The sequence below is a fragment of the Streptomyces sp. NPDC006463 genome (assembly GCF_042870715.1).
Lineage (GTDB): Bacteria > Actinomycetota > Actinomycetes > Streptomycetales > Streptomycetaceae > Streptomyces.
In genome coordinates this window covers 239,006-325,657 of the sequence record NZ_JBIAHP010000009.1, presented here as the reverse complement: position 1 = coordinate 325,657, position 86,652 = coordinate 239,006, and the positions used below count along the sequence as shown (strand labels likewise).

The following is an 86,652-nucleotide window of genomic DNA, read 5'->3' as shown; positions in this document are numbered from 1 at the left end:
CCTGCCCGGGGGGGGGTGCTACCCGTTCGGGCGGGCGGGGGGTCCCGGGTGGCTCCCCCCCCGGCGGCCCCCCCCCCGGGGGGGGCCCCCCCCCCCCCCCCGCTTCCAGGCCGGTCGGCCGTCCCCCGCCGGCCGGACGTGCTTCGGGTCATCCACCGGATCCGTGGGGCTCCGGTCGCCTGCCGCACGAGCCTTTGCGCGCACGCGAGTTCGGCCGGCCCCAGGCCGGGCATCGCGCGCAGGCCCGGCCTCGGCTCGGCATCGGCTCGGCCTTCGGGGCGGGATCCTAGGTGACCGGTTCGACGCGGACCGCGCAGACCTTGAACTCCGGCATCCGGGAGACCGGGTCGAGCGCCGGGTTGGTCAGGGAGTTGGCGCGGCCCTCGCCCGGCCAGTGGAACGGCATGAAGACGGTGTCCGCGCGGATGGCGTCGGTGATGCGGGCCGGGGCCACGGCGCGGCCGCGGCGGGAGATCACCGCCAGGGGGCTGCCGTCGACGGCGCCGATGCGGGCGGCGAGGCGGGGGTGGAGCTCCACGAAGGGGCCGGGCGCGGCCTCGTTGAGCTCCTCGACGCGGCGGGTCTGGGCGCCGGACTGGTACTGGGCGACCACGCGCCCGGTGGTGAGCAGCAGCGGGTACTCGGCGTCGGGTACCTCGGCGGCGCCCCGGTGGACGACGGGGACGAAGCGGGCCCGGCCGTCCTCGGTGGCGAAGCGGTCGAGGAAGAGGCGGGGCGTGCCCTGACTTTCCTCCGGGCAGGGCCAGAAGACGCCCTGTTCGGCTTCGATGCGGGCGTAGGTGATGCCCGAGTAGTCCGCCGGGCCGCCGGCCGAGGCACGGCGCAGTTCCTCGAAGACCTCCTCGGGGGCGGTGGGGAAGCCCTTCTCGACGCCCAGGCGGCCGGCGAGGCCGTGCAGTACCTCGAGGTCGGTGCGGACTCCGGGCGGCGGGGTCAGGGCCCGGCGGCGGAGCAGGACGCGGCCCTCCAGGTTGGTGGTGGTGCCGGTCTCCTCCGCCCATTGGGTGACCGGGAGGACCACGTCCGCGAGGGCGGCGGTCTCGGAGAGGACCACGTCGGCCACGGCGAGGAAGTCCAGGGAGCGGATGCGGTCCTCGATGTGGGAGGCGTGCGGGGCCGAGACCACCGGGTTGGAGCCCATCAGGAGCAGGGCCCGTACGTCCGTGCCGAGGGCGTCGAGCAGTTCGTAGGCGCTGCGGCCGGGGCCGGGGAGGTCGGCGGGGGCGACGCCCCAGACCCCGGCCACGTGCGCCCGGGCCACCGGGTCGGTCAGCTTCCGGTAGCCGGGGAGCTGGTCGGCCTTCTGGCCGTGCTCGCGGCCGCCCTGGCCGTTGCCCTGGCCGGTGAGGCAGCCGTAGCCCGAGAGCGGGCGGCCGGCCCGGCCGGTGGCGAGGCACAGGTTGATCCAGGCGCCGACGGTGTCGGTGCCCTTGGACTGCTGCTCGGGGCCGCGGGCGGTGAGGACCATCGCGGAGGAGGGGGCGCAGAACATCGCGACAGCCTCGCGCAACTTGGGCACGGGAACGCCGGTGACACGTTCCACCAGCTCGGGCCAGTGGGCCATCGCGGCGGCCCGGGCCTCCTCCCAGCCGGTGGTGCGGCTCGCGATGAACTCCTCGTCCGTGCGCCCTTCCGCCACCACGAGGTGCAGCATGCCGAGGGCGAGCGCGAGGTCGGTGCCGGGGCGCGGGGCCAGGTGCAGGTCGGCCTGTTCGGCGGTGCGCGTGCGGCGGGGGTCGATGACGATCAGGGTGCCGCCGTTGGCCTTGAGTTCGGTGAGGTAGCGCAGGGCGGGCGGCATGGTTTCGGCCAGGTTGGAGCCGACGAGGATCACGCAGCCGGTGCGGGGGATGTCCTCCAGCGGGAAGGGCAGGCCCCGGTCGAGCCCGAACGCCCGCTGGTGCGCGGCGGCGGCCGAGGACATGCAGAAGCGGCCGTTGTAGTCGATCTGCGAGGTGCGCAGGGCCACGCGGGCGAACTTGCCGAGCGCGTACGCCTTCTCGTTGGTGAGCCCGCCGCCGCCGAAGACGCCGACCGCGTCCGGGCCGTGCGCACGGCCCGTGCGGGCGAGGCCCTCGGCGACGGCGTCGAGAGCCTCCTCCCAGGTGGCCGGTTCGAGCCGCCCGGCGTGGGTGCGGACGAGCGGCCCGGTCAGGCGCACCCGGGAGGAGAGCACGGCGGGGGCGGTGCGGCCCTTGCCGCACAGCGCGCCCCGGTTGACGGGGAAGTCCGGCCGCTCCTCCACCGTCACACCGGTGCCGTCCACGACGCCCGGTGCGGAGCGCAGGTTCATGCCGCACTGCAGCGCGCAGTACGGGCAGTGCGTGGCGGTGACGGAGTCCGAGGTGTGCATGGACGCAAGCGTGCGTCGTCGGTGTTACACCGGCAGCCGCCCCGCGTTACGGGCCGGGGTGCTCTGCCTCAGCGCCGCCCGGTGCCTGCGGTGAGGCCCGGGCTGCGGTGGCCGGCTCGGCCGTCGGGCCGGGGAAGGCGTCACGCCGAGGGGTGCGTGTTTCCGTCCACCGGCCGGGCCGGGATCACTGGCCGGTCAGGTACTTCACCGTGAGGCCGGCGGTCCAGCCGCCGTCGACCGCGAGCTCGGCGCCCGTCATGTACCCGGCGGCGTCCGAGAGCAGGAACGCGACCGCGGCGGCGATCTCCTCGGGGACTCCGACGCGGCCCCACGGGGTACCGGGGAAGTTGCCCTCGCCCGCCTGGATGCCGACGGGGGCGGTCATCGGGGTCAGCGTCATGCCGGGGTGTACGGAGTTGACGCGGATCTTCGCCTCGGCGAGCTCGACCGCGCCGATCTTCGACAGGCCGCGCACGCCCCACTTGGAGGCTCCGTATCCGGCGGTGAGGGCCAGTCCCGTCAGGCCGGCGGCGGAGGAGATGTTGACGATGGAGCCGCCGCCGTTCGCCCGCAGCAGCGGGATCGCGGTCTTGATGCCGATGAACACACCCACCAGGTTGATCTCCACGACCTGGCGGAAGTGCTCGACGCTCTCGTGCTCCAGGAACTGGCCGGTGGCTATGCCGGCATTGTTCACGAGGCCGTCCACGCGTCCGAACTCGGCGACCGCGTACTCCAGTGCCGCCTGCCAGTCGGTCTCGCTCGTCACGTCGTGCCTGAGGAAGCGCGCCGAGCCGCCGAGCTTCGCGGCCGTTTGAGCGCCCTCCGCCTCCAGCACGTCGGTGATCAGGACCTTGCCACCACCGTCCACGACGGCCTGCGCGGTCGCCGCGCCCAGGCCGCGGGCGCCACCGGTGATGACGACGACCTTGCCGCCCAGATCCACAACAGTCACGCTCCACACCTCTGACGCTCGGACCGACAGATCGGTATATGACTAATCGACATAAGCCGACGCCGCGTCAGTTTGCCAGAGCGCCCAGGGCCCGCGACACCCCTTGTTCCTTCGGCCCCATGAAGTGCGGCGCGGGCTTGAAGGCCGCGTCCAGCGCCGCCTTGCCGGCCGCGAACACCTCGCGGGTCCCGCCGTAGTACCAAGTGGAGTCGTGCTCGTCGTCCACGCCGACGCCGTACGACTCCAGGCCCGCCGCCTGGCACAGGGCGACGGCCCTGCGTATGTGGAAGCCCTGGCTGATCAGCACGGCACGCTTGACCCCGAATATCTCCTTGGCCCTCACGCACGAGTCCCACGTGTCGAAGCCGGCGAAGTCGCTGACGATCTGCCCGTCCGGAACCCCGTGCTTGGTCAGATACGTGCGCATCGCGTCGGGCTCGTCGTACTCCCGGCGGCTGTTGTCCCCGGTGACCAGCACGACCTTGACCTTGCCCGCGCGGTACAGCTCGGCGGCCGCATCGAGCCGTCTGGCCAGATAGGGCGTGGGCTGCCCGTTCCACAGGCCCGCCCCGAACACCACGGCCACCTCGGCGGCCGGCGCGTCGGCCGTGGTCCGCAGCCGGTCCGCGGCCGCCGCGTGCGTCCACGCCGAGGGCAGCAGCGCCAGCACGCAGCCCGCCATGACCACCCGCACGGCCCGCCGCCGGCCCCGCACCCCGAACCGGAGCCTTGGCCGCCACCCCGCCACTGCCGCCCCTGCCGCCACTGCCGCCACTGCCGCCGACCGCACGCGCTCCGTGACCTTCATAATCGCCCCCCACGCACCACACGTTCCACACATCGTTCGCACGGATTGACGAGCGAGCCCCGTCCTCCAGTTCCGCCCTCCTCGCCATTCACCCGCACGAATGACCGAGCGGGTGGGTGAGCAACAGGAAAACACCCGTCATCCCGGCGCAACGCGGCGGCAACCTCCGGCGCGCAGGATCGGTTCATGACGGAGCCGGTGCACCCTCCCGACACCCTGCCCCTCCCCTTCGACAGCACTGCCGAGCTGCTCAGCCTGATCACCATCCAGCTGGGCACACAACTCAGCACCTTGCGCCGACCCGGAGTCCGCCCATGCAGCCCACCCTCGTCGCCGTCGCGCACGGCAGCCGCGACCCCCGCGCCGCGCACACCGCCCGCGCGCTCCTCGACCGTGTCCGCGAACTTCGGCCCAGCCTCGACGTCCGGCTCGGCCACATCGAGCTGAGCGATCCGCTCCTCGACGACGTCCTGCGGGAGCTGCGCGGCGAGGCGGTCCTCGTCCCGCTGCTCCTCGGCCGCGGGTACCACGTCAAGCGCGACCTTCCGGCGGCCGCCGCCCGCGCCCCGCACCTGCGGGTCGCCTTCGCCCCTCCGCTGGGCCCGCATCCGCTGCTCGTCGAGGCCCTCTACGAACGGCTCCTGGAGGCCGGCTGGACCCCCGGCGACGCCGTGGTCCTCGCCGCCGCCGGTTCCCGCGACCCCGACTCGGCGGCCGACACCCGCCGCACCGCCGACCTGCTCGCTGAACGTCTCGGCGGAGTCCCGGTGGTCCCTGCCTACGCCTCGGCCGCCGGGCCGAGCGCACCCGACGCGGTCCGGGCACTGGTCGCCCGCGGCCACCACCGGACGGCCGTGGCCTCGTACTTCGCCGCTCCCGGCCGGTTCGCCGCCCAGACCGCCGCGGCCGCGCCCGCCCTCGCCGCGGCTCCGCTGGGCGACCACCCGGCCCTCGCCCGGCTGTTGCTGCACCGCTACGACCAGGCCCTGGCGCTGCCCCGCGGCGTCTTGCGGCCGGAACTCGTCTCCGCCTGATCCCGGTTTGTCAGAGGTTCCGGTTACCGTCAATTCATGGAAGGCACCGCGCACGCCCCCGCAGACGACCGTTACGCCCTCTACGACGCAGCCGACACCGAGCGCTGGGCCGCCGAGCCCGACAAACGGCCCGGCCGGACCGCCTTCCAGCGCGACCGCGCCCGCGTACTGCACTCGGCCGCCCTGCGCCGCCTCGCCGGCAAGACGCAGGTGGTCACCCCGGGCACCCGCTCGTACGACTGGGACGCGAGCCCCCGTACGCGGCTCACGCACTCGCTGGAGTGCGCCCAGGTCGGCCGGGAGCTCGGCGCCGCGCTCGGCTGCGACCCCGACCTCGTCGAGGCCGCCTGCCTCTCCCACGACATGGGCCACCCGCCCTTCGGTCACAACGGCGAGGAGGCGCTCAACGAGTTCGCCAAGGACTGCGGCGGATTCGAGGGCAACGCCCAGTCGCTGCGCCTGCTGACCCGCCTGGAGCCCAAGCGCTTCGTTCCCGACCCGGCCAGCGGCGAACTCGTCAGCGTCGGCCTCAACCTCACCCGGGCCTGCCTGGACGCCGCGACCAAGTACCCGTGGGCGCGCGGGGGCCACCCCACCGACCCCGGCTCGGTGAAGTTCGGCGCCTACGAGGACGACCTGCCCGTCTTCGAATGGCTGCGCCGCGGCGCGCCCACCGACCGCAAATGCTTCGAAGCCCAGGTCATGGACTGGGCGGACGACGTCGCGTACTCCGTCCACGACTTCGAGGACGGGCTGCACGCGGGCCACCTCGACCCCAACCTCCTGTTCTCCGAGCCCGAGCGCACCGCGATCTGGCGGGTCGCCATCGGCCGTTACGTGCCCGCCGACACCGAGCCGGAGGAACTGCGGGACGCGCTCGACCGTTTGATGGAGCAGGAGTGGTGGCCGCACGGGTACGACGGCTCGGCCGTCACCCAGGCCCGCCTGAAGGACGCGACCAGCCAGCTCATCGGCCGGTTCTGCCTGGCCGCCGAGGGCGCCACCCGCGAGGCGTACGGTTCCGGCCGTCTCACCCGGTACGGCGCCGAACTGGTGGTCCCCCGTGAAGCACGCAACGAGTGCGCGGTCCTCAAGGCTGTCGCCGATCTGTACGTCATGCAGCGCGACGAGCAGGAACGGATCCGGGCCGATCAGCGCATCGTCCTGGCCGAACTCGCGGAGGCGCTCAGCGCCCGCGCGCCCGAGGGCCTGGACCCGCAGTTCCGGGCCATCTTCGACGCGGCGGCGGACGACAGGGCCAGAAAGCGGGCGGTCGTCGACCAGATCGCGTGCCTCACGGACGCGGCCGCACGCTCCCTGCACGCACGCCTCACCCGGCGTGCCCGACGCGCCGAAGGGTGAGCTGATCGGGCCACTCCCCCTTCACGCGGCAGGCTCGGTGCGGGACGCTCGCATGTGGTCGCATGTGGCGGAGAGGTTATGAGGAGGCATCAGGTGGTCGACGCACACCGGACATTCGTCATCGTCGGCGCGGGGCTGGCCGGGGCAAAAGCGGCCGAAACGCTGCGTTCCGAGGGGTTCACGGGGCGGGTGATCCTGATCGGCGACGAGCGCGACCATCCCTACGAGCGGCCCCCGCTGTCGAAGGGGTACCTGATGGGCAAGGACGACCGCGACAGCGTCTTCGTCCACGAGCCGTCCTGGTACGCGGCTTCCGATGTCGAGCTGCACCTCGGCCAGCCCGCGGTCCACCTGGACCGGGACGCCAAGAAGGTGGTCCTGGTCGACGGCACGGCGCTGCACTACGACAAGCTGCTGCTGGCCACCGGCGCCGAACCGCGCCGCCTGGACATCCCGGGCACGGGCCTGGCCGGGGTGCACCACCTGCGCCGGCTCGCGCACGCCGAGCGGCTGCGGGGCGTCCTGGCGGCCCTGGGCCGGGACAACGGCCACCTGCTGATCGCGGGCGCCGGGTGGATCGGCCTGGAGGTCGCCGCCGCGGCCCGCGGGTACGGCGCGGAGGTCACCGTTGTCGAGCCGGAGGCCACGCCGCTGCACGCGGTGCTCGGCCCGGAGATCGGCCGGCTCTTCGGGGACCTGCACGCCGAGCACGGGGTGCGGTTCCACTTCGGGGCCAGGCTGACCGAGATCGTGGGTCACGACGGCATGGTGCTGGCCGCCCGTACGGACGACGGGGAGGAGCACCCGGCGCACGCGGTGCTCGCCGCGATCGGCGCCGCGCCGCGGACGGCGCTCGCCGAGACCTCCGGGCTGACCCTGGTGGACCGGGAGCACGGCGGCGGGATCGCCGTGGACGCGTCGCTGCGCACGTCCGATCCGGACGTCTTCGCGGTCGGGGACGTGGCGGCCGCCCACCACCCGGTGCTCGGGACCCGGCTGCGGGTCGAGCACTGGGCCAACGCGCTCAACGGCGGGCCGGCCGCCGCGCGGGCGATGCTGGGGCAGGAGGTCAGTTACGACCGGGTGCCGTACTTCTTCTCCGACCAGTACGACGTGGGCCTGGAGTACTCGGGGTACGCGCCTCCGGGCGGCTACGACCAGGTGCTGGTCCGCGGGGACGTGGGCAAGCGGGAGTTCATCGCGTTCTGGCTCTCGGAGGGCCGGGTGCTGGCCGGTATGAACGTCAACGTGTGGGATGTCACCGAGCAGATCCAGGCCCTGATCAGGTCGAAGGAGCCCGTGGACCGCGAGGCACTGGCCGACCCTTCGGTTCCGCTCGCGTCGCTGATCAAGGCGGAGGGGGCCTGACGGGTTTGTCGGCGTCCGGCCGTAGACTTCACGCGTGGCAGGACGGATCAACGACGACGACGTGAAGGCGGTACGGGACGCGGTCCCGATCGACGCCGTGGTCTCCGACTACCTCCAGCTGCGCAACGCGGGTGGCGGCAACCTCAAGGGCCTGTGCCCCTTCCACGACGAGAAGTCCCCGTCCTTCCAGGTCAGCCCCAGCAAGGGTCTCTACCACTGCTTCGGCTGCCAGGCGGGCGGGGACACCCTCGACTTCATCATGAAGATCGACCACCTCTCCTTCTCGGAGGCGGTCGAGCGCCTGGCCGGCCAGGCCGGCATCACCCTGCGGTACGAGGAGGGCGGCTACACCGCCGGCACCAGCGGTCGCGGTGAGCGCATCCGCCTGGTCGAGGCGCACAAGGCCGCCGCACAGTTCTACGTCGACCAGCTGGACAGCCCCGAGGCGGAGATCGGCCGCAAGTTCCTGGCCGAGCGCGGCTTCGACCAGGCGGCCGCCACGCACTTCAGCGTGGGCTACAGCCCGGCCGGCTGGGACCACCTGACCCGCTTCCTGCGCGGCAAGGGCTTCAGCGACAAGGAGCTGATCACCTCCGGGCTCGCCCAGGACAGCCGGAGCGGCAAGCCCATCGACCGCTTCCGCGGCCGGCTGATGTGGCCCATCCGCGACATCAGCGGCGAGGTGGTGGGCTTCGGCGCGCGCAAGTTGCGCGACGACGACAACGGCCCCAAGTACCTGAACACTCCCGAGACCGCGATCTACAAGAAGTCCCAGGTGCTCTACGGCATCGACCTGGCGAAGAAGGAGATCGCGAAGACCTCGCGCGCCGTGGTGGTCGAGGGCTACACCGACGTGATGGCCTGCCATCTGGCCGGGGTCACCACCGCGATCGCGACCTGCGGCACGGCCTTCGGCGGGGATCACATCAAGATCCTCCGCCGGCTGCTGATGGACAACGCCACCGCCGAGGTGATCTTCACCTTCGACGGCGACGCGGCCGGGCAGAAGGCGGCGCTGCGGGCCTTCGAGGACGACCAGAAGTTCGCCGCCGAGACCTCGATCGCGATCACCCCGGGCGGCATGGACCCCTGCGACCTGCGTCTGGCGCAGGGGGACGCCGCCGTGTCCGGGCTGGTGGAGTCCCGCACTCCGCTCTTCGAGTTCGCGCTGCGGCACATCGTCGCCCGGCACAACCTGGAGAACCCGGCGGGCCGGGCTGCCGCGCTGGACGAGGCCGCACCGGTCGTCGCCAACATCAAGAACATCGCGATCCAGCACGAGTCCGCGGTCCAGCTCGCGGGCATGCTCGGCATCCGCGACGAGCAGTTCGTGGTCAAGCGCGTCGCACAGCTGGCGCGCTGGGCCCGCGAGCGCGGCGGACAGGGCGAGTCCCGCCCGCAGCGGGGCGGCGCCCGCCCGTCCTACGAGGCCTCCCCCGCGCCCGCCGCCCAGCAGACCGGCGGCGGCCCCGCCCTGAACCTGCGCAGCCCGGCCCACCGCACCGAGCGCGAGCTGCTGAAGCTGGCCCTCCAGCGCCCGGCCCTGGTCTCCCCCGCCTTCGACGCGTACGGGATGGACGAGTTCACCGCCCCGCCCTACGCGGCCGTGCGCCAGGCCATCCAGGACGCGGGCGGCGCCTCGCTCGGCACCGAGGACTACCTCGCCCGCGTGCGTGACGCCGCCCCGAACGACACCGTCCGCGCGCTCGTCACGGAGCTGGCGGTAGAGGCCATCCACGCCAAGACGGTGGACGAGGTCTACGCGGGGGTCCAGCTGGTCCAGGTGCGGCTGCGCGCCGTCGACCGCCGGGTCCACGAGATCCAGGGCACGCTGTCCCGGCTGGGCCCGCAGGCCCCGCCGGAGCAACTGGCCGCGGTCCAGGAGGAGCTGTGGGTGCTCCAGCAGTACGGCCAGCGGCTGCGCAACCGGGGCGCCGAGGGCCTGTAGGCCGGCCGCGGGACTCCAGGGCGGCCGAGGGTCTCTAGGACGGCAGGTCCTGGATCCGCTTCAGCCAGTCGCCGCCCGGTATCCCGGAGCCGGACTCCCGCAGGTCGCGGGCGACCAGCGGGGACGCCAGGTAGACCCAGGCGAGCACCCGGGTTCCGTCGGGGCGCAGCGCCTCGCGGGCGATCCGGTCGTAGACGTTCCCCGGGCGGCCCGGGCCTGCGTACTCCTCCAGCCGGTCGAGCGCGGCGAGCAGTTCCCCGTACGCGCCCGGCTCCGCGGTGACCAGCTCCCCGACGACGGCCGAACCCGGGTCCTCGACCGCGAAGGGGTAGCCGGGACCGTCGTAGAGAGCCACGTCCAGAAGGATGGCGGGCTCCTCCGAGAGGGTGCGGCCGCGCAGGAACAGGTCGTGGTTGACCTCGCCCGGACGCAGGGTCCCGTAGACGAAGAACGGGAGCGGAGCGGTCGGATCTTGTGGCCGAACGACCGATGTCACGGGGCCCTCCCTGGGGTACGGCGGAATGCTCCGCAGGCGGGGCGAAGGTCCCGACGTGGCTGCGTACCCCCACCGTACGCACCGCTGTTGCGCACCCTCCCGGTGCCCGTGGCCCGCGCCGCCGGGGCCCGCCCGGACCCGTGCCCCGGGCGCCGCGGTGCGGCGAGGGGCAGCCGGACCTGGTCGCCGCCGCGGTCTGACCCGCGCGCGCGTCACCCGGACGGCGCGGGTGGCCCGAATGACGGTAATAGCTGTTTGACCTGTGGAAACAATGTCGCGGCGGAGCGTCCACAGGCGGACCTGACGGGACATCAGCAGGCGCACGGCGGGCGGGCCGGGTTACCTCGGAACCACGACCCCGTGTCTCCAGGGAGAGTGTCCCCATGCGCCGACGTACCGCCCACGCGCTGACCGCCGCTGCGCTGACCTGCGCCGCTTTCACCGGCCCGGTCGCCGGTGCGGTCGCCGCCGCGGAGCTCGGCATGGTGAGCTTCGCGCCCGGGGACTTCGCCGCGCTGGAGGTATGGCCCAAGTCCGCCGCTCCCGGCATCACGGTCACCGTGAACACCAGCGCCTGCGGGCCGGGCAGCCACGCCGAGGGTGATGCCACCACGGTGGGCGGCGGCCGGTTCAAGCTGACCCCGGGCACCCACAAGGAGGTGGTCGTGGGGCAGTTCCAGGTCGCCCACGGCACCCGTCCCGGCACCTACGGCATCGGGGTGACCTGCGCTAACGGCAAGTTCGCCACCGGCGACCTGGTCGTCACCGAACGCGGCCCGCAGGGCCGCGTCCAGACCGGGGTGGGCGGTGGCACGACCACCGCCACGGACCCCGCCAAGATCGCGGCGGGAGCGGCAGTGCTGGCCGCGACCGCCGTCGGCGGTACCTGGCTCCTGCGTCGCCGGGCGAGCGGCACGCGGAGCTGACGGACGCCCACCGCGGCTTCGGCCGCGGTCCGACCGGTACCGTCCCCCGTCGCCCGCCCCGCGAGGTCCCCCCCCGTTCGCGGGGCCGGGCGACGGCCAGTCACCCCGAAACGGAAGCCGAGGGATGGGGATACGGATGGGTGGCGATTTCGCAGACCGCCCTGGACCGGATGCGGTCTCACCCGGCCGGTCCGGCCGCACCCTCACCGCACGCCACGGGGGCCTCGTGGCCATCGCCGCCTGTGTCGGCATCTGGCTCGTGACCAGCGGTTCCCGTGAGCCCGTCGGCCCGCCGCTGCCCTCCCCCGCGGAGGCCCTGACCGCCTCCACCGCCTGGGGCCCCGGTATCGCGCCGCTGACCGGATCCCCGCCCACCCGGATCCGGATCCCCTCCATCCGGGTCGACGCCCCGCTGACCGGGCTCGGCCTGCAGCCGGGCGGCAGCCTCGAAGTGCCCCCGCCCGACCGGCGCGACCTGGCCGGCTGGTACCGCGACGGCACCACACCGGGCGCCGTCGGCACCGCCGTCATCGCCGGGCACGTGGACGACGCCGCCGGGCCGGGGGTCTTCTTCCACCTGGGGGCGCTGCGCCGCGGGGCCGCCGTCGAGATTCCGCGCGCGGACGGCCGTACCGCCGTGTTCACGGTCCACGCGGTCGAGGTCTACGACGCCAAGGGCTTCCCCGACACCCGCGTGTACGGCCCTTCGGCGCGCGCCGAGCTGCGGGTGATCACCTGCGGCGGCGGCTTCTCGCCGCACACCGGCTATCGCGGCAACGTGGTCGTCTTCGCCCACCTCACCGGGACGTACTAGCGGACGCATCAGCCCCACTGCTCGAAGCCGAGCTTGATCACCAGCGCGCCCACCACCGTCAGCAGCACGCCGCGGACGAAGCCACTGCCCTTCTTGAGCGCCATGCCCGCGCCGATCATGGCGCCGGCCAGGTTGAACACCGCCATCAGCGCGGCCAGCTGCCACAGCACCATGCCCTGGTACGCGAACATCGCGAGCGCCCCGGCGTTCGTGCACACGTTGACGATCTTGGCGGTCGCGGAGGCGGTGACCAGGTCGAGGTGGAGCAGCGCGGTGAGCGCGAGCACGAGGAAGGTGCCCGTGCCCGGCCCGATGAGGCCGTCGTAGAAGCCGATGCCGAGCCCGGCGAGGCCGATCGCGAGCAGCACCCGCTGCCGGCTGACCGGCGAGGTGCTCGGGGCGGTGCCGAAGGCGGGCCGGAAGAGCACGAAACCCGCGACGACCACGAGCACCGCCATGATCAGCGGGCGGAGCGCGTCCTTGCTGATGCCTCCGGCGAGCGCGGCGCCGCCCATCGAGCCGACGAGCGCCGCGACGCCGATGCGGACGGCGAGCTTCACGTTCACCGGGGCCTTGCGGAGGTAGGTCACTGCCGCGCCCGTGGTGCCGACGATGGCTACGGCCTTGTTGGTGCCGAGGACGGTGGCCGGGTGGGCGCTGGGCAGGCCGAGGAGCAGGGCCGGCAGGAGCAGCAGGCCGCCACCGCCCACGACCGCGTCGATCCAGCCCGCGGCGGCTGCGGCCACGCACAGCACGATGATCATGGTTGTCGATATGTCAGGCACGGTCATGACCCTATGGAGCCGTTGGCTGCAGGGGCCATCAATCCCCGGAAACTTGCGCAAAGGTTGAGCTTTGCCTGGCCGGCGTCCGGTCCGGGGCCTGCGGAGCCCGCGGGTCCACGACCGCCGTCAGCACGCTCGCGGCCAGCACACTGGCGAGCCCCAGCCCGGCCGCCAGCCGCACGGGGGAGGGTTTGCGGTGGCGGGCCGCGGCCCGGTTCGTCACGGCGGGGGCGGGTGCGGGTGCCGGTGCGGGTGTGGGCACGGACAGGGCGATGTGCAGCGGGTGACGCACGGCGGGGCGGGTCCTCTCGGAAGGTCAGAAGCTGAAGCACTCGGAATGGACGCGTCCGGTCGGCACCCCGGCCCGCAGCAGCGCGGCCCGGGTCGCCTCGGCCATGCCCGGCGGCCCGCACAGGTACACGTCGTGCTCGGCCAGGTCCGGCACCAGTGCGGCCAGCGCCTGCGGGGCGAGCGGATCGTAGGCGCCGCCGGAGGGCCCGAGCAGGTAGTGCAGCCCGGCCTGCCGCTCGGCGGCGATCGCCTCCAGCTCGGAGCGCAGTACAAGGTGTTCCTCGGCCCCGGCCCGGTAGAGCAGGGTGATGTCCCCGGGGCCGCCGGGCAGCGTCTCGAACAGGGCCCGCATCGGCGTGATCCCGACCCCGCCCGCGATCAGCAGCACCTTGGTCCGCGTCCGACGGGCGGCAGTGAGCGCCCCGAAGGGCCCGGTGGCCAGGACCCGCGTGCCGGGGCGCAGCCGGCGGATCCGGCGGGAGTGGCCGCCGAGCCCCTTGACGGTGATGCGCAGGGTGTTCCCGCGGACCGGCGCGGACAGCGAGAACGGCAGGGCGGTGTGCCACAGCCTCCGCTGCAGGAACCGCCAGCGCAGGAACTGTCCCGGCTCCGCGCGCAGTTCCGCGAGGTGCTGCCCGTACACGACCACGGAGACCACCCCGGGCCCCTCGGCCCTGACCTCCGCGACCCGCAGTGCGTGCCGCAGGGCCTGCCTTACGGGGACCACGGCCCGGTACCAGAGGAGCAGGACGGCGACCGCGGTGTGGGCGAGGGCCCAGAACCAGCCGGCGAGGGCCAGATCGGGCCCGGCGAGCTGATGGCCGAAGGCGAGGGCGGCGGCCAGGTAGACGAGCAGGTGCACCCCCCGCCAGGTTTCGTGCGGCACGCGGCGGCGTACCGCGCGGGCGGAGGTCACACCGACCGCCGCCAGGAGGACGGCCCCGGCAGCGGCGGCGGCGAGCGCGGGGTAGCCGAGCAGCTCCCGGACGGCGAAGACCACGTCGACGCCCTCGTGCACGGCGTATCCGAGCAGGGCGAAGAGCCCGTGCCCGAAGCAGAGGAGCAGCACGTGACGGCCGCCGAACGCGTGCCAGCGGGCGAGCCGGTCGGCGCCGACCCCGTGCTCGACGGCGGGCACCCGGGCCATCAGGAACAGCAGCACGAGCACGCCGTACCCGGCGAGAAGGCCGGTCAGGTGGGCGGCGGTGGCGAACAGGGCGTCGGGCCGGGCCGAGGGCCGCACCTGCGCCGCCCAGAGCAGGACCACCACCCCCGCCCCGCCCAGCATCCCGCCCCTGACCCGCACCGCCGCATCTCGCATGCGGGCCACGCTAGGGGCCCGTACGGCGCCGGTGATGATCCTTAAGCCCGCCTTGAGGAAAGCCTCACGGGCGCTTAACCCGGGTGCTGAGGTGGGCGTTCCCGCCGGGTAACAACAGCGATCCGGCGGGGAAACAGCGGTCGCGCACGCTCGGGGCATGACATCGGAGCAGCGTGTGGTGGTGATCGGCGGCGGCCTCGCGGGCCTGCGGCTCGCTGCGCGGCTGGGCGGCAGCGCGGAGGTGACCGTACTCGGCGAGGAGTCGCATGTCCCGTACAACCGGGTACTGCTCGCCGAGGTGCTGGCCGGCCGGTACGCGCCGGAGGTGGCCGCCCTCCCGGCGCCCGGCCCGGCGCTGCGGCGGGGCGTCCGGGCGGTCCGCATCGACCGGGCCGACGGGCTGGTGCACTGCGACGACGGCGCGGCGCTGGCGTACGACACCCTGGTACTGGCGACCGGGTCCAACCCGGTACTCCCTCCGCTGCGCGGCCTGTTCGATCCCGGGGAGCGGGATCTGCCCGAAGGGGTCCACGCGTTCCGCACGATGGACGACTGCCTCGCCCTCTCGGCGGCGGTACGCCCCGGGGTGCGGGCGGTGGTGATCGGCGGGGGCCTGCTGGGCGTCTCGGCGGCCCGCGCGCTTGCCGCGCGGGGCGCGCAGGTGGTCATGGCCCAGCAGGCGGAGCGCCTGATGGAGCGGCAGCTGGACGCGGAGGCCTCGGCCTTGCTGCACGCCCACCTGACCGGTCTCGGCGTGGAGATCCACACGGAATGCCGGGTCCGCGGACTGACCACGACGCCCGCGGCGCCGCTGCCGGGGCTTCGCAGGGTCACCGGGGTCGAGCTCGCCGACGGCTACCGGCTCGACGCCGACCTCGTCGTGCTCGCCTGCGGCGTGCGGCCCCGCATCGGCCTCGCCCAGGCCGCCGGCCTCGACGTCCGCACCGGCATCGTGGTCGACGGCCGGCTCCGCACCAGCGACCCCCGCATCCACGCCATCGGCGACTGCGCCGAGCACGCCGGCCGGGTGTACGGCCTGGCCGGCCCGGCGCTGGAGCAGGCCGACGCCCTCGCCGCCACCCTCACCGGCTCCCCCACGGAGTACACCGGCACCCGCGCCCTGACCCGCCTCACCCTCGGCGGAGCCGACGCGCACTTCGACCTCGCCGCCTTCGGCGAACCGAACCCCCGCCCCGGCGACGACGTGGTCCGCCTCGCCGACGCCACCCGCCGGACCTACCGCACGGTCGTCGTCCGCGGCGACCGCCTCGTGGGCGGGGTGCTGCTCGGCGAGCTCTCCACCGTGGGCGCCCTCGCCCGCACCTGGGAGGGCGACGAATCACCGCACGACCTGTTCCACCTGCTCACCGACGACGGAGGCCACTGACATGCCCGAGCCCCTGCCCGCGATCGTGCTCATCGGGCACGGCATGGTCGGCCAGCGCTACCTGGAGGCCTTGGCCGAACGCGGCGCGACCCGGACCCACCGGATCACCGTGCTCTGCGAGGAGCCCCGGCCCGCCTACGACCGCGTACACCTGACCTCGTACTTCTCCGGAAGCACCGCCGAGGACCTGTCCATGACGCCCCCCGGCTTCATGGCCGAGCACGGCATCGAGCTCCACCTCGACGACCCCGCCGAGCACATCGACCGGGCCGCCCGCACCGTGACCTCCCGTTCCGGGCAGGTGTTCCCGTACGACGTCCTGGTCCTGGCCACCGGCAGCTACCCCTTCGTGCCGCCCGTCCCCGGCAAGGACGCCCCCGGCTGCTTCGTCTACCGCACCATCGAGGACCTCCTCGCCATCGAGGAGTACGCGAAGGACCACACCAGCGGCGCGGTCGTCGGTGGCGGACTCCTCGGCCTCGAAGCCGCCGGCGCCCTCCAGGGGCTCGGCCTCGCCACCCGCGTCGTCGAGTTCGCCCCGCGCCTGATGCCCGTACAGGTCGACGAGGGCGGCGGCGCCGCCCTCCTGCGCACCATCGAGTCCATGGGCCTCACCGTCCACACCGGTGTCGGCACCCAGGAGGTGCTGACCGGCGAGGACGGCCGGGTCAGCGGGATGCGGCTCTCCGACGGCTCCACCGTCGACACCGGCCTCGTCGTCTTCTCCGCGGGTGTCCGCCCCCGCGACCAGCTGGCCCGCGACGCCGGACTGGACGTCGGCGAGCGCGGCGGCATCGCGGTCGACGCCCGCTGCCGCACCTCGGACCCGCACGTCTACGCCATCGGCGAGTGCGCCCTCGCCTGCGACGGCCGCGTCTACGGGCTGGTCGCCCCCGGCTACGAGATGGCCGAGACCGCCGCCGAGGACCTGCTGGGCCGCGAGAAGGAGTTCACCGGAGCCGACCTCTCCACCAAGCTCAAGCTGCTCGGCGTGGACGTGGCCTCCTTCGGCGACGCCCACGGCACCACCGAGGGCAGCCTGGACGTCGTCTGGTCCGACTCCCGCTCCGGCGTCTACAAGAAGCTGGTCGTCTCCCCCGACGGGATCCTCCTCGGCGGCGTCCTGGTCGGAGACGCGGACTCGTACGGCCTGCTGCGCCCGCTCACCGGCAGCGTCCCGCCGGTCGCCCCCGAGCAGCTGGTCCTGCCCGCCGGTGTCGGCGCGCCCGTCGCGCTCGGCCCGTCCTCGCTCCCCGACCACGCGGTGATCTGCTCCTGTCACAACGTCACCAAGAAGGCCATCACGGCCTTCACCACCCTCCCCGAGGTCAAGAAGTGCACCAAGGCGGGCACCGGCTGCGGCGGTTGCCTCAAGGTGATCGGGCAGCTGCTGCCCGCCGCCGCCGACAAGGGGCTGTGCGGCTGCTTCCCGTACACCCGTGCCGAGCTCTACGAGATCGTCCGCACCCGCCGCCTGACCTCGTACCAGGAGCTCCTCGACGGCCACGGCCGCCCCGAGGCCCGCGGCGGTGACGGCTGCGAGGTGTGCAAGCCCGCCGTCGGCTCGGTCATCGCCTCGCTCGCCCCGACCCTCGGCGCGAGCGGCTACGTCCTGGACGGGGAGCAGGCCGCCCTCCAGGACACCAACGACCACTTCCTCGCGAACATGCAGCGCAACGGCTCGTACTCGGTCGTCCCCCGCATCCCCGGCGGCGAGATCACGCCCGACAAGCTGATCGTGATCGGCGAGGTGGCCCGCGACTTCGGCCTCTACACGAAGATCACCGGCGGTCAGCGGATCGACCTCTTCGGCGCGAGCGTGGACCAGCTCCCCCGGATCTGGGCGCGGCTCGTCGACGCCGGATTCGAGTCCGGGCACGCGTACGGGAAGGCCCTGCGGACGGTGAAGTCCTGCGTGGGACAGACCTGGTGCCGGTACGGAGTGCAGGACAGCGTACGGATGGCCATCGACCTGGAGCTGCGCTACCGGGGGCTGCGCGCCCCGCACAAGCTCAAGTCGGCGGTTTCCGGCTGCACCCGCGAGTGCGCGGAGGCGCAGAGCAAGGACTTCGGGGTCATCGCGACGGCGAGCGGCTGGAACCTCTACGTGGGCGGCAACGGCGGGGCCACCCCGCGCCACGCCGACCTCCTGGCCCAGGACCTGTCGGACGCGGAACTGATCCGGCTGATCGACCGGTTCCTGATGTTCTACATCCGCACCGCCGACCGGCTGGAGCGGACCTCCAGCTGGCTGGAGCGGCTGGAGGGGGGCCTGGACCACCTGCGGGACGTGATCGTGCACGACTCGCTCGGTCTGTGCGCGGAGCTGGAGTCCCTGATGGCCGACCACGTGGCGCACTACCGGGACGAGTGGGCCGAGACGCTGGAGGACCCGGAGCGGCTGCGCCGGTTCGTGTCCTTCGTCAACGCGCCCGGCGCCCCCGACCCGACCGTGAAGTTCGTCCCCGAGCGCGACCAGGTCAAGCCCGACCTGGCCGTCCTGACGATCGGAGGAGTCCGATGACCGTGGAACTGCAGGTGGCGGAGGGCTGGCTGACGGTGTGCGAGCTGTCGGCGCTCACCCCCGGGCGCGGGGTGGCGGCCCTGCTGCCCGACGGGAGCCAGGCCGCCGTGTTCGTCGACCGCGCGGGGCGTACGTACGCCATCGGCAACCAGGACCCTTTCACCGGGGCGCACGTCCTCTCGCGGGGACTGCTGGGAACCGTGGCGGGCCGGTCCTTCGTGGCCTCGCCGCTGCTGAAGCAGCGCTTCGACCTGGAGTCGGGGCGCTGCCTGGACGACGAGGAGGTGGCGGTCCGGACCTACCCGGTGCGGACCGCCGCGACCTCCTGACCGTGGGGCCGGGCGCTCAGCCCTGGACCATGGCCGGGTCCATCCACATGATCTCCCAGGTGTGACCGTCGAGGTCGTCGAAGGCCCGGCCGTACATGACGCCGTGGTCCTGGGCCGGGCGGGGCTCGGTGGCCCCGGCCGCCAGGGCCCCGTCGACCAGCTCGTCCACCGCGGCGCGGCTTTCGGCGCTCAGACAGAGCAGGACCTCGGAGGTCTTGGTGGCGTCCGCGATCTCCTTGTGGGTGAAGTCCTTGTAGCGGGCCTCGGTGAGCAGCATGGCCACGATGGTGTCGCTGATGACCATGGAGGCGCAGTTCTCGTCGGTGAACTGGGCGTTGAAGGAGTAGCCGAGCTTGCCCCAGAAGGCCTTGCTGGCGTCCAGGTCCTTGACGGGCAGGTTGACGAAGATCATGGTCGCGGACATCTCGGTCTCTCTTCTCTCGTGTGCACTTCGGCGCTTTCGAGGGTTAGACCGGGGCGGCCCGAAGAACTCATCGCTTCCGCGCGAGTTTTTTTGAGTTTCCCGAAACCGCAGGTCAGGCCGCTGTCGAGCGCAGCTTCAGCGCCGCGAGCGGTACGAAGCCGGCCGTGCCCTCGCCGCGCAGCAGCTCCGCGTCCGTACCGGCCAGCCGCTTGTGGAGGGCCAGCGCGATCCGCTCGCCCAGCTCCTTGGCGCGCTCGGCGTTCGGCCCGTGGTGCCGGCCGTCGATCGTCGCGCGCCACAGCTGCACCCAGCGTCCGAAGTCCGCGGCGGTCATCGCCCGGGCGGAGTGCAGGGCGCCGTGCGGCGCGAAGGCGTCGCGCCGGTAGTCGGCGCTGCGGAAGAGGGCCCGCTCCCAGAAGTCGGTGATCCGGGGCAGGTGGGCCTCCAGGTCCGTGCCCGCGATCTCCGTGAAGAAGGGCCCGATCCGCGGATCCGCGAAGGCGGCCGTGTAGAAGCGGCGCAGCACGACGTCGAGGTCGGCGCGGCCCGAGATGTCCCCGGCGGCGGCGAATTGGCTCATCGTTCCAGCATCCTTCCCCACGGCGGGCTTCTCCAGGGGCCGAAAGTCCCGCTGTACGTCACGAGGAATTGATGTCGCGTAAATTCGGCGCCCCTAGGTTCCCGGGTGCGTGCGACCCCGCGCCCGATCGGCCGCGGGGCCCTCCTCCCCCAGGAGTGACCGTGGAACGTCGTACCTTCCTGCGCGGCGCGGTGATCGGTTCGTCGGCCGCCGCCTTCGGCGGCACCTTGATGCACGGGGCCGCCTACGCCGCCCCCGCCCAGCCCGGTGCCGGGCCCTACGGCGCCCTCGGCGCGGCGGACGCCAACGGCATCCAGCTGCCCGCCGGCTTCAGCAGCCGGGTGATCGCCCGCTCCGGCCAGAATGTCGGACCCACCACCTACAAGTGGCACAGCGCCCCGGACGGCGGCGCGTGCTTCGCGGACGGCACGGGCTGGATCTACGTGTCGAACTCGGAGATCAATCCCTCCGGCGGCGCGAGCGCGGTGAAGTTCAACTCCTCGGGCACGATCACCGGCTCCTACCGGATCCTCTCCGACACCCGGCAGAACTGCGCCGGCGGCAAGACCCCCTGGAACACCTGGCTGTCGTGCGAGGAGGTCAGCCTCGGCTTCGTCTACGAGACCGATCCCTACGGCGTGAACCCGGCCGTCCAGCGCCCGGCGATGGGCCGTTTCAAGCACGAGGCGGCGGCAGCCGACCCGGTACGCCAGGTGATCTACCTGACCGAGGACGAGACCAGCGGCTGCTTCTACCGCTTCATCCCGGCCACCTGGGGCGACCTCGCCTCCGGCACCCTCCAGGTACTCGTCGCCGGGACCGCCACCTCCGGGTCCTTCACCTGGCAGAACGTGCCGGACCCGGACGGCTCCCCGACCACCACCCGCACCCAGGTCTCCGGCTCCAAGAAGTTCAACGGCGGCGAGGGCTGCCACTACGCCAACGACACGGTCTGGTTCACCACCAAGGGCGACAACCGGGTCTGGCAGCTCGACCTGGCGAGCAGCACGTACGAGCTGGCCTACGACGACTCGCTCGTGCCCGGCGGCGCGGCCCCGCTGACCGGCGTGGACAACGTCACGGGGTCCTCGTACGGCGACCTGTACGTCGCCGAGGACGGCGGCAACATGGAGATCTGCCTGATCACCCCGGACGACGTGGTCGCCCCCTTCCTGCGGATCACCGGCCAGCCCTCCTCGGAGGTCACCGGCCCGGCGTTCTCCCCCGACGGCACCCGCCTCTACTTCAGCAGCCAGCGCGGTACGAGCGGCAGCTCGACCGGCGGCATCACCTACGAGGTGACGGGCCCATTCCGCACCTGACGGATACCTGACGGATAGACGGATGTCCGACGGGTCCGTCCCGTGCGGCCCCGGCCCGTCGCAGGGCCGGGGCCGCACGCGCCTCAGGAGGCCACGGCCCCGCCCCGGAGCAGCGCGGCGCCCAGCGGGGTCACCGTGTGCAGCACCGCGTTCCCGTGGCGGAGCGTGGTGACCAGCCCCGCCTCGCGCATCACGCAGGCGTGCTGGCTGGCGGAGGCCAGCGAGACCCCGGCCCGGCGGGCCAGTTCACTGGTGGTGGCGCCGTCGCCGATGGCCCGCAGCACCACCGAGCGGGTGTGCCCCACGAGCTTGCCCAGGGTGCGCTGGCGGTGCTCCTCCATGGGCCGGGCCGACTCGGCGCCCGCGGGCGCCGAGGCCAGGTGCGCGGCGGCCGGATAGACCAGCACCGGCGGCAGCTCCGGGTCGTGCAGGGTCACCGCGGTGCGCCGGCAGAAGAAGGACGGCTGGAGCAGCAGCCCCCGCCCCCGCAGCCGCACGTCCCGGTCCACGGGGTAGTCGCACTCCAGTACGGGGGCCCGCCAGCGCAGCATCGGCGGCAGCGAGGCCAGCAGTTCGTCCGCGCCCCCGTCCAGCAGGGCCCGGCCGCGCGCGGCCCGCTCGGCCTCGATCTGGGCCTGGATGTGCGTCCAGTACGGCTCCACGGCTGCCCGGTGGTACCCGCGCAGCTCACCGAGCAGCCTCGGCAGCTGCTCGGTGCCGCCGTCCATGAACTCCCGCAGCCGCCGCGGGACCGTCGTGTCGGGGCCCCCGCTCACGGCGGATGGCATCCCGAAGGCCGCCCCGAGGCCCGTTCCCGCGCCCAGCAGCGCCAGCTCGCGGCGCATCCGCTCGGGGCGGATGGCACGCAGGGCGTCGAGGCCCAGGTCCCACCCGTACTGCCCCTCCACAGGGGTCAGGAAATCGGGGAAATAGCCGCGACTCGGTATGAGCGCACCGATCAAGCGTGTTTCACTATTCAACCTGCTCCGGGTTTCCGTACGCCATTCACCGAACAACCGGGCATCACGCCGGTCTCTTAAGCGGTGAAAGCTGAGAATCGTCTCCCACAACGCATCGGGACGCCCTGCCATCCGTACGCGTGCCAGGTCCACTCCAGTGAAATGGATACGCAGCACCGAACCCCCACCTGTGCAACCGCAATCCCCCCGCCCCATGAGTATGCATGCAGTCACACGTGGTCACCACGCCCTTTCGGCCACAGTTGAAACCCCTTTCGGCAGGGGCGTGACAACCGAAATCCTGTACTCCGCCGGGCACACTCCGATGCGACCGAAACGCTCCGCGAAGGCCGTGGGGGGCTTTGCGGGGCCTGGCGGTCGGTCGCACCGGGAAGCGCCGACGTGCCCGGCAGAATGACAGCGGCGGTGGACGGGTGGGGATCCGTCCACCGCCTGCTGGCGTAAAGATTTGTTGAACAGCAAAAAAATAGGCGCGCCCGCCCCCAGGGCGTCAGGGAACCCGGGGGCAGGCGCGGTCTGTGAGGCCCTTCTCAGGGCCGGGGATCAGCGGCTGTCGCTGCCCTTCGCCTCGGCGGCCGCGCGACCGGCCTCCAGGCGCGCCACCGGGATCCGGAACGGCGAGCAGGAGACGTAGTCGAGGCCGACCTCGTGGAAGAAGTGGACGGACTCGGGGTCGCCACCGTGCTCGCCGCAGACGCCGAGCTTGAGGTCGGGGCGGGTGGCCCGGCCGGCCTCGACGGCGCTGCGGACCAGCGTGCCGACGCCGTCCTTGTCGATGGTCTCGAAGGGCGAGACCCCGAAGATCCCCTTCTCCAGGTACGCGGTGAAGAAGCTGGCCTCGACGTCGTCGCGGGAGAAGCCCCACACCGTCTGGGTCAGGTCGTTCGTGCCGAAGGAGAAGAACTGCGCGGCCTCGGCGATCTGGGCGGCGGTCAGCGCGGCGCGCGGCAGCTCGATCATCGTGCCGATGGACAGCTTGAGGCTGGTGCCGGTGGCGGCCTCGACCTCGGCGATGATCGCGTCGGCCTCCTCGCGGACGATCTCCAGCTCCTGGACGGTGCCCACGAGCGGAACCATGATCTCCGCGCGCGGGTCGCCCTTGGCGTTCTTGCGCTCGGCGGCGGCCTCGGCGATCGCCCGGACCTGCATGGCGAACAGGCCGGGGATGACCAGGCCGAGGCGGACACCGCGCAGACCCAGCATCGGGTTCTGCTCGTGCAGCTTGTGCACGGCCTGGAGCAGGCGCAGGTCGTTCTCGTTGGCGTCCTTGCGGGACTCGGCGAGGGCGACGCGCACCGACAGCTCGGTGATGTCGGGCAGGAACTCGTGCAGCGGCGGGTCGAGCAGGCGGACGGTGACGGGCAGGCCGTCCATCGCCTCGAACAGCTCGACGAAGTCCTTCTTCTGCAGCGGCAGGAGGGCACTGAGTGCCTCCTCGCGCTCGCCGTCGGTGTCCGCGAGGATCAGGCGCTCGACCATCTCGCGGCGCTCACCGAGGAACATGTGCTCGGTGCGGCACAGGCCGATGCCCTGGGCGCCGAACCGGCGGGCGCGCAGCGCGTCCTCGGCGTTGTCGGCGTTGGCGCGCACCCGCAGGCGGCGGACGCGGTCCGCGTACGCCATGATCCGGTGGACGGCCTGGACCAGCTCGTTGGCGTCGTCGGCGCCGGCGTGCATCCGGCCCTCGAAGTACTCGACGACCGGGGACGGTACGACGGGTACCTCACCGAGGTAGACCTTGCCGGTGGAGCCGTCGATCGAGACGACGTCGCCCTCTTCGATGACCGTCTCGCCGACCGTCATGCGGCGGCGCTTGGTGTCGACGTCGAGCTCCTCGGCGCCGCAGACACAGGTCTTGCCCATGCCGCGGGCGACGACGGCCGCGTGCGAGGTCTTGCCGCCGCGCGAGGTCAGGATGCCCTCGGAGGCGATCATGCCGTCCAGGTCGTCCGGGTTGGTCTCGCGGCGGATCAGGATGACCTTCTCGCCGGAGCGGGACCACTTGACGGCCGTGTACGAGTCGAAGACGGCCTTGCCGACGGCCGCGCCCGGGGAGGCGGCGATGCCGCGGCCCAGCAGCGTGGTGTTCGCGTTCTCGTCGAAGCGCGGGAACATCAGCTGCGCGAGCTGGTGGCCGGTGACGCGCTGGAGGGCCTCGGCCTCGTCGATCAGGCCCTGGTCCACGAGCTGGGTGGCGATGCGGAAGGCGGCACCGGCGGTGCGCTTGCCGACGCGGGTCTGCAGCATCCACAGCTGGCCGCGCTCGATGGTGAACTCGATGTCGCAGAGATCCTTGTAGTGGGTCTCCAGCGTCTCCATGATCGTCATGAGCTGGTCGTACGAGGCCTTGTCGATGACCTCCAGGTCCGCGAGCGGCACGGTGTTGCGGATACCCGCGACCACGTCCTCGCCCTGGGCGTTCTGGAGGTAGTCGCCGTAGACGCCCTGGTGGCCGCTGGCGGGGTCGCGGGTGAAGGCGACGCCGGTGCCGGAGTCGGGGCCGAGGTTGCCGAAGACCATGGAACAGATGTTGACGGCGGTGCCCAGGTCGCCGGGGATGCGCTCCTGGCGGCGGTAGAGCTTGGCGCGGTCGGTGTTCCAGGAGTTGAAGACCGCCTCGACGGCGAGGTCCATCTGCTCGCGGGCGGCCTGCGGGAACTCGCGGCCGGCTTCCTTCGCCACGATCTTCTTGAAGACCTTGACCAGCTTCTTCAGGTCGGCGGCGTCGAGGTCGGTGTCGACGGTGACCTTCTTGGCGGCCTTGGCCTCGTCGAGGGCGTCCTCGAAGAGCTCGCCCTCGACGCCGAGGACGGTCTTGCCGAACATCTGGATGAGGCGGCGGTACGAGTCCCACGCGAAGCGCTCGTCACCGGACTGCGAGGCGAGACCGGTGACGGACTCGTCGGAGAGGCCGATGTTGAGGACGGTGTCCATCATGCCGGGCATCGAGAACTTGGCGCCGGAACGCACGGAGACCAGCAGCGGGTCGTCCGACTGGCCGAGCTTCTTGCCCATCTTCGCCTCGAGGGCCGCGAGGTGGGCGCTGACCTCGTCGCGCAGCTCAGCGGGGGCCGAGCCGCTTTCGAGGTAGACCTTGCAGGCCTCGGTGGTGATGGTGAAGCCGGGAGGGACGGGGAGACCAAGGTTGGTCATCTCGGCGAGGTTGGCCCCCTTGCCGCCGAGGAGGTCCTTGAGGTCCCGGTTGCCCTCGGTGAAGTCGTAGACGAACTTCTGATCTTTGTTTTCCGACACGGGTCTCGACTCCTCGAGGCTCGGTGGCTGCCCTGACGGCCAGGAACATACCCAGATCGAAGGCTTCTGGGTACGTCCACTTGGTCGTCATGCGGCTGTAACCACCCGTGCGCCAGCAGATCGAAAGTAACTCATGGGTAATCAGAACGGAGGAACAGCTTTCACATCCCGAAGGCCGAGGGGCGTTTTGAGGCTTGATCACGCTCGGATGAGCGATCATCGATCCATTTGCGTTCAAGTATTGAACGCACAAAGGGTGGCACCCAGTGCCACCCTTTGAAAGTCTTACCCGTGATCTTCGCGCTCATCTGAGCGAAACCTCTCCCATGCGTGGCGTATATCACGCGACACGGAGGGCGATTTGTCAGCCTCCGGAAGTGTCCAGTTCGGCTTCCTCGCTGATGCCCGCGCAGTCGTACGGGTCCTTCAGCCAGCCGTCCGGCAGGACAACTCGGTTGTTTCCGGACGTCCGACCCCGCGGACCGTCCGCGCTCTCCGGCCAGGCCTGATCCAGATCAAGCTCGCTCAGATGAGCGTCCAGTTCGGCCAGGGACGAGGTGACCGCAAGCTTCTTGCGCATCTCGGACCCGACCGAGAACCCCTTGAGGTACCAGGCCACGTGCTTACGGAAGTCGATCACCCCGCGCGCCTCGTCGCCGATCCACTCCCCGAGCAGTTGCGCGTGGCGGTGCATGGTGCCCGCGACCTCGCGCAGGGTGGGCTTGTGGAAGTCCTCGGGGCGGCCCTCGAAGGCCGCCACCAGGTCGTTGAACAGCCAGGGGCGGCCCAGGCAGCCGCGTCCCACGACCACGCCGTCGCAGCCGGTCTCGCGGACCATGCGCAGCGCGTCCTCGGCGCACCAGATGTCGCCGTTGCCGAGCACCGGGATCTCCGGCACGTGCTCCTTGAGCCGCGCGATGGCGTCCCAGTCGGCGGTGCCGCCGTAGTGCTGGGCGGTGGTGCGTCCGTGCAGGGCGATCGCGGTGACGCCCTCCTCGACGGCGATCCGGCCGGCGTCGAGGTAGGTGAGGTGGTCGTCGTTGATGCCCTTGCGCATCTTCATGGTCACCGGCAGGTCGCCGGCGCCGGCCACGGCCTCGCGGAGGATCGCGCGCAACAGGTTCCGCTTGTACGGGAGGGCCGAGCCCCCGCCCTTGCGGGTGACCTTGGGGACCGGGCAGCCGAAATTGAGGTCGATGTGGTCGGCGCGGTCCTCTTCGACGATCATGCGGACCGCCTTGCCGACCGTCGCGGGGTCGACTCCGTACAGCTGGATCGAGCGGGGCTTCTCGGTCTCGTCGAAGTGGATCAGCTGCATGGTCTTCTCGTTGCGCTCGACCAGGGCGCGGGTCGTGATCATCTCGCTCACGAACAGCCCCTTGCCGCCCGAGAACTCCCGGCAGAGGGTACGGAACGGGGCATTGGTGATGCCGGCCATGGGCGCGAGCACCACCGGGGGCTGCACGGTGTGGGGGCCGATCGCGAGAGGCGGAGGGAGCGTGGTCATCCGCCCATTGTCCCGCATGCCGGGGCGGTGGGGCAGACGTACGATCGGCGGCATGATCGAGCCGAGTCAGCCGAGTCGCCGGCAGCGCATGATCGTCCTGGCTGTCTGCTGCATGAGCCTGCTGATCGTCAGCCTCGACAACACCGTCCTGAACGTCGCGCTGCCGTCCATGCGCGAGGATCTGGACGCCTCGGTCGCAGGGATGCAGTGGACGATCGACGCCTACACCCTGGTCCTGGCCTCGCTGCTCATGCTCGCGGGCTCGACCGCCGACCGGATCGGCCGCCGCAGGGTGTTCGTCGCCGGTCTGGTGCTGTTCACCGCCGGATCCCTGCTGTGCTCGCTCGCGCCCAGCCTCGAATGGCTCATCGCCTACCGGATGGTCCAGGCGGTCGGCGGCGCGATGCTGAACCCGGTGGCGATGTCGATCATCACCAACACGTTCACCGATCCCGCCCAGCGGGCGCGGGCGATCGGCGTGTGGGGAGCGGTCGCGGGCATCTCCATGGCGGCGGGTCCCCTCATCGGCGGTCTGCTGGTGGACTCCGTGGGCTGGCGCTCGATCTTCTGGGTGAACCTGCCGATCGGGCTGGCGGCCCTCGTGCTGACCCTGCGCCACGTCCCCGAGTCCCGCGCGGCGCGCGCCCGGCGCCCTGACCCGGTGGGCCAGCTGCTGGTCATGGCGCTGCTGGGCACTCTGACGTACGGGATCATCGAGGCGCCGTCGGCGGGCTGGCGCTCGCCGCTGATCATGGGCTGCGCCCTGGTGGCCTTCGCCTCGCTGGTGGGGCTGCTGATCTACGAGCCCCGGCGCGAGGAGCCGCTGATCGATTTCCGGTTCTTCCGGAGCGCGCCCTTCAGCGGGGCCACGGTGATCGCCGTGAGCGCCTTCTCCGGGATGGCCGGGTTCCTCTTCCTGAACACCCTGTACCTGCAGGACGTACGGGGGCTGGACGCGCTGCACGCCGGGCTCTACATGCTGCCCATGGCCGCGCTGACCATGCTCGTCGCACCGATTTCGGGCCGGCTGGTGGGCAGCAGGGGGCCGCGGCTTCCGCTGCTCGTCGCGGGGGTCGCGATGGCCGCGAGCGGGCTGCTCTTCGCCGCCTTCCAGGCCGAGACGTCCACCCCGCTCATGTTCACCGGGTACGTGCTGTTCGGACTCGGCTTCGGCATGGTGAACGCGCCGATCACCAATACGGCGGTGTCCGGGATGCCTCGTTCCCAGGCGGGCGTCGCGGCCGCCATCGCCTCCACCAGCCGGCAGACGGGCAGCACGCTGGGCGTCGCGATCGTCGGCGCCGTCCTGGCGGCCGGGCTGGCGAACGGCTCCGACTTCGCCGGGGCGACGGGCCCGGCGTGGTGGATCATCACGGCCTGCGGCCTGCTGGTCCTGGTTGTGGGCGCGGCGACGAGCGGCCCCTGGGCCCGCGCGACGGCGGCCCGCACGGCCCGCACCCTGGACCCGGCAACCCCCCGCACGCGAGCGGAGGCCTGACCCCAGGGGCGGGGCCGCGTAGCGCAGCCGGCGCAGGGCACGGCACGGACCGAGACCGCCCGGCAATGGGGCTCTGATGTCACGTTCTCGGCAGCTGTCCTGTCGTACCTCCAGACGCATCCGCCGGAAGCCTGGAGGCCCGAAATGACCGCCCGCATCTCGCTCACCCCGCCCCGCACCCTGCTGAACCGCGTCGGCTCCTGGTACTCCCGGCGGACGTACGGCAAGGTGCTCGACCCCGGGCTCGCGATCGGCCACAACCGGAAGGTCCTGCTCACGTACGTCAAGCTGGAGCGCTCCGTGGCCAAGTGGAACGCGCTGGAGCCTGCCCTGAGGCATCTCGCCGTGATGGCCACTGCGGCCCGGATCAACTGCTCCTGGTGCATGGACTTCGGCCACTGGGAAGGCAGCGAACTCGGCCTGCCGCTCGACAAGATCTCCCAGGTACCGCAGTGGCGGGACCACCGCGAGGCCTTCACCGAGCTGGAACTGCAGGTCATGGAGTACGCCGAGGCCATGACCGAGACCGAGCCCCACGTCACCGACGGACTCGCTGAAGCGCTGCTGGGGCAGCTGGGCGAGGCCGCCTTCGTGGAGCTCACCGCCACGGTCGCCCTGGAGAATTGGCGCTCCCGGATCAACAGCGCCTTCGGCCTGACCAGCCAGGGCTTCTCCGAGGCCTGCGCGGTACCGTCTCGTACGTGATCGAGATCGCCGTCTTCGAGCAGCACCGACCGATGCTCTTCGGCATCGCCTACCAGATGCTCGGCAGCGTCGCGGACGCCGAGGACCTGGTCCAGGACACCTGGCTCCGCTGCAGCCAGGCGTCCGCCCAGGTCGCCAACCCGGGCGGCTACCTGGCGCGCACGATCACCAACCTCGCGCTCAACCGGCTGAGTTCGGCGGCCGTCAAGCGGGAGCAGTACGTCGGCCCCTGGCTGCCCGAGCCGCTGGTCACCGTGCCGGACGCCACCGGGGATACGGAGCTCGCCGAGTCGGTCTCGCTCGCCGTGCTGGTGGTTCTGGAGAGCCTCTCACCGCTGGAGCGGGCGGTCTTCGTGCTCAAGGAGGTCTTCGCCTTCTCGTATCGGGAGATCGCCGAGACGCTCGACCGCACCGAGACCTCGGTACGCCAGGTCGGCTCCCGGGCCAAGTCACACGTCCGAGCGCGTCAGCCGCGCTACGCGGCCCCGGCCGAGGTGAGGCGCCACGTCACCGACGAGTTTCTCGCCGCGTGCCTCGGGGGTGACCTGAACCGCATGCTGGAACTGCTCGCCCCCGACGTCACCGCATGGAACGACGGCGGCGGAAAGGTCAAGGCGGCCTTGCGCCCGCTGCACGGCGCCGAGAACGTGGCCCGCTTCCTCGCGGCCGTGCTCGCCCAGCCGATGGAAACCCCGCGCCTCATGGCCGTCGACGTCAACGGCCGGCCGGGCCTGCTGCTCACCACGGCCGGACGGCCGGACAGCGTCGCCTGCGTGGAGGTTGAGAACGGCCGGATCACGGAGATCCGGGTCATCCGCAACCCCGACAAGCTCCGCCACCTGGCCGAACTGCAAGAGATCCGCACCGACCGCACCGCCCAGGTCACCCGCCTGCTCTGAGTACCCGGCCGTAGGCAGACACCGCGGTGGCGGCGGGACGCCCGCAACCGGCGCGCCCGCCCCGATCCGGGCCGGGAGACGCTGGGTGGTGGATCCCCCGCCCGACGACTCGAGCGAGGCCTACTCCCGGCCGGTCCAGGCACGGCCCCCGGCCCCTCCCCGACCCCGGGCGCGGGGGCGCCGCGGGGGCCGGGCCCGCCCGGCAGCGGACTCAAGCCGTCGGCGCCTGCGGACGGACCCGGGCACGGGCAGGTCCCGCGCCCTCCGGCGCAGCCCGAGCGGCCTCCTCGGCCACGGCCGTGTGCGCGAGGCTCCCGTCCGCGCCGGCCGGCGCGCAGCGCAGCCTCCCGCTCCGGCGCGCCCCAGGCCCCGGCGAATACAGCCTCTCGGGCCGCGGCCCGTCTCGGGGTCGCGGTCCCGGCGCGCAGCCGAGCCGTCGGATCGGCCGACCGATGCCCCTGGTGGGGACCGTGGGGGCTACTCCTGGCAGTCGAAGTCGTCCGCGTGGGTGTCGATCCGCGCCAGCAGGGCGCGCAGCGCGTCCTGGTCACCGGCCGACAGGCCTGCGAACAGGCCCTGCTCGACCTCGTCGAGCGCCGCGTTCGTCCTGCCCAGTGCGGTCGATCCCGCGACGGTGATGGCCACGTTGTGGCGACGGCGATCCGCCGGGTCCCGCCGGCGTTCGACCAGGCCGTCGCCCTCCAGGTCGTTAAGGATCCCGACGAGCACGCTCGGGTCCACCTCCAGCCGCTCGGCCAGCGCCCGCTGGCTGATGGGGCCGCCCTCCAAGTGCATCAGCGTCATCGCGTGCCGCGGCGTGAGCCCCGCCGTGCTGAGCGCCTTCTTCATCCGGGCCTGGGTGACCGATCCGTGCCAGGCCAGCAGCAGGCCCAGCCGCTGCGGAGGGTGCGATGTGTCCTGATCTGCCGTCATGGTCCACATCGTAGCAATCGAGAAATGATTACATTTGCAATATCGTTGAGGCTGTTCAATGATTCTGGACTACCAACCCTTGGAGACCCTCATGTTCATCGCCTACGCCGTCGTCGGCGGCCTCCTCGCCCTCGCCCTGACCGCCTCCGCCACCTTCACGCTCCAGCGCAACGACCAGATCGTCGCCAGCATGCGCAAGGTCCAGGTCCCGGACTCCTGGTTGCCACGCCTGGCCACCCTCAAGGCCGCGGGCGCGATCGGCCTGGTCGCGGGCCTGTGGATCACCCCCCTCGGCATCGCCGCCGCCATCGGCGCGACCCTCTACTTCGTCGGCGCGGTCATCGCCCACCTCCGCGCCAAGGACTACGAGCTCGCCCCGGCCGCCACCCTGACCGCGGTCTCGGCCGCCGCCCTGGTGCTGCGGGCCCTTTCGTAGCACCCCCACACTGACGGGTGACAGATATTGAAATCTGTCATCCGTCATGCCATTCTCGTTCCATGACCACGAACGAGAACGCCACCGCCACCGCCACCACCCGCACCCTCGGGACCACCGGGCCGTCCGTCTTCCCGCTCGGCCTCGGCTGCATGGGGATGTCCGCCCTGTACGGGGAGGCCGACCGCGCGGAGTCCGTCGCCACCATCCACGCCGCCCTGGACGCCGGCGTCACGCTGCTCGACACCGGCGACTTCTACGGCATGGGCCACAACGAACTGCTGATCAACGAAGCCCTTCGCACCGCGCCCGCCGCGGCCCGCGAGCAGGCGCTGACCAGCGTCAAGTTCGGCGCCCTGCGCACGGTGGAGGGCGGCTTCACCGGCTACGACGGCCGACCCGAGGCCGTCAAGAACTTCCTGGCCTACTCGCTCCAGCGGCTCGGCCGGGACCACATCGACATCTACCGGATCGCCCGCGTGGACCCGGACGTCCCGATCGAGGAGACCATCGGGGCCATCGCCGAGGCCGTCGAGGCGGGGCACGTGCGCCACATCGGCCTCTCCGAGGTCGGCGCGGACACGCTGCGCCGGGCCGCCGCCGTGGCCCCTATCGCCGACCTCCAGATCGAGTACTCGCTCATCTCCCGCGGCATCGAGGAGGAGATCCTGCCGGCCGCCCGCGAGCTCGGCATAGGCATCACGGCGTACGGAGTGCTGTCCCGCGGCCTGATCAGCGGCCACTTCGCCCGGGACCGCAGGCTGAGCCCGCGCGACTTCCGCGGCATGAGTCCCCGCTTCCAGGGTGACAACCTCGACCGGAACCTCGATCTGGTCGACGCCCTGCGCAAGGTCGCCGAGGGCAGGGGCGTGAGCGTGGCCCAGACCGCCATCGCGTGGGTGCTCTCCCGCGGCGAGGACATCGTGCCGTTGGTGGGTGCCCGGCGCCGGGACCGACTGGCCGAGGCACTGGGTGCCATGGAGATATCGCTCAGCGCCGCCGACCTGGCCGCGATCGAGGAGGCCGTACCCGCGGGCGCCGCGGCCGGTGACCGTTACCCTGCGGCGCAGATGGCCCACCTCGACAGCGAGCACTGAGCTGGCGGTACGGTCGTCCCATGTCCCCCGCTGCTGCCGAGCCCCTGACACCCGAGCGCATCCTCGAAACCACCGAGGAGGTGCTGCGCCGATTCGGCCCGACCAAGGCGACCGTGGTGGACGTGGCCCGCGCGCTGGGCGTCAGCCACGGCAGCGTGTACCGGCACTTTCCGTCGAAGGCCGCGCTGCGCGAGGCCGTCACCGACCGCTGGCTCGCCAAGAGCGTCGTCATGCTGGAGGAAATCGCCGCGGCGCCCGCCGAGAGCGCCCCCTCCAAGCTGGAGGCGTGGCTGGGGGCACTGTTCGAGGCCAAGCGCCACAAGGCCGGTGACGATCCGGAGCTGTTCGCCACCTACACCGTGCTGCTCGCCGAGAACAGCGGGATCGTGGAGACCCACCTGACCGAGCTGATCGGCCAGCTGGCCCGGATCATCGCCGAGGGCGTCGCGGCGGGCACGCTCGCCGCCGACGACGTACCGGCCGCCGCCCGCGCGGTCTTCGACGCCACCGGCCGCTTCCACGACCCGCAGTACGCGGCCGACTGGCTCTCGCCCACGATCTTCACGGAGTTCGAAGCAGTCACCGCTCTGGTCGTCCGGGGTCTGCGCGCCTGACGCGGAGCCCGGCCCGGCTCAACCGGAATCCCTCGGTCCGAACATCTTGATGATCATTTTGGCGTGTTCGTCTTGTACATGCCATCTCGATGTCCTTACGGTCCCCCTACCGCACTCATCAGGCACGTTCCAGGGGGAACCTTGTCCGCCCAAGTAGCACGACCCGCACCTCCCGCCCGCTCAGGGGCCGCAACCGCCATCGGCTGGATCCTGACCATCGGCCTCAATGTCGTGGCGCCGATCATCACGTACAACACGCTCGTCGACGACCACGGCTGGAGCGAGTTCTCGGCGCTGCTGCTCAGCAGCGCCTGGCCGGTGCTGGACACCGCCATCAGCGTGGCCTGGCGGCGCAAGCTCGACGAGTTCGCCATCGTCACCCTGGTGTTCATCGTCATCACGGCCGCCGTCTCGCTCATCGGCGCTCAGTCGGCCCGCGCCCTGCTCATCAAGGATTCGGGCGTGACCGGGCTGTTCGGGCTGCTCTGCCTGGCCACGCTGCTCGCACCGCGCCCGTTGATGTTCTACTTCGGCCGCAAGTTCGCCACCGACGGCACCCCGGAGAGCACGGCCTGGTGGAACGGCCTGTGGCAGTACGAGGGCTTCCGGACCACGATGACCCGGATGACGCTGGTCTGGGGCATCGCGTACGTCATCGAGGCCGTCGTCCGCATCGCCTTGGCGTACGCGCTGAGCACCAAGACCATGGTGACCCTCAGCCCGATCATGATCTACGGAGTGCTCGGCGCTCTGGGCGTGTGGACCGCCATGTACGGCAAGCGGTCCCAGGCGGAGGGCGAGCGCCGCGCTGCCGCCGCGGCGGCAGCCGAGGCTTCGGCCGCCTGAGACGGAGCACACGTGAAAGGCCGGTGGCCCGGGGGGCAGCGAGCGCACCGGGGCCCCCGGCCTTCCGAGCGGCGGAACCTAGCAGCCGAGCAGGCGGCTGCCGAGGTAGCTCTGGATCTGGTCCAGGGAGACGCGCTCCTGCTTCATGGTGTCGCGCTCGCGCACGGTCACCGCGTTGTCGTCCAGGGTGTCGAAGTCGACGGTGACGCAGAACGGCGTACCGATCTCGTCCTGGCGGCGGTAACGGCGGCCGATGGCGCCCGCGTCGTCGAACTCGATGTTCCAGTTCTTGCGCAGGTCGGCGGCGAGGCCCTTGGCCTTCGGCGACAGCTGCGGGTTGCGGGACAGCGGCAGGACGGCGACCTTGATCGGGGCCAGGCGCGGGTCGAGGCGCATCACGGTGCGCTTCTCCATGACGCCCTTGGCGTTGGGGGCCTCGTCCTCGATGTACGCGTCGAGCATGAAGGCGAGCATGGCGCGGTTCACACCGGCCGCCGGCTCGATGACGTACGGGGTGTAGCGCTCACCGGCCTCCTGGTCGAAGTAGGTGAGGTCCTGGCCGGAGGCGGCGGAGTGGGCCTTGAGGTCGAAGTCGGTGCGGTTGGCCACGCCTTCGAGCTCGGAGAACTCGTTGCCACCGAAGTTGAAGCGGTACTCGATGTCGGCGGTGCGCTTCGAGTAGTGGGACAGCTTCTCCTTCGGGTGCTCGTACCAGCGGATGTTCTCCTCGCGGATGCCGAGGTCGCGGTACCAGTTCCACCGCTCGGCCATCCAGTACTCCTGCCACTGCTCGTCTTCGCCCGGCTTGACGAAGAACTCCATCTCCATCTGCTCGAACTCGCGCGTGCGGAAGATGAAGTTGCCCGGAGTGATCTCGTTCCGGAAGGACTTGCCCATCTGCGCGATGCCGAACGGGGGCTTCTTGCGCGAGGTGGTCTGCACCATGGCGAAGTTGGTGAAGATGCCCTGGGCGGTCTCGGGGCGCAGGTACGCCTTGGAGGCGGTGTCCTGGCTCGGGCCGAGGTGGGTCTCCAGCATGCCGGAGAACTGCTTGGGCTCGGTGAACTGGCCCTTCACACCGCAGTGGGGGCAGTTGATGTCGGCGAGACCGTTCTCGGGCAGACGGCCGTGCTTGGCCTCGTACGCCTCTTCAAGGTGGTCCGCGCGGTGGCGCTTGTGACAGGCGGTGCACTCGGTCAGCGGGTCCGAGAAGGTGGCGACGTGGCCGGAGGCCACCCAGACCTCGGGGGCCAGGATCACGGACGAGTCGAGACCGACGATGTCCTCACGCCCGGTGACCATCGCCTTCCACCACTGGCGCTTGATGTTCTCCTTGAGCTCGACACCCAGCGGACCGTAGTCCCAGGCAGCCCTGGAACCGCCGTAGATGTCACTGCACGGGAAAACGAAGCCACGGCGCTTGCTCAGGCTGACGATGGTGTCGATCTTGTCGGCGGCCACGGTGCTCTCTTCATTACGAGGACGAACGGCGAAGTCTTTAGGTTACCGGCGCCCGCACCCCCGCTTTCAAGTCGGTTCCCCTTCCGCAGCCCGGGCCCGGGGCCCTCCACCTGGGTTTTTGACAATCGTTTCCATTTTTGATGAAAATGGATGTCATGAACGTACGACGCCTCATACCCAGTGCCGCCCTCGCCGGAGCCGTCGCCCTCGCCGCCACGGCCCTCACCGCCTGTTCCGGAGCGAGTGCCACGGGCAGCAAGGACGGCAAGCTCCACGTGACGGCGTCGTTCTACCCGATGCAGTTCCTCGCCGCGCAGATCGGCAAGGAGCACGTGAAGGTCGACACCCTGACCAAGCCGGGTGTCGAACCGCACGACCTGGAGATCACCCCGAAGCAGACCGGCCAGCTGGGCGAGGCCGACGTGATCCTCTACCTCAAGTCCCTCCAGCCCGCCGTCGACAAGGCAGTCGCCCAGTCCGGCGTGAAGAACGTCGTCGACGCCGCGACCCTCACCGAGCTCGAGGTCCACGCCGCGTCCGGCCACGACCACGACCACGAGGGCGAGGCGGGTCACGGCGACAGCCACGGCCACGGCGAGGCCGGCGCGGACCCGCACATCTGGCTCGACCCCGCCAAGTACGCGGAGGTCGCCAAGGGCGTCGGCGCGGCCCTGGAGAAGGCCGACCCCGGCCACGCCGCCGACTACAAGAAGAACACCGACGAGCTGGTGGGCAAGCTGACCGGGCTCGACACCGAGTTCAAGGACGGCCTGACGAACACGGCCACCAGGACCTTCATCACCACCCACTCCGCCTTCGGCTACCTCGCCGAGCGCTACGGCCTGGACCAGGAGGGCATCTCCGGCGTCGACCCGGAGGCCGAGCCGAGCCCCGCCCGGGTCAAGGAGATCCAGGAGATCGCGAAGAAGGACAATGTCACCACCGTGTTCTTCGAGACCCTGGCCAGCGACAAGACGGCCAAGACCCTCGCGAAGGACACCGGCCTGACGACCGACGTCCTCGACCCGCTCGAGGGAATCACCGACAAGTCCCAGGGCGCTGACTACTTCGAGGTCATGCGGTCCAACCTGAAGAACCTCCAGAAGGCACTCGGTAGCAAGTGATGACAGCAGCAACGGAGGCGCCAGCCATGCAGTCCACGCCCCGACAGGCAGATGACCAGGCCGTCATATCCCTGCGCGGGGCCACGGCCTCGCTCGGCTCGCGCCCCGTACTGCGCGGCATCGACCTCACCGTCCACCGCGGCGAGGTCGTCGCGCTGCTCGGCGCCAACGGTTCCGGCAAGTCCACGGCCGTGCGCGCCGTCGTCGGCCAGGTCCCACTGACCGACGGCTCCCTCAGCCTCTTCGGCACCGACTTCAAGCGCTTCCGCGACTGGTCGCGCATCGGGTACGTCCCGCAGCGCACCACCGCCGCCGGCGGCGTCCCGGCCACCGTCCGCGAGGTCGTCTCCTCCGGCCGGCTCGCCCGCTCCCGCTTCGGCCTCCTGCGCAAGGCCGACAAGGAGGCCATCGAGCACGCCCTGGCCCTGGTCGGCATGGACTCGCACGCCGACGTCTCCGTGGACGCCCTCTCCGGCGGCCAGCACCAGCGCGTCCTCATAGCCCGGGCGCTCGCCGTCGAACCCGAACTGCTGATCATGGACGAGCCGATGGCGGGCGTGGACCTCGCCAACCAGGAGGTCCTGGCGAGCGCCCTGCGCGCCCAGGTCGCCGCCGGCTCCACCGTCCTGCTCGTCCTGCACGAGCTGGGCCCGCTGGAGCCCCTGATCGACCGTGCCGTCGTGCTGCGCGACGGCTGCGTCGTCCACGACGGCCCGCCGCCGGAGGCCGTGGGCCAGCACGCCCTGCCCGGCCACGACCACGTACACCCCCACGCGGCGCACGACGCCGAGCCCCTGCGGACGGGACTGCTGAGCTGATGGACATCCTCGACTACGCCTTCATGCAGCGAGCGCTGATCGCGGCCGCCCTGGTCGGCATCACGGCGCCCGCCATCGGCACGTACCTCGTCCAGCGCCGCCAGGCGCTCATGGGCGACGGCCTCGGCCACGTCGCCATGACCGGTGTCGCCCTCGGCTTCGTGCTCCAGACCAGCCCGGTCTGGATGGCGACCCTCGTCGCCGTCGTCGGCGCCGTCGGCATGGAGCTGATCCGCGCCCGCGGCCGGACCAGCGGGGACGTCGCCCTCGCCATGCTCTTCTACGGCGGCCTCGCCGGCGGTGTGATGATCATCAACCTCGGCGGCGGCCAGACGGCCAGCCTCCTGGGCTCCATGTTCGGTTCGATCACCACCGTCGCCGCCGAGGACGTGACCGCGATGGCGATCCTCGCCGCGTTCGTCGTCGCCGTCGCGATCGGCCTGCGCAGGCAGCTCTTCGCCGTCTGCCAGGACGAGGAGTTCGCCCGGGTCACCGGCCTGCCCGTGCGCGCCCTGAACCTGCTGATCGCGGTCACCGCCGCGGTCACCGTCACCGTCGCCATGCGCATCGTCGGCCTGCTGCTGGTCAGCGCGATGCTGGTGATCCCGGTCGCCGCCGCCCAGCGGCTCACCCGCAGCTTCGCCGCCACGCTAGGCCTGGCCATGGCCATCAGCGTGACCGTCTCCCTGACCGGCACGGCGGCCACCTACTACATCAACGTGCCCTCGGGCGCGACGATCGTGCTGCTCGCGATCGGCGTCTTCATGGCGCTGACCGCCCTCTCCGCCCCCCTGGCCCGCCGCCGGGCCAAAGCCGCCCTGGCGGTCGAAGAGGTCTGCACGCGCGACGATGTGAAGGTCTAGCGGGCTGGCACAATGGCCGCAGGCCTATACGAGGAGGAACCGGTGGCGACTGCGCCTGGCGAGACGAATACCGCGCCAGTACGAGGACGATCCACCCGGCAGCGGGCCGCCGTGGCGGCGGCGCTGGACGAGGTGGACGAGTTCCGCAGCGCCCAGGAGCTCCACGACATGCTCAAGCACCGTGGCGATTCCGTGGGCCTGACCACCGTCTACCGCACCCTCCAGTCGCTCGCGGACGCCGGCGAGGTCGACGTGCTGCGCACCAGCGACGGCGAGTCCGTCTACCGGCGCTGCTCCACCGGGGACCACCACCACCACCTGGTCTGCCGCAAGTGCGGCAAGGCGGTGGAGGTGGAGGGCCCGGCCGTGGAGAAGTGGGCGGAGTCCATCGCGGCCGAGCACGGCTACGTGAACGTGGCCCACACGGTGGAGATCTTCGGCACCTGCGCGGAGTGCGCGGCCGCCGCCTGACCCCGCCTAGAGCCGCTTCAGGTTCCGGTCCAGGATCGCCCGTACCCGGTCGACATCGGCCGGGTTCCGGGCACCCCGCTTGGGCAGGATCATGATGGCCACCGCCCCCTTGCCCTCACTGAGCAGCACGAACGAGTCCGCCGTCTCCGCGTACGTCCGGTGGACGGTCCAGCCCATGCGTGTCGTCGAGGCCTGTGTCGCCACCTCGAACCCGGAGTCGTCGATGACGGTCCGGGTCCGCCCCGCCCTCGCCAGCAGCCCGCCGAAGCCCCGCGCCGTGAGCTGGTGGCCGAAGAGCGCGAGCGTCCACATCAGCACCCCCATGATCACGAGGGCGGCCGGCTTGTCGATGACGGGCTCCGACGCGAACACCGACGGCACGCCGAGGAGCAGCGCCAGCGTCCCGACCCCGCGGAACAGCCACAGCCTGCGGCGCCCCGCGGCCGTGTACCTGTCACGGGCCCGGAGCGCCTGCGCCATGTCCGCCTTGGTCAGCTGGTAGCCGAGCTCCACCATCTGCACGTCGTTCATGTCCATGACAGCGGAGCCTAGCGGTCGGCCGGGCTCAGCCGGTCGGAGATTCCGGCTGGTTCGGGACGGCCCCGCCGAAGCGGCGGTCGCGCTGGGCGTACTCCAGGCAGGCCGCCCACAGGTTGCGCCGGTCGAAGTCCGGCCACAGCACGTCCTGGAAGACCATCTCGGCGTACGCGCTCTGCCAGATCAGGTAGTTGGAGGTGCGCTGCTCGCCGCTCGGGCGCAGGAACAGGTCCACGTCCGGCATGTCCGGGTAGTACATGTACTTCGCGAAGGTCTTCTCGTTGACCTTCGACGGGTCCAGCCTGCCGGCCGCCACGTCGCGGGCGATGGCCTGCGCCGCGTCCGCGATCTCCGCGCGGCCGCCGTAGTTCACGCAGAAGTACAGGGTCATCGCGTCGTTGTCGACGGTCTGCTCCTGCGCGACCTGGAGCTCCTGGACGACCGACTTCCACATCTTCGGCATGCGGCCGACCCAGCGGATGCGGATGCCCAGCTCGTTCATCTCGTCGCGGCGGCGCCGGATGACGTCGCGGTTGAAGTTCATGAGGAAGCGGACCTCGTCGGGCGAGCGCTTCCAGTTCTCCGTCGAGAAGGCGTACAGGGAGAGGTTCTTGACGCCCATCTCCAGGCAGCCCTTGAGCACGTCCAGGACGACGCCCTCGCCGACCTTGTGGCCCTCGGTGCGCGGCAGGCCGCGCTCCTTGGCCCAGCGGCCGTTGCCGTCCATGACGACCGCGACGTGGTTCGGGACCAGCTCACCGGGGATCTTCGGCGGGCGCTCACCGGACGGGTGCGGCTCGGGAACCTTGTACTCGCGGCGAGAGCGTCCCAGAATCCCGCGTCGTGCCATGTGCCCAGCTCCTATTTCTCGACGTATCGCAGGGAGCGTAGCCCGCGCTCCAGATGCCAGTGCAAATAGGCCGAGACCAGCCCGCTGCCCTCCCGCACGTGACGCGCCTCGCACGCGTCGGCATGCCCCCAGTCGCCCGTCAGCAGCGCGCTGAGGAGGGCGATGGCCTCCGACGAGGGTACGACGCTGCCGGGCACACGGCAGTCCCCGCATATCACCCCGCCCGCGGCGACGGAGAAATGCCGGTTGGGACCGTGGATCCCGCACTTCGCGCAGTCCTCGAAGCTGGGCGCGTAGCCGTTGACGGCGAGGGAACGCAGCAGGAAGGCGTCGAGGATGAGGTGCGGTTCGTGTTCGCCCCGCGAGAGCGTGCGCAGGGCGCCGACGAGCAGCAGGTACTGCTGTACGGCGGGCTCGCCCTCGTTCTCGGTGAAGCGCTCGGCGGTCTCCAGCATGGCGGTGCCTGCGGTGTAGCGGGCGTAGTCGGTGACGATGCCGTTGCCGTAGGGGGCGATGATCTCGGTCTGGGTGCAGAGCGGCAGGCTGCGGCCGATCAGCTCGCTGCCGCGGGCGAAGAACTGCACGTCGGCGTGGGAGAAAGGTTCCAGCCGGGCACCGAATTTGGACTTCGTACGCCGCACCCCGCGGGCGACGGCCCTGACCCGGCCGTGGCCTCGGGTCAGCAGCGTGATGATGCGGTCCGCCTCACCCAGCTTCTGGGTGCGCAGCACGATGCCGTCGTCGCGGAACAGACTCATGCGCCCATTGTCGCCTGTACGGGGGGCCGTACGGGGACACCTCCGGGACGGCGACGGCCCCTCGTCCGGACGGGGGGAAGTCCGGGCGAGGGGCCATCACCCCTTGGGAGGGTCAGGGGGCCGGCGTTCCCGCGTCGTCGGCCTTCTCCGCCCCGGCCGGGGCGGCGGCGGCCTGGGCGGGCACCGCCGCGGAGACCGGCTCGGCCGCGACGGACTCCTCCGCCTCGGCCGGAGCTTCGGCGGCGTCGGCGGCCTCAGGGGCAGCCGGGACAGCCGGGGCGTCGGCCTTCGCCAGCCCGTTGAAGATCAGGTTGAGGACGATGGCGGCCGTGGCACCGAGGGTGACACCGCTGTTGAGCAGCGAGGACAGGTCTGCGTTCATGTGCTTGGTGAAGAACACGGGCACGGTCGCGGGGAGCAGGGCGAAGGCGAGGGAGACGCCCACGATCAGCGCGTTCTTCTCCTCCTTGAGCTCCACCTTGCCCAGGGTCTGGATACCGGCCAGGGCGACCATGCCGAACATCACGGTCGCGGCGCCGCCGAGGACCCCGTGCGGGACGGCGGCGACGATCGCCGCGGCCTTGGGCAGCAGACCCAGGATGATCATGAAGACGCCTGCGGCGACCACCACGAACCGGCTCTTGACCTTCGTCATCCGCACCAGGCCGACGTTCTCGGCGAAGGCCACGTACGGGAACGAGTTCAGGACACCACCGAGGGCGGTCGCCGCACCGTCGGCACGCAGGGCGCGGGCCACGGTCTCGCTGTCGACCTCCTTGCCCACGATGTCGCCAACCGCGTACGTGTCACCCGTCGTCTCGACCATCGTGATCAGCATGACGATCAGCATGAGGACGATCGGGAACCACTCGAACTTCGGGACGCCGAAGTGGAAGGGGGTGGTGACCCCGATCCAGGCGGAGTTGCCGACGTCGCCGAACTTCGCGTCGCCGAGGAGGAACGCGACCGCGGTGCCGCCGACCAGGCCGAGCAGGATGGAGATGCTGGAGAGGAACGGCTTGCCGATCCTCATCAGGACGAGGATGAAGAGCATCGTGCCGCCGGCGTACGCGAAGTTCTTCGGGTCTCCGAAGTCCGGGCTGCCGAGGCCGCCGGCCGCGTCGTTGAGGCCGACCGGGATCAGGACGATGCCCAGCACGGTGATCACGGTGCCCGTGACGACCGGCGGGAAGAGCCGCATGACCGTCCGGAACGCCTTGGCGGGCAGCCACGCGAAGGCGAAGGTCGCGATGCCGGCGGTGATGACCGCGCCGTAGATGACCAGCAGCGCGGCGGTCCCGCCACCCGCGCCGAGGCCGATGGCGATCATCGGGGAGACGGCCGTGAAGGTCACGCCCTGGATGAGCGGCAGCCGCGCGCCGATCCGGCCGATGCCCCAGGCCTGGATGATGGAGGCGATACCGCAGGTGAACAGGTCCGCGTTGATCAGGTAGACCAGCTGCTCAGGGCTCAGCTTCAGCGCGTTGCCCACGATGATCGGAACGATCACCGCACCGGCGTAGAAGGCGAGTACGTGCTGGAAGCCGTACAGCGCGAGCTTGGGGAGGGGGAGCACCTCGTCGACCGGGTGCGTGCTCTGCTCTCCGTCAACGGAAAGCCGGGCGGCGACACGTGCCATCTCTGCCTTGCCCTTCAAAGAGGTGAGGTAAGTGAGAGGAGATCTGGTTATCCCTGGCCGGAGTGGGTCGCTAACCCGTTTGTCCGCCAGGGTTGTCAGTGCGTTCACGTGAATCGAAGCCCCGCTGTGTTACAGGCGTCGTCTCGTCGTGTGACCGGAATTGAACGCCTGTGGGAGGCCTCACAGATATCGTCGACGTCTACAAATTGTTGACGGCCAGCGATCTTCGATCTGTTGGTTTCTCCAGTGGTGGAGACCTCGGCGCTGGAGTATGCAGAACGCCGCCCGAACGCATGCATTACCACCGCGCAGTTGCGAAGCTCCGCGCCAACTCCCCACCCCACGGCCCGTTGTGCGCTTCGGGCCCGCAAAGCAGCAGTCCCCGCTCCGGCCGTCCAAGGGGTGGGACGCGCCGCGTCCCGAGCGGACTTCACCCGGCCCGCATGCCCGCCCGGAGGGTGCGAATCCAGTCGCACGAGGCCGGATCGTTACGTCCGGCGGAGCCGTTTCGGGCGGTTTCGGCGAGCCCGCCCGTACACGGGGCGAGACGGCCCGTACACAAGCCGGGGCCCGGCGGATGCCCGCCGGGCCCCGGGGAGTGCCTCTCCGGTCGTTCGCACGCGCTCAGGGCGCCCGTACCGCCGACAGCAGCCGGACCACCTCGTCCGTGTCGATGCGCAGCGCAGCGCCGACGGTGGAGAGCACCTCGCGCTCCGCCGGCGTGTACGGACCGTCCGCGAGCGCGATACGGGCACCCTGCAGCAGGATCGATTCTCGGCCCGGGCCGGCCAGGTGCGGGGCCAGCGGCTCCAGAGCCTCGTGGAGCTCTATCGACAGCGCGGCCCCGCAGCATTCCGGGACGTCGTACAGCCCGAGCCGCCCCTGGTCGGTGGACAGTGCCTCCACGAGGGACTCCAGCTGCTCCTCCGCGCAGTCCTGGAAGCCCGCGGCCCGTACGGCGCTCACCGCCGCCTCCAGCGCGCTGCGCGAGGCCGTCCCGCCCGCGGCGAGCACGGCCAGCGCCACGGTGTGCACCGCGTCGCGCAGCATCGCGGTGAAGCGGGTGGTGGTGAGGTGGTCCAGGACGTCGACGTCGAAGCGCTCGCGGCAGCCCTGGCACTCGACGACGGGACCGGCGGAGCCGCGCGGCAGCAGCGGCACCCCGACGACGGTGAACCGGCGGCGCCCGGTGCGCCTTCGGTAGTTGCGGTCTCCACCACAGGCGGGGCAGAAGAATTCCCCGTCGCCCACGGTGCTCCAGGTGGTACGGATGCCCCAGACCGTCAGCTTCCGGCCGTCCCCACCCCGAACTGGCAGCACGTCGCACCTCCGTAACTCCCCCGTGGTCCCTCGGACACGGGCGGGGCCCCACCGGCAACGTCGCCGGGTTGGCGTGATGTTAGCCACATCGGTGAGGATGCGTCAGTCGTGTGACAAGACAACATGGCGCGGGACTCGGACTTGGCCGATCTGCGCCCCCCGCGAGCGCCCCCTATGGTCTGCGGCATGAAACAGAAGTCCTGCCTGGTGACCGGTGCCGCGAGCGGGATCGGCCGGGCCACCGCCCTGCTGCTGGCCCGCTCGGGTGCCCTGGTGACCGCCGCCGACGTCAACGGCCCCGGGGTCGAGGCCCTGCGCGCGGAATTGGCCGACGAGGGGCACGCCGTCACCGCCGTCGCCGGTGACGTCGCCGATCCTGAGGCCAACCGCGCGATGATCGCCGCCGCGGTCGAGGCCTACGGGCGCCTCGACGTCGCCGTGGCGAACGCCGGGGTGCTCCCCCTTTCGGATGTACGGGAGACCAGCCCTGACGACTGGGACCACGTCATGGCCGTCGACGGCCGGGGGATGTTCCTGACCTGCAAGTACGCCATCGAGGCGATGATCGCGCAGCCGCGGCCCGGCGGGGCGCTGGTCTGCGTGTCCTCGATCTCGGGGGTGGCCGGGCAGGCCCGGCAGGCGGCGTACGGGCCGGCGAAGTTCGTGGCGTCGGGGCTGACCAAGCACCTCGCGGTGGAATGGGCGGCGCGCGGGATCCGGGTCAACGCGGTGGCCCCGGGGACCATCCGTACGGAGCGGGTGCTGGCGCTGCAGGACGAGCCGGGCGGGCCGGAGTACCTGGAGGAGATGTCGGGGGCCCACCCGATGGGACGGCTCGGCGAGCCGGAGGAGGTCGCCCGGGTCATCGCCTTCCTGGCCTCCGACGCGGCCTCGTTCGTGACGGGCGTGGTCCTGCCGGTGGACGGCGGCTACCTGGCCCGGTGAGGCCCCGTGAAACGGCGGAACCCCGCCCCTCCGGGTGGAGGAACGGGGTTCGCGTGCGAGCGGGTCAGCGGCCCGCGCGGTTGACGGCGGAGATGACCGCCTTCAGGGAGGCGCGGGTGGTGTTGGCGTCGATGCCGATGCCCCACAGGACGCGGCCGTCGATCGCGCATTCGATGTACGAGGCGGCCACGGCGGAGGCGCCCTCGCTCATGGTGTGCTCGGTGTAGTCCAGCAGGCGGGCGTCGACGCCGATGCCGGCCAGCGCGTCGAAGAAGGCCGAGATCGGGCCGTTGCCGGTGCCGGTCAGGACCGTCTCGACGCCGTCCACGACCGCCTCGACGGTCAGCGTGTCCGTGCCGTCCTTGTCGGTGGCGGTCGAGCCCGAACGCAGCTGGATGCGTCCCCACGGGTTTTCGGGGTTGGGCAGGTACTCGTCGGAGAAGACGTCCCAGATCGCCTTCGGGGTGACCTCGCCGCCCTCGGAGTCGGTCTTGGCCTGGATGATCCGCGAGAACTCGATCTGCATGCGGCGCGGCAGGTCCAGCTTGTGGTCGTTCTTCAGGACGTACGCGATGCCGCCCTTGCCGGACTGCGAGTTGACCCGGATGACGGCTTCGTAGGAGCGGCCGACGTCCTTGGGGTCGATGGGCAGGTACGGAACGGCCCACTCGATGTCGTCGACGGTCTTGCCGGCGGCGGCCGCGTCGGCCTCCATGGCGTCGAAGCCCTTCTTGATGGCGTCCTGGTGGGAGCCGGAGAAGGCGGTGTAGACCAGGTCGCCCGCGTAGGGGTGGCGCGGGTGGACCGGCATCTGGTTGCAGTACTCGCTGGTGCGACGGATCTCGTCGATCTGCGAGAAGTCGATCTGCGGGTCGATGCCCTGGGAGAACAGGTTCATGCCCAGGGTGATCAGGTCGACGTTGCCGGTGCGCTCGCCCTGCCCGAACAGGCAGCCCTCGATGCGGTCGGCGCCGGCCATCAGGGCCAGCTCGGCGGCGGCGACGGCGGTGCCGCGGTCGTTGTGCGGGTGCACGGAGATGCAGATGTGCTCGCGGCGGGTCAGGTTGCGGGCCATCCACTCGAAGCGGTCCGCGTGCGTGGACGGCGTCGAGCGCTCCACGGTGGCGGGCAGGTTCAGGATGATCTCGCGGCCCTCGGACGGCTGCCAGACGTCACAGACGGCCTCGCAGACCTCCAGGGCGAAGTCCAGCTCGGTGTCCGTGAAGATCTCCGGGCTGTACTGGTAGCCGAAGACGGTCTCGGGGCCCAGCAGCTTCTCGGCGTACTCCATGACCAGGCGGGTGCCGTCGACGGCGATCTGCTTGATCTGCTCCTTGGAGCCGCGGAAGACGACCCGGCGGAAGGTCGGGGCGGTCGCGTTGTACAGGTGCACGGTGGCGCGCTTGGCGCCGACCAGGGACTCCACGGTCCGCTCGATCAGGTCCTCGCGGGCCTGGGTCAGTACGGAGATGGTGACGTCGTCCGGGATCGCGCCCTCTTCGATGATGGAGCGGACGAAGGCGAAGTCCGTCTCACCGGAGGACGGGAAGCCGACCTCGATCTCCTTGTAGCCCATGCGCACCAGCAGGTCGAACATCTCGCGCTTGCGGGCGGGGGTCATCGGGTCGATCAGCGACTGGTTGCCGTCACGCAGGTCGGTGGACAGCCAGCGGGGAGCCTTGGTGACGCGGGCGTCCGGCCAGGTGCGGTCGGAGATGTCCACCTGCTCGTACCGGCCGTACTTGTGGATGGGCATCCCGGAGGGCTTCTGGGTGTGGGTCGCGTTGGTGATGGGCGTGGGGCGACCGACAAAAGTGTGCTGACTCATGGCGTTGGGCTCCTCGCGTGTCCGCGTGTAGTTCGCTGGGACGGCCGACAACGGTCGCAAAACCGCAACACCAAACTCCGCGGGGAGGGGGTCGGCCTACGACTACAGACCCTCGCCGCGGCAGCTAAGGAGAAGCAGCCCGATACGCATGATGGGCCGAGCCTAGCCGAGCCGCGCCGTAAAGCGAGGACCTGTTTCAGTATGCAAGACCCGCCTGTCCGATTTGTACCTAATGTGAGTTACGTCTCTCTCCATCCCCGCGAGTCGGGCCTATCCGTCAATCAGGCGCCACGGATTTCAGACAAGTGAATGAATCATGGTCGCAGGTAGTGACACGACGATAACCCACTGCCACATTGCCGGGCATGGATGCCTCCCACGCTCACCACCGCCACCCCGTCTTCTGCACGGTCGTGCCGCCCCACCTGCTCGACAAGGCCGCCCGGTCCGCCGACTCAAGGCGCGCCGATCTCGCACAGCGCACGCTGGAACGCGACTCCATGCTGCGCACCCGGCGCCGGGTCACCTCCGTCCGCGGGATCGTGCCCACGCTCGGGACGCCCGCCTCCGACGAACCGGACCGGACAATTTACGACGCCCAGCACCGCACCCGGCTGCCCGGGAGGAAGGTGCGCGCGGAGGGCGACCCGGCGGGCAAGGACGCCACCGTCAACCGTGCGTACGCGGGGCTCGGGGCCACCTTCGAACTGTTCCTGAAAGGCTTCGGACGGCGCTCGATCGACGACGCCGGGCTGCCGCTGGACGCGACCGTCCACTACGACGAGGACTACAACAACGCCTTCTGGGACGGGCAGCAGATGGTCTTCGGCGACGGGGACGGGGACCTCTTCCTCGACTTCACGGTGTCGGTGGACGTCATCGGGCACGAGCTGACCCACGGGGTCACGCAGTACTCGGCGAACCTGGAGTACCACCAGCAGTCGGGCGCCCTGAACGAATCGATGTCGGACGTCTTCGGCTCGCTGATCAAGCAGTACTCCCTGGAGCAGACCGCCGACCAGGCCGACTGGCTGATCGGAGCCGGGCTGCTGGGACCGAACGTCACCGGGGTCGCGCTGCGGTCGATGAAGGCACCGGGGACGGCGTACGACGACGACGAGCTCGGCAAGGACCCGCAGCCGGCGACGATGGACGACTACGTGACCACCTCGCGCGACAACGGCGGGGTCCACATCAACTCCGGCATCCCCAACCACGCCTTCTACATCGTGGCGACCGAGCTGGGCGGCAAGGCCTGGGAGCGGGCCGGCCAGATCTGGTACGACACCCTCACGGGCGGACAGCTGGCCTCCGACGCGGACTTCGCGGACTTCGCCCGGCTGTCGACCGCCGCGGCCGTCGCCCGGTACGGGAGCGGGGGCGCGGAACACCAGGCGCTCCAGAAGGCGTGGTCGGCGGTGGGCGTCCCGCTGGCGGGGTAGAAGGCCACGCATGCGGATTCAAGTGGTACGGACGGGCGGTTTCGCGGGCATCGAGCGCCGGGTCGAGGTGGACACCTCGGGACTGGAGGACGAGGCCGAGTGGCGGGCGCTGGCCCAGCTCGCGCTGCGGCCCGGTCCGCCGGGGCACGCGGCGGGCCGGATCCGGGACGGCTTCTCGTACCGGATCACTGTGGACGGGCGGACGGTGTCCTGCCAGGAGCCGAACCTGTCCGACGCGCAACGGGCACTGATCACGCGCGTCCTGAAAGAAGGTGCCTGAGAACTGCCGCTTTGCTTGGATGGCCGGATGACCGACCACATGATCGATTCGCTGCTGTCCGAGCTGGAGCGGTACTACGACACGGTGCCGCGGGTGGGCGGGGCGCGGGCCGAGGACTTCGGGCCGCTGACCCTGTTCGTCCAGGAGGGCGGCGGCTGGCCGTACTACGCGCGGCCCGCGCTCGGCGGCCCCGAGGCGACCGCGGCGGCCGTGGAGCGGGTACTGGCCCGGCAGCGGGAGCTGAAGGTACCCGAGGCCTTCGAGTGGGTGGCCGAAACCAGCCCCTCGCTGCGGGCCGCGGTGGAGGCGGCGGGGCTGCATGTCCATGCACACCCGCTCATGGTCCTCGACCCGTCCGCCGTACCGGTCCCCGCGCATCCGGAGGTCCGCCTCCTCGGAGCCGACGACCCGCTGCTGACGGCGGCGGTGACGGTCCCGACCCTGGCCTTCGCCGCTCCGGGTACGGCGATAGGCGAGGCGGGCCCCGCGGAACTGGCGGCGGCGATGGCCGGTCCCGACGCGGGGGCGCGCCGGGCGCGGGTGTCGGAGATGCTCGCGTCGGGCCGTACCGGCATGGCGGCGGCCGTGCGGGACGGCGTGGTCCTGTGCTCCGGCCAGTACAACCCGGTCGGGGACGTCGCCGAGGTGGTGGGCGTCGGCTGCCTCCCGTCGGCCCGCCGGCAGGGCCTGGCCCTCGGGGTCACGGCGGCCCTGGTCGCACAGGCGCTGGAGCGGGGCGCCCGTACGGTCTTCCTCTCCGCCGGGGACGAGGACGTGGCCCGTGTCTACGGCCGCATCGGATTCCGCCGCGTGGCGACGGCCCTGATCGCCGAGCCCCCGGCCTGAGGCAGGCCTGACGGGTCTTGCCGGTGACCGGTTTTGCCGGAACGGCAACGGTATTTGCCCGCCCGGGCGGTACCGGCGCAGCATCGGCCGTACCGGCAGACCCGTACAGGAAGAGGCCACCATGTCCCACCACCAGCACCAGGATCACGCCGCGGGCGAGGAGTTCTGGGACGCCCGTTACAGCGAGAGCGACCGCATCTGGAGCGGCCGGGCCAATGCCGTCCTGGTCCGCGAGGTCGCGGACCTCACCCCCGGCCGGGCCCTGGACCTCGGCTGCGGCGAGGGCGCCGACGCGGTGTGGCTGGCCCGGCAGGGCTGGCACGTCACCGGGACCGACATCTCCGGGGTGGCCCTGGAACGGGCCGCCCGGCACGCCGACGAGGCGGAGCTCACCGGCGGCGTCGAGTGGCAGCGGCACGACCTCGGCGAGTCCTTCCCCGCCGGGGAGTTCGACCTGGTCTCCGCGTGCTTCCTGCATTCATACGGGGACTTCCCCCGCGAGCGGATCCTGCGGACGGCCGCCGCGGCAGTGGCCCCCGGCGGGATCCTTCTGATCGCGGGCCACGCGGGCGGACCCTCGTGGGACCCGGACAAGCACGCGGAGATGGGCTTCCCGACCCCGGACGAGGTCCTGGCGCAGCTGGAACTGCCCGAGGGCGACTGGGAGGTCCTGCTCGCGGCGGAACACGTGCAGGAGCTGACCGCACCCGACGGCCGTCCCGGGACCCGCCCGGACAACGCGCTGAAGGTGAGGCGGCTGCGCTAGGAGTCCGGGCGCGTCGAGAGGGTCAGAAGCCGAGCTTGCGCAGCTGCTTGGGGTCCCGCTGCCAGTCCTTGGCGACCTTCACGTGGAGGTCGAGGAAGACCGGGGTCCCGAGCAGCGCCTCGATGTGCTTGCGCGACTTCATCCCGACCTCCTTCAGCCGGGCGCCCTTCGGGCCGATGATGATGCCCTTCTGGCTGGGCCGCTCGATGTACACGTTGGCGTGGATGTCGAGCAGCGGCCGGTCGGCGGGGCGGTTCTCGCGCGGGATCATCTCCTCGACGACCACGGCGATGGAGTGCGGGAGCTCGTCCCGGACGCCTTCCAGTGCGGCCTCGCGGATCAGCTCCGCGACCATGACCATCTCGGGCTCGTCGGTGAGGTCGCCCTCCGGGTACAGCGGCGGGCTCTCCGGCAGCATCGGCGCGATCAGGTCGGCCAGCAGCTGGACCTGGCTGTCGCCGACGGCCGAGACGGGGACGATCTCGGCCCACTCGAAGCCGAGCTCCTCGGCGAGCTGGTTGATGGCGAGGAGCTGCTCGGCCAGCTGCTTGGACTCGACCAGGTCGGTCTTGGTCACGATGGCGATCTTGGGGGTCTTCTTGATCCCCGCGAGTTCCTTCGCGATGAACTTGTCGCCGGGGCCGAGCTTCTGGTCGGCCGGCAGGCAGAACCCGATGACGTCGACCTCGGCCCAGGTGGACCGCACGACGTCGTTGAGGCGCTCGCCGAGCAGGGTGCGCGGCTTGTGCAGGCCGGGCGTGTCGACCAGGACGAGCTGGGCGTCGGGGCGGTGCACGATGCCGCGGACGGTGTGGCGGGTGGTCTGCGGCCGGTTGGAGGTGATCGCGACCTTGGTGCCCACGAGTGCGTTGGTGAGGGTCGACTTCCCCGCGTTGGGGCGGCCGACGAAGCAGGCGAAGCCCGCACGGTGCGGGGCGGTGGACTCGGGGGAACGATCGCTCATACGGGCCATTCTCCCCGATGCCGCTCCCAGCGCCGACCAGCCCATGGCCGCGAGGGCGCCGGCGGCCGCCAGGAGGGTGCCGAGACGGGGGTGGGAGGCGTAGGCGGTACGGCCCTGAGCTGTGGTTCCGTCGGCTGTGGCCCGTACCGTCAGGTCGGCCCATTCCGCGGCGGGCGGACCGTCCCAGGGGGCGCTGAGCCGGACTTCCTGACCGGGCAGCAGTTCGCCGGGCAGCCCGGTGAGGCCGCGGGCGAGCAGGGGCCGGCCGAGGGCCCCGGTGGCGGTGAGGGCGGCCCGGGGGCGCAGTGTGACGTTGCCGAGGTTGTGGAGCGTGTACGAGACCTCCGCGCCGGCGCCGTGCCGCCGGACGGAGACGTCCCGTACGGCGAGGGCCGGGGCAGTGGGGCCGGTCACGCGCAGGTACAGGCGGGCTGCGACGGCCTGCTGCACGCCGATCCCCCGGGCCGTGGTGGCGGCGGGCCGGTCCTCCAGGGCCACGATGGCGCCGGGGTGGTCGCCCGGCTGGGCCCGTTCGGGGACGGCGAGCGTGAAGGCGACGCTGACGGACCCCCCGGCCGGTACGGTGACCCGCTCCCGGTCGAGCGTCACCCAGGCGGCCGTGGCCAGGCGCGGTTCGTCGGGGCCGCGGAGCGCGAAGCCGCCGTCCCGGGCGGTGTTGTAGGCGTCGGCGGCATAGAGCCGGAAGGCACGGGGCCGGTCGGAGCGGTTCGTGACGGTGACGGTGTCGGCGGCCGACCGGCCGGGTGCGGCCGCGAGGTAGAAGTAGGGCCGCTGACCGACGGCGTTGGCGGCGGGCAGCACGGACCACTGGCCGTTGTCGGCGCCCGCAGCCGTCCCGGCGGGCCCGAGCAGCAGCCCCGCGGCGAGCAGTGCGGTGAGCACGGCGGCGGGGGCGGCCCCGCACGACGGCACCCGGCCCGTCGTCACGACAGGGTCAGCGTCAGGACCGCCGTGTACGCGCCCGGCGGGGTGTACGGGGGCACCTGGAGGGTGACCGTGGCGTCGACCGTGAAGGTGCCGCCGACCAGGGGGCCGTCGGGCGTGGAGGCCAGGACCGCGCCGTCCGGGCCGACCGTGCCCGCGCTGCCCGCGGTGCACGGGCTGGGGCTGCCCGCCGCGGCGGCGCACTTCGGGGTCCAGGAGAGGGAGCCGCCCGGTATGCGCAGACCGCCGGGTCCGGTGAAGTCGGTGACCTTGCCGATCAGGGACCAGCCGGCCGGGCCGCCGCGGGCGTCCTTGACGGTGACGGTGCCGATCCGGCCGGGGGCGCCGCCGCCGTCGCCGTAGCGCACCGCGCCCAGGGTGATGGCCTCGCCCGCCTGGGTCATGCCGAGGGCGCCGGGCTCGACGGTGGCGGTGATCTTCTGGGTGCCGGGCGGCGGCGGGGTGACCTCGATGACGGTGTACGCGGCCGGGCCCGAGCCCAGGCGCGCGGACCAGGCCGTGCCCTCGTAGGCGACGACGGCGGTGGTGGCCTTGTCGGTGACCGACAGCTCGGCCAGGGCCACCCCGAGCTCGTCGGCGGTGGCGACGGCCCGGTCGGCGGTCTCGGCGGCGCCCGCGCGCCCGGCCACCGTCACGGTCGCACCCGGGGTGAATCCGGCGGCGGTGACCTTGAGCCCGGCTCCCGGAGCGCCGGCGGGCGCGGCGAGGAAGACGCTGCGCAGGTTGGCCGTGGGCAGCGGGGTCGCGGTGAGGCGTACGGAGACGGGAGCCGCGGCGGCAGTGCACACGGTGTCGAGGCCCACCGGGTGGCTGGTGTGCAGGGTGTAGCCGCCGGGGGCCAGGGTGATCTCGCCGGGCGCGGTAACGGTGAAGGTGCCGGCCATGGTGAGGGCGGGCGGGGCGGCCCCGGGCTCGGCGGGCGCACCGCGCCGGCCGCCGACGACGGTGACCTCGCCGCTCTGGGCGCCCGCCAGCAGGATCCGGCCCGTGGGGGTCGGCGCGTCGGCGGGGAGTTCGCCGCCGGCCGGGCTCCGGTCCAGGGCCGCCACGGCCGGGGTGGCGATCACCTGGTAGGTCACGGTGACGGTGTCGCCGACCTGTGGATCCGGGTTGTCGACGGTGATCCGGGCGGTGGTCTGCCCGTCGGCGGGCGGGAGTCCGGCTTCCTGGGGCGGGAGGCAGTGGGTCGGGAAGTCCACCTGGCCCGGGACCTGGCCCGGGGGCGTTTCGTCGACGGCGGCGGCGGGTGCGCCCAGCGCTCCCCCGGCCACTGCCGCGAGCGCGGCCATGCCGACGGCTGCCGACCATCTCCTGCTCCTGCTGCGCGCGCCTGTTCGCACTGCCCGCCCCCTGCGTTCCGTCGCCCCGACAGGGGGCCATTCACGAGCGGGCGGCGGGAGAAGTCAATGCACGGACCCGGCATCAACTGATGGCCCATCAGGAGATGGCGGCGTGCTGGTGCCGGCGGTCGCGCGGAAGGTGCGCCGGTAGGCCGTCGGGCTCACCCCCAGCGCCGCCTGCACGTGCTTGCGCAGCGACTGCGCCGTCCCGAAGCCCGCCTCTCGCGCCACCTTCTCCATCGGCAGCTCCGTCTCCTCCAGCAGCCGCCGGGCCCGCTCCACCCGCTGCCCCACGATCCACTGGCCCGGGCTGACTCCCGACTCCTCCCGGAAGCGGCGCGTGAAGGTCCGTACGGACATGGCCTCCTTCCGGGCCAGGTCGGTGAGGCGCAGCGGTTCGTGCAGCCGGTCCATCACCCACGCGCGGGCCGCCGTGGTGCTGGCCAGCTGCGGCTGTGGCACCGGGCGCTCGATGAACTGCGCCTGCCCGCCGTCCCGGTGGGGCGGTACGACGGTCCGCCGGGCCACGTCGTTCGCGACGGCCGCGCCGTGGTCACGGCGCACGATGTACAGGCACAGGTCGATCCCGGCGGCGACGCCGGCGGAGGTCAGCACGTCCCCGTCGTCGGTGTAGAGCACCCCCGGGTCGACCCGGACCGCCGGGAAGAGCCGCTGGAAGTGGTCGGCGGAGGCCCAGTGGGTGGTGGCCCGGCGGCCGTCCAGGTACCCCGCGGCGGCCAGGACGTAACCGCCGGTGCAGATGGAGACGAGCCGTGTGCCGGGCCGGATGTACGCGAGGGCCGCGGCGAGTTCACCGGTCAGCCGGCCGTGCTCGTGGACCGGCCCCAGCTCGTAGGAGGCCGGCACCACCACGGTGTCGGCGGTGGCCAGCAGCTCCGGGCCGTGCTCGACGTGGATCGCGAAGTCGGCGTCCGTGCGCACCGGTCCGGGGGCGAGCCCGCAGGTCAGGATCTCGTAGAGCGGCCGCCCGGCCGGATCCTTGGCACGCCCGAAGATCCTGTGCGGGATGCCGAGCTCGAAGGGCAGCAGCCCGGCGAGTGCGAGGACGACCACGCGGTGGGTCCGGGGTTGCGGCTCCATGGCCCGATCATATCGAAGCATGACAGCCAGGCCACTGTCGTCAAGGGTCCGGCGGGCCGGAAGCTGTCGGCGTGACGCAGACAGCCCCCACCTCCACGACCTCCGCCTCCGCGGTCCCCCGGCAGGCCCCGCGGCAGCCCGGACGCATCCACCGCGCCTGGTTCGTCGCGGCCGTCTCCTTCGTGACGATCATCGGCGCCGCAGGCTTCGCCTCCCTCCCCGGACTGCTCATCGAGCCGCTGCACGAGGAGTTCGACTGGTCGCGCGGCACGATCGGCCTCGCCGTCTCCGTGAACATGGCGCTGTACGGGCTGACCGCGCCGTTCGCGGCCGCCCTGATGGACCGTTTCGGCATCCGCAAGGTCGTCGCGTGCGCGCTGACGGTCATCGCGGGCGGCTCGGCCGCCACCGTGTGGATGACCGCGTCCTGGCAACTGGTGCTGTTCTGGGGCGTGCTGGTGGGTCTGGGCAGCGGCTCGATGGCCCTGGCCTTCGCGGCGACGGTGACCAACCGGTGGTTCACGGCGCGGCGCGGCCTGGTCACCGGGATCCTGACGGCGGCCGGGGCCTCCGGTCAGCTGGTCTTCCTGCCGCTGCTGTCCTGGCTGGTGGAGCACCACGGCTGGCGCCCGGCGGCGGTGACCGTCTCCCTCACCGCCCTGTGCGTGGTCCCGTTCGTGTGGCTGCTGCTGCGCGACCACCCGGCGGACGTGGACCTGGCTCCGTACGGGGGCACGTACGCGCAGAAGCCCGCCCCCGCGCCGGGAGCCGCGCGCCGGGCGGTCACCGTCCTGTTCAAGGCGGCCCGGACCGGCCCCTTCTGGCTGCTCGCGGGCACCTTCGCGATCTGCGGTGCCTCCACGAACGGCCTGGTCAGGACCCACTTCGTGCCGGCGGCCCACGACCACGGCATGCCGGTGACGGCGGCGGCCGGACTGCTGGCGGTCATCGGCGTGTTCGACGTGGTCGGCACGGTGGCGTCCGGCTGGTTCACGGACCGCTTCGAGGCGCGCCGGCTCCTGGCCGTCTACTACGCGCTGCGCGGGGTCTCACTGCTCTTCCTGCCGATGCTGCTGGCCCCGTCGGTCCACCCGCCGATGGTCTTCTTCATCGTCTTCTACGGTCTGGACTGGGTCGCGACCGTCCCGCCGACCATCGCCCTGTGCCGTGAGCAGTACGGGGACGACAGCGCGATCGTCTTCGGCTGGGTGCTGGCTTCGCACCAGGTGGGTGCGGCGGTCGTGGCCTTCCTGGGCGGCCTGGCGCGGGACGTCTTCGGCTCGTACGACGTCGTCTGGTACGCCTCGGGCGCGCTGTGCGCGATGGCCGCGCTGATGGCGATGGTGATCCGCCGCCGCGCGAATGATCCACTCACCGTGTGAATCCACTGGCGCAGCGCGCCTCCGAGGCGATCGGCAGGTTCAACGCCGCCGCTGGACGTCGGCGCGGGCAGCGGCGGCCCGGCCAGGCTCCTGGCCGATCGTCGCCCGGGCGCGGGAACCGCCCGCCCCGACGCGCCCGGCGGACATGGGGTCCGGGCCGGCGCCCGCGAGGCCGAGGCCGTGCTGCCGGGCGCGCGGCTGCGCCGGAGGCTGTTCTGGCGCTACACGCTGGTCTGGCGCGAAGGCTGACAGGAGGGCGGGTCCGAAGGCCGGTCCGCGGGCCGGCACGAAGGCCGGTCCGCAGGCCGGCACGAAGGCCGGTACGAAGGCCGGTCCGCGGCCCGGGACGACGGCCCGCGCGGCTTCCGGGTCAGCTGCCTGCCAGGGTGGCGGACTTGAGCGTGCCGTCCGGGGCGGCCAGGAGGACCGGGGTGGCCGGGCCGCCGAGGTCGCGTACGGCGGCGCGGTCGGCGTCGGCCACGGACTCCGCCGAGCTGACCACGGCCGCGGCCTCCAAGGACTCGGCCCCGCTCGCCACCGCCATCGCGACCGCGGTCTGCAGCGCGCTCAGCTTCAGGGAGTCGAGCTCCACCGTCCCGGCGACGTAGGTGCGGCCCGTCTCGTCCCGCACCGCCGCCCCCTCGGCCACGCCGTTGCGGGCCCGGGCGCTGCGCGCCAGCGTGATGATCTTGCTGTCCTCGGGGTCGATCCCGGTGCTGTCGGTCATGGTCGAAAGCATAGGGAGCGTCCCGGCGGGGCCGTGCAACGACCCCGCCGGGACCGGTCGGTCATGGCCGGTCACGGCCTGTCGAGCCGCAGCCGTTCCGCCTTCGGCAGGCCCGCGACCACCAGGTCGTACGAGTCCTCCACCAGCTCCCGGACCATCTCGTCCGGCAGCGCGCCCGGCCCGCCCGCGGTCACCGTGTTCCAGTGCCGCTTGTTCATGTGATAGCCCGGCACGACCGCCGCGTGCTCCTCGCGCAGCCGCACCGCCAGTTCCGGCTCGCACTTGAGGTTGACCTTCAGCGGCTCGGCGTCCAGCGCCGTGAGCGCGAACACCTTGCCCAGGACCTTGAACACCGAGGTCTCCGGGGTGAAAGGGAACTCCTCCACCGCCGCGTTGAAGCTCAGGCAGAACTCCCGCAGCTGCGCCGGGGTCATTCCCCCTCCTCCCCCGCGGCGTCCGCCGCGGCAACCGGCTCCACCAACACCGTCACGATCTTGTTCCGCCGCCCGGCCGGGGACTCGGCCGTCAGCCGCAGCGGCCGCCCGTCCGGCAGCTCCACCAGGGCCGAGGCGCCCGCGATCGGCACCCGGCCCAGCGCCTTCGCCAGCAGTCCGCCGACCGTCTCCACGTCCTCGTCGTCGAACGCCTCGACCTTGAACAGCTCACCGAGGTCGGTGATGTCCAGGCGGGCGGTGACCCGGTAGCGGTCCTCACCGAGGTCCTCGACCGGCGGGAGCTCCCGGTCGTACTCGTCGGTGATCTCGCCGACGATCTCCTCAAGGATGTCCTCGATCGTGACGATGCCGGCGGTGCCGCCGTACTCGTCGATGACCACGGCCACGTGGTTGCGCACCTGCTGCATCTCGCGCAGCAGATCGCCCGCGTTCTTGGTGTCCGGCACGAAGACCGCCGACCGCATGACCGTGGAGACCAGGTCGGACTCGGCCTCGCGGCTGATGTGGGTCTTGCGGACGAGGTCCTTCAGATAGACGATCCCGACTATGTCGTCCTCGTTCTCCCCGGTCACCGGGATGCGCGAGAAGCCCGACCGCAGTGCGAGGGTGGTCGCCTGACGGACCGTCTTGTACCGCTCGATGCAGACCAGGTCGGTGCGCGGCACCATCACCTCGCGCACCAGGGTGTCGCCGAGCTCGAAGACCTGGTGCACCATCCGGCGCTCGTCGTCCTCGATCAGCGATTCCTTCTCCGCGAGGTCGACCATCGCGCGCAGCTCGGCCTCGGAGGCGAACGGCCCCTTGCGGAAGCCCTTGCCGGGCGTGAGCGCGTTGCCGATGAGGATCAGCAGCTGCGGGATCGGGCCCATCACCCGGGCGAGCGGCACGAGGACGTACGCGGCCGCCGTCGCGGTGTTCAGGGGGTGCTGGCGGCCGATCGTACGCGGGGACACGCCGACGGCGACGAAGGAGACCAGCACCATCACGGCGATGGCCACGAGCAACGCGGTCCAGTTCTCGCCGAACTCGTCGAGGCAGACGTAGGTCACGAGGACCCCCGCCGCCATCTCGCAGGTGACCCGGACCAGCAGCGCCACATTGAGGTAGCGGGTGGGGTCGCCGGCCACCTGGGCGAGCTTCTCGCTGCCGCGCCGGCCCTCCCGTACGGCCTGTTCGGCGCGGAAGCTGGAGATGCGGGCGATCCCGGACTCGGCGCACGCCGCGAACCAGGCCACCACCACCAGCAGGACCGCGCCGGTGATCAGCTGGGGGGCGTTCACGAGACGGTGGGCGCCGGAGACGGGCCCGTCATGCCGCGCTCACCGCGCCAGCCGTCGACGATGGCCGCCTGCAGGCCGAACATCTCGGCCTTCTCGTCCGGCTCCTCGTGGTCGTAGCCGAGCAGGTGCAGCACCCCGTGGACGGTCAGGAGCTGGAGCTCCTCGTCCATGGAGTGCTGCGTCGGGGCTTCCTCGCCCTGCTTCTTGGCGACCTCGGGGCAGAGCACGATGTCACCGAGGAGCCCCTGCGGGGGCTCCTCGTCGTCCTTCGCCGGCGGACGGAGCTCGTCCATCGGGAAGGACATGACGTCGGTGGGTCCGGGCAGGTCCATCCACTGGATGTGGAGCTGCTCCATCGCGTCCTCGTCGATGACGATGACGGAGAGCTCGGAGAGCGGGTGGATCCGCATCCGGGTGAGCGCGTAGCGGGCGATGTCGAGGATCGCCCGCTCGTCGACCTCGGTTCCGGACTCGTTGTTGACGTCGATCGACATGGTGCGCTGAGTTCTACTTCCCGTGTTGGCCGTTCCGGCCGTCCTGGCCGTCCTCGTACTTCTCGTACGCGTCGACGATACGGCCGACCAGCTTGTGCCGGACGACATCCTCGGACGTGAGCCGCGAGAAGTGGATGTCCGGAACCCCTTCGAGGATCGACTGCACCTGGCGCAGACCGCTCCTGGTGCCGCCCGGCAGCAGGTCGACCTGGGTGATGTCACCGGTGATGACGATCTTCGAGTCGAAACCGAGCCGGGTCAGGAACATCTTCATCTGTTCCGGAGTCGTGTTCTGCGCCTCGTCGAGGACGACGAACGCCTCGTTCAGGGTGCGGCCGCGCATGTACGCCAGGGGCGCCACTTCGATGGTCCCGGCGGCCATCAGCCGGGGGATCGAGTCCGGGTCCATCATGTCGTGCAGCGCGTCGTAGAGCGGACGCAGGTACGGGTCGATCTTGTCGAAGAGCGTGCCCGGCAGGAAGCCGAGCCGCTCCCCCGCCTCGACGGCCGGCCGGGTCAGGATGATCCGGCTGACCTGCTTGGACTGCAGGGCCTGGACCGCCTTGGCCATGGCGAGGTAGGTCTTGCCGGTACCGGCGGGGCCGATGCCGAAGACGATCGTGTTCTTGTCGATCGCGTCGACGTACCGCTTCTGGTTGAGGGTCTTGGGCCGGATGGTGCGGCCGCGGGTGGAGAGGATGTTCTGGGTGAGCACCTCGGCGGGCGTCTCCTCCCCTCCTTCCACGCCGCTGCCATTGGCCCGGAGCATGGCGATCGAGCGTTCCACTGCGTCCTCCGTCATCGGCTGCCCGGTGCGGAGCACCAGCATCATCTCGTCGAACAGGCGCTGGATCAGGGCGACTTCGGTCGCGTTCCCGACAGCGCTGACCTGATTGCCCCGCACGTGGATGTCGGCCTTGGGGAAGGCCCTCTCGATCACGCGCAACAGGGCGTCACCCGAGCCGAGCACCGTCACCATCGGGTGCGTCGCCGGAACGGTGAAGTGGGCTCGCGCCTGGCCCGGCGCTGGGATCTGGGCTGTGGGTGTCTGAGTCATGGGCCGGCACTGTGGCCTGCGCATACCTCCCGCTGAGGGGCCGCGCCGATCGACGACCTCCGGACTACCAAGCGTACGTCGCCACCGGGCCTTCACCGAGGGGTTTTCCCCGCCGGTCCGGTCGGCTACGCGGAGTGCCGGAAGCCGATCGTCGGCACCGCCCTGCGCCGCGCCGCGGGGGTCGAGCCGGGCGGGATCAGGTCGTCCAGGAAGCCGTACCGGCCGCGCAGCCCCTCCGGGGCGGCCCGCCACCAGTGGGCCACCTCGGGCCAGCCGGGGGCCGACAGGGAGCCGCCGAACTCCTGGACCGACAGGGCCGCCGTCAGCCCGGCGAAGGCCAGCCGGTCCGCCAGCGGCCAGCCCGCGAGCGTGCCGGTGAGGAAGCCCGCCACGTACACGTCCCCCGCCCCGGTCGGGTCCAGCTCGTCCACCGCGATCCCCGGGACCTGCGCGGTCTCGCCGGTACGCCCGTCCACCGCGTACGAGCCCTCCGCGCCCATCGTCACCACGGCGATCGGCACCTTCTCCGCCAGCGCCCGGGCCGCCGCGCGCGGGCAGTCGGTCCGCGTGTACCGCATGGCCTCGCCCGCGTTCGGCAGGAAGGCCTCGCAGTGCTCCAGGTCGGCCAGGGCCCCCAGCTCCCAGCGGCCGCTCTCGTCCCAGCCCACGTCCGCGAAGACCCGCGAGCCGCGCCGCGCCGCCTCGCCGATCCACTCCTCGCCCCGGCCGGGCCCCAGCGAGGCCACGGCCGCCCGGGCCCGCGGCGGGCACTGCGGGAAGGGGCCGGGGCCCGCCGGGGGAGGTGCCTCGTGGCCGTGCGAGACCATCGTGCGCTCGCCCTCGTACGCCATCGAGACGGTGACGGGGCTGTGCCAGCCGGGGATGGTCCGCGACATGGAGAGGTCGATGCCCTCGCCCTGTTCGAGGGCGTCCCAGCAGTACTCCCCGTAGTGGTCGTCGCCGAAGGCCGCGGCGAGCGAGGTGCGCAGGCCGAGGCGGGCGAGGGCCGTGGCCATGTTGGCGACGCCGCCGGGGCTGGAGCCCATGCCGCGCGCCCAGGACTCCGTACCGCGCACCGGGGCCGAGTCGAGGCCCGTGAAGATGATGTCGAGGAAGACCGTTCCGGTCAGGAAGACGTCGCAGCCCGGCTCCTGGGGGTCACGCAGCGGACCGAGCGGGTCCACTGCTGCTGCGCGGATGTCGTCGCTGTCCCGACTGGTCACGGTGTACTCCCCGGTGTTCTTGAAGGGCCGTTTCTGCACGTGGGGTTTGCGGTGGAAAGCTGCCAGCCCTTCCCGTCCCGGGCGAACCCGAAACCCAGTGTGGCGCAGATCACCATCCGCATGACCTTATCCCCGGCATCCCCGGTATCCCCGGCGCCCGCCGTCTGACCGGCTCGGTCCTCCCGCCGCGGGCTCGCTGCTGCCGCCGGTCGTCGCGGGCTCGGTCGTCGGCGGCTTCGGCTCCGGGACGGCGACGGCCGTGGCCGCCGCCGGGATCGCCGGGCAGCGGGACCCGTACCGAGCCTCCGCCGTGGGGCTGCTGTCGGTCTCGGCGACCGTCGGCGCGCTGTACAGGCTCTGCCGCGACTCAGGGGCGGACACGATCTGCCGTTCGTCGCCCTCGCGCTGGGCGCGGCGGCGGCCTGGGTGGGCCCCTCGGCGGCGCCGTCACGGGGATCCCCGCGGGCCGGCTGCCCTACCCGCGCGCCGGGGTGGACCTGGCGGGCGGCCTGATGCTGTGGTCCCTCGCGCAGAACGCCCAGTGGGGGGTCAGCGGCCGGATGGCGCCCAGCAGGCGGGCCTCTCGGAGATCACCATGGGGCCGTCTTCGCCTTGGCGCTCGGGGTCACCGCGGCCTCCGCGCTCGGCGCCCCCCGGGCCGGGCCGTCCCGGTCGGCGCGGGCACAGCCGTCATCGCCTGCGTGGTGCTCGTCCTCGGCGCACGGCCTCGCCACCTTTCCGGTGGGCGAGATCCTGTGCCATCGGCCTCACGGCGGCGCTGGATCCTCACGGCCGCTGGCGGTGCCGGCCGCGGCGGGGCCGAGGACCGCCGTCGCGCTGCACGACAGCGGCCGCCCACTGGCCGCAGGCTCGGTACGTCTGCCGAGGGCGAGGCCCCGGCGGCGGTCCCGGCGACCACGCGGGGGCACCGTCCGACGCGGGGGGGACCGGCCGGCGCGGTGCCCCGGGTCGGCGCCGCGGAGCTGGAGGTCGCGGTGATCTCCGTCCGTCGTCTCCCCCGCCGCATCCTCCTGCTCTCCCCGGCCCCCGCCGCTCCCGCGACCGCGTCCAGCTCCTGCGCGGGCGGGCAGGAGCCGAAAAGAGACGGGCTAGCTCCGCTTGGGCAGCGGCACCCGTACCAGGTCCGCCGCCACCGTCAGTTCGCCCTCGAACCCCGCCTCGCGCGCCTGGCGTTCGAACACGGACGGATCCGTGTACCGCTGCGAGAAGTGCGTCAGGACGAGATGCCTCACGCCCCCGTCCCGCGCCGCCCGCGCCGCCTGCCCGGCCGTGAGGTGTCCGTGGTCGGCGGCCAGCTGCGCGTCCTCGTCGAGGAAGGTCGACTCGATGACCAGCATGTCGCAGCCTTCGGCGAGCGCCTCCACGCCCTCGCACAGCCGGGTGTCCATGACGAACGCGAACCGCTGCCCCGGCTTCGGCTCGCTGACCTCCTCCAGCGTGACCCCGTCCAGCCGTCCCTCGCGCTGGATCCGGCCGACGTCCGGCCCCTTGATCCCGTGCCGCGTGAGCAGCTCCGGCACCATGCGGCGCCCGTCGGGCTCCGTGATCCGGTAGCCGAAGGACTCCACCGGGTGCGAGAGCCGCCGCGCCTCCAGGACGTACGAGGCCCCGCGCGCCAGCGTCAGCGTCCCGTCCCCGCCCACCGGTTCCTCGTCGATCAGGACGGTCTCCCGGTAGGCCGTGGCGTACCGCAGCCGGTCGAAGAACTTCTGTCCCGAGGCCGGGTAGTGGGCGGTGACGGCGTGCGGGACCCGGTCGAGGTTGATCCGCTGGATCACCCCGGCGAGGCCCAGGCTGTGGTCACCGTGGAAGTGGGTGACGCAGATCCGGTTGATGTCGTGCGCGGCCACCCCGGCGCGCAGCATCTGGCGCTGGGTGCCCTCGCCCGGGTCGAAGAGGAAGCCCTCGCCGTCCCAGCGCAGCAGGTAGCCGTTGTGGTTGCGGTGGCGCGTGGGCACCTGACTGGCGGTGCCCAGCACCACGAACTCGCGTACGGACACGGTCTATCCGGGGGGCCACTGGAGGCCGCGGCCTCCGAGGACGTGCGCGTGCGCGTGGAAGACGGTCTGACCGGCGCCGGCACCGGTGTTGAACACGACCCTGTAGCCGTGGTCGTCGACCTTCTCGTCGGCGGCGATCTGCCCGGCCTCGCGCAGCACGTCGGCGGCGATGCCCGGCTCGGCCGCGGCCAGGGCGGCGGCGTCGGGGTAGTGGACGCGCGGGATGACGAGCACGTGCGTGGGTGCCTGAGGGTTGATGTCCCGGAAGGCGACGGTCGTCTCCGTCTCCCGGACCACGGTCGCCGGGATGTTCCCCGCGACGATCTTGCAGAACAGGCAGTCGGCCTGCGGTTCCCCGGCCATCGCTTCGCCTCCGTGTCGTTGATCGCTCCGGGCATCGTATCCCCGGAGCGATCGAGGCGAACTTCTAGGCCCAGCGCCCCGTACGGGCGAGCAGGACCGCCGTCGCGGCCGTGCCCGCCGTGGAGGTCCGCAGGACGGAGCGGCCCAGGCGGTAGGGGTGGGCCCCCGCCCCGGCGAAGACGGCCAGCTCCTCCGGGGAGACCCCGCCCTCGGGGCCGACGACCAGCACGATGGACCCGGCCGCCGGGAGCTCGGCCGCGGCCAGTGCCTCGGAAGGGGTGTCGCGGTCCTCATGGAGGACCATCGCCAGGTCGGCGCCGGCCAGCAGCGCCGCCACCTGCTTGGTGGACATGGCCTCGGACACCTCCGGGAAGCGGACCCGGCGGGACTGCTTGCCGGCTTCCCGTGCCGTGGCCCGCCACTTGGCCAGGGACTTGGTGCCGCGGTCGCCGCGCCACTGCGTGATGCAGCGCGAGGCCTGCCACGGCACGATCGCGTCGACGCCCGTCTCGGTCATGGTCTCCACGGCCAGCTCGCCGCGGTCCCCCTTGGGCAGGGCCTGGACCACGGTGATACGGACCGCCGGCTCGGCTTCCAGCCCGGTCGAGGACACCGCCAGGACCAAGCGGTCCTTGCCCTCGGCGGCCTTCACGACCGCCTCCGCCCAGCCGCCCCGGCCGTCGGTGAGGACCACGTCCTCACCCGGGTTCAGCCGTTTCACGGACACCGCGTGCCGGCCCTCAGGGCCGTCCAGGACGAACTCCGGTCCCGCCGGGACCTCTTCGACCACGAACACCGGGGCGGTCATGACGCACTCCTCATCTGCCTTGCCTTCAACGTGCTCTGCGCCTCGGCCAGTTCGGCCGCCAGCACCTCCACCAGCTCCCCGGCCGGCAGCGTGCGCGCCAGCCGGTGCCCCTGGCCCGCCCACAGGGCCATGCCCTGCGGGTCCCCGGCCGCGGCGGCCGCCTTGCGCAGCCCCGAGGTCAGGTGGTGGACCTGCGGGTAGGCGGCGGGGGCGTACGGTCCGTGCTCGCGCATGAACCGGTTCACGAGCCCCCTGGCCGGCCGCCCGGAGAAGGCCCGGGTCAGCTCGGTGTGGACGAACAGCGGGTCGGTCAGCGCCTTCTTGTGCAGCGGGTCCGCCCCCGACTCCGGACAGGCCAGGAAGGCCGTCCCGAGCTGTGCCGCCTCCGCGCCCGCCGCCAGGAGCGCCGCGATCTGCGAGCCCCGCATCAGGCCGCCCGCCGCGATGATCGGGAGGGCCACGGCCTCCCGTACCTGCGCCACGAGCGCGAGCAGGCCCACCGCCGCCGTGCCGTCGGCCTGCGCGTCGTCCCGGTGGGTGCCCTGGTGGCCGCCGGCCTCCACCCCCTGCACGCAGACGGCGTCGGCTCCGGCCTCCTGCGCGGCGCGGGCCTCCTCGACCGAGGTCGCGGTGACGACGGTGTACGTACGGGCCTTGCGCAGCGAGGCGAGGACCGCCGGGGCGGGGCAGCCGAAGGTGAAGGAGACGACCGGAACGGGGTCCTCCCGCAGAATGGCGAGCTTCGCTTCATAGCCGTCGTCGCTGGTGCCGATGATGTCCTCGTCGGCGAGCGAGATCTCGTACCAGCTCGCCTCTCCGGCCAGCTGCCCGCGGTAGGCCTCGACCGCGGCCGGGTCCACGTAACCGGTCTGCGGCATGAAGAGGTTCACCCCGAAGGGGCGCCGGGTGAGCGCGCGTACCTGCTTGATCTCCTGGTACATGCCGTCGGCGGTCTTGTAGCCACCGGCCAGGAAGCCCAGCCCGCCCGCCTCGCACACGGCGGCGACGAGCGGCGGACAGGAGGCGCCGCCCTCCATGGGTGCCTGCACGATCGGGTAAGGGGAGAGACCGTTCCGCGCGGTGGACATGGACTGCATCGTGCCACGTCCCGCCCATGGGGCCGAATCACGGCATTCGCCTGGCATAGTCCGCTTCCTGGCGTGGCCGGGAAGCGGCCTCGCGGGACATGCGGCGAGCCCGGCCGGGGCGTCCCCGGGCCGGGCCCGTCGATGAGGTCAGGACGGTCAGCGACCGTTGAAGGCGTCCTTCAACCTGCTGAACAGACCCTGCTGCCCCGGCGCGAACTGGCCGGTCGGCCGCTCCTCGCCGCGCAGCTTCGCCAGCTGCCGCAGCAGGTCCTCCTGCTGCGGGTCCAGCTTGCCCGGGGTGGTGACCTCGACGTGCACGATCAGGTCGCCGCGCCCGCCACCGCGCAGGTGGGTGACGCCGCGTCCGTGCAGCGGGATCGCCTGGCCGGACTGGGTACCGGGCCGGATGTCGATCTCCTCCAGGCCGTCCAGCGTCTCCAGCGGGCACTTGGTGCCCAGCGCGGCCGCCGTCATCGGGATGGTGACCGTGCAGTGCAGGTCGTCCCCGCGCCGCTGGAAGGTCGGGTGCGGCAGCTCGTGGATCTCCACGTACAGGTCGCCGGCGGGGCCGCCGCCGGGGCCGACCTCGCCCTCGCCCGCGAGCTGGATGCGGGTGCCGTTCTCGACGCCCGCCGGGATCTTGACCGTGAGGCTGCGGCGGGAGCGGACCCGGCCGTCACCCGCGCACTCGTGACACGGGGTCGGGACCACGGTGCCGAAGCCCTGGCACTGCGGGCAGGGGCGCGAGGTCATGACCTGGCCCAGGAAGGACCGGGTGACCTGCGAGACCTCGCCGCGGCCGCGGCACATGTCACACGTCTGCGCGGAGGTGCCCGGAGCTGCGCCCTCACCGGAGCAGGTGGTGCAGACGACGGCCGTGTCGACCTGGATGTCCTTGGTGGTCCCGAAGGCCGCCTCGTCCAGCTCCAGGTCCAGGCGGATCATGGCGTCCTGGCCGCGGCGGGTGCGCGAGCGCGGGCCGCGCTGCGAGGCCTGGCCGAAGAAGGCGTCCATGATGTCGGAGAAGTTGCCGAAGCCGCCCGCTCCGAATCCGCCCGCGCCACCGCCGCCGCCCGAGGAGGACAGCGGGTCGCCGCCGAGGTCGTAGACCTGCTTCTTCTGCGGGTCCGAGAGCACCTCGTAAGCCGCGTTGATCTCCTTGAAGCGCTCCTGCGTCTTCGGGTCCGGATTCACATCCGGGTGGAGTTCACGCGCGAGGCGCCGGAAGGCCTTCTTGATCTCGTCCTGCGATGCGTCGCGGCGCACGCCGAGAACGGCGTAGTAGTCGGTGGCCACTTACGACTCCGCCAGGATCTGTCCGACGTAACGTGCCACTGCGCGTACCGCTCCCATCGTTCCGGGGTAGTCCATGCGGGTCGGTCCGACCACGCCGAGTTTGGCGACAGTTTCGCCGCCCGAACCGTAACCGACCGAGACGACGGACGTGGAGTTCAGTCCCTCGTAGGCATTCTCATGCCCGATCCGTACGGCCATTCCCGACTCGTTGGCCTCGCCCAGCAGCTTGAGGAGCACGACCTGCTCCTCCAGCGCTTCGAGCACCGGCCTGATCGTCAGGGGAAAATCGTGTCCGAAGCGGGTGAGATTGGCGGTACCGCCGATCATCAGCCGCTCTTCGGCTTCCTCGACCAGGGTTTCGAGGAGTGTGGCGAGCACGGTGGAGACCGTGCTGCGGTCCTCGGCCTCGAAGGATTCGGGGAGGTCCTGGACGAGCGGGGGCACATCCGTGAACCGGCGGCCGACGACCCTGCTGTTGAGGCGGGCCCGCAGGTCGGCGAGCGAGGTCTCGGCGAAGGGGGTCGCGCAGTCGATGAGCCGCTGCTCGACGCGTCCCGTGTCGGTGATCAGTACGAGCATCAGCCGGGCCGGGGCCAGCGACAGGAGCTCGACGTGGCGCACGGTGGAGCGCGTCAGCGAGGGGTACTGGACGACCGCGACCTGGCGGGTGAGCTGCGCGAGCAGCCGCACCGTCCGGCCGACCACGTCGTCGAGGTCGACGGCGCCGTCGAGGAAGTTCTGGATGGCCCGCCGCTCGGGCGACGACAGCGGCTTGACCCCCGCCAGCTTGTCGACGAAGAGCCGGTACCCCTTGTCGGTGGGGATCCGCCCGGCGCTGGTGTGGGGCTGGGCGATGTAGCCCTCGTCCTCCAGCACGGCCATGTCGTTGCGCACGGTGGCGGGCGAGACCCCGAGCCGGTGGCGCTCGGTGAGCGCCTTGGAGCCAACCGGCTCCTCCGTCCCGACGTAGTCCTGGACGATGGCGCGCAGCACTTCGAGTCTGCGTTCGCTGAGCATCGCGCACACCTCCAGCTGTGGTCCGTTGCCTGCTGTCTGGCACTCTGGGCGTTCGAGTGCCAGAGACCCCCGCTCAGTGTACGGCCGGGTAGTAAGACCCTGGCAAGGGAGGCCCGCCAGGGTAGCGTCGCGGCATGGACGTACGTTGGGAAGAGGCGGGCTGGGAACGGTTGACCGGTCGGACCGGTCGGCGGCGGCTTCCGGTGTGGGACTGCACGGTGGGACTGGTGGTGGGGGACGATTCCGTCCTCCTCGTCGACCCCGGTTCGTGCCTGCGGGAGGGCGCGCTGCTGCGGGCCGAGGCGGAGCGGCTGACCGGCCGGCACGTGACTCATATCGCATTCACGCACGGTCATTTCGATCACGTGCTGGGCGGGGCGGCCTTCTCCGGGGCCGAGGTGTTCGGGGCGGTCGGGCTGGACTCGCTGCTCTCCACGGGCCGCGAGGAGCTGCGCGAGTCCGCCGTACGGCAGGGACTTGCGGAGGCGGAGGCGGCGGAGGCCGTGGACCTGCTGGTGCTGCCCCAGCACGCCGTGTCGGGCGAGTGGACACTGGAGCTGGGCGGGGTGCAGGTGCTGCTGGCGAACGTGGGGCCCGGGCACAGCGGGCACGACCTGGCCGTCTTCGTGCCCGGCGAGCGCGAGACGGTCTTCTGCGGGGACCTGGTCGAGGAGTCGGGCGAACCGCAGGCCGGCGACGACGCGGTGCCGGCGCAGTGGCCGGCGGCCATGGACCGGCTGCTGTCGCTGGGCGGGGACGACGCGCTGTACGTGCCGGGTCACGGAGCGGTGGTCTCCGCGGACTTCGTCCGTGCGCAACGCGCCACACTGGCCGCCCGTTTCGGCGTGTCGGAGGCATGACGGCCGCGGCTCTCCTACTGTCGGCCGGATGCGCGAGTACTCCCCCGACCTGACCCCGCAGTGGAAGCGCCCCAAGGCCGTGCCGGAGGTGGCGGCGGAACCCGATCTGGTGGTCGAGGTGGCCGGTACGGATTTCTGCGGCGCGGTGGTGGCCTGCGAGGCGGGCACGGTGACCCTGGAGGACCGGTTCGGCAAGCGGCGGGTGTTCCCGATGGAGCCGAGCGGGTTCCTGCTGGACGGGGCGGTCGTCACCCTGGTCCGCCCGTCCCGCGCCCCGGCGGCGCCGGCCCGCACCGCGTCCGGATCGATCGCCGTACCCGGCGCCCGGGCCCGGGTGGCGCGTGCGGGCCGGATCTACGTCGAGGGCCGGCACGACGCCGAGCTGGTGGAGCGGGTCTGGGGCGACGACCTGCGCATCGAGGGCGTGGTGGTGGAGTACCTGGAGGGCATCGACGACCTCCCGGCCGTCGTGGCGGAGTTCGGCCCGGCCCCGGACGCCCGGCTGGGGGTCCTGGTGGACCACCTGGTGCCGGGGTCGAAGGAGTCCCGTATCGCGGCGTCCGTGACCTCGCCGGACGTGCTGGTCGTGGGCCACCCGTACGTGGACGTGTGGCAGGCGGTGAAACCGTCCGCGCTGGGCATCGCCGCGTGGCCGGTCATCCCCCGGGGCCAGGACTGGAAGACGGGCATCTGCCGGTCCCTCGGCTGGCCGCAGAACACCGGGGCCGCCTGGCAGCACATCCTGTCCAGGGTGACCTCGTACCGCGACCTGGAGCCGGCCCTGCTGGGGCGCGTCGAGGAACTGATCGACTTCGTGACTGCCCCGTAGCCTCGTCACCCGGGCGGCGGACACGCTCACCTTCGGGTGACGGTGCGTAGTCGGCAGTGGTGGGCGCGCAAGGGTGCTCTTCATGATCACCTTTGCTCTGCGGCAGCGCGTCGTGCTCATCGCGACCGTGCTCGCCGCCGCCCTCCTGCCGTCCGCTTCCGTCTCCGCCTCGGCCGCCCCGGCCGCCGCGCACGCCGCTCCGGCGAACTCGTGCCCGCGCGTGGACGACCACCTCTTCGCCGCCGCGGACCAGCGGGCCGACCTGTCGCGCATCACCCCGACCCCGTCCTGGCGCACCAACTGCAAGCAGCTCTACCGCGCGGACGGCCGCCCGCCGTCGATCGTGTTCGCCGAGGGCTTCCACCCCAAGGCCACGGTGGACGGGCAGTACGACATCGAGCAGTACGTCCTGGTCAACCAGCCCTCCCCGTACGTCTCGACGACCTACGACCACGACCTGTACAAGACGTGGTGGAAGAGCGGCTGGAACTACTACATCGACGCCCCCGGCGGGGTGGACGTGAACCAGACCATCGGCGACACCCACAAGTGGGCCGCGCAGGTCGAGGTCGCCTTCCCCGGCGGCATCGAGCGCTCGTTCATCGTCGGGGTCTGCCCGGTCGACAAGACGACCAAGACCGAGATCATGAACGAGTGCCAGGACAACCCGTACTACCAGCCCTGGCGGGAGAACTACCCCGGCTGACCCGCCGCCCCGGCTCGCGCGGTGGTTCCGTCAGTCCACCAGGTCCCGGACCACCGCGTCGGCCAGCAGCCGCCCCCGCAGGGTCAGCACGGCCCGGCCGGCCTCGTACGGACCCGGGTCCAGCAGCCCGTCGGCCAGAGCGCGGCGGGACGCGGCCAGCCCGGCCGGCGCGAGCAGCGAGAGCGGGACCCCCTCGACCAGGCGGAGCTCCAGCAGGATCCGCTCCACCCGCCGGTCCTCCTCGGACAGCAGCTCGCGGCCCGCGCCCGGGGAGCGGCCCTCGGCCAGCGCCGCCGCGTAGGCGCCGGGGTGCTTGACGTTCCACCAGCGGACCCCGCCGACGTGGGAGTGGGCGCCGGGTCCCGCGCCCCACCAGTCGGCGCCCCGCCAGTACAGCTCGTTGTGCAGGCACCGACCGGCCTCGGTCGTGGCCCAGTTCGACACCTCGTACCAGGAGTACCCCGCCTCGGCCATCACCGCGTCCGCGATCAGGTACCGGTCCGCGTGGACGTCGTCGTCCGTCATCGGGACCTCGCCCCGGCGGATCCGCCGCGCCAGCTGGGTGCCTTCCTCCACGATCAGCGCGTACGCCGAGATGTGGTCCGGCCCGGCCCCGAGCGCGGCGGAGAGCGACGCCCGCCAGTCGTCGTCGGACTCCCCGGGCGTCCCGTAGATCAGGTCGAGGTTGACGTGCTCGAAGCCCGCCGCCCGCGCCTCCGCGACGCAGGCCTCGGGGCGGCCCGGGGTGTGCGTGCGGTCCAGCACCTTCAGGACGTGCTGCCTGGCGCTCTGCATGCCGAAGGAGATCCGGTTGAAACCGCCGGCCCGCAGCTCGGCCAGGTATTGCGGATTCACCGACTCCGGATTGGCCTCGGTGGTGATCTCCGCGTCCTCGGCCAGACCGAACTCGTCCCGGATCGCCGCGAGCATCCGTACGAGGTCACCTGCGGGCAGCAGCGTCGGGGTGCCGCCGCCCACGAAGACGGTGCGGACGGCCCGGGGGTCGTCGCCCAGCACCTTGCGGGCGAGACGGACCTCGTCGATCAGGGTGTCGGCGTAGTTCTCCCGGGAGGCGAGCACGCCGCCGGTACCCCGCAGCTCGGTGGCCGTGTAGGTGTTGAAGTCGCAGTACCCGCAGCGCGTGGCGCAGTACGGAACGTGCAGGTAGAAGCCGAGCGGCCGCTCGCCGGCGCCCGCCAGGGCGTGCGACGGCAGCGAGCCGTCTTCGGGCATGGGTTCACCGTCGGGCAGTGCGGAAGGCATGCGCCCATTGTCCCGCACTGCCCCAAGGTCGTTTCCCCCCTCGGGCTACGCCTCGCGGGCGCCCTCGTACATCTCGTCGATCAGGTGCTTGAACTCACGCTCGACGACCGGGCGCTTCAGCTTGAGGCTGGGCGTCAGGTCACCGTGCTCGACGTCGAGGTCGCGCGGCAGCAGCCGGAACTTCTTGACCGTCTGCCACTTCTGCAGGCCCTCGTTCAGGGTCTGGACGTACGTCTCGATCAGCCGGGTGGTCTCCGGCGCGGCCAGCACCTGCGCGTACGTCTTGCCCTCCAGCCCGTTCTCGGCCGCCCACGTGAGGATGGACGGCTCGTCGAGCGCGACCAGGGCGGTGCAGAAGTTCCGGTCGGCGCCGTGCACGACGATGGTCGACACGTAGGGGCAGATCGCCTTGAACTGGCCCTCGATCTCCGCGGGTGCGACGTACTTGCCGTTCGAGGTCTTGATCAGGTCCTTCTTGCGGTCCGTGATGCGCAGGTAGCCGTCGGGCGACAGCTCGCCGATGTCTCCCGTGTGCAGCCAGCCGTCGGACTCCAGGACCTCGTCGGTCTTCTCCGGCTGCCCGTGGTAGCCCTGCATGATGCCGGGACCGCGCAGCAGCACCTCGCCGTCGTCGGCGATGCGGACCTCGGTGCCGGGGAGCGGCTTGCCGACGGTGCCGGTGCGGTAGGCCTCGCCCGGGTTGACGAAGGAGGCCGCGCTCGACTCGGTGAGGCCGTAGCCCTCCAGGATGTGGATGCCGGCGCCGGAGAAGAAGTAGCCGATGTCGGGCGCCAGGGCGGAGGCGCCGGAGACGGCGGCGCGCAGCTTGCCGCCGAAGGCCTCGCGGAGCTTGGAGTAGACGAGCGCGTCGGCGATCTTGTGCTTGGTGGTGAGGCCGAAGGGGGCGGTCGCCTGCCCGGTGCGCCGGAAGTTGTCCTGGGTGACCTTGGCGTACTCCCGGGCGACGCCGACCGACCACTGGAAGATCTTGTACTTGGCTCCGCCGCCGGCCCGCGCCTTGGCGGCCACGCCGTTGTAGACCTTCTCGAAGATGCGCGGGACGGCCGCCATGTACGTCGGCTGCACGACCGGCAGGTTCTCGATGATCTTGTCGATCCGGCCGTCGATGGCGGTGACGTGCCCGACCTCGATCTGGCCGGAGGTCAGGACCTTGCCGAAGACGTGGGCCAGCGGCAGCCACAGGTACTGGACGTCGTCCGAGTGGATCATGCCGGTGGCGACGGTGGCCTTGGCCATGTACGACCAGTTGTCGTGCGGCAGCCGGACGCCCTTGGGGCGGCCGGTGGTGCCGGAGGTGTAGATGAGGGTGGCGAGCTGGTCGGCGGTGATGGCCGAGATCCGCTCCTTGACCGCCTCGGGGTGCTTGGCGAGGTACTCCCTGCCGCGCGCCTCCAGATCGGCGAGCGAGAGCACCCAGCCCTCGGGGTCGCCGTCGGCGGCTACCGCGTCGGCGGCCTCCACGACCACCACGTGGGCGAGTTTCGGCAGGTCGGCGCGGCGCTCGCGCGCCTTCGCCAGCTGCTTCGCGTCCTCGGCGATGAGTACCCGGCTCTCGGAGTCCGAGAGGATGAACGCCGATTCCTCCGCGTTGGTGCTGGGGTAGATCGTGGTGACCGCGCCGCCGGCGCACATCACGCCGAGGTCGGCGAGGATCCACTCGACCCGGGTGTTGGAGGCGAGCGCGACGCGCTCCTCCGAGCCCACGCCGAGGTCGATCAGCCCGGCGGCGACGGCGAAGACCCGCTCGGCCGCCTGGCCCCAGCTGAGCGACTTCCAGTCGTCGGGGCCGCCGGTTCCGGCGGCGGCCGGCACCGGGTACCGATAGGCCTCTCCATCCGGCGTGGCCGAGACACGCTCAAGGAAGAGGGCCGCCACGGTGGGCGGGCGGTTCTCGATCAAGGTCTGTGTGTCGCTCACGGACGTCCTCCGGACCACGCGGCAGGGCCTGTCATTCAGGGCGGTGACTCAGGGCTTGTAACTGGCGAGTAACCATCGAGCAGTGATCAGACTAGGGGCCCTCCGCCTGGTGCGTAAGAGCCTCCGAGCGGCCGATTCATAACGAAACAGGCCCCCGCGCATCCGCGCGGGGGCCTGTTTCGTACACAACGGTGCTACGTGGCTACTTCTTCTTGCCGCCGGACTCGTCGCTGGACAGCACGGCGATGAAGGCCTCCTGCGGGACCTCCACGGAGCCGACCATCTTCATCCGCTTCTTGCCTTCCTTCTGCTTCTCCAGCAGCTTCCGCTTACGGGAGATGTCACCGCCGTAGCACTTGGCGAGGACGTCCTTGCGGATGGCGCGGATGGTCTCGCGGGCGATGACGCGCGAGCCGATGGCCGCCTGGATCGGCACCTCGAAGGCCTGCCGCGGGATGAGCTCGCGCAGCTTGGCGACGAGGCGCACGCCGTAGGCGTAGGCGGCGTCCTTGTGCGTGACGGCGGAGAAGGCGTCGACCTTGTCGCCGTGCAGCAGGATGTCGACCTTGACCAGGCTGGAGGACTGCTCGCCGGTGGGCTCGTAGTCGAGGGAGGCGTAACCGCGCGTCTTGGACTTCAGCTGGTCGAAGAAGTCGAAGACGATCTCCGCGAGGGGGAGGGTGTAGCGGATCTCGACCCGGTCCTCGGAGAGGTAGTCCATGCCGAGCAGGGTGCCGCGGCGCTGCTGGCAGAGCTCCATGATCGCGCCGATGAACTCGGTGGGCGCGAGAACGGTGGCCCGTACGACCGGCTCGAACACGTCCGAGATCTTGCCCTCGGGGAACTCGCTCGGGTTGGTGACGGTGACTTCCTTGCCGTCCTCCATGACCACCCGGTAGACCACGTTGGGCGCGGTCGCGATGAGGTCGAGGCCGAACTCGCGCTCCAGGCGCTCGCGGACCACGTCCAGGTGGAGCAGACCGAGGAAGCCGACGCGGAAGCCGAAGCCGAGCGCCGCCGAGGTCTCCGGCTCGTAGACGAGCGCGGCGTCGTTGAGCTGGAGCTTGTCCAGGGCCTCGCGCAGGTCCGGGTAGTCGGAGCCGTCCAGCGGGTACAGGCCGGAGAAGACCATCGGCTTCGGGTCCTTGTAGCCGCCGAGGGCCTCGGTCGCGCCGTTGTGCAGGCTGGTGATCGTGTCACCGACCTTGGACTGGCGGACGTCCTTCACGCCGGTGATGATGTAGCCCACCTCGCCGACGCCGATGCCGTCGGCCGGGGTCATCTCCGGGGAGGAGACACCGATCTCCAGCAGCTCGTGCGTGGCGCCGGTCGACATCATCCGGATGCGCTCGCGCTTGTTGAGCTGACCGTCGACGACACGGACGTAGGTCACGACGCCGCGGTACGAGTCGTAGACCGAGTCGAAGATCATCGCGCGGGCGGGGGCGTCCTTGACGCCGACCGGGGCCGGGACGGTAGCGACGACCTTGTCGAGCAGCGCGTCGACGCCGAGACCGGTCTTCGCGGAGACGCGCAGCACGTCCTCGGGCTGGCAGCCGACCAGGTTCGCGAGCTCCTCGGCGAACTTCTCCGGCTGGGCGGCCGGCAGGTCGATCTTGTTCAGTACGGGGACGATCGCGAGGTCGTTCTCCATCGCCAGGTACAGGTTGGCGAGGGTCTGGGCCTCGATTCCCTGCGCGGCGTCCACCAGGAGGATGGTGCCCTCGCACGCGGCGAGGGAGCGCGAGACCTCGTAGGTGAAGTCGACGTGCCCGGGGGTGTCGATCATGTTGAGGATGTGGGTGCTGCCCTGGCCCTCGCCCGTGGTGGGCGCCCAGGGCAGCCGGACCGCCTGGGACTTGATCGTGATGCCGCGCTCACGCTCGATGTCCATGCGGTCGAGGTACTGGGCGCGCATCTGCCGCTGGTCGACCACACCGGTGAGCTGGAGCATCCGGTCGGCAAGGGTCGACTTGCCGTGGTCGATGTGCGCGATGATGCAGAAATTGCGGATCAGCGCCGGGTCGGTACGGCTCGGCTCGGGCACGTGGCTGGGGATCGCGGGCACGCAGTGTCCTGATTCTCGGTCGCAGTCGGAAGCGTTTGCGGAGCGTCGGTCGGAGCGAAAGTCCGGCTCCCGTCGCTCTCGGCGGCGCGATGTCGGATCTATACGCAGACTCCCATGGTCCCATGGACGGGGCAGTGCGCTCGGTTTGGGCCGCCCGGAGCGTGCCTGGTAGCCTGGGCAGCTGTGTCTCGTATGCCCTCTCAGCTGTCGGGACACAATCCGAAGATCAAATCTCTGAACCTGAAAAGGCTCTTTCGTGGCGAACATCAAGTCCCAGATCAAGCGGAACAAGACGAACGAGAAGGCGCGCCTGCGCAACAAGGCCGTCAAGTCTTCGCTCAAGACCGCGATCCGCAAGGCCCGCGAGGCCGTCCTCGCCGGTGACGTCGAGAAGGCCACCGTGGCTTCCCGCGCCGCCGCGCGTGCGCTCGACAAGGCTGTCTCGAAGGGTGTCATCCACAAGAACGCCGCCGCCAACAAGAAGTCGGCGCTGGCCACCAAGGTTGCCTCCCTCCAGGGCTGAGCTCTGATGTGATCGCCGGAACGGATCCAGCGGGCCCTCTCTCCCGCTCCTGACCGGCACCCCGCGCCGCACACGAAGCGTTCGCCACGCGGGTGCGGCGCAACCAAAGCAGTGACCGAAGGCCCCGGCCGCCAACCCTTCCCCAGGGTGACGGCCGGGGCCTTCGCGCTACCCGGACGGGCCCGGACAGGTCCGATGCGTCCTAGCGGCGCTGGGGGCGGGCCGCGCGGGCCACCGCGACGACCGCCTTCTCCAGGGCGTATTCGGGGTCGTCGCCGCCGCCCTTGACGCCCGCGTCGGCGGCGGCCACGGCACGCAGGGCGTCCGCGACGCCGTCCGCCGACCAGCCGCGCATCTGCTGGCGGACCCGGTCGATCTTCCAGGGCGGCATGCCCAGGTCCCGGGCGAGGTCGCCCGGGCGGGCTCCGCGCGGGGCGGAGGCAAGCTTGCCGATCGCGCGCACGGCCTGGGCCAGGGCGCTGGTGATCAGGACCGGCGCCACCCCCGTGGACAGGGACCACCGCAGGGCTTCGAGGGCCTCCGCCGCCCGCCCCTCGACCGCCCGGTCGGCGACAGTGAAGCTGGAGGCCTCGGCCCGGCCCGTGTAGTAGCGGCCGACCACGGCCTCGTCGATGGTTCCCTCGACGTCCGCGCACAGCTGCGCCGCCGCGCTCGCCAGTTCCCGCAGGTCGCTGCCGATCGCGTCGACCAGGGTCTGGCACGCCTCCGGGGTCGCGGAGCGGCCAAGGGTGCGGAACTCTCCGCGCACGAAGGAGAGCCGGTCCGCGGGCTTCGTCATCTTCGGGCAGGCGATCTCCCGCGCACCCGCCTTGCGGGCCGCGTCCAGCAGGCCCTTGCCCTTGGCCCCGCCCGCGTGGACGAGCACGAGGATGATCTCCTCGTAGGGCGCGTCGAGGTACGCCTTCACCTCCTTGACCGAGTCCGCGGACAGGTCCTGGGCGCCCCGCACGACCAGGACCTTGCGCTCGGAGAAGAGCGAGGGGCTCGTCAGCTCGGCCAGCGTGCCGGGCTGGAGCTGCTCGGAGGTGAGGTCGCGGACGTCGGTGTCGGCGTCGGCGGCGCGGGCGGCCGCCACCACCTCCCGCACGGCACGGTCGAGGAGCAGGTCCTCCTGCCCCACCGCGAGGGTGAGCGGGGCAAGCGGATCGTCGGTGGAGTTCTTCCTGGTGGCCATCGGCTCCAGCATCCCACGCCGCACCGACAGCCCTCTTCGCCGCGTGCCCGAGAATGGTCGCGTGAACGTGCGACATGTACTCGTCCTGCCCGACCGCGACGCCGCCGAGGAGGTGGCGCAGGAGGCCGTCGACCGCTTCGGCCTCCCCGAAGAGCCGCAGTTGGTCCGCGACGCGCTGGCCGGCGAGGACGACGCCGAGGACGCCCAGTGGCTGGTGGTCGTCGAGGATCCGCGGGAACGGCTCGACACCACCTCGCTGGACGCCCTCGCCGCCGAGTACGAGGGCTGGCTGGAAGCCCCCTAGTACCTGGAGTACCCGAGAGCTCAGGCCTTGTGGACGATCTGCACGTCCAGGGTCACTTCCACGCTCGACCCGATCGCCGCGATCCCGTTCGCCAGCACCGACTGCCAGTTCAAGGTGAAGTCCTCGCGGTGCAGTTCGGTCGTGGCCCGGCAGGCGGCCCGCGGCTCGCCCTCCAGTCCCGTGCCCAGACCCAGGTACTGGGTGTCCAGGGTGACGGAGCGGCTCACCCCGTGGAGGGTGAGGGCGCCCGCGACGGTCCAGCGGCTGCCGCTGCGGTGGATGAACCGTTCGCTGTAGAACTCCAGGGTCGGGTGGCGGGCCGCGTCCAGGAAGTCGCCGGACCTCAGGTGGTCGTCGCGCATCCGCACCCCGGTGTCGATGCTCGCCGCGTCGATGATCACGTGCATGGAGGAGTCCTCCATGCGCTCGGCTATCCGTACCGCGCCGGCGAACGTGTTGAACCGTCCGCCGATCCGGGCGAAGCCGATGTGCCGGGCCGTGAAGACGATGGACGAGTGCGTCGGGTCGAGCTCCCAGTGGCCGGGCTGCGGCAACAGCGGCGGCTCCACGGCGTCGAGGATGATCTCCCCGGTACCGGGTTGCGCCGGGTCCCCCACGAGCGTCGCCCCGTGGAACGGCGCGTACCCCTCGGCGGTGACGGAGAGCCGGTACTCGCCCTCGGGTACGGCCGCCGTGAACCCGCCATACGGGTCTGTCTCGCCGCTGACGATCCGTCGGCCGATCGGGTCGGTCACCTCGAACGCGGCCTGCCGGACGGGCTGGTGGACCGTGTCGAGAACCCGGCAGCTGAGCAGACGTGCCGTCGGTGGCAGTGTCAGTGTCGCGGATGTGTGTGGGCTGGAACTTCCGGCCGTCTCCATCCCCCGTCGGCGACCGAACATGGCTGATGCACCCCCGTGCTGTGTGGCTTTGGACCGCTCTGGCGAAGACGCATTCGATCATGCTGTCGGGTTGTGGGCAAACAGAACGGCCCTGCCCGGTATGGGCGTGTCGGCTCCGCCGTCGGCGGGCCGGAAACGCACGCATCTGCAGGCCACTGCCGGTGACGGCGATCGAGCCGTCGGTGTCGGTGCGCAGTACGGTCGCCCCCATCGCCCGCAGCTGGGCGAGGGTGCCGGGCGCGGGGTGCCCGTAGCGGTTGCCGGCGCCGACCGGGACGAGGGCGAGCCGTGGTCTCACCCGGGCGTACAGCACGGGATCCTGGTGCGCGGAGCCGTGGTGCGCGACCTTGAGTACGTCCACCGGACCCAGTTCCGGATGGTCCCTCAAGAGGCCCTGCTGCGCGGCCGGTTCGAGATCTCCGAGCAGCAGCAGGGTCAGCCCCGCGCCACGCACCAGCAGGGCGACGCTCGCGTCGTTGGGCCCGTCCGGCGGAGCCCCGGCAGCAGGCGGCCAGAGCACCTGCCACTCCAGCGGTCCGGCCCGCCGCCGCTCCCCCGCCACCGCCCGCACGACGGGTACTCCGGCGCCCGCCGCGGTCCGGTGGACGAACTGTGCCTGCCCCGGCGGCTCTTCCAGCGCCGTGGTCTGAATCACACCCACCGACCGGCCCCGCAGCACCCCGGACAGGCCCGCCACGTGATCGGAGTGAAAGTGCGTCAGCAGGAGCATCGGCACCCGGATCACACCCAGGGAACGCAAACAGGCGTCCACCGGGCCGGGATCCGGACCGGTGTCCACGACCACGGCTTCGCCCGGCCCGACCGCGAGCACCGCGGCGTCCCCCTGGCCCACCGCGCACTGCACGTAACTCCAGTCGGGCGGAGGCCAGCCGGAGAGGGTACGGGTGAGCTGCGGCGGCCGCAGTACGGCCAGGAGCAGCAGCACCGCCAGGGCCGAGCAGACCAGGCGCCGCCGCCCGAACCGGGCGCCGAGCACGATGACGGCCAAGGTGGCGGCGGCGAGCAGCAGCCCTCCGGCGAGCCCGCCCGGCCAGGCCAGCTCAGCTCCCGGCAGCCCCGCCCCGCCCCGGGCCACGGCGGCGATCCACCCGGCGGGCACCCCCGCGCACCAGGCGAGCACCTTCGCGGCGGACATCCACAGCGGAGCCACCGCGAGCGCCGCGAAGCCGAGCACCGTCGCCGGACCGGCCGCGAGCTCGGCCAGCAGGTTGCAGGGCACCGCCACCAGGCTGACGCGGGCGGCGAGCACGGCGACCACGGGCGCGCACACCGCCTGCGCGGCCGCGGCGGCTCCGAGCGCCTCGGCGAGCCGGGGCCGCATCCCGCGCCTGGTCAGGGCCTGGCTCCACCGGGGCGCGAGGGTGAGCAGGGCGCCCGTGGCCAGGACGGAGAGCAGGAAGCCGTAGCTGCGGGCCAGCCACGGGTCGTAGAGGACCAGAAGCAGCACGGCGGCCCCCAGGGCCGGGATCAGGGACCTGCGCCGCCCGGTGGCGATGGCCAGCAGGGTCACCGCCCCGCAGGCGGCGGCCCGCAGCACGCTCGGCTCCGGCCGGCACACCACCACGAACGCCAGCGTCAGGCCCGCCCCGCACAGGGCGGTCGCCCGGAGCGAGAGCCCGAGCCGAGGCGCCAACCCGCGCCGCTCGGCCTGCTGCGCGCTGGCCGGGGGCCCGATGAGCAGGAACAGCACCACGGTCAGGTTGGACCCGGACACGGCCAACAGGTGCAGCAGATCGGTGGCCCGGAACGCCTCCTGAAGATCGGTGGTCACCCGGGACGTGTCCCCGACGACCAGCCCCGGCAGCAGGGCCCTGGCATCGGGCGCGAGCCCGTCGGTGGCCTCGCGCAGCCCGGCCCGCAGCCGCCCGGCGAGCCGCTGTGCGGTGTCCGGGCCGCCCGTCACCCCGGGCGGCGTGTCGGCGGCCGGCCGCAGCAGCGCCACCGCCCGCTCCCCACCGCGCGCCGGGGCCAGCCGGGCGACCACCGACACCCGGGTGGAGGGCTGCAGCCGGGCCCAGCCCGGATGCCCGGCCAGCACCCGCACCGGGGTCTCGACCCGCGTCCGCGCCCCGTCCGCCCCGGTCACCAGCGCGTCCAGCACCACCACCGGCGGCCCGCTCCCGCTCCCGGCCACCCGCGGATCGGAGCCGACGGTGAGCTCCACGAGGACGCGGGCATGGTCCCGGGCCAGATCCGCCACCGGCCCGGCCCGCGCCTCGGCCCGCTGGAGCCCCGCCACCCCGGCTCCGGCACAGCCACACAGCAGGGCCGCTGCCAGCGCCGGAGCGGCCCTCCACAGCCGCCCGGGACGCCTGCTCGCCGCCAGGAGCAGCAGCCCCGCCACGGCCAGGCCCACGGCCACCCCGGCGGCGGTCCGGCCGGCGGGCGCGTCCAGCGCGAGGGCGGCCGCCGCCCAGGCGGCCAGGGCCGGTCCCACCAGCCGCAGGTCCACCGCTCCCGAGGCCTCGGGGCGGTTCACGGCCGCACCAGGGTGCGCAGGTCGGCGAAGCGCCGTTCCCCGATGCCGTTGACCTGCCGGAGCTCCTCCACGGAACGGAAGCCACCTCTGGCGGTGCGGAAGTCCACGATGTGCTGGGCCAGCACCGGCCCGACCCCCGGCAGACCGTCCAGCTGCTCGACGGTGGCCGAGCCGAGGCTGAGCGGGCCCTGGCCCGGCCCGCCTCCGCCTCCGCTCCCGCCTGCGACCGCTGGAGGCTGCGCCGGGGCGCCCACCAACACCTGCTCGCCGTCCACCAGCACGCGGGCCCGGTTCAGGCCCGTGGTGTCCGTACCGGGCCGCACTCCCCCTGCGGCGGACAGCGCGTCCTCGACACGCGAACCGGCGGGCAGCCGCCGCACTCCCGGGTCCCGGACCTTGCCGCTGACATCGACGACGATCCGAGCCGCGCCGCCTCCGGAGCCCCCTGCCGGTACCGGTGCCGTGGCCGCGGCCGGTACCGCCCCTTGGGCGACCACGGCGGGCGCGGTCACCGCCCGCGGCCGGGCCGACCAGTAGTGCTGCCCGGCAAAGCCGACCGCGACGACCAGGACCACCCCGACGGCGGCCACCGTGCGCGGCTCCACCCCGCAGCGGGCCTGGAACCACACCGGCAGCCGCTCCCGCAGGGCCAGGCTCCGCGCCGGACCGGAAGCAGCCGGCCCGGCGGCCTCCTCAGGCGGCGCCCCCGACGGAGCCCCGGGATCCGCCTCGGCCGCCGACGACGGCAAGGCCGTCGCCAGTGGCGGTGGCGGTGACGGCGGTGACGGTGACGAGGCCGATAGTGACGGTGACGAGGCCGGTGGTGGCGGCAAGACCACCGGCGGACTGCTGCCGCCCAACAGGGCTTCGGCCCGCCGCAGCACCGCCTCGGGATCCGCGTGCGGAGCCCGGTGGTCACGGCGCACACCACGGCCACCGCGGCGGCGCAGACGGCTGTCGGAGAATCGGGGCCGGCCCGGGCCGCTGGTGGCACCCGGGCGACGGGAGGACAGATGCGAGGTACGCGCTCGAAGAGTCATGCCACGACCGTAGGGGCGAATCCGGAAGCCCGTCCGGAGGGCTCAATTCCGGTGGACAGACACCCCGTTGTGGATATCCAGGCCACTCGTTCAGGTGATCAGCGCGGCGAGTGATCAGCGCGGCGAGACGACCGCGGCCAGCAGCCCCGGCCCGGTGTGCGCGCCGATCACCGCGCCCACCTCGCTGACATGCAATTCGACCAGGCCCGGGATGCGCTCCCGCAGCCGCTGCGCGAGCTTCTCGGCCCGCTCGGGGGCCGCCAGATGGTGCACCGCGACGTCGACGCTGCCCGACCCGGCGCGCTCGACGGCCAGCTCCTCCAGCCGGGCGATGGCCTTGGAGGCCGTACGCACCTTCTCCAGCATCTCGATCCGCCCCCCGTCCAGGGTCAGCAGCGGCTTCACCGCCAGCGCGGAGCCGAGCAGGGCCTGGGCGGCCCCGATCCGGCCGCCGCGGCGGAGGTAGTCGAGGGTGTCGACGTAGAAGTAAGCGGACATGTCCGCCGCGCGCTTCTCGGCGGCGGCCACGGCATCGTCGACGGAACCGCCCGCCTCCGCCACCTCGGCGGCGGCCAGCGCGCAGAAACCGAGGGCCATCGCGACCATGCCGGTGTCCACGACCCGCACGGGCACGGGCGCGGTCCTGGCGGCCACCACGGCGGCGTCGTAGGTACCGGAGAACTCGGCGGACAGGTGCAGGCTGACGATGCCGCCCGCACCGGCGTCCGCGGCCGCCTGGTAGGCCCGGACGAACTCCTCCGGGCTGGGGCGCGAGGTCGTGACCGAGCGGCGCTTCTGAAGGGCCAAGGCAAGGCTGCGCGCCGAGATCTCGGTGCCCTCCTCCAGCGCTTCACCGCCGAGTACCACGGTGAGCGGTACGGAGGTGATTCCGTGCCGCGCCATGGCCGGTTGGGGCAGGTAGGCCGTGGAATCGGTGACGATGGCGACATGGCGGGACATGAGCCGGAGGTTACCGCCAGTCGGGGTGCGACGGCAGCCCGGGCTCCTCGTCGGGCCCGCCGCCGGGCCCCCGGCGGCGTGCCGCGCCCACGACACGCGTCAGGTCGTGCTCTCCGGGCGACGCGTCTTCTGCCACGGGTACGGAGCTGTCGGCGCGGCCGGATTCAGCGCCGCCGGCTGGGGCTCCGCGCCCCGCGTGCCCTCATCCCGAGCCTGCCCCTTGCCCTGGCCCGCCGCCGGACCCGCCGCGGGCCTTGCCTTGTGCGCCGCGTCGAACTCCGCGGCCGCCGCCGTCAGATCGTCCACCGACTCGCGGGACCAGTCCCGCAGCGCCCCGGACTCGACCTCGATCTGCTCCGACAGGGCGGACAGGTCGTCGGCGGCGAACCGCCGGGCGCGGTCGCGCGCGGCCCACCTCAGCGAGTCCGCCGCCTCCGTGATCTTGGCCGTGCGCTCCCGCAGGCCGGGCAGGCCCTCGGCGATCCGCTGCCGGTCCGGCTCCTGCTCCAGCCGCTTCAGCTCGGCGTCCAGCTCGTGCCCGTGCTCGCTCAGCCGCTCGAACAGCCCGATGGACTCCTTCAGCGAGCCGTCCGTCCGGACCCCGGCGTACAGCGCCTCCTGCGTGGCCCGCATCGACGTCCGCAGATCAAGCCGCAGCTGCGCCAGCGCCCCCATGACCCCGACCTGGCCGAGGCTCTTCGCCCTCAGGGTCGTGTCCTCCACCGTCCGGCGGGCCTGCGTGATCGTGCGGTCCACACCGCGCTTGGCCGCCCGCACCACCTTGGTGGTGACATACACGCCCAGGCCCAGGAAGGCGAAAAGCACCATCAGCGCGAAGATGATCAACGCGGCCTCCATGAGTGTCCCTTCCCCAGTCCCCGCAGCTCTTTTTCCGTCCCCTCCACCGTAAACGCCACGGGCAGGCCGGGGGTTCCATTCGAACCCCCAACCTGCCCGTACGGGATGTCCCCCATGCGTGTCCCATCAGGGACGGGTGACGTCAGATGACGATGTTCACCAGCTTCGGGGCGCGCACGATCACCTTGCGGATCTCCGCACCGCCCAGCGCCGCGACCACACCCTCATCGGTGACGGCCAGCTGCTCCAGCTCCGCGTCCGAGATCGTCGGGGGCACCTCCAGGCGCGCCTTGACCTTGCCCTTGACCTGCACCACGCACGTCACGCTCTCGTCCACGACGTACGCCGGGTCAGCGACCGGGAAGTCCTGGTGGACCACCGAGTCGCTGTGGCCCAGGCGGTGCCACAGCTCTTCCGCGATGTGCGGGGCCAGCGGGGCGACCAGCCGCACCAGCGCCTCGGCGACCGGGCGCTCCAGCGGCCGCCCGGCCTTCGTCAGGGCGTTGTTCAGCTCGGTGATCTTCGCGATCGCCGTGTTGAAGCGCAGCCCCGCCATGTCCGAGCCCGCCCCGTCGACGGCCTTGTGCAGCGCGCGCAGCGTGTCCTCGCCGGGCTCCCCGTCCACGACGGTGACCTGTCCGGTCTCCTCATCCACGATGTTGCGCCACAGGCGCTGCAGCAGCCGGTACTGGCCGACCACGGCCCGGGTGTCCCACGGGCGCGAGACGTCCAGCGGACCCATCGCCATCTCGTACAGGCGCAGGGTGTCCGCGCCGTACTCCTCGCAGATCTCGTCTGGCGTGACGGCGTTCTTCAGGGACTTGCCCATCTTGCCCAGCTCGCGCTTGACCGGCTCGCCCTCGAAGAAGAACTTGCCGTCCCGCTCCTCGACCTCCGTCGCGGAGACCGGGAAGCCGCGCTCGTCGCGGTAGACGTACGCCTGGATCATGCCTTGGTTGTACAGCTTGTGGAACGGCTCGACCGAGGAGACGTGCCCCAGGTCGAACAGCACCTTCGACCAGAAGCGGGCGTACAGCAGGTGCAGCACCGCGTGCTCGGCGCCGCCCACGTACAGGTCGACGCCGCCGTGCGGCTGACCCTCGCGCGGGCCCATCCAGTACTGCTCGATCGCCGGGTCGACCAGCGCCTCGGAGTTGTTCGGGTCCAGGTAGCGCAGCTCGTACCAGCAGGAACCGGCCCAGTTCGGCATGGTGTTGGTCTCGCGCCGGTAGCGCTTGACGCCCTCGCCGCGGCCCAGGTCCAGTTCGACCTCGACCCAGTCCGCCTTGCGGGACAGCGGGGTCTCCGGCTTCGAGGTGGCGTCGTCGGGCTCGAAGGTGCGCGGCGAGTAGTCCTCGACCTCCGGCAGCTCCAGCGGCAGCATCGACTCGGGCAGCGGGTGCGCGACGCCGTCCTCGTCGTAGACGATCGGGAAGGGCTCGCCCCAGTAGCGCTGACGGCTGAACAGCCAGTCGCGCAGGCGGAAGTTGACGGTGCCCTCACCGATGCCGCGCTCGGCCAGCCAGGCGGTGATCGCGGCCTTGGCCTCGACGACGCCCAGGCCGTCCAGCGCGATGCCCTCGCCGGTGGAGTTGACCAGCGCGGCGTCGTACGAGACGAACGCGTCGTCCCACTCCGCCGGGTCGGTGCCCCGCCCGTCGCTGGGCTGCACGACGCAGCGCATCGGCAGCTCGAAGGCGCGCGCGAACTCGAAGTCGCGGCTGTCGTGCGCCGGAACGGCCATGATCGCGCCGGTGCCGTAGCCCATCAGCACGTAGTCGGCGATGAAGACCGGGACCTTCGCGCCGCTGACCGGGTTGGTCGCGTACTCACCGGTGAAGACACCGGTCTTGTCCTTGGCCTCGGCCTGGCGCTCGACGTCCGACTTCGAGGCGGCCTGCTTGCGGTACGCGCTGACGGCGTCGGCCGGCGTGGCGTGTCCGCCGGTCCACACGTCGTGCGTGCCCTCGGGCCAGGCGGCCGGGATGAACTTGTCCACCAGCGGGTGCTCGGGCGCCAGCACCATGTAGGTGGCGCCGAACAGGGTGTCCGGGCGGGTGGTGAAGACGGTGACCGCCTGGTCGCCCAGCGGGAAGTCGACGCGCGCGCCCTCGCTGCGGCCGATCCAGTTCCGCTGCTGCAGCTTGATGGCCTCGGGCCAGTCCAGCGCGTCCAGGTCGTCCAGCAGCCGGTCCGCGTACGCGGTGATGCGCATGTTCCACTGGCTCAGCTTGGCCTTGAAGACCGGGAAGTTGCCGCGCTCGGACCGGCCGTCCGCGGTGACCTCCTCGTTGGCCAGTACGGTACCCAGCCCGGGGCACCAGTTGACGGGCGCGTCCGAGGAGTACGCCAGCCGGTACTCGTTCAGTACGTCGGCCCGCTCGCCCGCGGTCAGCTGCGCCCACTCGCGGCCTCCGGGGACCTCGCGGGTGCCGTCCTCGAACTCGGCGACCAGCTCGGCGACCGGCCGGGCCTTCTTCGCGTCCGCGTCGTACCAGGAGTTGTAGATCTGCAGGAAGATCCACTGCGTCCACTTGTAGTAGTCCGGGTCGATCGTCGCGAAGGACCGGCGCTTGTCGTGGCCCAGGCCCAGCCGGCGCAGCTGGAGCTTCATGTTCTCGATGTTCGCCTCGGTCGACACGCGCGGGTGCGTGCCGGTCTGCACGGCGTACTGCTCGGCCGGCAGGCCGAAGGCGTCGAAGCCCAGGGTGTGCAGGACGTTGTGGCCGGTCATCCGCTGGTGGCGGGCGAAGACGTCGGTGGCGATGTACCCGAGCGGGTGGCCGACGTGCAGGCCCGTGCCGGACGGGTACGGGAACATGTCCATGATGAACTTCTTGGGCCGCGCGACCACCGCGGGGTCCCCGGCCAGGTCACCGGTCGGGTTCGGGGCCTCGTACGTGCCCTGCGCGTCCCATACGTCCTGCCAGCGTGCCTCGATGTCGGCGGCCATGGCAGCCGTGTAACGGTGCCCCTCGGCCGCCTCGGGGGCCGGGGTGTTCGTCTCGCTCATGATTTCTGAAGCTCCATCGATCGTCTCTGCCGTCTCTGCCTGCCCAAACGAAAAAACCCCTCGCACAGGAGGGGACGCCGCGCCGATGCCGACCGTCTCGAAGGGTCGGCACTGATCAGCGCGGCTCGGTAAGCAGAAGGCGTACGGCACGCATGGCGTCAGGGTACCGCAGCAGTCCCGGCCGACGCTCGGCCGTTCCGAACGGTGGGCACAACGAGAAGCGGGGGGGGCCCGGCGCGGGGGGGGGGGGGGGCGGGGGGGGGGGGGGGGTCTTTTTGTGGGGCCCACCCCGAGGAGATGAGACGCCCCGCCACACCCGCGGAATAGCCCACCGGCGGGGACGCCCGG

75 protein-coding genes and 3 pseudogenes are annotated in these 86,652 nt (G+C 71.9%); 33 read left to right on the top strand and 45 right to left on the bottom strand.

What is annotated here, in order from left to right:
* Positions 1 to 286 precede the first annotated feature (286 nt).
* The 3 genes from ACFYOB_RS18970 to ACFYOB_RS18960 all read right to left on the bottom strand — a co-directional run bounded on the left by ACFYOB_RS18970 (position 287) and on the right by ACFYOB_RS18960 (position 4,011).
* Positions 287 to 2,374, bottom strand: a complete 2,088-nt coding sequence (locus tag ACFYOB_RS18970; protein ID WP_388560976.1) for a molybdopterin oxidoreductase family protein — start codon at positions 2,372 to 2,374, stop codon at positions 287 to 289.
* Positions 2,375 to 2,558: 184 nt separating this feature from the next.
* Positions 2,559 to 3,329 (bottom strand): glucose 1-dehydrogenase, encoded by a 771-nt coding sequence (locus tag ACFYOB_RS18965; protein ID WP_388560975.1) that lies wholly within the window; start codon positions 3,327 to 3,329, stop codon positions 2,559 to 2,561.
* A 67-nt stretch (positions 3,330 to 3,396) separates the two neighbouring features.
* Positions 3,397 to 4,011 (bottom strand): vancomycin high temperature exclusion protein, encoded by a 615-nt coding sequence (locus ACFYOB_RS18960; RefSeq protein ID WP_388561001.1) that lies wholly within the window; start codon positions 4,009 to 4,011, stop codon positions 3,397 to 3,399.
* A gap of 440 nt (positions 4,012 to 4,451) precedes the next feature.
* Between ACFYOB_RS18960 and ACFYOB_RS18955 the strand changes: the two genes are divergently transcribed.
* The 4 genes from ACFYOB_RS18955 (at position 4,452) to dnaG (ending at position 9,849) form a co-directional block, all read left to right on the top strand.
* Entirely contained in the window at positions 4,452 to 5,171 is a 720-nt protein-coding gene (locus ACFYOB_RS18955; protein ID WP_388560974.1) for a sirohydrochlorin chelatase, read from the top strand.
* A gap of 36 nt (positions 5,172 to 5,207) precedes the next feature.
* On the top strand, positions 5,208 to 6,533 hold the full coding sequence (locus ACFYOB_RS18950) for a deoxyguanosinetriphosphate triphosphohydrolase (RefSeq protein ID WP_388560973.1): 1,326 nt from the start codon (positions 5,208 to 5,210) through the stop codon (positions 6,531 to 6,533).
* A gap of 93 nt (positions 6,534 to 6,626) precedes the next feature.
* The gene (locus ACFYOB_RS18945; RefSeq protein ID WP_388560972.1) at positions 6,627 to 7,901 is read left to right on the top strand and encodes an NAD(P)/FAD-dependent oxidoreductase; all 1,275 of its coding nucleotides are present in this window, start codon (positions 6,627 to 6,629) and stop codon (positions 7,899 to 7,901) included.
* A 34-nt stretch (positions 7,902 to 7,935) separates the two neighbouring features.
* Positions 7,936 to 9,849 (top strand): DNA primase, encoded by a 1,914-nt coding sequence (dnaG, locus tag ACFYOB_RS18940; protein ID WP_388560971.1) that lies wholly within the window; start codon positions 7,936 to 7,938, stop codon positions 9,847 to 9,849.
* Positions 9,850 to 9,883: 34 nt separating this feature from the next.
* Here the strand turns inward: dnaG and ACFYOB_RS18935 are convergent, their stop codons facing one another.
* Positions 9,884 to 10,345 (bottom strand): gamma-glutamylcyclotransferase family protein, encoded by a 462-nt coding sequence (locus ACFYOB_RS18935; RefSeq protein ID WP_388560970.1) that lies wholly within the window; start codon positions 10,343 to 10,345, stop codon positions 9,884 to 9,886.
* A gap of 383 nt (positions 10,346 to 10,728) precedes the next feature.
* Here ACFYOB_RS18935 and ACFYOB_RS18930 point away from each other — a divergent pair, with 383 nt between their 5' ends.
* Entirely contained in the window at positions 10,729 to 11,271 is a 543-nt protein-coding gene (locus ACFYOB_RS18930) for a hypothetical protein (RefSeq protein WP_388560969.1), read from the top strand.
* 226 nt (positions 11,272 to 11,497) lie between these two features.
* The gene (locus ACFYOB_RS18925) at positions 11,498 to 12,085 is read left to right on the top strand and encodes a class F sortase (protein ID WP_388560968.1); all 588 of its coding nucleotides are present in this window, start codon (positions 11,498 to 11,500) and stop codon (positions 12,083 to 12,085) included.
* An 8-nt stretch (positions 12,086 to 12,093) separates the two neighbouring features.
* Here ACFYOB_RS18925 and ACFYOB_RS18920 read toward each other — a convergent pair whose 3' ends face one another.
* Complete coding sequence (locus ACFYOB_RS18920; RefSeq protein ID WP_388560967.1) at positions 12,094 to 12,870, bottom strand: sulfite exporter TauE/SafE family protein; 777 nt, start codon at positions 12,868 to 12,870, stop codon at positions 12,094 to 12,096.
* 316 nt (positions 12,871 to 13,186) lie between these two features.
* Complete coding sequence (locus ACFYOB_RS18915; protein ID WP_388560966.1) at positions 13,187 to 14,482, bottom strand: ferric reductase-like transmembrane domain-containing protein; 1,296 nt, start codon at positions 14,480 to 14,482, stop codon at positions 13,187 to 13,189.
* A gap of 157 nt (positions 14,483 to 14,639) precedes the next feature.
* Here ACFYOB_RS18915 and ACFYOB_RS18910 point away from each other — a divergent pair, with 157 nt between their 5' ends.
* The 3 genes from ACFYOB_RS18910 to nirD are packed head-to-tail and all read left to right on the top strand — an operon-like array spanning position 14,640 to position 18,722.
* Positions 14,640 to 15,869: an NAD(P)/FAD-dependent oxidoreductase gene (locus ACFYOB_RS18910; RefSeq protein WP_388560965.1), complete on the top strand. Its 1,230-nt coding sequence runs from the start codon at positions 14,640 to 14,642 to the stop codon at positions 15,867 to 15,869.
* A 1-nt stretch (position 15,870) separates the two neighbouring features.
* Positions 15,871 to 18,393 (top strand): nitrite reductase large subunit NirB, encoded by a 2,523-nt coding sequence (gene nirB / locus ACFYOB_RS18905; protein ID WP_388560964.1) that lies wholly within the window; start codon positions 15,871 to 15,873, stop codon positions 18,391 to 18,393.
* The gene (gene nirD, locus ACFYOB_RS18900; RefSeq protein ID WP_388560963.1) at positions 18,390 to 18,722 is read left to right on the top strand and encodes a nitrite reductase small subunit NirD; all 333 of its coding nucleotides are present in this window, start codon (positions 18,390 to 18,392) and stop codon (positions 18,720 to 18,722) included. Before nirB ends, nirD begins: the two co-directional genes overlap by 4 nt.
* Positions 18,723 to 18,738: 16 nt before the next feature.
* Here nirD and ACFYOB_RS18895 read toward each other — a convergent pair whose 3' ends face one another.
* Positions 18,739 to 19,146, bottom strand: coding sequence for a VOC family protein (locus tag ACFYOB_RS18895; protein ID WP_388560962.1), 408 nt, complete (start codon positions 19,144 to 19,146; stop codon positions 18,739 to 18,741).
* A 112-nt stretch (positions 19,147 to 19,258) separates the two neighbouring features.
* Positions 19,259 to 19,726 (bottom strand): group III truncated hemoglobin, encoded by a 468-nt coding sequence (locus ACFYOB_RS18890; protein ID WP_388560961.1) that lies wholly within the window; start codon positions 19,724 to 19,726, stop codon positions 19,259 to 19,261.
* Between the two features lie 161 nt (positions 19,727 to 19,887).
* On the opposite strand from ACFYOB_RS18890, the gene ACFYOB_RS18885 reads away from it, so the two are divergent.
* On the top strand, positions 19,888 to 21,048 hold the full coding sequence (locus ACFYOB_RS18885) for an alkaline phosphatase PhoX (RefSeq protein ID WP_388560960.1): 1,161 nt from the start codon (positions 19,888 to 19,890) through the stop codon (positions 21,046 to 21,048).
* A gap of 83 nt (positions 21,049 to 21,131) precedes the next feature.
* On the opposite strand, the gene ACFYOB_RS18880 is transcribed toward ACFYOB_RS18885, so the two are convergent.
* The 3 genes from ACFYOB_RS18880 to dusB all read right to left on the bottom strand — a co-directional run bounded on the left by ACFYOB_RS18880 (position 21,132) and on the right by dusB (position 26,805).
* Positions 21,132 to 22,184: an ArsR/SmtB family transcription factor gene (locus ACFYOB_RS18880; RefSeq protein ID WP_388560959.1), complete on the bottom strand. Its 1,053-nt coding sequence runs from the start codon at positions 22,182 to 22,184 to the stop codon at positions 21,132 to 21,134.
* A gap of 387 nt (positions 22,185 to 22,571) precedes the next feature.
* A complete protein-coding gene (gene ppdK, locus ACFYOB_RS18875) occupies positions 22,572 to 25,280 on the bottom strand; it encodes a pyruvate, phosphate dikinase (RefSeq protein WP_388560958.1) in 2,709 nt (902 codons plus the stop codon).
* A gap of 364 nt (positions 25,281 to 25,644) precedes the next feature.
* Positions 25,645 to 26,805, bottom strand: a complete 1,161-nt coding sequence (gene dusB, locus ACFYOB_RS18870; protein ID WP_328925635.1) for a tRNA dihydrouridine synthase DusB — start codon at positions 26,803 to 26,805, stop codon at positions 25,645 to 25,647.
* A gap of 34 nt (positions 26,806 to 26,839) precedes the next feature.
* Here dusB and ACFYOB_RS18865 point away from each other — a divergent pair, with 34 nt between their 5' ends.
* The 3 genes from ACFYOB_RS18865 to ACFYOB_RS18855 all read left to right on the top strand — a co-directional run bounded on the left by ACFYOB_RS18865 (position 26,840) and on the right by ACFYOB_RS18855 (position 29,889).
* A complete protein-coding gene (locus ACFYOB_RS18865) occupies positions 26,840 to 28,285 on the top strand; it encodes an MFS transporter (protein ID WP_388560957.1) in 1,446 nt (481 codons plus the stop codon).
* Between the two features lie 144 nt (positions 28,286 to 28,429).
* Positions 28,430 to 28,990 carry a carboxymuconolactone decarboxylase family protein gene (locus ACFYOB_RS18860; protein WP_388560956.1) on the top strand — a complete coding sequence of 187 codons (561 nt, stop codon included), beginning with the start codon at positions 28,430 to 28,432 and terminating at the stop codon, positions 28,988 to 28,990.
* Positions 28,987 to 29,889, top strand: a complete 903-nt coding sequence (locus tag ACFYOB_RS18855) for an RNA polymerase sigma-70 factor (protein ID WP_388560955.1) — start codon at positions 28,987 to 28,989, stop codon at positions 29,887 to 29,889. The genes ACFYOB_RS18860 and ACFYOB_RS18855 overlap by 4 nt, the downstream gene beginning before the upstream one ends.
* Positions 29,890 to 30,366: 477 nt before the next feature.
* Here ACFYOB_RS18855 and ACFYOB_RS18850 read toward each other — a convergent pair whose 3' ends face one another.
* On the bottom strand, positions 30,367 to 30,822 hold the full coding sequence (locus tag ACFYOB_RS18850) for a MarR family winged helix-turn-helix transcriptional regulator (protein ID WP_388560954.1): 456 nt from the start codon (positions 30,820 to 30,822) through the stop codon (positions 30,367 to 30,369).
* Between the two features lie 91 nt (positions 30,823 to 30,913).
* Between ACFYOB_RS18850 and ACFYOB_RS18845 the strand changes: the two genes are divergently transcribed.
* From ACFYOB_RS18845 to ACFYOB_RS18830, 4 genes are all read left to right on the top strand, one after another.
* Positions 30,914 to 31,258 carry a DoxX family protein gene (locus ACFYOB_RS18845; protein WP_388560953.1) on the top strand — a complete coding sequence of 115 codons (345 nt, stop codon included), beginning with the start codon at positions 30,914 to 30,916 and terminating at the stop codon, positions 31,256 to 31,258.
* A gap of 62 nt (positions 31,259 to 31,320) precedes the next feature.
* Complete coding sequence (locus ACFYOB_RS18840; protein ID WP_388560952.1) at positions 31,321 to 32,355, top strand: aldo/keto reductase; 1,035 nt, start codon at positions 31,321 to 31,323, stop codon at positions 32,353 to 32,355.
* A 20-nt stretch (positions 32,356 to 32,375) separates the two neighbouring features.
* Positions 32,376 to 32,969, top strand: a complete 594-nt coding sequence (locus ACFYOB_RS18835) for a TetR/AcrR family transcriptional regulator (RefSeq protein WP_388560951.1) — start codon at positions 32,376 to 32,378, stop codon at positions 32,967 to 32,969.
* A 141-nt stretch (positions 32,970 to 33,110) separates the two neighbouring features.
* A complete protein-coding gene (locus tag ACFYOB_RS18830) occupies positions 33,111 to 33,815 on the top strand; it encodes a VC0807 family protein (RefSeq protein ID WP_388560950.1) in 705 nt (234 codons plus the stop codon).
* A gap of 78 nt (positions 33,816 to 33,893) precedes the next feature.
* On the opposite strand, the gene ACFYOB_RS18825 is transcribed toward ACFYOB_RS18830, so the two are convergent.
* Positions 33,894 to 35,276 carry a glycine--tRNA ligase gene (locus ACFYOB_RS18825; RefSeq protein ID WP_328925644.1) on the bottom strand — a complete coding sequence of 461 codons (1,383 nt, stop codon included), beginning with the start codon at positions 35,274 to 35,276 and terminating at the stop codon, positions 33,894 to 33,896.
* Between the two features lie 155 nt (positions 35,277 to 35,431).
* Between ACFYOB_RS18825 and ACFYOB_RS18820 the strand changes: the two genes are divergently transcribed.
* From ACFYOB_RS18820 to ACFYOB_RS18805, 4 genes are read left to right on the top strand one after another with little or no spacing between them, the layout of a single operon-like run.
* Positions 35,432 to 36,400, top strand: coding sequence for a metal ABC transporter substrate-binding protein (locus ACFYOB_RS18820; protein ID WP_388560949.1), 969 nt, complete (start codon positions 35,432 to 35,434; stop codon positions 36,398 to 36,400).
* A gap of 26 nt (positions 36,401 to 36,426) precedes the next feature.
* Positions 36,427 to 37,218 carry a metal ABC transporter ATP-binding protein gene (locus ACFYOB_RS18815; RefSeq protein WP_388560948.1) on the top strand — a complete coding sequence of 264 codons (792 nt, stop codon included), beginning with the start codon at positions 36,427 to 36,429 and terminating at the stop codon, positions 37,216 to 37,218.
* The gene (locus ACFYOB_RS18810) at positions 37,218 to 38,081 is read left to right on the top strand and encodes a metal ABC transporter permease (protein WP_388560947.1); all 864 of its coding nucleotides are present in this window, start codon (positions 37,218 to 37,220) and stop codon (positions 38,079 to 38,081) included. The genes ACFYOB_RS18815 and ACFYOB_RS18810 overlap by 1 nt, the downstream gene beginning before the upstream one ends.
* Before the next feature lie 42 nt (positions 38,082 to 38,123).
* On the top strand, positions 38,124 to 38,552 hold the full coding sequence (locus ACFYOB_RS18805) for a Fur family transcriptional regulator (protein WP_388560946.1): 429 nt from the start codon (positions 38,124 to 38,126) through the stop codon (positions 38,550 to 38,552).
* Between the two features lie 6 nt (positions 38,553 to 38,558).
* Here the strand turns inward: ACFYOB_RS18805 and ACFYOB_RS18800 are convergent, their stop codons facing one another.
* The 5 genes from ACFYOB_RS18800 to ACFYOB_RS18780 form a co-directional block, all read right to left on the bottom strand.
* The gene (locus ACFYOB_RS18800) at positions 38,559 to 39,089 is read right to left on the bottom strand and encodes a YcxB family protein (protein WP_388560945.1); all 531 of its coding nucleotides are present in this window, start codon (positions 39,087 to 39,089) and stop codon (positions 38,559 to 38,561) included.
* A 28-nt stretch (positions 39,090 to 39,117) separates the two neighbouring features.
* Positions 39,118 to 39,939: an isoprenyl transferase gene (locus ACFYOB_RS18795; RefSeq protein WP_388560944.1), complete on the bottom strand. Its 822-nt coding sequence runs from the start codon at positions 39,937 to 39,939 to the stop codon at positions 39,118 to 39,120.
* 11 nt (positions 39,940 to 39,950) lie between these two features.
* Positions 39,951 to 40,697: a DNA repair protein RecO gene (gene recO, locus ACFYOB_RS18790; RefSeq protein WP_030757462.1), complete on the bottom strand. Its 747-nt coding sequence runs from the start codon at positions 40,695 to 40,697 to the stop codon at positions 39,951 to 39,953.
* 112 nt (positions 40,698 to 40,809) lie between these two features.
* Positions 40,810 to 42,336 carry a nucleobase:cation symporter-2 family protein gene (locus tag ACFYOB_RS18785; protein ID WP_388560943.1) on the bottom strand — a complete coding sequence of 509 codons (1,527 nt, stop codon included), beginning with the start codon at positions 42,334 to 42,336 and terminating at the stop codon, positions 40,810 to 40,812.
* Between the two features lie 624 nt (positions 42,337 to 42,960).
* On the bottom strand, positions 42,961 to 43,656 hold the full coding sequence (locus ACFYOB_RS18780) for a TerB family tellurite resistance protein (protein ID WP_388560942.1): 696 nt from the start codon (positions 43,654 to 43,656) through the stop codon (positions 42,961 to 42,963).
* Positions 43,657 to 43,842: 186 nt separating this feature from the next.
* Here ACFYOB_RS18780 and ACFYOB_RS18775 point away from each other — a divergent pair, with 186 nt between their 5' ends.
* On the top strand, positions 43,843 to 44,601 hold the full coding sequence (locus tag ACFYOB_RS18775; RefSeq protein ID WP_388560941.1) for an SDR family NAD(P)-dependent oxidoreductase: 759 nt from the start codon (positions 43,843 to 43,845) through the stop codon (positions 44,599 to 44,601).
* A 64-nt stretch (positions 44,602 to 44,665) separates the two neighbouring features.
* On the opposite strand, the gene leuA is transcribed toward ACFYOB_RS18775, so the two are convergent.
* A complete protein-coding gene (leuA, locus tag ACFYOB_RS18770; protein ID WP_388560940.1) occupies positions 44,666 to 46,429 on the bottom strand; it encodes a 2-isopropylmalate synthase in 1,764 nt (587 codons plus the stop codon).
* Positions 46,430 to 46,794: 365 nt separating this feature from the next.
* Between leuA and ACFYOB_RS18765 the strand changes: the two genes are divergently transcribed.
* From ACFYOB_RS18765 to ACFYOB_RS18750, 4 genes are all read left to right on the top strand, one after another.
* Positions 46,795 to 47,871 (top strand): M4 family metallopeptidase, encoded by a 1,077-nt coding sequence (locus ACFYOB_RS18765; protein WP_388560939.1) that lies wholly within the window; start codon positions 46,795 to 46,797, stop codon positions 47,869 to 47,871.
* Between the two features lie 10 nt (positions 47,872 to 47,881).
* On the top strand, positions 47,882 to 48,151 hold the full coding sequence (locus ACFYOB_RS18760) for a protealysin inhibitor emfourin (RefSeq protein WP_388560938.1): 270 nt from the start codon (positions 47,882 to 47,884) through the stop codon (positions 48,149 to 48,151).
* A 27-nt stretch (positions 48,152 to 48,178) separates the two neighbouring features.
* Positions 48,179 to 48,997, top strand: coding sequence for a GNAT family N-acetyltransferase (locus ACFYOB_RS18755; protein WP_388560937.1), 819 nt, complete (start codon positions 48,179 to 48,181; stop codon positions 48,995 to 48,997).
* Between the two features lie 121 nt (positions 48,998 to 49,118).
* On the top strand, positions 49,119 to 49,763 hold the full coding sequence (locus ACFYOB_RS18750) for a class I SAM-dependent methyltransferase (RefSeq protein ID WP_388560936.1): 645 nt from the start codon (positions 49,119 to 49,121) through the stop codon (positions 49,761 to 49,763).
* A 22-nt stretch (positions 49,764 to 49,785) separates the two neighbouring features.
* On the opposite strand, the gene era is transcribed toward ACFYOB_RS18750, so the two are convergent.
* The 4 genes and pseudogenes from era to ACFYOB_RS18730 form a co-directional block, all read right to left on the bottom strand.
* Positions 49,786 to 50,736: a GTPase Era gene (gene era, locus ACFYOB_RS18745; protein ID WP_388561000.1), complete on the bottom strand. Its 951-nt coding sequence runs from the start codon at positions 50,734 to 50,736 to the stop codon at positions 49,786 to 49,788.
* A gap of 501 nt (positions 50,737 to 51,237) precedes the next feature.
* Positions 51,238 to 51,549, bottom strand: a pseudogene (locus tag ACFYOB_RS18740) (WxL protein peptidoglycan domain-containing protein); the annotation flags it as partial.
* A gap of 122 nt (positions 51,550 to 51,671) precedes the next feature.
* Positions 51,672 to 52,982, bottom strand: a complete 1,311-nt coding sequence (locus tag ACFYOB_RS18735) for a beta-xylosidase (RefSeq protein WP_388560935.1) — start codon at positions 52,980 to 52,982, stop codon at positions 51,672 to 51,674.
* Between the two features lie 114 nt (positions 52,983 to 53,096).
* Positions 53,097 to 54,134, bottom strand: coding sequence for a GlxA family transcriptional regulator (locus ACFYOB_RS18730; protein WP_388560934.1), 1,038 nt, complete (start codon positions 54,132 to 54,134; stop codon positions 53,097 to 53,099).
* A gap of 71 nt (positions 54,135 to 54,205) precedes the next feature.
* Between ACFYOB_RS18730 and ACFYOB_RS18725 the strand changes: the two genes are divergently transcribed.
* Entirely contained in the window at positions 54,206 to 55,516 is a 1,311-nt protein-coding gene (locus tag ACFYOB_RS18725) for an MFS transporter (protein ID WP_388560933.1), read from the top strand.
* Positions 55,517 to 55,622: 106 nt separating this feature from the next.
* A pseudogene (locus ACFYOB_RS18720) lies at positions 55,623 to 55,765 on the top strand (SAM-dependent methyltransferase); the annotation flags it as partial.
* Positions 55,766 to 55,886: 121 nt separating this feature from the next.
* On the opposite strand, the gene ACFYOB_RS18715 reads toward ACFYOB_RS18720, so the two are convergent.
* The 12 genes from ACFYOB_RS18715 to hrcA all read right to left on the bottom strand — a co-directional run bounded on the left by ACFYOB_RS18715 (position 55,887) and on the right by hrcA (position 67,345).
* On the bottom strand, positions 55,887 to 56,243 hold the full coding sequence (locus ACFYOB_RS18715; protein WP_388560932.1) for a cytidine deaminase: 357 nt from the start codon (positions 56,241 to 56,243) through the stop codon (positions 55,887 to 55,889).
* A gap of 71 nt (positions 56,244 to 56,314) precedes the next feature.
* On the bottom strand, positions 56,315 to 56,677 hold the full coding sequence (locus ACFYOB_RS18710; RefSeq protein ID WP_388560931.1) for an MmcQ/YjbR family DNA-binding protein: 363 nt from the start codon (positions 56,675 to 56,677) through the stop codon (positions 56,315 to 56,317).
* Positions 56,674 to 57,978, bottom strand: a complete 1,305-nt coding sequence (locus tag ACFYOB_RS18705; RefSeq protein ID WP_388560930.1) for a hemolysin family protein — start codon at positions 57,976 to 57,978, stop codon at positions 56,674 to 56,676. The genes ACFYOB_RS18710 and ACFYOB_RS18705 overlap by 4 nt, the downstream gene beginning before the upstream one ends.
* Complete coding sequence (gene ybeY / locus ACFYOB_RS18700) at positions 57,975 to 58,472, bottom strand: rRNA maturation RNase YbeY (RefSeq protein ID WP_053689049.1); 498 nt, start codon at positions 58,470 to 58,472, stop codon at positions 57,975 to 57,977. The genes ACFYOB_RS18705 and ybeY overlap by 4 nt, the downstream gene beginning before the upstream one ends.
* A 13-nt stretch (positions 58,473 to 58,485) precedes the next feature.
* Positions 58,486 to 59,529 carry a PhoH family protein gene (locus ACFYOB_RS18695; protein ID WP_388560929.1) on the bottom strand — a complete coding sequence of 348 codons (1,044 nt, stop codon included), beginning with the start codon at positions 59,527 to 59,529 and terminating at the stop codon, positions 58,486 to 58,488.
* Between the two features lie 125 nt (positions 59,530 to 59,654).
* Complete coding sequence (locus ACFYOB_RS18690) at positions 59,655 to 60,752, bottom strand: carbohydrate kinase family protein (RefSeq protein WP_388560928.1); 1,098 nt, start codon at positions 60,750 to 60,752, stop codon at positions 59,655 to 59,657.
* A gap of 1,109 nt (positions 60,753 to 61,861) precedes the next feature.
* Positions 61,862 to 62,773: a ribonuclease Z gene (locus ACFYOB_RS18685; RefSeq protein WP_388560927.1), complete on the bottom strand. Its 912-nt coding sequence runs from the start codon at positions 62,771 to 62,773 to the stop codon at positions 61,862 to 61,864.
* Positions 62,774 to 62,776: 3 nt separating this feature from the next.
* Positions 62,777 to 63,136: a histidine triad nucleotide-binding protein gene (locus ACFYOB_RS18680; RefSeq protein ID WP_388560926.1), complete on the bottom strand. Its 360-nt coding sequence runs from the start codon at positions 63,134 to 63,136 to the stop codon at positions 62,777 to 62,779.
* Between the two features lie 64 nt (positions 63,137 to 63,200).
* On the bottom strand, positions 63,201 to 63,944 hold the full coding sequence (locus ACFYOB_RS18675; RefSeq protein WP_388560925.1) for a 16S rRNA (uracil(1498)-N(3))-methyltransferase: 744 nt from the start codon (positions 63,942 to 63,944) through the stop codon (positions 63,201 to 63,203).
* Positions 63,941 to 65,032 (bottom strand): nitronate monooxygenase, encoded by a 1,092-nt coding sequence (locus ACFYOB_RS18670; RefSeq protein WP_388560924.1) that lies wholly within the window; start codon positions 65,030 to 65,032, stop codon positions 63,941 to 63,943. The genes ACFYOB_RS18675 and ACFYOB_RS18670 overlap by 4 nt, the downstream gene beginning before the upstream one ends.
* A gap of 156 nt (positions 65,033 to 65,188) precedes the next feature.
* Positions 65,189 to 66,328 (bottom strand): molecular chaperone DnaJ, encoded by a 1,140-nt coding sequence (gene dnaJ, locus ACFYOB_RS18665; RefSeq protein WP_388560923.1) that lies wholly within the window; start codon positions 66,326 to 66,328, stop codon positions 65,189 to 65,191.
* On the bottom strand, positions 66,329 to 67,345 hold the full coding sequence (gene hrcA / locus ACFYOB_RS18660) for a heat-inducible transcriptional repressor HrcA (RefSeq protein WP_388560922.1): 1,017 nt from the start codon (positions 67,343 to 67,345) through the stop codon (positions 66,329 to 66,331). It lies immediately after the preceding gene.
* Positions 67,346 to 67,479: 134 nt separating this feature from the next.
* On the opposite strand from hrcA, the gene ACFYOB_RS18655 reads away from it, so the two are divergent.
* The 3 genes from ACFYOB_RS18655 (at position 67,480) to ACFYOB_RS18645 (ending at position 69,740) form a co-directional block, all read left to right on the top strand.
* Positions 67,480 to 68,205 carry an MBL fold metallo-hydrolase gene (locus ACFYOB_RS18655; protein WP_388560921.1) on the top strand — a complete coding sequence of 242 codons (726 nt, stop codon included), beginning with the start codon at positions 67,480 to 67,482 and terminating at the stop codon, positions 68,203 to 68,205.
* A gap of 28 nt (positions 68,206 to 68,233) precedes the next feature.
* Positions 68,234 to 69,034: a DUF3097 domain-containing protein gene (locus ACFYOB_RS18650; protein ID WP_388560920.1), complete on the top strand. Its 801-nt coding sequence runs from the start codon at positions 68,234 to 68,236 to the stop codon at positions 69,032 to 69,034.
* A gap of 82 nt (positions 69,035 to 69,116) precedes the next feature.
* Entirely contained in the window at positions 69,117 to 69,740 is a 624-nt protein-coding gene (locus ACFYOB_RS18645; protein ID WP_388560919.1) for an ADP-ribosyltransferase, read from the top strand.
* A 30-nt stretch (positions 69,741 to 69,770) separates the two neighbouring features.
* On the opposite strand, the gene hemW is transcribed toward ACFYOB_RS18645, so the two are convergent.
* The 3 genes from hemW to lepA form a co-directional block, all read right to left on the bottom strand.
* Positions 69,771 to 71,003, bottom strand: coding sequence for a radical SAM family heme chaperone HemW (gene hemW, locus ACFYOB_RS18640; RefSeq protein ID WP_388560918.1), 1,233 nt, complete (start codon positions 71,001 to 71,003; stop codon positions 69,771 to 69,773).
* Between the two features lie 45 nt (positions 71,004 to 71,048).
* Positions 71,049 to 72,941: an AMP-dependent synthetase/ligase gene (locus ACFYOB_RS18635; RefSeq protein ID WP_388560917.1), complete on the bottom strand. Its 1,893-nt coding sequence runs from the start codon at positions 72,939 to 72,941 to the stop codon at positions 71,049 to 71,051.
* Between the two features lie 202 nt (positions 72,942 to 73,143).
* Complete coding sequence (gene lepA, locus ACFYOB_RS18630; RefSeq protein ID WP_388560999.1) at positions 73,144 to 75,009, bottom strand: translation elongation factor 4; 1,866 nt, start codon at positions 75,007 to 75,009, stop codon at positions 73,144 to 73,146.
* Positions 75,010 to 75,265: 256 nt separating this feature from the next.
* On the opposite strand from lepA, the gene rpsT reads away from it, so the two are divergent.
* Complete coding sequence (rpsT, locus tag ACFYOB_RS18625; protein ID WP_030010251.1) at positions 75,266 to 75,532, top strand: 30S ribosomal protein S20; 267 nt, start codon at positions 75,266 to 75,268, stop codon at positions 75,530 to 75,532.
* A 202-nt stretch (positions 75,533 to 75,734) separates the two neighbouring features.
* On the opposite strand, the gene holA is transcribed toward rpsT, so the two are convergent.
* Positions 75,735 to 76,727, bottom strand: a complete 993-nt coding sequence (gene holA, locus ACFYOB_RS18620; protein ID WP_388560916.1) for a DNA polymerase III subunit delta — start codon at positions 76,725 to 76,727, stop codon at positions 75,735 to 75,737.
* 61 nt (positions 76,728 to 76,788) lie between these two features.
* On the opposite strand from holA, the gene ACFYOB_RS18615 reads away from it, so the two are divergent.
* On the top strand, positions 76,789 to 77,031 hold the full coding sequence (locus ACFYOB_RS18615) for a hypothetical protein (RefSeq protein ID WP_328925681.1): 243 nt from the start codon (positions 76,789 to 76,791) through the stop codon (positions 77,029 to 77,031).
* 20 nt (positions 77,032 to 77,051) lie between these two features.
* Here ACFYOB_RS18615 and ACFYOB_RS18610 read toward each other — a convergent pair whose 3' ends face one another.
* The 6 genes and pseudogenes from ACFYOB_RS18610 to leuS all read right to left on the bottom strand — a co-directional run bounded on the left by ACFYOB_RS18610 (position 77,052) and on the right by leuS (position 86,304).
* Positions 77,052 to 77,933 (bottom strand): YceI family protein, encoded by an 882-nt coding sequence (locus tag ACFYOB_RS18610; protein WP_388560915.1) that lies wholly within the window; start codon positions 77,931 to 77,933, stop codon positions 77,052 to 77,054.
* 385 nt (positions 77,934 to 78,318) lie between these two features.
* A pseudogene (locus tag ACFYOB_RS18605) lies at positions 78,319 to 79,725 on the bottom strand (ComEC/Rec2 family competence protein); the annotation flags it as partial.
* 704 nt (positions 79,726 to 80,429) lie between these two features.
* A complete protein-coding gene (locus ACFYOB_RS18600) occupies positions 80,430 to 81,182 on the bottom strand; it encodes a helix-hairpin-helix domain-containing protein (RefSeq protein ID WP_388560914.1) in 753 nt (250 codons plus the stop codon).
* 405 nt (positions 81,183 to 81,587) lie between these two features.
* The gene (locus tag ACFYOB_RS18595; protein ID WP_388560913.1) at positions 81,588 to 82,433 is read right to left on the bottom strand and encodes a DegV family protein; all 846 of its coding nucleotides are present in this window, start codon (positions 82,431 to 82,433) and stop codon (positions 81,588 to 81,590) included.
* A gap of 99 nt (positions 82,434 to 82,532) precedes the next feature.
* A complete protein-coding gene (locus tag ACFYOB_RS18590) occupies positions 82,533 to 83,291 on the bottom strand; it encodes a hypothetical protein (RefSeq protein ID WP_388560912.1) in 759 nt (252 codons plus the stop codon).
* A 142-nt stretch (positions 83,292 to 83,433) separates the two neighbouring features.
* On the bottom strand, positions 83,434 to 86,304 hold the full coding sequence (gene leuS / locus ACFYOB_RS18585) for a leucine--tRNA ligase (protein WP_388560911.1): 2,871 nt from the start codon (positions 86,302 to 86,304) through the stop codon (positions 83,434 to 83,436).
* Positions 86,305 to 86,652: the final 348 nt, after the last annotated feature.

Bases quoted from the DNA above. Each gene is read 5' to 3' on its own strand.
- ACFYOB_RS18970 (WP_388560976.1), bottom strand. From the start codon at position 2,374: ATGCACACCTCGGACTCCGTCACCGCCACGCACTGCCCGTACTGCGCG.
- ACFYOB_RS18960 (WP_388561001.1), bottom strand. From the start codon at position 4,011: ATGGCGGGCTGCGTGCTGGCGCTGCTGCCCTCGGCGTGGACGCACGCG.
- ACFYOB_RS18955 (WP_388560974.1), top strand. From the start codon at position 4,452: ATGCAGCCCACCCTCGTCGCCGTCGCGCACGGCAGCCGCGACCCCCGC.
- ACFYOB_RS18950 (WP_388560973.1), top strand. From the start codon at position 5,208: ATGGAAGGCACCGCGCACGCCCCCGCAGACGACCGTTACGCCCTCTAC.
- ACFYOB_RS18930 (WP_388560969.1), top strand. From the start codon at position 10,729: ATGCGCCGACGTACCGCCCACGCGCTGACCGCCGCTGCGCTGACCTGC.
- ACFYOB_RS18915 (WP_388560966.1), bottom strand. From the start codon at position 14,482: ATGCGAGATGCGGCGGTGCGGGTCAGGGGCGGGATGCTGGGCGGGGCG.
- ACFYOB_RS18910 (WP_388560965.1), top strand. From the start codon at position 14,640: ATGACATCGGAGCAGCGTGTGGTGGTGATCGGCGGCGGCCTCGCGGGC.
- nirB (WP_388560964.1), top strand. From the start codon at position 15,871: ATGCCCGAGCCCCTGCCCGCGATCGTGCTCATCGGGCACGGCATGGTC.
- nirD (WP_388560963.1), top strand. From the start codon at position 18,390: ATGACCGTGGAACTGCAGGTGGCGGAGGGCTGGCTGACGGTGTGCGAG.
- ACFYOB_RS18895 (WP_388560962.1), bottom strand. From the start codon at position 19,146: ATGTCCGCGACCATGATCTTCGTCAACCTGCCCGTCAAGGACCTGGAC.
- ACFYOB_RS18890 (WP_388560961.1), bottom strand. From the start codon at position 19,726: ATGAGCCAATTCGCCGCCGCCGGGGACATCTCGGGCCGCGCCGACCTC.
- dusB (WP_328925635.1), bottom strand. From the start codon at position 26,805: ATGCGGGACAATGGGCGGATGACCACGCTCCCTCCGCCTCTCGCGATC.
- ACFYOB_RS18865 (WP_388560957.1), top strand. From the start codon at position 26,840: ATGATCGAGCCGAGTCAGCCGAGTCGCCGGCAGCGCATGATCGTCCTG.
- ACFYOB_RS18860 (WP_388560956.1), top strand. From the start codon at position 28,430: ATGACCGCCCGCATCTCGCTCACCCCGCCCCGCACCCTGCTGAACCGC.
- ACFYOB_RS18850 (WP_388560954.1), bottom strand. From the start codon at position 30,822: ATGACGGCAGATCAGGACACATCGCACCCTCCGCAGCGGCTGGGCCTG.
- ACFYOB_RS18845 (WP_388560953.1), top strand. From the start codon at position 30,914: ATGTTCATCGCCTACGCCGTCGTCGGCGGCCTCCTCGCCCTCGCCCTG.
- ACFYOB_RS18840 (WP_388560952.1), top strand. From the start codon at position 31,321: ATGACCACGAACGAGAACGCCACCGCCACCGCCACCACCCGCACCCTC.
- ACFYOB_RS18835 (WP_388560951.1), top strand. From the start codon at position 32,376: ATGTCCCCCGCTGCTGCCGAGCCCCTGACACCCGAGCGCATCCTCGAA.
- ACFYOB_RS18820 (WP_388560949.1), top strand. From the start codon at position 35,432: ATGAACGTACGACGCCTCATACCCAGTGCCGCCCTCGCCGGAGCCGTC.
- ACFYOB_RS18815 (WP_388560948.1), top strand. From the start codon at position 36,427: ATGCAGTCCACGCCCCGACAGGCAGATGACCAGGCCGTCATATCCCTG.
- ACFYOB_RS18810 (WP_388560947.1), top strand. From the start codon at position 37,218: ATGGACATCCTCGACTACGCCTTCATGCAGCGAGCGCTGATCGCGGCC.
- ACFYOB_RS18800 (WP_388560945.1), bottom strand. From the start codon at position 39,089: ATGGACATGAACGACGTGCAGATGGTGGAGCTCGGCTACCAGCTGACC.
- ACFYOB_RS18795 (WP_388560944.1), bottom strand. From the start codon at position 39,939: ATGGCACGACGCGGGATTCTGGGACGCTCTCGCCGCGAGTACAAGGTT.
- recO (WP_030757462.1), bottom strand. From the start codon at position 40,697: ATGAGTCTGTTCCGCGACGACGGCATCGTGCTGCGCACCCAGAAGCTG.
- ACFYOB_RS18785 (WP_388560943.1), bottom strand. From the start codon at position 42,336: ATGGCACGTGTCGCCGCCCGGCTTTCCGTTGACGGAGAGCAGAGCACG.
- ACFYOB_RS18775 (WP_388560941.1), top strand. From the start codon at position 43,843: ATGAAACAGAAGTCCTGCCTGGTGACCGGTGCCGCGAGCGGGATCGGC.
- leuA (WP_388560940.1), bottom strand. From the start codon at position 46,429: ATGAGTCAGCACACTTTTGTCGGTCGCCCCACGCCCATCACCAACGCG.
- ACFYOB_RS18765 (WP_388560939.1), top strand. From the start codon at position 46,795: ATGGATGCCTCCCACGCTCACCACCGCCACCCCGTCTTCTGCACGGTC.
- ACFYOB_RS18760 (WP_388560938.1), top strand. From the start codon at position 47,882: ATGCGGATTCAAGTGGTACGGACGGGCGGTTTCGCGGGCATCGAGCGC.
- ACFYOB_RS18755 (WP_388560937.1), top strand. From the start codon at position 48,179: ATGACCGACCACATGATCGATTCGCTGCTGTCCGAGCTGGAGCGGTAC.
- ACFYOB_RS18750 (WP_388560936.1), top strand. From the start codon at position 49,119: ATGTCCCACCACCAGCACCAGGATCACGCCGCGGGCGAGGAGTTCTGG.
- era (WP_388561000.1), bottom strand. From the start codon at position 50,736: ATGGCCCGTATGAGCGATCGTTCCCCCGAGTCCACCGCCCCGCACCGT.
- ACFYOB_RS18735 (WP_388560935.1), bottom strand. From the start codon at position 52,982: ATGGCCGCGCTCGCGGCAGTGGCCGGGGGAGCGCTGGGCGCACCCGCC.
- ACFYOB_RS18730 (WP_388560934.1), bottom strand. From the start codon at position 54,134: ATGGAGCCGCAACCCCGGACCCACCGCGTGGTCGTCCTCGCACTCGCC.
- ACFYOB_RS18715 (WP_388560932.1), bottom strand. From the start codon at position 56,243: ATGACCGACAGCACCGGGATCGACCCCGAGGACAGCAAGATCATCACG.
- ACFYOB_RS18710 (WP_388560931.1), bottom strand. From the start codon at position 56,677: ATGACCCCGGCGCAGCTGCGGGAGTTCTGCCTGAGCTTCAACGCGGCG.
- ybeY (WP_053689049.1), bottom strand. From the start codon at position 58,472: ATGTCGATCGACGTCAACAACGAGTCCGGAACCGAGGTCGACGAGCGG.
- ACFYOB_RS18695 (WP_388560929.1), bottom strand. From the start codon at position 59,529: ATGACTCAGACACCCACAGCCCAGATCCCAGCGCCGGGCCAGGCGCGA.
- ACFYOB_RS18680 (WP_388560926.1), bottom strand. From the start codon at position 63,136: ATGGCCGGGGAACCGCAGGCCGACTGCCTGTTCTGCAAGATCGTCGCG.
- ACFYOB_RS18675 (WP_388560925.1), bottom strand. From the start codon at position 63,944: ATGACCGCCCCGGTGTTCGTGGTCGAAGAGGTCCCGGCGGGACCGGAG.
- ACFYOB_RS18670 (WP_388560924.1), bottom strand. From the start codon at position 65,032: ATGTCCACCGCGCGGAACGGTCTCTCCCCTTACCCGATCGTGCAGGCA.
- hrcA (WP_388560922.1), bottom strand. From the start codon at position 67,345: ATGCTCAGCGAACGCAGACTCGAAGTGCTGCGCGCCATCGTCCAGGAC.
- ACFYOB_RS18655 (WP_388560921.1), top strand. From the start codon at position 67,480: ATGGACGTACGTTGGGAAGAGGCGGGCTGGGAACGGTTGACCGGTCGG.
- ACFYOB_RS18650 (WP_388560920.1), top strand. From the start codon at position 68,234: ATGCGCGAGTACTCCCCCGACCTGACCCCGCAGTGGAAGCGCCCCAAG.
- ACFYOB_RS18645 (WP_388560919.1), top strand. From the start codon at position 69,117: ATGATCACCTTTGCTCTGCGGCAGCGCGTCGTGCTCATCGCGACCGTG.
- hemW (WP_388560918.1), bottom strand. From the start codon at position 71,003: ATGCCTTCCGCACTGCCCGACGGTGAACCCATGCCCGAAGACGGCTCG.
- holA (WP_388560916.1), bottom strand. From the start codon at position 76,727: ATGGCCACCAGGAAGAACTCCACCGACGATCCGCTTGCCCCGCTCACC.
- ACFYOB_RS18610 (WP_388560915.1), bottom strand. From the start codon at position 77,933: ATGTTCGGTCGCCGACGGGGGATGGAGACGGCCGGAAGTTCCAGCCCA.
- ACFYOB_RS18595 (WP_388560913.1), bottom strand. From the start codon at position 82,433: ATGTCCCGCCATGTCGCCATCGTCACCGATTCCACGGCCTACCTGCCC.
- ACFYOB_RS18590 (WP_388560912.1), bottom strand. From the start codon at position 83,291: ATGGAGGCCGCGTTGATCATCTTCGCGCTGATGGTGCTTTTCGCCTTC.
- leuS (WP_388560911.1), bottom strand. From the start codon at position 86,304: ATGAGCGAGACGAACACCCCGGCCCCCGAGGCGGCCGAGGGGCACCGT.